The sequence below is a fragment of the Pseudoalteromonas sp. NEC-BIFX-2020_015 genome (genome assembly GCF_012952265.1).
Taxonomy (GTDB): domain Bacteria; phylum Pseudomonadota; class Gammaproteobacteria; order Enterobacterales; family Alteromonadaceae; genus Pseudoalteromonas; species Pseudoalteromonas neustonica.
In genome coordinates this window covers 57,672-139,900 of the sequence record NZ_JABCJL010000013.1, presented here as the reverse complement: position 1 = coordinate 139,900, position 82,229 = coordinate 57,672, and the positions used below count along the sequence as shown (strand labels likewise).

Annotated in this window: 74 protein-coding genes and 2 pseudogenes (1 of these 76 only partly in view); 44 read left to right on the top strand and 32 right to left on the bottom strand. The window is 39.8% G+C overall.

Features of this window, described 5'->3' with window-relative positions; all coding sequences use genetic code 11:
* A pseudogene (locus HH219_RS11745) lies at positions 1–379 on the bottom strand (IS4 family transposase); the annotation flags it as partial.
* Positions 380–654: 275 nt separating this feature from the next.
* Between HH219_RS11745 and HH219_RS22415 the strand changes: the two are divergent.
* Together HH219_RS22415 and HH219_RS11735 are read left to right on the top strand one after the other, a co-directional pair.
* Positions 655–1,317 (top strand): annotated as a pseudogene (locus tag HH219_RS22415) (reverse transcriptase domain-containing protein); the annotation flags it as partial.
* Between the two features lie 507 nt (positions 1,318–1,824).
* Positions 1,825–3,921: a TonB-dependent siderophore receptor gene (locus tag HH219_RS11735; RefSeq protein WP_169327559.1), complete on the top strand. Its 2,097-nt coding sequence runs from the start codon at positions 1,825–1,827 to the stop codon at positions 3,919–3,921.
* Positions 3,922–3,997: 76 nt separating this feature from the next.
* Here the strand turns inward: HH219_RS11735 and HH219_RS11730 are convergent, their stop codons facing one another.
* The 6 genes from HH219_RS11730 to fhuF all read right to left on the bottom strand — a co-directional run bounded on the left by HH219_RS11730 (position 3,998) and on the right by fhuF (position 10,607).
* Entirely contained in the window at positions 3,998–4,762 is a 765-nt protein-coding gene (locus HH219_RS11730) for an SDR family oxidoreductase (protein ID WP_169327558.1), read from the bottom strand.
* Positions 4,752–6,086 carry a condensation domain-containing protein gene (locus HH219_RS11725; RefSeq protein WP_169327557.1) on the bottom strand — a complete coding sequence of 445 codons (1,335 nt, stop codon included), beginning with the start codon at positions 6,084–6,086 and terminating at the stop codon, positions 4,752–4,754. The genes HH219_RS11730 and HH219_RS11725 overlap by 11 nt, the downstream gene beginning before the upstream one ends.
* The gene (locus HH219_RS11720; protein ID WP_169327556.1) at positions 6,086–6,952 is read right to left on the bottom strand and encodes an isochorismatase family protein; all 867 of its coding nucleotides are present in this window, start codon (positions 6,950–6,952) and stop codon (positions 6,086–6,088) included. The genes HH219_RS11725 and HH219_RS11720 overlap by 1 nt, the downstream gene beginning before the upstream one ends.
* An 8-nt stretch (positions 6,953–6,960) precedes the next feature.
* Positions 6,961–8,571 carry a (2,3-dihydroxybenzoyl)adenylate synthase gene (locus tag HH219_RS11715; protein ID WP_169327555.1) on the bottom strand — a complete coding sequence of 537 codons (1,611 nt, stop codon included), beginning with the start codon at positions 8,569–8,571 and terminating at the stop codon, positions 6,961–6,963.
* Positions 8,561–9,775 carry an isochorismate synthase gene (locus HH219_RS11710; protein ID WP_169327554.1) on the bottom strand — a complete coding sequence of 405 codons (1,215 nt, stop codon included), beginning with the start codon at positions 9,773–9,775 and terminating at the stop codon, positions 8,561–8,563. The genes HH219_RS11715 and HH219_RS11710 overlap by 11 nt, the downstream gene beginning before the upstream one ends.
* A 103-nt stretch (positions 9,776–9,878) precedes the next feature.
* On the bottom strand, positions 9,879–10,607 hold the full coding sequence (gene fhuF / locus HH219_RS11705) for a siderophore-iron reductase FhuF (protein WP_169327553.1): 729 nt from the start codon (positions 10,605–10,607) through the stop codon (positions 9,879–9,881).
* A gap of 121 nt (positions 10,608–10,728) precedes the next feature.
* Between fhuF and HH219_RS11700 the strand changes: the two genes are divergently transcribed.
* Positions 10,729–12,453 (top strand): cyclic peptide export ABC transporter, encoded by a 1,725-nt coding sequence (locus tag HH219_RS11700; RefSeq protein WP_349251617.1) that lies wholly within the window; start codon positions 10,729–10,731, stop codon positions 12,451–12,453.
* A gap of 167 nt (positions 12,454–12,620) precedes the next feature.
* Here HH219_RS11700 and HH219_RS11695 read toward each other — a convergent pair whose 3' ends face one another.
* Entirely contained in the window at positions 12,621–13,310 is a 690-nt protein-coding gene (locus HH219_RS11695; RefSeq protein WP_169327552.1) for a 4'-phosphopantetheinyl transferase superfamily protein, read from the bottom strand.
* 179 nt (positions 13,311–13,489) lie between these two features.
* Here HH219_RS11695 and HH219_RS11690 point away from each other — a divergent pair, with 179 nt between their 5' ends.
* Genes HH219_RS11690 through HH219_RS11675 form a run of 4 tightly spaced genes read left to right on the top strand, consistent with a single transcriptional unit; the run spans position 13,490 to position 15,618 of the window.
* Positions 13,490–13,870, top strand: coding sequence for a VOC family protein (locus HH219_RS11690; RefSeq protein ID WP_054203974.1), 381 nt, complete (start codon positions 13,490–13,492; stop codon positions 13,868–13,870).
* A 23-nt stretch (positions 13,871–13,893) separates the two neighbouring features.
* Positions 13,894–14,646 carry a polysaccharide deacetylase family protein gene (locus tag HH219_RS11685; RefSeq protein WP_235575681.1) on the top strand — a complete coding sequence of 251 codons (753 nt, stop codon included), beginning with the start codon at positions 13,894–13,896 and terminating at the stop codon, positions 14,644–14,646.
* Positions 14,647–14,649: 3 nt separating this feature from the next.
* A complete protein-coding gene (locus HH219_RS11680; RefSeq protein ID WP_054452502.1) occupies positions 14,650–15,012 on the top strand; it encodes a MerR family DNA-binding transcriptional regulator in 363 nt (120 codons plus the stop codon).
* 39 nt (positions 15,013–15,051) lie between these two features.
* On the top strand, positions 15,052–15,618 hold the full coding sequence (locus tag HH219_RS11675) for an NAD(P)H-dependent oxidoreductase (RefSeq protein ID WP_169327551.1): 567 nt from the start codon (positions 15,052–15,054) through the stop codon (positions 15,616–15,618).
* Positions 15,619–16,081: 463 nt separating this feature from the next.
* Here HH219_RS11675 and HH219_RS11670 read toward each other — a convergent pair whose 3' ends face one another.
* From HH219_RS11670 to HH219_RS11650, 5 genes are read right to left on the bottom strand one after another with little or no spacing between them, the layout of a single operon-like run.
* Complete coding sequence (locus HH219_RS11670; RefSeq protein WP_054203977.1) at positions 16,082–16,939, bottom strand: aminotransferase class IV; 858 nt, start codon at positions 16,937–16,939, stop codon at positions 16,082–16,084.
* Positions 16,936–17,805 carry a glutamate cyclase domain-containing protein gene (locus HH219_RS11665; protein WP_054452498.1) on the bottom strand — a complete coding sequence of 290 codons (870 nt, stop codon included), beginning with the start codon at positions 17,803–17,805 and terminating at the stop codon, positions 16,936–16,938. Before HH219_RS11665 ends, HH219_RS11670 begins: the two co-directional genes overlap by 4 nt.
* Positions 17,793–18,521, bottom strand: a complete 729-nt coding sequence (locus HH219_RS11660; protein ID WP_054203979.1) for a 5-oxoprolinase subunit PxpA — start codon at positions 18,519–18,521, stop codon at positions 17,793–17,795. Before HH219_RS11660 ends, HH219_RS11665 begins: the two co-directional genes overlap by 13 nt.
* Before the next feature lie 12 nt (positions 18,522–18,533).
* On the bottom strand, positions 18,534–19,331 hold the full coding sequence (locus HH219_RS11655) for a putative hydro-lyase (protein WP_169327550.1): 798 nt from the start codon (positions 19,329–19,331) through the stop codon (positions 18,534–18,536).
* A 21-nt stretch (positions 19,332–19,352) separates the two neighbouring features.
* Positions 19,353–21,167, bottom strand: a complete 1,815-nt coding sequence (locus HH219_RS11650; protein ID WP_169327564.1) for a glycoside hydrolase family 3 protein — start codon at positions 21,165–21,167, stop codon at positions 19,353–19,355.
* An 824-nt stretch (positions 21,168–21,991) separates the two neighbouring features.
* On the opposite strand from HH219_RS11650, the gene HH219_RS11645 reads away from it, so the two are divergent.
* Positions 21,992–22,441 (top strand): energy transducer TonB, encoded by a 450-nt coding sequence (locus tag HH219_RS11645; protein ID WP_169327549.1) that lies wholly within the window; start codon positions 21,992–21,994, stop codon positions 22,439–22,441.
* Positions 22,442–22,580: 139 nt separating this feature from the next.
* Complete coding sequence (locus HH219_RS11640; RefSeq protein WP_211842116.1) at positions 22,581–24,164, top strand: sensor domain-containing diguanylate cyclase; 1,584 nt, start codon at positions 22,581–22,583, stop codon at positions 24,162–24,164.
* Positions 24,165–24,207: 43 nt separating this feature from the next.
* Here HH219_RS11640 and HH219_RS11635 read toward each other — a convergent pair whose 3' ends face one another.
* Genes HH219_RS11635 through HH219_RS11625 form a run of 3 tightly spaced genes read right to left on the bottom strand, consistent with a single transcriptional unit; the run spans position 24,208 to position 27,005 of the window.
* Positions 24,208–25,008 (bottom strand): heme ABC transporter ATP-binding protein, encoded by an 801-nt coding sequence (locus HH219_RS11635; RefSeq protein WP_054452492.1) that lies wholly within the window; start codon positions 25,006–25,008, stop codon positions 24,208–24,210.
* A gap of 3 nt (positions 25,009–25,011) precedes the next feature.
* A complete protein-coding gene (locus HH219_RS11630; RefSeq protein WP_169327548.1) occupies positions 25,012–26,064 on the bottom strand; it encodes an iron ABC transporter permease in 1,053 nt (350 codons plus the stop codon).
* Between the two features lie 2 nt (positions 26,065–26,066).
* Positions 26,067–27,005, bottom strand: coding sequence for an ABC transporter substrate-binding protein (locus tag HH219_RS11625; RefSeq protein WP_169327547.1), 939 nt, complete (start codon positions 27,003–27,005; stop codon positions 26,067–26,069).
* Between the two features lie 10 nt (positions 27,006–27,015).
* Here HH219_RS11625 and HH219_RS11620 point away from each other — a divergent pair, with 10 nt between their 5' ends.
* From HH219_RS11620 to HH219_RS11585, 8 genes are all read left to right on the top strand, one after another.
* Positions 27,016–27,813, top strand: a complete 798-nt coding sequence (locus HH219_RS11620; RefSeq protein WP_169327546.1) for an energy transducer TonB — start codon at positions 27,016–27,018, stop codon at positions 27,811–27,813.
* 24 nt (positions 27,814–27,837) lie between these two features.
* Positions 27,838–28,383: a MotA/TolQ/ExbB proton channel family protein gene (locus HH219_RS11615; protein ID WP_169327545.1), complete on the top strand. Its 546-nt coding sequence runs from the start codon at positions 27,838–27,840 to the stop codon at positions 28,381–28,383.
* Positions 28,376–28,789 carry a biopolymer transporter ExbD gene (locus tag HH219_RS11610; RefSeq protein WP_169327544.1) on the top strand — a complete coding sequence of 138 codons (414 nt, stop codon included), beginning with the start codon at positions 28,376–28,378 and terminating at the stop codon, positions 28,787–28,789. Before HH219_RS11615 ends, HH219_RS11610 begins: the two co-directional genes overlap by 8 nt.
* Before the next feature lie 192 nt (positions 28,790–28,981).
* Complete coding sequence (locus HH219_RS11605; RefSeq protein WP_169327543.1) at positions 28,982–31,081, top strand: TonB-dependent receptor; 2,100 nt, start codon at positions 28,982–28,984, stop codon at positions 31,079–31,081.
* 85 nt (positions 31,082–31,166) lie between these two features.
* Entirely contained in the window at positions 31,167–32,222 is a 1,056-nt protein-coding gene (locus HH219_RS11600; RefSeq protein WP_169327542.1) for a ChuX/HutX family heme-like substrate-binding protein, read from the top strand.
* A gap of 142 nt (positions 32,223–32,364) precedes the next feature.
* Positions 32,365–33,054 carry a M15 family metallopeptidase gene (locus HH219_RS11595; RefSeq protein WP_054203990.1) on the top strand — a complete coding sequence of 230 codons (690 nt, stop codon included), beginning with the start codon at positions 32,365–32,367 and terminating at the stop codon, positions 33,052–33,054.
* A gap of 214 nt (positions 33,055–33,268) precedes the next feature.
* Complete coding sequence (locus tag HH219_RS11590; RefSeq protein WP_054203991.1) at positions 33,269–33,478, top strand: cold-shock protein; 210 nt, start codon at positions 33,269–33,271, stop codon at positions 33,476–33,478.
* Between the two features lie 155 nt (positions 33,479–33,633).
* Positions 33,634–34,353, top strand: a complete 720-nt coding sequence (locus HH219_RS11585) for a transporter substrate-binding domain-containing protein (RefSeq protein ID WP_211842115.1) — start codon at positions 33,634–33,636, stop codon at positions 34,351–34,353.
* A 316-nt stretch (positions 34,354–34,669) separates the two neighbouring features.
* On the opposite strand, the gene HH219_RS11580 is transcribed toward HH219_RS11585, so the two are convergent.
* The 3 genes from HH219_RS11580 to udk form a co-directional block, all read right to left on the bottom strand.
* Complete coding sequence (locus HH219_RS11580; RefSeq protein ID WP_249118509.1) at positions 34,670–35,350, bottom strand: transporter substrate-binding domain-containing protein; 681 nt, start codon at positions 35,348–35,350, stop codon at positions 34,670–34,672.
* A gap of 524 nt (positions 35,351–35,874) precedes the next feature.
* Positions 35,875–37,098, bottom strand: coding sequence for a NupC/NupG family nucleoside CNT transporter (locus HH219_RS11575; protein ID WP_054203994.1), 1,224 nt, complete (start codon positions 37,096–37,098; stop codon positions 35,875–35,877).
* 18 nt (positions 37,099–37,116) lie between these two features.
* Positions 37,117–37,746 (bottom strand): uridine kinase, encoded by a 630-nt coding sequence (gene udk / locus HH219_RS11570; RefSeq protein WP_054203995.1) that lies wholly within the window; start codon positions 37,744–37,746, stop codon positions 37,117–37,119.
* A gap of 190 nt (positions 37,747–37,936) precedes the next feature.
* Between udk and HH219_RS11565 the strand changes: the two genes are divergently transcribed.
* From HH219_RS11565 to HH219_RS11545, 5 genes are all read left to right on the top strand, one after another.
* Positions 37,937–39,169, top strand: coding sequence for a phosphopentomutase (locus HH219_RS11565; RefSeq protein WP_169327540.1), 1,233 nt, complete (start codon positions 37,937–37,939; stop codon positions 39,167–39,169).
* Positions 39,169–39,870 carry a purine-nucleoside phosphorylase gene (gene deoD, locus HH219_RS11560; protein WP_054203997.1) on the top strand — a complete coding sequence of 234 codons (702 nt, stop codon included), beginning with the start codon at positions 39,169–39,171 and terminating at the stop codon, positions 39,868–39,870. The genes HH219_RS11565 and deoD overlap by 1 nt, the downstream gene beginning before the upstream one ends.
* Before the next feature lie 214 nt (positions 39,871–40,084).
* Positions 40,085–40,825 carry a ferredoxin--NADP reductase gene (locus HH219_RS11555; RefSeq protein ID WP_169327539.1) on the top strand — a complete coding sequence of 247 codons (741 nt, stop codon included), beginning with the start codon at positions 40,085–40,087 and terminating at the stop codon, positions 40,823–40,825.
* A gap of 94 nt (positions 40,826–40,919) precedes the next feature.
* Positions 40,920–41,663 (top strand): nuclear transport factor 2 family protein, encoded by a 744-nt coding sequence (locus tag HH219_RS11550; RefSeq protein WP_054203999.1) that lies wholly within the window; start codon positions 40,920–40,922, stop codon positions 41,661–41,663.
* A gap of 19 nt (positions 41,664–41,682) precedes the next feature.
* Positions 41,683–42,003: a hypothetical protein gene (locus HH219_RS11545; RefSeq protein WP_054204000.1), complete on the top strand. Its 321-nt coding sequence runs from the start codon at positions 41,683–41,685 to the stop codon at positions 42,001–42,003.
* On the opposite strand, the gene HH219_RS11540 is transcribed toward HH219_RS11545, so the two are convergent.
* Positions 42,000–42,887 (bottom strand): tetratricopeptide repeat protein, encoded by an 888-nt coding sequence (locus tag HH219_RS11540; RefSeq protein ID WP_064435553.1) that lies wholly within the window; start codon positions 42,885–42,887, stop codon positions 42,000–42,002. The genes HH219_RS11545 and HH219_RS11540 overlap by 4 nt on opposite strands.
* A 1,481-nt stretch (positions 42,888–44,368) precedes the next feature.
* On the opposite strand from HH219_RS11540, the gene HH219_RS11535 reads away from it, so the two are divergent.
* Positions 44,369–44,926 (top strand): helix-turn-helix domain-containing protein, encoded by a 558-nt coding sequence (locus HH219_RS11535; RefSeq protein ID WP_054204002.1) that lies wholly within the window; start codon positions 44,369–44,371, stop codon positions 44,924–44,926.
* Between the two features lie 261 nt (positions 44,927–45,187).
* On the top strand, positions 45,188–45,679 hold the full coding sequence (locus HH219_RS11530) for a DUF417 family protein (RefSeq protein WP_054204003.1): 492 nt from the start codon (positions 45,188–45,190) through the stop codon (positions 45,677–45,679).
* Between the two features lie 168 nt (positions 45,680–45,847).
* Here HH219_RS11530 and HH219_RS11525 read toward each other — a convergent pair whose 3' ends face one another.
* A complete protein-coding gene (locus HH219_RS11525; RefSeq protein ID WP_064435551.1) occupies positions 45,848–46,801 on the bottom strand; it encodes a calcium/sodium antiporter in 954 nt (317 codons plus the stop codon).
* An 806-nt stretch (positions 46,802–47,607) separates the two neighbouring features.
* Between HH219_RS11525 and HH219_RS11520 the strand changes: the two genes are divergently transcribed.
* The 8 genes from HH219_RS11520 to HH219_RS11485 all read left to right on the top strand — a co-directional run bounded on the left by HH219_RS11520 (position 47,608) and on the right by HH219_RS11485 (position 56,582).
* Complete coding sequence (locus tag HH219_RS11520) at positions 47,608–48,201, top strand: class I SAM-dependent methyltransferase (protein WP_169327538.1); 594 nt, start codon at positions 47,608–47,610, stop codon at positions 48,199–48,201.
* Between the two features lie 5 nt (positions 48,202–48,206).
* On the top strand, positions 48,207–49,313 hold the full coding sequence (locus tag HH219_RS11515; protein ID WP_249118508.1) for an HNH endonuclease: 1,107 nt from the start codon (positions 48,207–48,209) through the stop codon (positions 49,311–49,313).
* 498 nt (positions 49,314–49,811) lie between these two features.
* On the top strand, positions 49,812–51,578 hold the full coding sequence (locus tag HH219_RS11510; RefSeq protein WP_169327537.1) for a MotA/TolQ/ExbB proton channel family protein: 1,767 nt from the start codon (positions 49,812–49,814) through the stop codon (positions 51,576–51,578).
* A complete protein-coding gene (locus HH219_RS11505) occupies positions 51,578–52,282 on the top strand; it encodes an OmpA family protein (protein ID WP_169327536.1) in 705 nt (234 codons plus the stop codon). The genes HH219_RS11510 and HH219_RS11505 overlap by 1 nt, the downstream gene beginning before the upstream one ends.
* The gene (locus HH219_RS21790; protein ID WP_211842114.1) at positions 52,282–53,421 is read left to right on the top strand and encodes an HNH endonuclease; all 1,140 of its coding nucleotides are present in this window, start codon (positions 52,282–52,284) and stop codon (positions 53,419–53,421) included. Before HH219_RS11505 ends, HH219_RS21790 begins: the two co-directional genes overlap by 1 nt.
* A 475-nt stretch (positions 53,422–53,896) precedes the next feature.
* Positions 53,897–55,741, top strand: coding sequence for a hypothetical protein (locus tag HH219_RS11495; protein ID WP_169327535.1), 1,845 nt, complete (start codon positions 53,897–53,899; stop codon positions 55,739–55,741).
* A 39-nt stretch (positions 55,742–55,780) separates the two neighbouring features.
* A complete protein-coding gene (locus HH219_RS11490) occupies positions 55,781–56,107 on the top strand; it encodes a hypothetical protein (RefSeq protein ID WP_169327534.1) in 327 nt (108 codons plus the stop codon).
* A 76-nt stretch (positions 56,108–56,183) separates the two neighbouring features.
* Positions 56,184–56,582 (top strand): hypothetical protein, encoded by a 399-nt coding sequence (locus tag HH219_RS11485; RefSeq protein ID WP_169327533.1) that lies wholly within the window; start codon positions 56,184–56,186, stop codon positions 56,580–56,582.
* Positions 56,583–56,781: 199 nt separating this feature from the next.
* Here the strand turns inward: HH219_RS11485 and HH219_RS11480 are convergent, their stop codons facing one another.
* From HH219_RS11480 to HH219_RS11465, 4 genes are all read right to left on the bottom strand, one after another.
* Positions 56,782–58,209, bottom strand: coding sequence for a hypothetical protein (locus tag HH219_RS11480; protein ID WP_169327532.1), 1,428 nt, complete (start codon positions 58,207–58,209; stop codon positions 56,782–56,784).
* 22 nt (positions 58,210–58,231) lie between these two features.
* The gene (locus HH219_RS11475) at positions 58,232–61,399 is read right to left on the bottom strand and encodes a DEAD/DEAH box helicase (RefSeq protein ID WP_169327531.1); all 3,168 of its coding nucleotides are present in this window, start codon (positions 61,397–61,399) and stop codon (positions 58,232–58,234) included.
* A gap of 161 nt (positions 61,400–61,560) precedes the next feature.
* A complete protein-coding gene (locus HH219_RS11470; RefSeq protein WP_064435543.1) occupies positions 61,561–62,037 on the bottom strand; it encodes a PD-(D/E)XK nuclease superfamily protein in 477 nt (158 codons plus the stop codon).
* A gap of 209 nt (positions 62,038–62,246) precedes the next feature.
* A complete protein-coding gene (locus HH219_RS11465) occupies positions 62,247–63,257 on the bottom strand; it encodes a nuclease-related domain-containing protein (RefSeq protein WP_169327530.1) in 1,011 nt (336 codons plus the stop codon).
* Positions 63,258–63,688: 431 nt separating this feature from the next.
* Between HH219_RS11465 and HH219_RS11460 the strand changes: the two genes are divergently transcribed.
* The gene (locus HH219_RS11460; RefSeq protein ID WP_169327529.1) at positions 63,689–64,087 is read left to right on the top strand and encodes a DUF6088 family protein; all 399 of its coding nucleotides are present in this window, start codon (positions 63,689–63,691) and stop codon (positions 64,085–64,087) included.
* Positions 64,077–65,027, top strand: a complete 951-nt coding sequence (locus HH219_RS11455; RefSeq protein ID WP_169327528.1) for a nucleotidyl transferase AbiEii/AbiGii toxin family protein — start codon at positions 64,077–64,079, stop codon at positions 65,025–65,027. Before HH219_RS11460 ends, HH219_RS11455 begins: the two co-directional genes overlap by 11 nt.
* Before the next feature lie 843 nt (positions 65,028–65,870).
* Here the strand turns inward: HH219_RS11455 and HH219_RS11450 are convergent.
* Positions 65,871–66,731 (bottom strand): LysR family transcriptional regulator, encoded by an 861-nt coding sequence (locus HH219_RS11450; protein ID WP_169327527.1) that lies wholly within the window; start codon positions 66,729–66,731, stop codon positions 65,871–65,873.
* 81 nt (positions 66,732–66,812) lie between these two features.
* Between HH219_RS11450 and HH219_RS11445 the strand changes: the two genes are divergently transcribed.
* Complete coding sequence (locus HH219_RS11445; protein WP_169327526.1) at positions 66,813–67,034, top strand: DUF2798 domain-containing protein; 222 nt, start codon at positions 66,813–66,815, stop codon at positions 67,032–67,034.
* On the top strand, positions 67,031–67,312 hold the full coding sequence (locus HH219_RS11440) for a putative quinol monooxygenase (protein ID WP_169327525.1): 282 nt from the start codon (positions 67,031–67,033) through the stop codon (positions 67,310–67,312). The genes HH219_RS11445 and HH219_RS11440 overlap by 4 nt, the downstream gene beginning before the upstream one ends.
* Positions 67,313–67,393: 81 nt before the next feature.
* On the opposite strand, the gene HH219_RS11435 is transcribed toward HH219_RS11440, so the two are convergent.
* The gene (locus HH219_RS11435; RefSeq protein ID WP_054452412.1) at positions 67,394–67,699 is read right to left on the bottom strand and encodes a hypothetical protein; all 306 of its coding nucleotides are present in this window, start codon (positions 67,697–67,699) and stop codon (positions 67,394–67,396) included.
* Positions 67,700–67,812: 113 nt separating this feature from the next.
* Between HH219_RS11435 and HH219_RS11430 the strand changes: the two genes are divergently transcribed.
* Positions 67,813–68,721 (top strand): LysR substrate-binding domain-containing protein, encoded by a 909-nt coding sequence (locus tag HH219_RS11430; RefSeq protein ID WP_054452410.1) that lies wholly within the window; start codon positions 67,813–67,815, stop codon positions 68,719–68,721.
* An 863-nt stretch (positions 68,722–69,584) separates the two neighbouring features.
* Positions 69,585–70,790 carry a hypothetical protein gene (locus HH219_RS11425; protein ID WP_169327524.1) on the top strand — a complete coding sequence of 402 codons (1,206 nt, stop codon included), beginning with the start codon at positions 69,585–69,587 and terminating at the stop codon, positions 70,788–70,790.
* A gap of 43 nt (positions 70,791–70,833) precedes the next feature.
* On the opposite strand, the gene HH219_RS11420 is transcribed toward HH219_RS11425, so the two are convergent.
* Complete coding sequence (locus HH219_RS11420) at positions 70,834–71,652, bottom strand: transporter substrate-binding domain-containing protein (protein WP_169327523.1); 819 nt, start codon at positions 71,650–71,652, stop codon at positions 70,834–70,836.
* A 190-nt stretch (positions 71,653–71,842) separates the two neighbouring features.
* Here HH219_RS11420 and HH219_RS11415 point away from each other — a divergent pair, with 190 nt between their 5' ends.
* Complete coding sequence (locus HH219_RS11415) at positions 71,843–72,976, top strand: DUF1570 domain-containing protein (RefSeq protein WP_169327522.1); 1,134 nt, start codon at positions 71,843–71,845, stop codon at positions 72,974–72,976.
* 35 nt (positions 72,977–73,011) lie between these two features.
* Here the strand turns inward: HH219_RS11415 and HH219_RS11410 are convergent, their stop codons facing one another.
* From HH219_RS11410 to HH219_RS11400, 3 genes are all read right to left on the bottom strand, one after another.
* Entirely contained in the window at positions 73,012–73,380 is a 369-nt protein-coding gene (locus HH219_RS11410) for a response regulator (protein ID WP_169327560.1), read from the bottom strand.
* Between the two features lie 150 nt (positions 73,381–73,530).
* Positions 73,531–74,067 (bottom strand): hypothetical protein, encoded by a 537-nt coding sequence (locus HH219_RS11405; RefSeq protein ID WP_064435535.1) that lies wholly within the window; start codon positions 74,065–74,067, stop codon positions 73,531–73,533.
* Positions 74,067–74,516 carry a YaiI/YqxD family protein gene (locus HH219_RS11400; protein WP_169327521.1) on the bottom strand — a complete coding sequence of 150 codons (450 nt, stop codon included), beginning with the start codon at positions 74,514–74,516 and terminating at the stop codon, positions 74,067–74,069. Before HH219_RS11400 ends, HH219_RS11405 begins: the two co-directional genes overlap by 1 nt.
* Positions 74,517–74,636: 120 nt before the next feature.
* On the opposite strand from HH219_RS11400, the gene HH219_RS11395 reads away from it, so the two are divergent.
* Positions 74,637–75,170, top strand: a complete 534-nt coding sequence (locus HH219_RS11395; protein WP_054204027.1) for a lipocalin family protein — start codon at positions 74,637–74,639, stop codon at positions 75,168–75,170.
* 55 nt (positions 75,171–75,225) lie between these two features.
* On the opposite strand, the gene HH219_RS11390 is transcribed toward HH219_RS11395, so the two are convergent.
* Positions 75,226–75,924 (bottom strand): NUDIX hydrolase, encoded by a 699-nt coding sequence (locus HH219_RS11390; protein ID WP_064435533.1) that lies wholly within the window; start codon positions 75,922–75,924, stop codon positions 75,226–75,228.
* A gap of 250 nt (positions 75,925–76,174) precedes the next feature.
* On the opposite strand from HH219_RS11390, the gene prs reads away from it, so the two are divergent.
* The 4 genes from prs to HH219_RS11370 all read left to right on the top strand — a co-directional run.
* Positions 76,175–77,029, top strand: coding sequence for a ribose-phosphate diphosphokinase (gene prs, locus HH219_RS11385; protein WP_169327520.1), 855 nt, complete (start codon positions 76,175–76,177; stop codon positions 77,027–77,029).
* 10 nt (positions 77,030–77,039) lie between these two features.
* Positions 77,040–78,635, top strand: a complete 1,596-nt coding sequence (locus HH219_RS11380) for a nicotinate phosphoribosyltransferase (RefSeq protein ID WP_169327519.1) — start codon at positions 77,040–77,042, stop codon at positions 78,633–78,635.
* 202 nt (positions 78,636–78,837) lie between these two features.
* Complete coding sequence (locus tag HH219_RS11375) at positions 78,838–80,712, top strand: alkaline phosphatase PhoX (protein ID WP_169327518.1); 1,875 nt, start codon at positions 78,838–78,840, stop codon at positions 80,710–80,712.
* A gap of 59 nt (positions 80,713–80,771) precedes the next feature.
* Positions 80,772–82,229 carry the 5' portion of a hypothetical protein gene (locus HH219_RS11370; protein ID WP_169327517.1) on the top strand. 195 nt of this gene lie beyond the right edge of the window, so only the first 1,458 of its 1,653 coding nucleotides appear in the window; the start codon lies at positions 80,772–80,774; the stop codon falls past the right edge of the window.

Below are 82,229 nucleotides of genomic sequence, written 5' to 3'. Positions count from 1 at the left end.
CATAGAGCGTTAAGCTTCTCCCATTCATTGGAATACTGGCGCGCAATACTTGAAACATCCCTTGTCCATTAATAGGTGACCAATCGACTAATATGATGGGGGACTTTTTATTTCCAATTAACTGCGCAGACATATAGTCATAAAAGAAAAGGCGTTCGCTGTGTAAGAGCGTGTTACCGATTAGGCGGTCAGCGCGTTTAATATCATTTTTCTTTGTTGTTTTTGATAGGCTTTTCAAGCCTCTACCTAAATATGTCACAGACACACGTTGATCATGCATGCCAGAGTCAATGAAGGTAAATAACGTGTTTAATCGAGTAGAGTGAATTTCAGGGTAGGCAGCAGCGATATCATTCTGTATTATATTTGTGATCTTCATGGCTCTTGTTTTAAGTTGTTTTTGGCGAAGTAATTTGATCACAATTAGTCATGAAGGTCGATCCCCTTTACTCATCTTTTTTTAATTCATTTCGTGGGGATTCGTCAGTACCCAAACCACCTCAAGATGCGAGTTTCAGTTGGAATTAAAAGCGATTTAGGCAAGGCATTGGTGCGTCAAGCTAAGCTTGATCCATCTTGCAGGGTGCAAGTCCCTGCCGGGCAAGGTCTAACTAACCACCCGATGGCGTATTCACTAAACCATCAAGTGGAAGCCCTCAAGGTGGAGTTATCAGCCCAGTGTTGGCTAATATATATCTGCATTATGCTTTAGATCTCTGGTTTGAAAAGAAAGTAAAGCCGAGGATGCGTGGAAGAGCAATGATGATTCGTTATGCAGATGATTTTGTTTGCGCGTTTCAATTTGCAAATGACGCAGAGCGCTTTTATAAAGTGTTACCCAAGCGATTAAAGAAATTTAATTTAGACGTTGCGCAAGACAAAACATCATTAATGCGATTTAGCAGATTTCATGTTGGTCGAAAACGTCACTTTGTATTTCTAGGGTTTGAGTTTTATTGGGGCACAGATTCAAATGGTAAGCCACGACTTAGGCGACGAACGGCTGCGAAGAAGCAAAAGGCGACGCTGAGTGAATATTATCAATGGATCAAAGCAAGGTATTCATTAAAATTGAAAAACTGGCTACCTCAATTGAGGCGAAAACTGATAGGATTTAGAAATTACTTTGGTTTACCAGACAACAGCCGTAGCTTATCCAAAATATATGACTATGTGCTACATAGTTTATATAAATGGCTGAACAGGCGTAGTGGTCGACGAAGTTATAACTGGAGTAATTTCAAGAAGATGATAGAGTATTTTAACATTGAGAGTATCAAAGTCAGCAAGCGAAGTATCCTTGTTGATTGGTACTAGTGTCGTGTGTTTTACACGAGCGAATATATAACTGAAGAGCCGGATGCGGTAGTTCCGCACGTCCGGATCTGTGTGGGGTCGGCTCAGTAATGGGCCGCTCTACCACGATATTGCAAGTAATAGTGGTTCTATTATTAAAATCAATCCCTTATAAAAGTAAAGCAGTATAAATCGCTTTTAAACCAACCCGTTGGGCGTTTCACAGAGACTTCCTCTCATCGTTGTTCCTTCTTAAAAGGGACGGCCATTCCTACAAAGTAACGCCTTGATATTAAGCCTCTGTGAAACGCTGAATTCTGCATCTTGAGGTGGCTTGGGTATATTAAATAAATGCTAACTGAGTTGATTGTTGTTTTATCAATATCGAACTCGTTTTGAAACAGATTTTTAACACTATGTTTTTTATGAATTTTTAATTTGTATTTTTTACTAAATTTATATTCGGTACTTTCGTCACGTCGACAATATTAGTAATAATTCTTATTTAACAAAAATGGCGAGGATCGGATGAAGCAGTTTTCTTTAGTTGCACAGGCGGTAGGTTTAGGTATTTTGGTTGGGACAACTGGGTTTGCATACGCGGATGATGTAACCAAAATCGATGCGAAGGAACTTGAAAAAATAGAAGTATTGGGCAAACACTACCGGAATATTGGTGCAACGGGATTACCGCTTGCCATTGGTGATACACCACAAGCTATTTCTTTAATTGATGCTGAGTATATCGCATTGTATGACTTAAACTCTGTGGGTGATGCGCTTGAGCACAGTGCGGCAATTCATACTGATCCTTCACCTTCTGGACGTGATCGTTTTGCGTATTCAAGAGGTTTTGCTATGAACCGTTATTTAGTTGACGGTATGGTATCGGCGGGTCGTACCTTTCAAAGTTCATTGCTTGATGCCAGCATGTTTGAGACGGTTGAAGTGATCCGAGGCTCAACGGGTATGCTACAAGAAGTCGGGCAGCCGTCAGGGACTGTTAATCTTATTCAAAAACGCGCACAAGAGAGCTTTTCAGGTTACGTAAATGCTGAGCTAGGTTCTTGGGGGAAGCGTCGAGTAGAAGGTGATGTGACTGGTGCACTGACAAGTGATGGTTCAGTAAAAGCACGTGCGGTTGCGGTCTATGAAAACGCAGATTCGTTTCAAGACCGTGTTAATAGTGCACGTAAAGTGATTTATGGGACAATCAGCGCTGAGCTAACTGATGACTTTTCGGCTTCAGTATTCTGGTCGCAACAAGAAGATGAACTGGATGAATATTCAGGCGGTTTACCATTTAGCTATAACGATGGTTCTGTGTTTCACGGTGACATTGGTCACAATGACAACCCAAGCTGGGTGTATGAAGATGCCAATCAAGATAATGTGATGGTTGAGCTACAATATAGTTTGAATGATGATTGGTCTATTCAGGGGCGCTATCACCGCTCAGATGTTGAGTCAGACGGTATTTATTTTAGTGCAGATTCATTACCCGATGTTGAGTCTGGATTATATTATTCATACTTTAATCACTCTGATCGCGATCATGAAAGTGAGCGTGCTGAACTGAATTTAACAGGTAATTTTACGTTGTTAGCTCGTGAGCACAATGTGACGTTTAGTGTCGCAGATGCTAGCTTTACAGAAGTTGAAACGCGTTCGTTTTCGCAGGGCTCTCCTGATATCAATGCGAATGATCCTAGCAGTAGCGTAAGCATTCCAAAACCTGTATTTTCTGATCCTTCAATCACTAATTCAGAGCAAGAGTCTAAGAACTACCGTATTGCTGCTAATTTAAATGTGGCTGAACCTATTAATATTCTATTAGGTGCAAATTATAAAGATATTGACTCACGTGCAGGCGCTGGCCATGTATTGAGTGATTGGGTCAACAACAGCGATACTAGCCTATACATTGGCGCAACTTATGATGTTACAGAAGCGGTTTCAGTGTATAGCAGCTACACCGACATTTTTGAACTCCAAATGGTATTCGATAAAAATGGTGACTTACTCGATCCAACAGTCGGTAAAAACAAAGAGATAGGGGCACGTTATTCATCGCTCGACGGCAATTTAAATATTGATGTCGCCTTGTTTAAGATTAATCAAGAAAATTTCGCTATTACAGACACGAGTGCAGCAGCAGCCCGTATTTATAAGTCAGTTGATGGCGTAGAGTCGAAAGGCTATGAAATTGAAATCAGTGGTTATATTAATGATCAATGGCGTGCATCAATCGCGTATAGTAATTTAAGCCTGTCAGATAACAATGAAGGCCGTATTTCTAAAATCGTGCCTGATAAGGTGGCTAAGTTTAATACGGATTATGAGTTTGATGGCCTGTTTGCAGGATTAACCCTTGGTGGATTTATTAATTGGACGGGTGAAAGGCATGGCTTTATTGCTAACCCTGATTGGAGCTTTCACTATCCAGAGTTAAGTGCTTATACTGTCATTGGCTTAGTGGCAAACTATGAAGTGACGGATAATCTAAGTGTCAAAGCGAATATTAATAATGCATTTGACAAAGAATATGAAGGTAAGGTTTCATGGTTTAGTAGCAGACCGGGCACGCCTCGTAATTACTCAGTACAGTTAAATTATCGATTCTAATACCGCCATACAGTGACACCTTAAAAAGGAGACATATGCCTCCTTTTTTTGTTAATGATTAACGCAATTATCAGGCTTAAAAAGTCGCGCCGCCGTCAATCGTGAGCACTTGCATGGTGGTGTGTGAAGAAAGCTGTGATGCAACAAAAACAATACTGCGCGCTATTTCATCCGCGGTGGCAATTTTTTGTAATGGGATCCCCAGCTTATACTCTTGGGCAAAGCCAGCAATGACATTATTAGCACCAGATTCATCCTGCCACATGCCCGTTTGCATGAGGGTCAACGTGGAACCAGGAGCTATCACGTTACAGCGTATGCCATAATTTGCAAGCTCTAGGCCCGCAGTGAGCGTTAACTGAGTAACTGCAGCTTTAGATGCGCAATAGGCTGCCATTTTTTGTCTAGGGGTATTCGCCGCATTTGAACCAACCGTGACAATGCTGCCTTGTTGGGTGGTTTTAAAGTGATCATAACAGGCTTTTATAAATAAAAAAACGGCACTGCTATTAATGGTTTGGCATTGTGTCCATTGGGCTATGGAGAGCTGTTCAATGGTCTCGAATTCTAAAACGCCCGCCACATTAATCAAATTATAAGGTGCCAAGCCTTGAGCAACCAATTCACTTAATGTTGCTGCTAATTCCGTTAAATTTGCTAAATCACAGTGCACAGGTTTATATAAACAAGCGGTGTCGCTGAAGTGTTTGTCAAAGCCGATTACTTTGGCCCCCAGTTTTGCGAAATGTTGTGCGGCACTGAGCCCAATCCCTTGACCTACACCCGTTATCCAAATAATTTTGTCTTGGTATTCGGTATTTAATTGTGTATCAAAAGACATGTTTAGGCTCCTGTATAAGGCATTTTACAAGTTCAGATAACGCAAGAGTAGGCTGGTTTGCCCAGCGTATCGCAACGTCAAAAATCTGTGCTTGGATGGCATTGACTTGGCTTGGCTGATACCGTGCTTCATTCACATCAAAGTCAATATTCGCAGGGGTATCACCCAGCAAGTGAATTTGCAACATGATGTCATCAGTGGTGCCTGCACTGAGAATATGGCTATGCGTTTCAATGCCTGCATATTTCGGATTGCTCGAAAACGGTAGTAAATTAATAGTTGGACCAAAGACAGTCAATGATTTTCCTTGCTTCTGTCGGTCGCGTTTTAAAGATTCAACACGGTAGCTTTGCAGCTGCTTTAACGCTTTTATCTGGTGGTTCACTAATGCGGTGATGTCTTGTAATGTCATCTCAGGTGCTAAGTTTAGTGGCAAAGGTAATACATTGCTTTGTACACAGGGCGCAGACAGTTCTGCCATTGACTGGCGGTTCATCATGATCAGGCCAAGTGTGACGTGATAATGCTGAGTTTTGGCAATTAATGCGGTTGCGATCGCGGCTAATAGTATTTCTGAGCTACTTGAATTAATTAGCGACGCTGCTGACTGAATGGTTTGCCACTGAGCACGCGTAAATTGCTGGCTAGTCCGTATATTTGCAGTAGTGACGTCGGCTTTACTGTCACTAAAACTGTGGATTTCGCCTATATCATCAAGCCATTGGTTTAATGTTTCGCGTGCTGAGTCAACTGTTGCTAAATAGGCGGTTTGTTGCTGTGCCTCAAGTAAAGTTTGTTGATCAGAAAAGCGTAAATTTGGCAGTGCTTTATCTTTCATGAGTGCGTTATAGCTGCGACTCAATGCCTGGCTAAAGAGACCAAACCCATAGCCGTCTAACAATAAATGATGCGCTAAGATCATTAAGTAATCTTGAGATTCGCCTCTAAGGAGTTGCAACTGCATTAAAGGTTGTGATGATAAGTCGAATGATTGGCAGAGTTTAGGAGCCATAAATTGCTGAGCATATTCAGCAATGTGTTCAATATCATGTTCAAGTTGAATGATCTCGATAACAGGGGTGTTATGTGCTGGTTGTAGCGAGGGTGTGTAATCCGCATCATGGGGAAAGCGACAACTTAAGGTATTACTGGCTTGCCAAACATGATTGAAAGCATGTTGCAGCGTAGTTGCTGCAACTTTACCTTTGAACACCATACATTCAGCAACATTAAATAACTCACCTCGGCCACTAATGGTGTGGAGTAGCCACATGGCATGCTGAGATGTCGTCAGTGGTAGAGGTTTTGCTATTGTATGGGTCATTAGTCGTCCTTGCGCTCTTCCAGTAATTCAACCCACGCAGAGAGGGTTGGAATTTGCGCTAGCTCGATGAAATTAGTCTCAATACCTTGTTGTTGCCACAGCGCAATAAGGTTCATTACTTGCACTGAATCTAACCCATAATCAATAAGGCTTTCAAATTCATCAAATTCGTCTGGTTCACAGTCAATAAGTGGCAGAATGTGTGCTTTAAGCCCGTCAAGAGAGGTTAAGTCTAATGTTTCTTCACCTAATACTTGCGCAGTATTGACGACTTTTCCGCAGCGCTGTGCAACGAAATTCAGCGCCATTTGATGTTCATCATAACTAAAGTCAGCAACGGCATCGGCTATGACAAATGGCTTAATATCACGCATAAAGGCATCAACGGCGGTGGTCATCACACCAATATGCGCATAAATGCCGACGATGAGTAATTGGTCGCGGTTTGAGTTTGTTAAGCGTTCTTCAAAGTCACACTTTTGAAAAGCACTGTAACGCCACTTGGTTAAAATAATGTCTTTGTCAGTGGGGGCAAGTGCATCAATCACAGGTTGTTGTGTTGGATCTTGTAGACCATCCCCCCACATGTCACGAAGTAATCCGCGCTCCTGAGTACCTTGCTTAATAGGCTGTGCAGTGTAATAAATAGGAATGTCGTGCTCATAGCAATAGTGTTTTAATGCTTGAATATTGGCGATAACGGCATCGATAAGCGGGTTGTTTTCACCATAAAAGTTAATGAAATAATGCTGCATATCATGGATAAGTAACGCAGCTCGCTGTGGATCAACTTGCCAATCAACGCGGTTGTCTGGCAGTTGTGCTTCTCGTGGTAATGGGTAGTGACTTAACTTTGGAATACTCATAATTAATCTTATTGTTGTTCAAATGTAGCACGCAGTGCTTTCTTATTGACTTTACCTACTGCGGTTAAAGGCAGTGCTGCAACGAATTGGAATTTATCCGGTACTTTAAAATCAGCAATACCTAATTGGCGTAAGTATTTTCGCAATACTAAGGCAGATAATTTAGTTGGTGGGTTTTCTTGCAGCACGATAAATGCGCAGCTTTTCTCGCCGAGAGTGCTGTCTGGCATCGATACTATTGCCACATGTGCAATGTCGTTATGGCCTAGGAGTAAGTTTTCTACCTCTTCGGCGGCAATTTTTTCGCCACCGCGATTTATTTGATCTTTGTCTCTACCTTCAACAATTAAATGACCTGATGGCAGCTGTTTAACCAGATCGCCTGAACTATAAAACCCTTCATCATCAAAGGCGTCAGCATTATGAAGCGGAGATTTATAGTATCCTCTAAAAGTGTATGGGCCGCGTGTAAGCAGTCTTCCTACAGTGCCTTGTGGCACGTCATTTCCTTGTTTATCAACAATTTTAATTTCGTCATCAGGGCTAATGGGTTTCCCTTGGGTGTTGATCACAGACCAGATGTCATCATCATGACGAGTGTAATTAACCAGGCCTTCAGCCATACCGAATACTTGCTGTAACTGACAACCTAAAATAGGTTCGACTTGCTCAGCAACTTTAATACTCAGCTTTGCGCCACCGACTTGGATGAGTTTTAGACTGGTTAAGTCATACCCTGCTTGCGCCGCGTGACTCAGCCATAGTTGCAACGCTGGCGGCACTAACGCGGTATGGGTAATTTGGTAGTGCTCGATTAATGAAAAGCAGCTAGTTGGGCTTGGATCTGGTGCAAGTACCACACTTCCTCCAGCATGGAATACGCCAAGTGCACCGGGAGAGCTTAGCGGAAAATTATGCGGTGCGGGTAAGGCACATAAATAGCGCGTTTCACCATCAAGTTGGCATATCTCAGCACTGGCAACCACACTGTATAGGTAGTCATTGTGAGTACGTGGTATCAACTTAGGAGTGCCGGTACTGCCTCCTGATAGTTGAAAAAAAGCAACGGCACTGGCATCTAAATGAGTAGGAGTGAATTTCATAGGTTGTTGGTAAGCCTGCTTTAACTCACTGTTACCTTTATGATGATCAAGTAATAAGGTGGTTAAACAGCTAAAACGTTCACTTAGCCGATCACTAAATTGATTATCTAAAAATAAAGCATGTGATGACGATGCGATTAATAACTTTGGTTGTAAAATTTCGCAATAGCTATTCAACTCAGTTTGCTGATGGTTAAATAAGGCACATACTGGTGCAACACCTAATTTTAATAAAGCAAAGAAACTAATATAATATTCAATACAATTAGGTAATTGGATCAGAGCAGTATCACCAGCAGATAACCCTTTTTGCTGTAAGTAGGCGGCTAAATTGTCGCTATAACTAGCCAGTTCTCCATAGCTAATAGACCGACTGCCATCAGCGACAGCAATGCCTTGTGAATTGGTCTGCAGTTGTTCATCAAGTAGGCTGGTAAGCGGCTTATCTTGCCAATACCCTTTACGACGATAACGAGCAGCTAGATCGTCAGGCCAAGGAGTGTATTCAATTGTCATAATGGTAACTTTTTTGAAGAGAATAATAAGATTGCTGAATGCCTAATGCGTTCAGCATAGTGTTTAGTTTTGCTTCGGTTTCTTGCCATTCTAAATGTGGTTCAGAGGCCGCAACGATCCCTGCCCCTGCAAAAAGTCTTGCTGTGTTCTTTTGTATTTGGGCGCAGCGGATAACAACGACCCATTCACCATTACCATATTTATCACACCACCCGATAATGCCTGAAAAATAGCCTCGGCTTTGCCCTTCAAGGGCTGCTATTTGTGGATAAGCCTGAGTTGTTGGCTTTCCACAAAGTGCGGGAGTAGGATGTAGTTGATTCGCAATTGATAATACGTGAGTATTGGCGTCATGCAGCGTGCCCGTTAGCTCTGTTGATAAATGCCACATGGTGGCAGTGCTAAGTAAAGAAGGCGTGAGGGGGGTGTGTAAGGTATTGCAAAAGGGAGTCAAAACTTGCTCCATGTCTTCAATAACAACACTGTGCTCAAAGCGATCTTTATTTGAGGCCAATAATATTTGTTGGCGTATTAGCTCCTCATTAGGACAGCTATGGCGCGCAATTGAACCAGCCAGCGGGTTGCTTAGTACTTGGTGATCGTTTTTATACAGTAGGAGTTCAGGGCTAACCCCCATTAACACACATTCGTCTGATACTGGAAACGAAAAATGATAACCGCTTTGGCTTTGTTGTAATAAATCATGAAGTAACTGCTCTTTATTAATGGCTTCTTTAAAGCATAAATCGACTTGTTTACTTAATACTATTTTTTCAAGCTGCTCAGTATTAAACAAAGTTTTTGCATGTATTACTGCATGTTCAAACTGTTGTTTGGATTGTAAATAACGCAGTGATTGCAAATGATTTTGGGGATCTTTATAAACACTCAATTCGGCGTTTAGACAAGCCGTAAAAGCCCCTTTATCCCAACGAGTAACCTGCCTAGGAATAATAAACTGTGCCTGCTCTGATTTACAAAAAGGCAATACCCCAAAAGCAAGCGTATCATCACTATAAGTGGCTAGTTTTTGACGAAGTGAGTCAACTAACTCAGCGGTATCATCGATTTTAATACTGAATTTATCAGCAATACCTTGGCTGGCTAAACAGTATTTGGAAGAGACAAATAAACAATCATACTGACTTTGAAAGTTTAAAGTCGAGCGTGAGTTAGCACTGTCAAAGGCATGTGTTGCGTACATAAAAGCTCCTTACTCGCTGTTTGCGTGATAGCTAAGAAATAAATCCATACTGAGGTTATTAACGTTTTCTCCAAGACGAAAAGTGTTGGCAAAGATTTAGTCCTCAGCGCCTGTTTAAAGCGTAATGATCAATATGGTGAGACAGTTTAGGGCAATCATTACAATAGTGTTTGGCTGGAAGCTCATGTAACAAGCAGCATTCGTTGCGTAGTTGATAGGAGTCATTATGACTGTTGATGATAATAGGTTTTTTATAAAGAGGGTTTATCCTATCGCCAAGCTTTGATTGCGTTAGCAAAGTTGATTTATCATTCTTTAAGCGCGTATTTGGCCCTATGGCTGATTCTATTGTGGTTAAGAAATGCTTGATCCGAAAGGCACAATTACTCCATAACACTTTAGGCGCTATAGAAAAATGTTTGTGCAACCAAAGGTGTAGGGGGGCGAAGTGATCAAATATTAGCTCTTCATAGCGATCAAAGGTTTCAGTTTTTGGGCGTAGGTTTCCCTGATGCAGTAATTGTAACTGTTGTAATTGGGGATCCCAGTAAACTGCCTCCAGTGCTAGCGGGAGGGGGCGTGCTAATACGCTATGAGAGGCTAATATACTGGGTAAAACTCGTAGGGTGTAATGCATATGCCAAATTGATGCTTGTGCTCTTGGCTTTGTCACGTTTTGCGCCAAGGTAAAGTTCTGTATCGAAGACATAAGCCCATTTGGGTCTTGCATAAAATTATCAAGTGTTGGATTCTTTGTAGTGGTAACTAATGTTACGCCCTGAGCATAAGGTTTAAATGGCCCAGAAAAATATGACTCTAGTACAGGTAGCATAAGTCTCACTGTGAATAGCAAAAAGTGTGTTTTTCCTTCAATGTTGTAATGACGAGGTAAAGGCTAATTTTTTTAGTTTTTTATCGTCCTGTTACTATATAAATTAAATTTAGGAACGACAGTGCTAGGGGATTTAATTAAGAAAACACGAGGGCGCTTTATTGCGACGGCGTTAAGTAGCGTATTATTTGGTTTAATGAGTGTGTCTTTGGTCGCGCTTATAAACGAGATAATTAATGGTAACGCACAGCAGCGAAGCACGCAGTTTATCTATTTTGCGGTCTTAGCGAGTGGTGGAGTGATCTTACAGTTAATTTCCAAATTAGTGTCTGAGCAGTTAAGTGAGCAAAGTCAATCGGTTATTCGCCAACAAGTTGCAGAGCAGGTCATAGGCGCTAAGTTGTCTAATTTAGAGCAGCTAGGAGCTGCAAAAATTAAATCCTGTTTAACCGAGCATAGCTTAAATGTGGCTAGCTTTTTTCAAAGCTTACCCAATATATTAACTAACGCCGTAATTGTAATTGGTGCATTGGTTTATATGGCATGGCTTGATTGGCGAGTGTTTATATTTGCATTACTAACTCTGTTTTTAGGCTCGTTAGGTTATAGCCTCGCTAATGTAAAAGCATTTAAAAAAGTAACCGAGGCTGCCTCTTTACAGGATCAGCTATTTAGTCATTTTGATGCAATAACGGCGGGTGCGAAAGAACTTAAGTTGAATAAAGCTAAGCGCACCTTGTTTAAAAACCAAATTTTAGGCCAAGCAATTACATTACTTAGAGAGCGTCGTTTGCAAGGTGCGACAATTTATCATATAGCCTCATCATGGGGTGGGTTTATGATATTTTCGTTTATTGGTGGTGCATTGTTTTATCTCAGTCAAACAACGGATATTAATAGTGCAAAAACAATGTCGGGCTTTGCGTTGTTATTCTTGTATATGTTAACGCCTTTAGAAGTTATGTTAGATGCGATCCCGCGAGCAGCATCAGCTAAAGCGTCTGCAAACTCAATATTAAAATTAACAACGAAGTTAGATCAAGTTACTGAGACGGAAAATCTTCCTTTAACTCACTTTTCTAACTTAACAATACAATCTCTCAGTCATCGTTATTACCATGAACAAAGTGATGAAGTGTTTTCTTTATCACCTGTCGATCTAACCATAAACCAAGGGGAGTTGATTTATTTAGTGGGCGGAAATGGCAGTGGAAAAACGACATTCGCCAAAGTATTGTGTGGATTATATGAAGCAGATCAAGGCAATATAATTGTTGATGGAAAGCACGTATCAATAAACGAACTAGATAACTACCGCCAATTATTTAGCACTATTTTTAGTGATTATCATTTATTTGACCAGCTTTTAGAGAACAACGCACATGCATTGGAAGCTCAAGGTAATCAATTAATTAGAAAACTCAATTTACATCATAAAGTGCAAATAAAAGATGGAGCCTTCACCACGCAAAAACTGTCACAGGGGCAGCGTAAACGTCTTGCTTTAGTTGCTGCTTATTTAGAGGATCGCCCATTTTATTTATTTGACGAATGGGCTGCCGATCAAGACCCCGTTTTTAAAGATGTTTTTTATACAGAGTTGTTACCAGAGCTAATTGCCAATGGTAAAACAGTGTTTGTGATCACCCATGATGATAAATATTTTCACCTCGCTGATAGGTTATTACGGATGGAAAATGGATGTTTAACGCAGATTAACAACATGGAAGAACATATACCCAAGCCACCTCAAGATACAGTTTCAGTTGGCGTTAAAAGCGATTCAGGCAAGGCATTGATTGCAAATAATGGTTGTTCCCTTGTTAAAATCAATAACGCAGTATAAATCGCTTTTAAACTAACCCGTTGGGCGTTTCACAGGCGCTTACTCTCATCGTTGTTACTTCTTAAAAGGGACTGCCATTATTGTAAAGTAATGCCTTGATATTAAACACCTGTGAAACGCTGAAGTCTGCATCTTGAGGTGGTCTGGGTATAACACGTTACTTGCAGTTAGCGAGGCGTTTTAAATTCGCACTCCGTGAGTACAACAGTATTATTACATTGATAAAATACGGTTACGCAAGTGCCTTGAGGCACTTGCTCTGAGAGTGTTTTCGTTATTTTAAATTGTAGCTGTTGCTCATTAAAAGCAATAAGCTTGGCGGCTTCAAAACCAAAAAACTGCTTTACGCTTGGATATAAGGCTTTAAAAATACTTTCTTTAGCTGAAAAAACAATCGTTAGTGGGTGCGATATTTGCTCAGCCAGTTGCTTAAATTGTGAGTATTCCTCTGGATGCAAAATTTGCTTTTGTAGTTCTTGTTCTTGTTTGTCACTCATCAATTGCTCTATATCAATGCCTATTCCAGCAATATCCGCACGGTGGCATGCCATCGCCATGGCGATTCCTTGCGTGTGAGTAATGCTGCCAATAATATTATCTGGCCATATTGGCGCGCGATCATTACCTGAAAGAATATCGCAAGGGTGAATATTGAGTGAACTGAGTACCTGTTTTGCACAAAAACGGCCTGCCAAATATTCAGCTTTTCGTTTTGCTACTGCTTTTTGTAATTGTGGCGGTGAAAAAATCTGATAACGAAAAAAGTCATTTTCAACAAGAAAATTATTATCAAACTCATAGCAAAAAGCGTTGTAGGGAAGTTGGGGAGGAAGCTGAGTATAAAGGGAAAATTCCATGAGTGATTTACACTTATCCTTAGAGTAAAATTAACATCTTGATAATACGTTAAAAATATAATAAATACAGTAAACGCCACGACTTAATTGTTACCTTTTAGCATATTAGCAGTAGACGAGCATCACTCATAACGTTAACTTGGAGATGCATTTTTAATCGTAAAGAAAAAGGAATATATATGATTGGTTATACAATGTTTGGCACGAATAATTTTGCCAAAGCGGTGGTGTTTTATGATGAGTTACTCGCTTTATTAGGAGCGACACGTTTTTTAGAGACCGATAATTTTGTCGCGTGGAGCAGTGGTGCAGATAAGGCTGGTTTTTCAATAACAAAACCTTATGATGGACAGTCTGCAACAGTGGGCAATGGTACGATGATCGCGTTAGCTGTAGAGAACCCAGATCAGGTTGACGCATTTTATGCCAAAGCAATTGCATTAGGTGCAACAGATGAAGGCGCACCTGGTCCGCGTGAAATGCCTGGATTTTATGCGGGCTATTTCCGTGATTTAGACGGCAATAAACTCAATGTATTTTGTTTTATTCAAACAGCTTAAATTTTTATACTCAAGGATTGAAGATGAGAAGATCAGCAGCGCTGTGGTTAGCATTAGTTTTTGCTATGCCTGCTGGCGCGCAAACACACGGTTCTAACAAGGATGATAAGATTGCGGTGAGCTTATCGTATGATGATGCCTTAGCGAGCCAACTTGATAACGCAATACCTGCGCTTAATAAGCTTGGTTTTAAGGCGTCGTTTTATATCTTGCCCGATGCGCAAACGATGCAATTACGCATGAATGAGTGGAAAGCTGTTGCCAAACAAGGCCATGAGCTAGGTAATCATAGCTTATATCATCCATGCAGTGGCTCAAAACCTTACCGTGAATGGGTCAGTGATGAACATGATTTAGATCGCTACACCCGTGCACGTGCAATACGTGAGGTGCTTAGCGCGAATGTATTTTTACATGCAATAGATGGTAAAACGCAGCGTACATTCACACCGCCTTGCTTTGATACACAAGCAGCAGGTGAAGACTTTATAGAGCCGCTTAAGGCGCATTTTATCGCAATTAAAGGGGTTGATGATAATGGCCGCTCAGTTTTATGGGCTCCATCGAATGTTACAGGGCAACAGCTCATTGATTATGTACGCAATGTCTCAAGCCAAGTGCAACTTATAAACATTATTTTTCATGGTGTTGGTGGGGATCATTTAAGTGTATCGGTTGATGCGCATGCACAGTTACTGGATTATTTAGCAGCTAATACAAATAAGTATGACGTTGACTCATACATTAATATTATGCAAAAGCAGGCGAAGGAATAAGCTGTGTTTATAGGTGAAATGGCAAAGCGCTCAGGTGTTTCGGTCAAAGCGATTAGACACTATGAAAACATTGGACTGCTAACAGATATAACACGCCAAGGCAGCTACCGTATTTATGATAACGCTGATGTCGAGTTTGTCACCCTTATTAAGCGCGCGCAGTTATTGGGTTTAAGTTTAGCGCAACTAAAAAGTTTAAAAGTCACTCGTCATGACTTAGATTGGCCAGCTGTTGTGGAATTACTCGAAGCAAAAAAGCAGCAAGTATTGGATGATATAGCTGCACTTGAGCAACAAAAAAAATTGCTAGATTATTATCATCAAGACATAAAAATATGCTTAGATAAGCTTGACTCTGCCCTTTAGGGGAGGGTGTATGCTGCTGCTTTTAAAGGAGTAGTTAGTATGAAAAAAAATATATTAGTGATTGATGCAAATCCAAAAAGTAGCAGTTTTTGTGATGCATTGGCAAAAGCATATGTAGCGGCAAGTCATAGTGAAGTACAATACCTGTCTCTCAGTACTATGCAATTTAACCCTGACTTAAGCAATGGTTATGACAGCGAACAGCCATTAGAGCCTGGTTTAGTCGAATTTCAAGCAAAGTTACAATGGGCTGAGCATATTGTATTGTTTATCCCTGTTTGGTGGGGCGGTTTACCTGCAAAATTTAAAGGGTTGATTGACCGTACTTTCCTACCTGGTTTTGCATTTAAATATCAGCCTAATAAAACCATTCCCGATAAACTATTAAAAGGCCGCACAGCTGAAGTTGTGTTAACCCTTGACACTCCCGCTTGGTATTATCGTTTCGTCCAAGGTGCTCCAGTGACTAAGCAGCTAAAACACACTATTTTAGGCTTTTCTGGCATTAAAGTTATCTCAACTGCATATTTCGGTCCAATTATCAGTTCAACGCCAGAGCTGCGGGTTGAGTGGTTAAACCAAGCCGCAAAACTGGCAAGAAAATAAAACTACTAGGGCGTGTTGACCTTTCGTGATTGATTTTGCAGCAGTCTATTTGGTATTTAGGCAAGGCAGAGCCTATGTGGTGTGGTTGCTCCCCATAAATAGGCGATAACGCAGTATAAATGCCAAACATGCGCTGCCCAAAGGGTTCTTCCTAGGGGCGATTAACTCTTTGTTGCCTACACGGATGTAGGTAAGGGGCGTGAGCAGGACGCGGAAGCTTTGCTCGATTTTTACTTAGCCCACTAGGTTACAAATCTCGCGCCGCGATTAAATAGCCCCTAGATTGAACAAATTTCAATCCACAAAGGTCAACACGCCCTAAGCAACTGGTTAATTGTAGGAATTAAAAAATCATGTTTGACTAAACAAACATGGCTTTTATAATTACCGCTTACCGCTTACCGCTTACCGCTTACCGCTTACCGCTTACCGCTTACCGCTTACCGCTTACCGCTTACCGCTGTTAATAATCAAACTTATGTAAGGTAAAAAGACTTTGCACTCGTTGCCAAGTTTTACCAGGTTTACCGGTGCCAATAAGTGTGTCATTAATTTTTATCACAGGCCCGACCTCTTTAGTTGCACTGGTGATCCATACTTCATCAGCATCAAGAAGTTCTTCTTTGCTGATCCTGCGCTCGTGTACTTTAAGCTCACTGTGTGAGTGAAGAATATTGATAATCAACCAGCGGGTGATCCCTGGCAAAATCTGATTATCTAACGGTGGCGTACTTATTACGCCATCTTTAACAATAAACACATTACTTGAGCTGGCTTCGGTAAGTTCACCAAGACCATTATATAAAATAGTTTCTTTATTGCCGGCCGCCGCGCCATGTTGGTAATGTATTACGTTACCCAATAATGCGGTTGATTTTATATGGCATCGTTGCCATCGCTTGTCTTGCTCAAGTGAAACCGTGTATGTTGTGGCTGACTCTATAATGCTTACAGGTTGTTCGGGTATCTCAAACGCATAAGCGAATACAGTGGGTGTAATACCAGTAGGGTATGCATGAGCTCGTTTTGTATCAGCACCGCGACTAACATGCAGGTAAATACCAAAGTTTTTACCTTGGTTTTTGTTACATAGCTGATCGCAAATTATACGCCATGTATCTGGCGTATAATTAAGCACAATTTCCAGTTCATTTAAACCATTGTTCATACGCTCTATGTGTGCGGTAAAGCCAAGCATGTCACCATTGTAAGCTGGGATCACTTCGTAAATACCATCACCAAATAAAAAGCCTCTATCCATAGGCGAGATTTTGGCGTGCTCAGCATCCATATAATCGCCATTTAAATACACCGTACTCATTGTAAATCCTCATTCTGATTGGCAACACCGCTAAGCTGACGTAGTCTTGCGATGAGTTGTTGGCCATGCGTGGCATGTAAGCCATCTTCGGTTAATTCATTTTGCTGGGTAACACCATCTACACTGCCACGTTCACTTAAGTACTGTAAAATACCCAGCGTATTAATATTGGCGAGTAAGTCTTGGTTGTGCCAACGACTTAAAAAAGCGATCAGGCCATAAGCAGCCCAATTAGATACATCGGCTAGCAGCAGTTCATCGCAGCAAGTAAGGCTAGGCGTAATACTTAGCTCAGACATATATTGTGATAAGTTGCCCATACCTATTTCGTTGCCACCATCGCCAATGGCTACAGTTGGGCAGGGGGCTTGGCTCACAAAAAAATCAAAACAACCACAATCTGCAGATATATCAATGCCGCGCATATTGTAATACTTATTACCATGGCATAGCCCTGGTCGCTCTATTGACAATACACAATCTGGTTTTAAATCAGCCAGTGCCGTTTTGCTAAAGGCCATAGCATCAACAAAGTTATTAAGGGGGAGTTCAAAACAATTAAAGTCATTTTTTAAGGCGGTGTAAAGGGGGTTTCCACATACTAGAATCGGCTGTTTACCAAGTGCTATTAATGCGTTATATAAAGCAATTGCCCCCACAGGGCCATCAGTTTCAAAGGTTTGCTTAACAGCAAAGCCAGTGCCAATTAGCACCGTTTGTTTTGCGTTAAATAATGACTTTGCAGCGCGTAAATAAGTGCCGGTAAGTTGGTGCGCATACAGGCTTTGCATGCCACGCAGATTCTGTTCAATCATCATGTTCTCAATGGTATGACTTAGCTGCTCATCACTTACTAAGTTTGGCATAGTGCTTTGATCTCTTGAATAAGAATTATGCCAGCTGCGTTATCGCCATGCACACATAGACTATCAGCATGTAAAGGGAGTTTTTTACCAGACTGTGTTGTTACACAACCTGTAGCGAGCAGTTGTTTGACCTGCGAAATTAATGCCGGTTTATCATGCACGCTGCCGGCAACTTTTCGTGAAACGAGAAGTCCATCGTCGGTGTATTGGCGATCAGCAAAGGCTTCTAAAATTAATGTTAAGTGGTACTTTTTTGCCAGTTGCTGATGGCTTTTTGCATTCGCAGTGGCAAGTAGCATCAGCTTTAATGGACTTGGATAGCTGGCAATGGCTTGCATGACGGTGGTTAATATTGTTTCATCGGTCATCATGTCATTATAAAGCGCACCATGTGGCTTCACATAGCTAAGTGCTAGCCCTTGCACTTTAGCCATACCTTCAATTGCGGCAATTTGGTAGTGTAGGCAATTAGTCAGCTCTTGCGGTGTTAATGCCATTGAACGCCGACCAAACCCTTGCTTATCAGGGTAACTAGGGTGGGCACCAATAGTTACAGTGTGCTGTTTAGCAAGCGCTAAAGTATACGCCAAAACATCGCTGTCACCGCCATGAAAGCCACAAGCAATGTTTGCCATATCTATATGCGGCATAACAGCTTCATCGAGGCCCATCTTCCATGCTCCATAGCTTTCACCTAAATCACAATTAAGCTTCATGTTTGTTTCCGTTTAAAATGCAGATATATGAGCGTTTTGAATATCAGTGATCAGCATATGACCAGGACTATGCGTTATGCAAAAATCAGGTGCGGCATTGGCAATTGCAACTTGAGGTGTAACACCACAGGCCCAAAATACAGGTACTTCACCGTCTTTTATTGTTACCGATTCACCAAAGTTTGGGCGGTTAATATCTTTTATACCGATAGTCGCCGGATCGCCAAAATGCACAGGAGCACCATGCACATCCGGAAAACGACTACAAATTTGAATCGCGCGTATGGCATCAGCAGGCTTCATTGGTCGCATGCTCACAACCATATTTGCCTGAAAAATACCTGCACTTTCACAGGGAATATTAGTCATATACATAGGCACATTTTTGTGTTCTGTAATATTGCGAATTTCAATACCAGCTGCTTGCAGCGACTCTTCAAAAGAGAACGAGCAGCCAATTAAAAAAGTTACTAAATCATCGCGCCAATGCTCTTTTATATTAGTGACTTCTTCAATCAATTGGCCTTGTTTAAAAATCCGATAACGTGGTAAGTCTGTGCGAATATCTAAATCATGCGCAACATTTGGGATCGTGATAGCACCAGGAGCGCTACTACTAGCAACAATCGGGCAAGCTTTTTTGTTTGCTTGGCAAAATTGTAAAAAATCAAAAGCATACTGCTTGGGCAAGATCACTAAGTTAGCTTGTACAAAGCCTGGTACAAAGCCTGATGTGTGGCCTGTGTAATCTTCATTACGGATCATATTCCTGATGGCGTAAGGCGTAGTGAGCGAAGCATTATGTTGCATAGTATCCTCTTAAGCGTAAATTTAGTGGTTATTTTCACTAATTGTCACAGGTAGCACACCTTGCGCAGGTGCTTTGCCTACAAGCACTTTTGCAAGCGCAGTGAAAGCAGGGCCTGATACTTTAATGTTATTATCTACATCTATGTTATACGCATAAGTAGCTAAAATTGCATCACTAAATTGGCCAAACTTCGCAATATCATAAGGCGCTCTAAGGCTAATAAAAATAGTCTTTTTATTAGCCTGTTGCGCTTGCTTAAGAAGGCTCTCAAGCGCCGCGCTTTGCGCTGACTTAGCAATTGCAAATGCTGGATTATCAGCAAGGTCATCCATACCGCCAATTTCTACCGCGCTTTGATTTGGAAACGCATTACCAGCAATAATAATATCAGCTTCAGTTATGGCTTTTAATGTAGTTGCTGGCTCATACCCTTGTAAGCTGGTACAGCTGAACGAAACAATATGTTGGGTCTGTGCAGCAATTGCTTGTTGAAGTGCAATGCACTTACGCGTATCGGGCATTATGATATGTACTTTGCTATTAGCTGTAAGCTTAATCGGTAAAGTATTGTTATCATTTTTAACTTCAGTAATTGCCGCAAGCGCAAGCTCGGCTTCGACCTTTCGATGACTAGCATTACCTAAAATATGGTGTGCTTTTTGTGTTGCGAGTGATTCATTCAGCTCGGTAGTAAGTTTAAATTTATTTTTTAAATTAATGATACGTTGAGCTGATATATCTATCTCTTTGGCATTTAAGTTACCTTTTTCAACCTCGCTGACTAATCGCGTTATTAACGTATCAAGTACGATTAAATCCTTTGGGCTACGGATTTCAATCGGCATTAAAGCAATATCAACACCGGCTGCAAAGGTGTTTACAACGGCTTCGATAGGCTCAAAAAAGTGGCTAATACCGGCCATGTCAAGCGCATCAGTGATCACTACACCTTGGTAACCTAACTCATCACGTAATAATTCGGTGATTATTTTACGCGACATAGTGGCTGGTTTGATCATAGTTTTGCCATCTTTACTAACAAATGTACTGCTATCAAGCGCTGGGTACTGGATATGCGCTGTCATGATCATACCGGGGTTCTGATCTTTAATAATTTGTTGAAATGGCGGTAAATCTTGCTGCCAAATCGTTTTTTTATCATGCATTACTTTTGGTAAACCAGTGTGGCTATCAACACTGGTATCGCCATGCCCCGGAAAATGTTTTAGTGAAGTAATAACGCCATTACCTTCAAAACCTGCGACTTGGGCTGCACCTAAAATACTCACTAATGCAGGGTCTTCACCGTATGAGCGTACATTGATCACCGGGTTATCAGGGTTCATATTTACATCAACTGTTGGTGCGTAATTAACATTAACTCCCACCGCTTTTAGCTCATCTGCGATCACTTGCGCAGATTGTGTTGCAAACTTAGTTCCGTGAACTGCATAGCTTGCACCAATTGACATATTACCGGTAAATGAGGTGGCAATATCTCGAGGAATGCGGGCAACACGTCCGCCTTCTTGGTCAATAGAAATAAATAATGGGGCACCTAAGCTAGACTTTGCGGCCGCTTGTTGCATGGCGTTATTTAATTTAACGATTTGTGAGGTATTCTCAATATTTTCAGCAAACAAAATAACTCCACCAATATTATGTTTGGTGATTACTTTAGCTAAGTCTGCAGGTAAGTGAGTGACAGGGGTACGGCACTTTTTCTTAATAGAATGTTCGCTGTCTTGTTCACAATAATAACGAAAATCAAGCATTAGCTTTTGGCCAAGCTGTTGCTCAAGAGTTAATGTGGTCGCTGCAAAGGTCGATTTCATTGGTAATAAACACCCTAGTCCAAAGATAATTGATGATATGGCAAACTTATTTAACACAGAAGGCTCCTAAGCTAAATTGCTTATTGTTGTTTTGAATAATTTATTCCTAATAATAACGCTAAAAAAGATTAAAAGGCAAACTGATTCTAGCACACTCATGTTTTAAATATAAATTCAAAATATATCGTTAAGCGCTATTTTTCTGTAAATAAAGCATGGAGATTAAATCTTAGAGGGGGCTGAAAGGACTCGAATTTTAAATTTTCCGTAATAATATATTCCAACCTGTAGTATGTATGGAATTTATGGGGGCGGTAGTAATATACCCAAGCCACCTCAAAATACAGTTTCAGTTGGAGTTAAAAGCGATTCAGGCAAGGCATTGATTGCAAATAATGGTTGTTCCCTTGTTAAAATCATTCCCTTATAAAAGTAACGCAGTATAAATCGCTTTTAAACCAACCCGTTGGGCGTTTCACAGGCGCTTACTCTCATCGTTGTTACTTCTTAAAAGGGACTGCCATTATTGCAAAGTAACGCCTTGATATTAAACACCTGTGAAACGCTGAAGTCTGCATCTTGAGGTGGTTTGGGTATAAATACACACACAATTTAGGGCTTGTTTATTTTTCGTGGCTGAATTTGCAGTAGTATGTTTTTTAGGCACGGCTGAGCCCATGTAGTGTTTATTAAATTTTCATTGGGAGTGAGATTGTAAAATTTATATAAGGCTTTGAATTTATATAATAAAATTAAAAAACAGGTTGCGTTGGCAGTTGCTATAAAGTACTCTTTTTAGGTAATTTATTAATTAAGGATAAATAATGACGAAGAAATGCTTTCTTTATAGTGTAGGGGTGGTGCTGTTTAGTCCAGTGCTTTTTGCTAAAACACATTTTGCTGATGTACAAATAACCCACCTCGACCCTGATGTAGCTCAAGCAATTTGGCTACGTAAAAGTAACAACACACCCAAATACCCTATAGCTCTAGCTAAGAAAGGCATAAAAGGGTGCGCGATTTATACCTTTAATATCGACAGTAGCGGTGACGTTAGTGATGTTGAATTGGTATCTGCGATTCCTACTAGAGTCTTACCAAAAGAAGCTAAAAAACTTTTAAGAAATAGTGAGTGGAAAATCGCTGATGGCCAAAATGCAGGGGTTGAAAAAAGAACAACCCGTATAGATTATTGCATGGGTGGTGAAAGTGTAGAGCAAGCGCAACAACAGTGCATTGCGCAATCTAAATTAGCGTGTAGTACGAATAACTAAAGGCGCAGATAAACTCTAAATTTATACTAAATCATATTTAGAGTTTTTGCTCCTAGAATAAAGACACACAACTTGTTAGTATTCACCGCGTAAATAATGGCCAGGGAGTTGTAAGGCTAATATAAAGAGATGTATTATTTTGCGAAGCCCAATCAACATCAATCTAGATTTAAAAAAATTAATATTATTTTTAGCTATTTCAGTTACGGTTATCACGTTTTTAAATAGTTTTTACTCCAGTTATCAAGTTCAAAAACAACAATTACAATCTCAAACGTTAATAAATCATAATGCTTATGCTGCCAAATTAGTGTCTGTTACGGACCGTTTCTTGCTATCAGCCCAGCAGCAACTAGCTTATTCTGCAAAAATAATAGAAAGTCACTTTAATGACCGCAATATTTTAGCGCAAGAAGCTGATCGTCTTCGTTTACAAACAGATAGCTTTAATTCAATTGTAATTGTGGATAATCAGGGGTTAGTTTTAGGTTTATCGCCGATGAGTTTACAGCTCGAAGGGGAAACACTGCAAAGTTATGGGGCAAAACAGGCTTTATCAAATAAAAAGGCGATGATAAGTGAGCCTTATATGTCGGCTGCAGGTAATTTAATTATTTCTATTTCTCATCCACTATTTGATCGCAACAGTAATTATATAGGCTATGTCTGCGGTACTTTATATTTAAAGAAAAGCAGTATTTTACATGACCTACTGCAAGTGCATTTTCATAAAGACGGCTCCTATCTTTTTGTTGTTGATAAAAATAGGCGGTTGCTTTATCACCCCGATGTTTCGCGCATTGGTGAGCAAGTTTATAATAATTCAGTCATAGAAGCCGTGCTTAAAGGCGAAAGTGGTACCCAGGAAATTATAAACAGCCAAGGCACTGCTATTTTAGCCGGTTATGCGTCGTTAAAATCAGCACCGTGGGGAATTGTGACACAACGCTCTATTAGCTCAACATTGGTCCCGCTTGATGGACTCATGTTGAACGTGCTCTATCGTACAATTCCAGTGGGCTTTGCAACTTTCATTTTAATTTGGGTGTTTGCACAATTAATATCTCAACCATTAAGGCGCCTTGCCGAAACCGCAAAAAAACTCGATAACCCCACTGCATCACAAGATTTAAAGCTGGTTCGTTCATGGTATTATGAAAGCTCAGAACTGCGTTTAGCAATGTTAAAGGGAGTTGGCTTATTACAAAATCAAATCGGTGTATTGCGCCATGAAGCGCAAACAGATCCGTTAACAGGTTTACACAATCGCCGTAGTTTAGAGCGAATGCTTGATCAGCTTATTTTTAGTCACACTTCGTTTACTGTACTTGCCGTCGATATTGATTTCTTTAAACGGGTTAACGATGAATTCGGCCATGATATTGGTGACATAGTATTGCAATCATTAGCAAAAGTTGTGCTGGACGTAACCCGTGAAAGTGATTTTGTAGCGCGTACAGGCGGGGAGGAGTTCATCATTATACTGCCTAGTACAACAGGGGAATCCGCATTCCTATTGGCTGAACGACTACGTATGCGTGTATCTGAAACAATCATTGAGCCTGTTGGTTGCATAAATATTTCGATAGGTATTTCAGGTTGGCCACTGAACCAACTGAACGTTGAAGAGGTACTTAAACAAGCCGATCAAGCCTTATACAAAGCTAAAAAAAGTGGTCGTAACCGCTGTATTGTAGACTCACAGCTTACTCACTCAGAGTGAATCGCATTAGCGTACTATTAATGCGATCCATATTTTGTAAAACTCAACTATAGCTCGCTGTTTTAGCGACAACTATATGGGGTAGTACATTTTCTAAATTAGCTTGCAGCCGAGCATCAATGTTATATACCTCATTTAACCGAGTATTAATAAGTACTTCTTCTGGGGTGCCGTGCGCAACAACCTCCCCCTTATTTAACATATAAATACGATCAGCAAAACTCGCTGCTAACGATAGATCATGCACCACGGCAACAACCCCAGCACCTTGCTTTGCAATTAAGCGTGCTTGAGCCATCACTTCATATTGATGGTATAAATCGAGGCTTGATGTTGGTTCGTCAATCAGTAAATAAGCATTTTGCTTATTCGCTAGGCTAGGCTGTAATTGGCACAAGACTCGGGCAAGTTGAGTGCGTTGTTTTTCCCCCCCAGATAAACGGGTAAAGCATTGTTGTGCTAAATGATCTATCCCTAAAGCCAGCATTGCATCATGAGAAAACTGCTTTAGCGCTAATGCACTGTATTGCTCTTGATGCGCAAAGTGAGCCATATCAACTACTTCATTAACCGTAAATGGGAAATCTAATTCATAGCTTTGTGTTAACACAGCGCGAAGTTTGGCCAGCTCAGCGATAGTGTACTCGTTCAATGTGCGTTGATTAATACTAACAACCCCACCGGATAAACTAATATCACCACACAATGCTTTTAATAACGATGACTTACCAGCTCCGTTAGGCCCAATTATTACCACAACTTCATGGGGTTTTACCGTAAAATCAACATTGTTAAGGAGGACTTTTTGACCTACTTTGGCCATTAATTTACTGCCTGAAAGCATAGTTTATCCTCGCTGCTGATAGGTTTTTAATAACATAATTAAAAAGAATGGTCCGCCAATAGCACTTGTAATAAGGCCTATGGGCACTTCGGCAGGTAGCATCACCGTGCGTGCAAATAAGTCAGCTAGTCCTAGCATTAAGGCTCCGCCTAAAATGCTGGCTGGCATGAGATAGCGATGATCGGGCCCTAAAACTAAACGCACAATATGTGGCACAATAAAACCGACAAAACCAATAATTCCAGTAATTGCCACAGCTGCACCGGTGCATAGTGCTGTATAAATAAAAACCTGTTTTTTAAGTTTAGTGACATTAATACCTAGATGCTTTGCTTGTGCTTCACCTAATAAGTATAAATTAAGCGGCTTTGATAAACGCAGTAAACCAATACAACTGACTATAATAATACACAGTGTGGGTGTCATCATTGCAAAGTGATTTCCGGCGAGGGAGCCCATACTCCAAAAAGTTAAATCACGCAGTTGCTGATCATTACTTATCAATGTTAAAACGCCAATGAGTGAACCCACAATCGCGTTTACAGCAATGCCTGCTAATAACAAACTAATAATCGTAAATTGGCCACTATGCGCACTCAGCCGATAAATAAATACGCATACACCAATGCACCCTAAAAATGCACCAACAGGAACGGCATAAATACCAAAGCTATCACTAAAATTTGCAAATAAGCTTGTACCTAATACGATGGTAGCGACTGCGCCAAGGGCAGCACCACTAGAGACGCCAATTAAACCTGGGTCAGCCAATGGATTTCTAAATATTGCCTGCATTGCTGCGCCACAGGCAGCCAAACCTGCACCCACAACCATTGCAAGAACTAAACGAGGCAAGCGAATTTGCCAGATAATCGCATTTTTTAGCTGATCATCAGCAGTGTGGTTAATTATGCCAATGATCTCGCTAATACTAATGGCGACACCGCCTTTACTTAGTGCAATAAAAAACACCAGCACACAGGCTATAAACAAAGCAGGAATAGCAAAACGGCGTTGCTGTTGCTGGGTAATGAGCGTACTACCAAGAGCTAACATCGTTATAAGTCACTTGTTTTGTTTGTTGCTTTATCAGTGGTGCTTTGTGCTGTTTGTAAAAATTGGTAGTTATAGCCACTAGGCAAGCGTGTTTTTGGATGAAAAGTATGTGCTAATTCAACCACAGCTTGTGGCGTACGCGGTCCCATTCCCAGTAAATAGCTGCCATCAAAACTGTGTACTTGACCATTTTTTACTGCGTTAGTGTATTTAAAATGAGCGAGTTTCTCTATTTTAGGCAGTGGATCATCGCCATGGCGGCCCATTGTAATGATGATGTCAGGATTAATAGCCAATGCAGCTTCAGTAGAAAGCGGTTTCCAGTTGGTGATCGCACTCGCTGCAGCATTAACACCGCCAGCAGCCGTGATTAACTCATTCGCAGATGTGCCAGCACCCGCAACGATAGGTTGGCCACTGCGTACGCTAAGTACAAATAGCACATTAGGTTTTGTTTTAGCTTGCTTTAAAATATGCGCTAGTGCATTACGGTCTGCTTGTAGTGATTGAACTAATACATCACCTTTGGCTGGAACATTGAGTAACTGAGCAATGTTTTTTATTTTTTTTTCAATTCCTAAAAAGTTATCGTGCTCATTGAGAATAACTAAATTAACCCCTGTCTTTTTTAACTGTTCAACGACTTTTTTAGGCCCTGTATCGGACTCGCCAAGCACTAAATCTGGATTTAACGACAAAATACCTTCAGCGCTAATTCTGCGTACATAGCCTATTTGTGGTTTTTGAGTGGCAGAAGCTGGGAATACGCTGGTGCTATCTACACCAATAATACGTTGTTGCTCTTGAAGAGCATAAATGATCTCGGTGATAGAACCACCGGAGACAACAACTCTCTGCGGACTATCTGGTTGTGTGGCCGCACTTAGAGGGAAGGCCGTAGCGAATATCATAAAAATTAAATACGTGAGGAGGGGTTTCATAAAAAGTCCAATGTTGATATTATTTAATGCAAATACTAACAGTTCGCATTTATATTTAAAAGTTATGAAGTTTATTATTTTCCTTATTTTATCTATTAGTGGTCATTTAACGTGGTGGTTTTATCAACCTGCGACGCCTTTAATACTGAAATTGAGCACAGCGCAACCTGCGCAGCGCATTGCGATAAATATTGTAAATTCAAAAATGCAGCAGCCAACAGTAGAAACGCAGATCCAAGTGCAACCTGTAGTTAAGAGCACTAAGGCGGAAAATACCCAATTTAGCGGTAAAAAAATACAGTTGGCAGCAAAACCACAAGAACAAATCATAACGACAAAGTCAGCCTTACCAGAGCCAACCATAAAGCAACTTAATCCAGTCCCAGATAAACTTGTAAGCCCTAAGAAAGTTGAGCCACCCACTAAAGTTAAACTTGCTATACAACAAAAAAAGCCAACGATGGCCGCGCCGTCTTCAAGTGCACCTGTTATTGCAAAGCAACATTCATTAAAAAACCAAGTTATTGACGTAAATACGTTGCCGTTATTTAAAGCACCCAGACCCGCTTTAAATTACCCACGAAGAGCGAAACGTCGCGGGTATCAGGGCGTAGCAATATTGCAAATTGAGCTCAACGAAAAAGGCTTAATAACAAATGTTAAGATTTTAAAAAGTAGCGGTTTTGCTGAGCTTGATAAAGCCGCAATTGGTAATGTATCAAAGTGGCAGTTTCACCCTGTAATGCGCGACAGCCACGGTATAAAAGCACGCTTTAGTGTGCCAATCGAATTTTCCCTGCGCTCATAGCGCTTTTATAAAAGAGAACTAACAATGCAAGATGTATTTTCAGCTGTAGGAATTATGGCGTGGCCTTTATTTGGAGTATCAATACTGGCTTTAGCGATTGTGTTAGACCGTGTAACGGCTTTTATATATGGATGGTCACATTTACAAAAAATGAATCAACCCGACAGTGATTTTAGCCAGCAATTACAGAAAAAATTACAACCAGATCAACGCCAGCAGTGGTGTCAATTGTATCTACAGGACAGCTTTGCTAATTGGCGAAAAAGGTTAAATATACTCGCTCTCCTCGGTTCGTTAAGTCCATTAATGGGTTTATTAGGCACGGTATGGGGATTAGTACTAATGTTTAGAAAAATAGCGCAAACCCAACAAGCAGTCACCCCCGCATTACTTGCCGATGGTTTATGGGAGGCTATGTATTCAACTATGGCAGGGCTTATTATCGCGATTCCCTGTTTATTATTAAGTGGGATATTTAACGCGTTATTAGAACGATTACAAACAGATATGACGCGCATAATTAATCATTTAAATTACCAGCTTTGTTTTGATGAAGCCGCCAATGCTTGAGTTACCAAAAAAATCGAGCCACCACACCTTAATGCCAGATCTGACAGCATTAATAGATGTGCTATTTATTTTGTTGGTATTTTTGTTATTAACGGCCGCTGTCAAATTAGACATGATGGATGTTAACTTACCCGATGCGGGTAAAAATACACACGCTCCGATAGAACAACCCGATGCTTTGGTTTTAAGTGTACGTTTTAGCGAGCAAAAAATAACGTACGGATTTGCCAAAGAACCCTACAGCTCGCTCAATACCGTAATGCAGGCATTGCGTTTACAAACTAAAAAACGGCCTTTGTATCTAGCAATAGATCAACACGTTCCTAGTGGCGAACTTGTTAAGTTGTTAGCTGCGTTATCGAGTGAAGATCGTAATGTTGCGAATATACTCATTAAAAACGAATAAAAACAATTATCATTTGCATGTGTTTTTGTTATAGTGCATCTACTTTAATTAACCTCAACTTGACTTTAGGTATTTAAAAACCGAGTACCTGTTTAGGTTGAATTAGTACACAGTTTGGTGAGTAAGGGGCTTAGCCAAGCATTACGTCATTTTATGACTTTAACTTAGTTCACTTATTTTATGGAGCGACACATGCGCCTTTCAAAACTGGCTTTATGCCTTGCCAGTGTATCACTGCCTCTTATGGCTGAAACAACTACAGCCGACCAATCGCAACTAACTACTGCATTAGATGCCGTAACAGTAACCGCAACGCGAACCGAAAAAACAGCACTCAATTCTGCGCAAGCAGTTAATGTGATCACCAGCGAAAACATCGAAAAAGTACTAGCAACAACAGTGTTTGATAGCCTAATCTCGGTGCCTAATGTAACGGCAACCGGTGGACCGCGCAGCGGTGGTCAAAAGTTTAGTGTACGTGGCTTTAATGACGCCGAAGATGTGCTGGTAAGTGTTGATGGAGCTATTCAAACATTTGAAAAATACCGCATGGGTAGTTTTTTTAGTGATGCAGATTTATATCGCACAATCAGTATTAAACGTGGTCCAAGTACCGTATTGCATGGCGGTGGGGCATTAGGAGGTGTTGTTGACATGGAGCTTAAAGACGCCAGTGACTTTTTAGCACCTGATCAAACTTACGGCGCTAAAGTAAAGCTGGGGCATAATAGCAACAATAACGAAGCTAACGGCAGTGTGTATACCTATGCACGGCCAATCGAATCGTTAGATTTACTAGCGGCATTTATAAAACGCAGCAGTGATGACTTTGAATTATCAAACGGAAAAACGCTTGATAATTCAGCTATAAAGGCAGAGTCACTACTTATTAAAGGCGAATACTATATAAATGAAGACGCGCTAATTGCTCTATCATATACCGAGAGCGAAGATGCACAACGCACCGAATTTAATACCACCGATCCCGGTGCATGGGGCACGGTTTACCGCGAGGTTGAGCAATCTGTCACGAATCTCAGTTACGAACTCAATCCTGAAAATAATACCTACCTTGATTTATCTGTACGCGTAGGCAACACCCAAAGCCACGTAACAGAAAGTGGCGGTAAAGGAATGCTTAAAGACTACATTGGCCTTGCCTCTAACTACGAATACAACATCAACACACTGGATATAATGAACACAAGTGTACTAGGTATGCATGCGCTTACTTATGGTGTGCAGTACTCAGATAAAGAACGTGTTGGTGAAAAGTTAGGCTATCCATGCACAAATCTTAATAGGCAAACTTACGAATGCTTAGAGTATGGTAAAGACGCCGTAAGGAATGAGATTTCATCACAGCCAGGCGGCACGCAAAAGCGGTTAGGTGTATATATTCAAGACGAGTTTACATGGCAAGCGCTTACAATTACGGGGGGTATTCGCTATGAAGAATACCAAAGTACGCCAACAAGTAAATTTGCAGCGGGCTTTGTAGGTCAAGATTTAAAAGTTAAGCACTCACAAGTTGTACCAGCATTGACGGTTAACTATCAGTTTACCCCCGAATTTGCTGTATTTGCCAGTTATCAAGAGGGCTTTAGAGCACCTTTACTGGATGAAATATACGATCAATACGGTGGCCGAAATATAAACTTAGCCTTGGAAGTAGAAAACAGCCGTAATAGCGAAATGGGTATCAGTTATCAAGTCAGCGATGTGTTCTCTGATATTGATTCACTGACAGCGCGAGCAATTTACTTCAATACTCAAGTAGATGACGAAATTCAGTCAAATACCAGCACCACTACAAACCCTATGCCGGCACCACGCTATAGCAACCGTGGTGAAAATGACCGCGATGGTTTTGAACTCGAAGTCAATTATGCTCACCGCGCTGGGTATGTAAACTTTTCGTATAGCGAAATATCGGGTGATGATCAAGATGATAAACCGCTTTGGTATTTACCCGCTGATACGTTAACAGTTGATGCCGGCTTAGTGTTTTTTGATTCAACAGTACGTACAGGAATTAGCATTCAAAATATTTCAGCGCGTACCGTACTTGCATACGACCGTGCGGCTCAGGCATCCAAGCAAGTTGAGCATGATGGCTACACCTTGGTTGGTTTAAATGCAAACTGGGATATTAATGATAGTTGGAGTGCACGTTTGGCTGTCGACAATTTATTTGACGAAGAATACCAGGTGATGGCAGGCACCGGTGGTGCGATAGGGGACTATGGCGTTGGCCGTAACATTAAAACACAACTGAGCTTTAAATTTTAAGTTAAACCAATTGCATTGAACTAGTGAGCTATTTAGCTCACTAGTATGGTCATGTTTTTAATGAAATTGGTATTAGGAGCGCACAATGAATATTCTAAATGATTACCGCCAACTGCAAATACAACACCCTAATATTAGAGCTATTGACGCAGCGGCGCAGTTAAAAATTACTGAAGCAGAGCTAATTGCTGCACAAGTAGGCGAAGGCGTTATAAAGCTTGAGATCACCCATATTGAAGGGATTTTAAAGGGTTTTAAAAAGTTACAACACGTTATGGCACTAACACGTAACGCACAAGTCGTCAGTGAAATTTCAGGCTGTTACGAGAAAATTTACTGCTCTGAGCGCAATAACATTAAAACAGCCATCGCTATTAACCCCGGTGGTATAGATTTACGGTTATTTGTGTCTAAGTGGCACAGTGCATTTGCAGTGAACAACAATGCAAAGCACAGCAGTGTTCAATTTTTTGATAAGCACGGTATCGCTGTACATAAAGTGTTTACAACACAGCAAACAAATATGGCTGCATTTGAGCAGTTAGTAATGGCGCATAAAGCAACAGATCAAAGCACTCAGCTAAGCATCACAGAGGCTGATATTGCTGTTAATGAGTATCGCCCATTAGCCGAAATAGATATTCAAGGGTTTAGACAAGGTTGGCAAAACCTTCAAGACGTACATCACTTTCCTGCATTGTTAACAGAGTTTGGTGTTAGTCGTACTCAAGGTTTAGAAATTGCCGGAAAGCAGTGGGCACAAGAGATCCCGGCTAATAGTTTAAGTGAAGTGCTAGAAACCGTACGTGATCAACACAGTGAGCTGATGATTTTTGTTAATAACAGCAGTGCGGTGCAAATATACTCTGGGACGTTAACTAACCTTAAACAAGTCGGTGATTGGTATAATGTACTGGATGATGGGTTTAATTTGCATGTACAGGATAAGCAATTTTCTCGTGCCTTCGTTGTTAAAAAACCAACAGATAATGGCGAAACGGCGGTTCACTCAATCGAGTTTTTTGATTGTGACGGCAATACCGTTATGACCCTATTTGGCAGACGTACAGAAGGTAAAACCCAAGCCCGCGATTGGATTGCATTATGTGACAAGCTACGTAAGCTACAAATTGCAGCCTAACTTTATACGCATGAATATATACCAAAGTCATCTCATAACGCTGAAACTCGCACCTTGAGGTGATTTAGGTATAAATGCTTGGCAATATTTTTTATGTATGCAATATTAAAAGTACAATTTTCCCACCTTTAAAGCCTGCACTATGGTGTTATATAAACAGTTTAAATTGTGCTTATTACTCAGTATTATTACTTTCAGTAGTGTCGCGAACGCCAATGTGCGCAATACAAAACAACAAGAGTTTATTGATGTAGCAACACTCTTGCCCACCGCTTTGTTTGATATTCGTTATTACAGCAGTAATAACTTTGTTGGCAAACCGATCGATGGCTATAAGTCTGCAAAATGCTTGCTACATAAAACCACTGCTTACGCATTGCAAAAAGCCCATAAACAAGCGCAGCTCGCCGGTCTAAATTTTAAAATATTTGATTGTTATCGCCCGCAACGTGCGGTGGATCATTTTGTACGCTGGGTGAACGACCCAACAGACTTAGTAACAAAGGCTACCTATTATCCAAACCTTGGTAAAGATGAGTTACTAGGTGGGTACATTGCAGCTAAATCAGGCCACAGTCGTGGCTCAACTCTTGACCTGACGCTAACTGACAGTGAAGGTACTGAGCTGAATATGGGATCACTATTTGATATGTTTGATACGCTTTCAAATACGGATGACCTACGTATAACTACTAGGCAAAAAGCCAACAGGTACAAACTTAAAAATATTATGGTTGCAGCGGGTTTTGCACCTTACAGCATGGAGTGGTGGCACTTTACTTATAAACCACAAGCATACCCTGACACTTACTTTGATTTTGAAGTTAAATAAGTGTATCTAGGGTTCAATAAAGTAGTTGACATTAGGCTAAAACACTATATAGTTTGTCGCAGCTAGAAAGAAAGCATGTAAGCTATAAATCTCCATTTCGATGTTGTATAAGTAATACTTGTAGTACCGTCCTGAAGTTTTTAAAGTACCATCTCATTTTTTGCTACACCCGCCCACTAGGGCAATTATTTTATTTTTATATCAGGATATTACTATGTCTAACATCGTATCAGGTACAGTTAAGTGGTTTAACGAGTCTAAAGGTTTTGGTTTCATCGAGCAAGAAAGCGGTCCAGACGTTTTCGCACATTTCTCAGCAATCAAAAGCGATGGTTTCAAAACTTTAGCTGAAGGCCAACGTGTAGAGTTTACTCTTTCACAAGGTCAAAAAGGTCCACAAGCGGATAACATCACTCCGTTATAATTTTTACTTCTAAAGTAAAAATAAAAAAAAGCGCTTAAGGCGCTTTTTTTGTGTCTAAAAATTGACGTAGCATAAGCCCCTTCCTATTATTTAACTACATTTTCATTCGCAGTGAGCTTACTATCTTTCGATTTATTACTCTAACCTGCTGTTTTTTGTTTTCTTGCATCGGCGTCGGTGCCGAAAAGCCCACTGTAACTATTTATACAGAGCAGTTTCCGCCTTATAATTTTTCAAATAAAGGGCAGTTACAAGGTATTAATTTAGATATAGTGCGCACGCTATGTGAACGCACAGAGTTAGAGTGTAAGTTTGAGTTATTACCCTGGATACGCGCATACAGTTTAGTACAAAAAAATCCGTTGTCTGGACTTGTCTCCACAGCCCGTAGCCCTGAGCGAGAAAGCTTATTTCAATGGGTGGGACCACTCGTATCTTCTCGTACTTATTTTTATCGTTTAGCGAAAAATAACCATATAAGACCAGTAAATTTAGCACAAACAGCTAATTACACCCTAGGGTTAGTAAGGGGAGATGTTTACGAAGAGCTAATACAAGAAATAGGCTTTGAAAAAGATAAAAATTTACTTAAATTCGCTCACCACTATGAATATATGAATTTATTTTTTAAGAATAAAATTGACTTAATCCTTGGATCAGAACAGACACTTGATTATCAATTACAGCAATTTGGCCACGGAGGCAAAGAAGTTGTAAAACTAGTGGAGCTTCCTGTTGATAAACTACAAGGGAATTACCTTGTTTTTAATAAAGCGATCCCCCCTGAAATTATTGAACGATTTAATCAAGAGTTAGCAGCCTTAAAAGCGTTTGACAATTTGAAGCTGTACCGACAACGATATACGAATGAATAGTAGTATGTTATCTAGTCGCAATGCATTGCAAAGTTGAACCAGTCTTAATTATAGTTGTTCTATATACTCAATCCACCTTAATATGCAGTATTCAGCGTTTCGCAGGGGCTTAATATCAAGGCGTTACTTTGTAAGAATGGCAGTCCCTTTTAAGAAGTAACAATACAGAAAGTAAGTCCTTGTGAAATGCCTAAAGGGTTGGTTTAAAAAGATTTATACTGCGTTATTTATTTTAATGATAGAACCACTATTACTTGCCATCGGTGATTGCATACACTTTGCGTGCTTTTTAACATTACCAGCTGAGCGCTTCCTGCTAATGGGCTTCCAACAGTGCTTTGTATTTCGCGGCGTCTTTTATTTTTAAAAATGCTTGCTGTAAAGCATGTAAAATTTCAGGATCGATATCCAAATTTGCAGCTAAGTAACCATCAACGTTGAGCTCATCAATCGCATATATGAAGCTAAACCGATCAGGGGAAACGCCTATGTGCTTACTCATTGCAGGAATATAATTTTCATCATCTATTATTAAATCGACTTTTTTGGCTAGTAATAAATGGTAAGAGTTTTGAATGTCGGGAGTTAAAAGCAGATCAAATCGATGGTTGTGTAAAACAGTATAGGCAAGATCATTCCGTTGTACGGCAATTTTATAGTGCTTCGCTTGCTGCGTGTTATTTACTCGTACGTCATCGCGCTGAGCAAGCTTTACAAAGCCTAACTTAAAATGAACAACAGGTGCTATCCAATGAAATAAAGATTCACGCTCAGGCGTTCTAGCAAGGCTATATATGAGTGTGTTTTTTTGTCGAGAGACCATCTGATAAGCTCTAGCCCAAGGGTAGATTGAAATGGAGGTATTCATGTTCGCTTCATTAACAATCATCGTTACAATGTCAGTGCTGAATCCACCCACCTTATTGCCAATTTGTGTTTGATGAGGAGGCGAGAACTCAGTAACAACGACTAGCGTTGGTTGTGCAAAACTTGACATAGTTACCAAAAGCAAAAAGCACGCTATTAATATCTGCATTAATTTACTCTATTTAGCTGTGTTAAAAACTATCCATATACGATTGTATAGATATAGTAGCAATTGCTCAGAGCAACGATTGTTACTTTGTTATGATAATACCAATCGGCTTAAATATTTAACCATTCTAGCGGACTAAATAAAGCGCTAACTGCGTTAGTAATTTTTCATGTACGACTGCATGGATGCAGAGCAATGCAGGAGCAATTGCCAAGAACAACTGCATGTCAAAATGTCTGCCTTGTTATCACTGTATTTATCTTTCGCTATAAATGATCATTAACTTAACACGATTGGTATAATTTCTCTGTGCAATATTAGATCACGGTATAAGTTAAAAGAGTAGTACATTTTTGGAATAATTTTGTGGCGAAACGATAAAAGGGCCTTGCGGCCCTTTGTGAAGTATCGTTCAAATCAGATAAGTCTTTAACCCCTTAAAGGCTCATCCTATTGTTTTGCAACCAAGGCTCATCTCAAAGTTTCTAAGCTAGCGAGAGGAAAAAACCTGCAATTGCAGCGCTCATAAGGTTAGCCATAGATCCTGCTAACACTGCTCTGAGCCCTAAGCGTGCGATATCCTTTCGCCGACTAGGCGCCATACCGCCCAATCCACCTAGTAAAATTGCTATCGATGATAAGTTAGCAAAGCCACATAACGCGAATGTGACAATCGCTTGTGTGTGCGCACTTAACGTATCGCGATAATTCATAAAGTCTAAGTAAGCAACAAACTCGTTGACCACTAATTTTTGACCAATAAAGCTACCAGCTATAATTGCTTCACTCCACGGCACACCTAATAACCAGGCAACCGGTGCAAATATATAACCTAAAATTTCTTGTAATGTCAGTGTTGGATAATCAAACCAACCGCCAATACCACCTAATAAACCGTTTAGTAAGGCAATTAAAGCAACAAATGCTAACAGCATTGCGCCTACATTTAATGCTAAATGCATTCCGTTAGCAGCACCTGATGCCGCTGCATCAATCACATTAACAGGTTTATCTTCATCAATATCCAAGTCAGCTAAGTTATCTTTGGGGGTTTCGGTCTCTGGCACAATCATTTTAGCCATTAAAAAACCACCCGGTGCGGCCATAAAGCTGGCAGCAATTAAATACTTAAGCTCAACCCCAATAATAACGTAACCGGCCATTACAGAGCCTGCCACAGTGGCTAAGCCACCCACCATAACTGCAAATAACTCTGATTTAGTCATGGTTGCAATAAATGGTTTAACAATTAACGGTGCTTCAGTTTGGCCTACAAAAATGTTTGCCGTTGCTGAAAGCGATTCTGTTCGGGAGGTTTTTAACAGTTTTTGTAAACCACCGCCGAGGATTCTAATAATCCAGTCCATAATACCTAAGTGATATAGCACAGCCACTAACGCTGAGAAAAACACAATCACAGGTAATACTTGAATGGCAAAAATAAACCCTAAAGTATCTTGATTTGCTAATGGTCCAAACAAAAAACTAATACCATCATTAGCAAAACCGATCACTGATGATACGGCTTTTGACATGGCAACGAGTGCATTTTTGCCTGCCTCTGAAAACAGTACAAACCCACCAATTACAAATTGCATAGCAAAAGCGATACCGACAGTTCTTAAATTAATTGCTTTGCGGTTTGTCGAAGCCGTAAACGCAATGCCTAGCAGCACACACATGCCGACTAAGCTCATAAATGTTGTCATTTTTTGTTATTCCCGTTGTTATTCTTGCAGTAAATATTTTATTTTACTTTTAATTATATCAATGGCGACGCGATTCATACCACCTCGTGTGACCACTAAATCAGCCTTGTGCTTTGAGGGCTCAATAAACTGATAAAACATCGGTCTCACAGTAGCCTGATATTGTTCAACAACGGACTGTAATGTTCTGCCTCGTTGCTCCATATCACGTTGCATACGGCGCATTAGGCAAATATCAAGGGGTGTATCAATAAACACCTTGATATCAAATTCTTTACGTAGCGCTTTATCGCTAAGCAATAAAATACCTTCAACTATCAATATTTGTGCTGGCATTACGGTGCGTGTTTTATCACTGCGCGTATGTTGAGCATAATCATAAGTTGGTACTTCAACAGCTTTACCATTGCGTAACTGAGTTAAATGTTTACACATTAGCTCATGCTCAAACGCTTCGGGATGGTCGTAATTAGTTTGCGTACGGTGATCAAACGGTAAATGTGATTGATCTTTATAATACGCATCTTCTTCAATTACGGCGATGGCACCTGGTTCAAGCTCATTAACCAATTCATTATAAATTGTTTGGCTAAAAAGAGATTTGCCAGAGGCAGATGCCCCAGCAATGGCTATTATTGTTCGTGTCACTAAAGTTCTCACCCACACAGAAGGATATATCGTTGGTAGATCACAATAGCAAAAAAGACACGAATAATCTCTTTTGCTTCGCTCAGGGGGTGAAATTTATAATGTTTAGGTTTTATGAAACAGGACTTATGTCCTGTACGTTAAAAAGCACAAGAATATAAAGTAGCCATATTGGAAAGACGAGGTAAGCATGGCAAGAGCAATTATTTTAATGGCAGATAGCCTAGGCATAGGTGCAGCACCAGACGCAGATAAATTTGGTGATATTGGTGCAAACACATTTGCACATTTGCTTAAAGCATACTTTGAAGAGACCGGCGAAAAGCTGTCACTGCCTAATTTATCGTTATTAGGATTAGTAGACGCATGTGAAGCGGCAGGTAACGAGCCATGCTTAATAAGTGACCGCCAAACACCAATTGGTGCATGGGGTTATGCAAAAGAGCTTTCAAGCGGCAAAGACACACCATCTGGACATTGGGAAATGGCCGGTGTGCCGGTGTTATTTGATTGGGGGTATTTCCCTAAAACGCAGCCGAGCTTTCCACAAGAATTAATTGACGAGCTAATTGCTCGTACCGGTATTCCTGGCATTTTAGGCAATTGCCATGCATCGGGAACAACCATTTTAGAACAGCTAGGTGAAGAGCACGTAAAAACAGGTAAACCAATCTGTTACACCTCAGCTGACAGCGTGTTTCAAATAGCCGCGCATGAAGAATCATTCGGACTAGAGAAGCTTTATCAGGTTTGCGAAATCACACGGGCGCTGCTTGATGAAATGAATATAGGACGAGTTATTGCGCGGCCATTTTTGGGTTCCAATAGTCAAGACTTTGCCAGAACAGGTAACCGTCGTGACTACTCAGTATTACCGCCAGCACCGACTTTGCTAGATAAACTGGCGCAAGACGGTGGTGAAGTGATTAGCATAGGTAAAATTTCAGATATTTATGCGCATCAAGGTATTACCCAAAAACATAAAGCCCCAGGCTTACAAAACTTGTTAGAAAAAACAACTGAAGTAATGGCAACAGCGCCTGAGCACAGTTTGATTTTTACTAATCTTGTTGATTTTGATGAAAAGTTTGGTCATCGCCGCAACCCTGTTGGGTATGCAAAGGCATTAAAAGAATTTGACGATTATTTACCAACGATACTTAATCAGCTAAAAGCGGATGACGTATTAGTTATTACAGCAGATCATGGATGCGATCCTACATTTCCGGGCTCTGAGCACACCCGTGAATATGTGCCTGTACTTGCTTATCAAGTAGGACTTGAAAATACCCCTCTTGGTGAACGTGCTAGTTTTGCAGACATAGGTCAAACACTTGCCCAGTGGTTTAACTTACCTGCACTTGAATATGGTGATGGCTTTATTGACAAGCTAACTGCACCAAAAGTAAAAGGAAAAGAATAATGAGTACTCCACATATCGACGCTAATAACGGTGATTTTGCACAAACAGTGCTAATGCCAGGCGATCCATTACGTGCGCAATATATTGCTGAAAATTTTCTTGATGATGCCGTTAAAGTAACGGGTGTTCGTAATATGTACGGTTTTACCGGCACATACAAAGGTAAGCCTGTCAGCATTATGGGTTCAGGGATGGGTATTCCATCGATGTCGATTTATGCTCGCGAGTTAATCGTAAGTTATGGCGTTAAAAACCTTATTCGTATTGGCACTTGTGGTGGTATTGGTAGTGATATTAAAATCCGCGACGTTATTTTTGCACAAGGTGCCAGCACAGATTCAAATGTAAACCGTGCCCGTGTTCGTGGTTATGATTTTTCAGCAATTGCTGACTTTGACTTACTATTAAGCGGCGTTAACGCAGCAAAAGAATTAGGCATTAAAGCAAAAGTAGGAAACGTATTCACAACCGATACTTTCTATCAAGCTGACAACACCTTTTATCAAGAGCTTGATAAATTAGGTATGTTAGCCGTAGATATGGAAACCGCGGGTTTGTATGGCGTTGCAGCAGAGTATGGCGCAAAAGCCATGGCATTATTTACCGTAAGTGACCACGTGATCACAGGTGAAGCAACCCCAAGTGAAGAGCGTCAAAGCACTTTTAACGAAATGGTTAAAATAGCCCTAGAGTCAATCTAAGCTATATAACAGTTCCTTGGTAACGTATTCACTCGTTTGGAGACACGCCCAAATACAGTGAGACTAACCTCCCAAAGCCGCCTAGCAACCCTAGGCGGCTTTTTTTATTGTTGAGCTTAAAACTTATCGCTTAAAGCTGCTCGATCATTGACACCCCTTTGTTCCTTTGCCACTGTTAAGTGGGGTATGAAATATTTTTTAAGGAGTATACATTGTGTCTAATTGGATTGAGGCGAGTGTAAAAGAGGTTGTTTGGTGGACTGACACATTATTTAGCTTAATTGTTAATGCAAATGTTGAGCCATTTAAAGCGGGGCAATTTACAAAGCTATCAATGATGATAGACGACAAACGTATTGCTAGAGCTTACTCTTATGTTAATGCGCCAAATTCAAACGACTTAGAGTTTTACCTTATTAATGTGATGGATGGTTTGTTATCACAACAATTAGCTAAACTTACTCCAGGTGATACAGTGTTGATCGAAAGCCGCGCCAGTGGCTTTTTTACTATTGATGAAATCCCTGCTAGTGAACAACTGTTTATGCTCAGCACTGGCACCGCAATCGGGCCATTTTTATCTATTTTAGATCAAGCTGATGTATGGCAGAAGTTTAAGCAAATAACGTTAGTGCATGGCGTGCGGTTGAATGCAGATTTAAGTTACCAGAAAAAGATCAATCAGCTACAGCAACAGTATACGCGGCTGCATTATGTACCTGTGGTAAGTCGAGAGCAGGCAATTATCGGCTTAAATGGGCGCATTACAGATAAAATCATTGATGGGAGTTTATTTAAACACAGCCAAAACACCACTTGCTCGCAAAACAGCCAATTTATGATTTGTGGAAATCCGCAAATGGTGAAAGACACCAGCGCATTATTAATCGAGCAAGGCTACTCTCGTAATCGCCGACGAGAACCTGGGCAAATCACAGTGGAGCAGTACTGGTAGAGTGTGTTACTACTCACGGCTTTAAGTGTTAAAGAACTATCATGAAAGGATAAACTTTGTTATTTTAAACCTTCTTAAATTAGTCAGGAACTGTATGAAATCGTTATTCTTTGTATTAATTTTTTTACTTTCATGGTCATCATTTGCAAACCAAGAAGTAAACGCAGCTCAAGCCCAACAGCAAAAAAAGCACGTTGATACTAAAAAAGCAGTGACAGAAGCAATGAATGGCGCTTCTCAAGATGGCCCAGCGGTGATTACTCTGACGCCAAATAACCCTTCACAGATCACAAAGGTTGAGCAAACAACGGCAACAACCACTGAACAAGATGCAGATACAACCAAAGTACTGGGTAGTGAAGTGTCAAAGCCAGCAGAAATACCAAAAAATAAACAAGAAAAAGCCGCTGCAGTCGCGTATGCAGAGCAAGTCGTAGCGCAAGCAAAAGATGCATTAACCCAAAAGCAGCAAGCAAAAGCTAAACAGTCTCGCGAGTCACTCGCTGTTGTTGAGCAATTACTTAAAGCGTACAACGCACGTAATATTGATGCATTTGTAAATTTGTATGATGAAAATGTCGAGTTTTATGTTTTCCCAAATGAGCTACTCTTTAAAGGAAAAGAAAAACTGATTGCTCGTTACGGTATTATGTTTAAAAAACTTAAATGTATTCAGTCATCGCCAATTAAGCGTATTGTTCATGGCAATATAGTTATTGATCATGAGCTATCAGAAACCTGCTCAAGCGACCCTAAAGTTGTTGATAAGCGCGCTGAATTTGTTTCTAGTTATCAAGTTGAAAACGGTAAAATAACTAAAGTGTTATTTTTCAAGTAACGGTTTAAGAGAGAAAGGTATGCAAATTAGTGATGATAAAAAAATTCAGTTACTTTATCGTGTTGAGCCTGGTTGTTTAGGTCCGCAAGGAATAGATCACATTGAAGGTTTTTGCAATTATGCGAATCAGAATATTAGCTCGCCTTATTATGCTTTGTATCAGTTCACTGCACGATTAGATAAAAGTAAAGCAGAAAGACAATACAGTATTAATGGGCGTTTATTATCGCAACAGCATGCACAAGTTTATCTTGCACGCTTTGATACTTGTATCGATGAGTTTGAAGAGCAACTCGACGAGCTGCTCACTCAAGCCATAGATCGCTTTTTTGAGCGTTAAACATCACCTGCCAAAATAGCATTAAAGCTGGCGTTATCATGTAAACTTGCGAATGCACTTTCATGAAGTAATTCATTACGTAAGTTAGGTGAGTACTCTAACGACATTTTAATATCTGCTAATGCATCGGCATGTTTGTGGGTTAACGCATACGCACACGCACGTTGCCAATAGGCATAGCCGTAGTCACTGTCTATATCCAGTGCTTGGTTGCATAACTCAATTGCTTGTGCTGTTTCATTAAGCTCTAATAATGCGTCGGCCTTGTAGGCTATTGCTTCAACATCTTCAGGTTTACGATTTAAAATTTCGTCGAATATCTCTATTTTATTGGCTACATCGCTTTCTAGATTTGCGCGCATCCATAATGAGTGGACTTCATTTGTGACTGATATTTTTTCCTGGTTACTTAAAATTTCTTCTGAGCGTTCACGTAGTTTTTCTTCAAACGTGTTTAGACGTGCTTCGTATTCATTAGTGATCACACTTACACGCGTATTTACAATATCTTCAACTTTGTTTTTTACATCACGTAATGAGTTCCAACCCACTAATACCAAAATAGATGCAGTGGCAGTAATAATAAAAAATACATTATTTATGGTGTCAGTTGTGTACGTTATTGCTCTATCGGCGGTATCTAACTGTGCGTGAGTTACTTGTTTAGTGACATCTTCACGCAGTTTTTGTTGATCTTGGCGTACAGCTTTAAGCTCATCAAGAATATAGCGTTCCATAAGTGGTTTATACATAGGTTCTTGTACTTGCGCTAAGGCTTGTTCTTGCTGTTGCTCGCTTGGCGCTGGACGAGATTGTTCAGCATGTATCTGAAACGACAATAAGGTAACAAAAAAAAGTGGAACAAGTAAAAAATAATGACGCATAGTAATGCCTAGTAGATAAATTTAAGTGCTTAAAAGCGAACTGTACCATGACTACTTAGTTGTAACTAGGCAAAACACAGGCAAAAAAAACCAGCTCTAAAAAGAACTGGTAAAATTGCTTAAACAACAAATTGTCGTCAGGGGTATTAACAGGAGTGAGTGGGCATAATAACCAAATTTATCTGAACAACTACTTAATAGTCTCATAGGGTTCTGTGAGCCTTTGATAAATACAGCATTACCAATGACGATCTGCTGTGCCAGAAACAGAAAAAGCGCATTGGGCTTAACAATGCGCTTTGATCTGTGCTAATGAATATCTGAATCAATACCCAAACTACCTTAGTGGCACTTTACTAATACCCTAAGGTAGTTTGGGTATAGTAGTTATGGTGAAGGTGTACTCCATTGTGCGCTATATAAATAGCCACTTTTAAACCCTTCACATACCATTACGGGGTAACAAACCAATAAGATCATATTTAAATTATATACCCAAGTGTTGTGATTCAATGAAACCGTAGGTCGTGCTTTAGCGCGAAAATAAATACCAAAAGTAACAACTGTTGACAACAATCGCGGCTAAAGCTCGCTCCTACCATTAATCTACTCCTTATCGTAGGAACAGGCTTCAGCCGTAATGGTTTGCCCGTAGGCGGGAGTTCACCTCGCGTTTGGTGGTAATTGTTGTGATTCAATGAAACCGTAGGTCGTGCTTTAGCGCGATAATAAATACCAAAAGTAACAACTGTTGACAACAATCGCGGCTAAAGCTCGCTCCTACCTGCAATTTACCCCATATCGTAGGAACAGGTTTCAGCCGTGATGGTTTACCGTAGGCGTGAGTTCACCTCGCGTTTGGTGGTAATTGTTGTGATTCAATGAAACCGTAGGTCGTGCTTTAGCGCGACAATAAATACCAAAAAGCTCGCTCCTACCATAAATTTACCTCACATCGTAGGAACAGGCTTCAGCCGTGATGGTTTGCCCGTAGGCGTGAGTTCACCTCGCGTTTGGTGGTAATTGTTGTGATTCAATGAAACCGTAGGTCGTGCTTTAGCGCGACAATAAATACCAAAAGTAACAACTGTTGACAACAATCGCGGCTAAAGCTCGCTCCTACCTGCAATTTACCCATATCGTAGGAACAGGCTTCAGCCGTAATGGTTTGCCCGTAGGCGTGAGTTCACCTCGCGCTTTTAAACCGTAGGTCGTGCTTTAGCGCGAAAATAAATGCCACAAAAGTCATAAGTCTAATGTGCAGCTCAATTAACAATCAAAATATTTACATTAAATGAGCACATTGCAGTAATAAAAATCTGATGACAGGGTAACTAAAGACGCCAAACTTACGTGTTATTAATAATATTATTTAAATTTAAGTATAAACAACAAGATCTTAAAAGATCATAATGATCTTATTTTATAAAATGGTTAAAAAACAGCTTGCAAACCTACCTACTGGTAGGTAGTATTGCTGCATGAACACAACATATACAACTATTTTGCATCATGCGGACGAGTTAATTCAACTCAATGGCTTTAATGGCTTCAGCTATGCAGATTTATCAAAAACATTGGGTATTACTAAAGCCAGTATTCATCATCACTTTCCGGCTAAAGCTGATTTGGGTATCGCGTATTGTTTACAAAAATGTGACGCATTAGCACAGTTAGACTCGCAACTGAAAGCTAAAAAGCACGCAGCAGAGCAATTGCAAGGCTACTTTAATATATTTGAAAGTTGCGTACAGCAACAACAAATGTGCGGCATTTATGCCATGCAAACTGATTTGCAGCTAATGAGTGAGCCACTGCAAAAACAGGTGAATAAGCTCGCTGATCTAGAGTTACAAATACTCGCGCGCATTTTAGAACTTGGTGCGCAATCAGGTGAATTTAAATTTAAGGCAACGCCTTATCAGCAGGCGGTTATTATTTGTTGTGCTATAAAAGGCGCACTAATGTTAAACCGACGTCAGCATCAAGATTTGTTTAAGCAAACCTGTGATGCCTGTATAAATATGTTAATTGTCTGATTTACAATGGGAAATTAACACCAAAGTAACCGTGTTAAAAATTATTTATATACAACTACATGGATTTAGAGAGTAGAGCAATGCAGGAGCAATTGCCAAGAACAGTTATATTTCAGAATTTTTACCTTGTTATTGCGCTTGCTATCAGGCGCTAAAATTGCACTAGTAACATAATGCAATTGAAGTAATGCAAAAAATTTTAACCAACAAACCTACCTACTAGTAGGTTTGTTTAACTCACAAAATACAGTGGAGCTAGTTATGACCTTTACATCAACTCAATTAAATACATTAACAACTTTAGGCAACAAGCTCGAAAAAGCAGGCCTACCATTAATTTATATTACCCTAGGCGTTATTTATATTTGGTTTGGCGGGATCAAGTTTAGCGCTGGGCAAGCCGAAGGCATGTACGGCATGATTGCCAATAACCCATTGGTATCATGGATGTACGCCATTTTTTCAAAACAAGGCTTAGTGAACTTTTTAGGCAGCCTCGAAATTATAATCGGCTTATTATTTATTGGCCGTTTTGTAAATCCAGCGCTTTCAGTTGTCGGTGGTTTATTGTCTATGGCGCTATTTATAGTCACCATTAGCATGATGGTATTTCTACCAGGTATAACTACCGATGCCGGTTTCCCGGTACTAAGTTTTGTAGGTGAGTTTTTACTTAAAGACATAGGCTTATTTGCTGCTTCGTTATTTGTTGTAGGGAACAGTTTAAAAGCATTAGTCGCTAAATCAGCGTAATTTCCTAAAGGGTAGTGATGTACCCAAAGGCCCAAAAGGGCCTTTTTTCATTATATAAACAATACGAGATCAACTTTAAGCCGGAGTTGATCTCGTGCTTGTTGTAACTGTCGGTCACGCTTTAGCGCGAAAATAAATACCAGTAGTAACAATTGTGGTCACAGTGGTTTATAAGTTAACGGTCACAGCCAAATAGGCGCAATAACCTAACAGTAATATAGCGCCTTCACCGCGACCAACACGACGGCCAGTATATAAAAAGGCCACTAAAAGTAGCGAAGTAGCTAACAAAACCCACTGATCAAAATGCATAATACGCGAGCTTAATGGTAAAGGTTGCAACAGCGCCGACACACCTAAAATACCTAGCATATTAAAAATGTTACTGCCTAAAATGTTACCCACAGCCACATCGGCATGTTTACGCAACGCCGCAATAACCGACACAGTTAACTCAGGTAACGACGTACCAACAGCCACAACGGTTAAGCCAATTACACCCTCAGATATACCAAATGCTTGCGCTACACCAATTGCACCAATCAACAATACTTTAGAGCCAACAATCAATAGCGCCAAACCGGCAATCAGCATCGCACTGCTAACGAGCAAAGATTGTGGTAATACTGTTACTTCGTTTGCTTCATCTACATGCAACAACGCCTGCGCAGATTGCTGCTGCTTTTCAGTTTTGTAAGTGTAAATAAGGTAAATAAACAGCATGGCGAGAAGTAGCAAACCATCAAAAAAACTAATAAAGTGATTAAACGCCAACACACTAAAAATAACAGACGACGCCAACATAACCGATGCATCACGCTTTAGCGCCAACGCCGAAATAGTTAGCGGCGTTATAACCGCACATAAACCTAAAATAAGCAGAATATTACCAATATTACTGCCCACCACATTACCCACTGCAATATCTGCTTGGTGACTCATAGCCGCATCAATCGATACCACAAGCTCTGGTGCCGACGTACCAAAGCCAACAATAATTAAACCGCTTAACAAAGGCGACAGCCCAAAACGCTTCGCCGCCGCCAAAGAGCTACGAATTAGCGCCTCACCACCGAGTGTAAGTAAAGCAATACCGAATAACAAAAAGAGTAAATTAGTCATAAATGTTAATAATAAAAGATGATGGCGGAGTATGACCTGCTTTTAAAATATACGCCATTAATTATAGTTGTGATTCAATGAAACCGTAGGTCGTGCTTTAGCGCGAAGATAAATACCAAAAGTAACAATCGCAGCTAAAGCTCGCTCCTACCATTAATCTACCTCTTATCGTAGGAACAGGCTTCAGCCGTGATGGTTTACCGTAGGCGTGAGTTTACCTCGCGCTTTTAAACCGTAGGTCGTGCTTTAGCGCGACAATAAATACCAAAAGTAACAATCGCGGCTAAAGCTCGCTCCTACCATTAATCTACCCCATATCGTAGGAACAGGCTTCAGCCGTGATGGTTTACCCGTAAGCGGGAGTTTACCCCGCGCTTTTAAATTGGTCGTGCTTTAGCGCGAAAATAAATACCAAAAGTAACAATCGCGGTTAAAGCTCGCTCCTACCATTAATCTACCGCATACCGTAGGAACAGGCTTTAGCCGTGATGGTTTGCGCTCGCAAAAATAACGTTAACTCACAAACCCAATTCGTAGGCGGGAGTTTACCTCGCGCTTTTAAATTGTAGGTCGTGCTTTAGCGCGACAATAAATACCAAAAGTAACAATCGCGGCTAAAGCTCGCTCCTACCATTAATCTACCCCATATCGTAGGAACAGGCTTCACTCGCTAGGTTAAAGTAATTAATCTATTAGTCGTAAAAGCCTATATTTTTAGTGGTTATTCAGGTACATTAATTTTTATACTAAAAAACACTCAGTAACTCATTCTTTTGTATTGATTTTTGCCATGGAGCGGTAGAGCAATGTCAGTTAACAGCATCGACTATTACAATCAGCACAGCAAAGATTTTATAGCCTCGTCGGTAAATGTAGATATGTCTGCGTTGTATGCTGAATTTACACCTTTACTCCCCAAACATGCGCTTATTTTAGATGCCGGCTGTGGCACTGGCCGCGATACAAAACACTTTATAGAGCAGGGTCTTACCGTTACCGCAATAGACGCAAGCAAAGAGCTTGTTGAATTTGCCACTAACTATATTGCTCAACCTGTTATTCATAAAACCTTTATGCAAATTGATGACACCAATATTTATGATGGTATTTGGTGTTGTGCAAGCCTGTTACATGTGCCAAAGAACGAACTTTCAACGGTATTTACCAAGCTCGCAACGGCCTTAAAAGCCAATGGTATTTTGTATGTGTCGTTTAAATATGGTGATACAGAGCGAATACACAATGGCCGCGAGTTTACAGATTTAACTGAGCATGGCCTACAACACATTATTAGCGCACAGCCATCGCTTTGCATAAGTAAACAATGGATCACTGGCGATCAACGTACAGAGCGCGGTCACGAACAATGGCTTAACGCCATAATACGAAAAGAGCCTTAAAGTTTATGAAAGCCATGCAGCAGCAACTCGACTTTATTGCTTATATTCAACGCATGCTGATTGAAGGTGATTTTAGTGCAACCTATAAATTTGCATTACTGCACGCGTTGGCCGATGTATGTGTAGAGCAGCCGCTTGAATCCGAGCAAGCAGCACTAAAAATAGAGTTAGCCACCTTGGCCGACAAACTTATTGAGCTTTATTGGCACCATGCCGTACCGTTTGCGTCAGATCAAACAGGCGAAAGCGCCTTACTAAAGCAAAACAGTGGCGCGCAATCTAAAGTGATATCGGTGCTGTATGAGTGTCAACAAAACAACATTCGTAATTTACGCGCATTAAAACAAAGCCCTTTGTATAAGCCAACATTTAACGCGGCAATGGCCACACTTAAAAGTGGCCCGCTGTGGCGTTTGCAAATATTAGCAAAACAAGCCGAATGCTTTTTATACCCGCATACCAACAGCACACAATACATTACCTTAAATGCGGGCATCGCCAGTTGTTTTAGGCGCTTTTATGATTTGGTGGTGTACTTGGCTAAAAACGCGTGGCTGCAAAAAATTCAAAGTATTAAACATAACCAAGCATTAATAGGCCCACAAAGCCAACTGCACGACTTTTTATTTGGCTTTGATCGTAACGCACTGAGTAAAGCTAAACCTGTGTTAATCGAGCTACAACACGGCAATTGCTTTTATTGCCAAAAGCCGTTGAATAGTAAAACGGAGGTTGATCATTTTATACCGTTTGCCCGCTATGCGAACGACTTAGGCCACAACTTTGTGGCCGCGCACAGTACGTGTAATAACAGCAAACGCGACTTTTTAGCCGCGCAGTTGCACCGCGAACGCTGGCAAGAACAAAACTTAGTAATAAATAGCCAGCATTTAACCCGAGAACTCAGTAATTACTTTAATTGTGATGCGGACAAGTCACGCTCGGTAAGTGATTGGGCGTATCAGGTAGCACAAGCGAACAGCGCGAAGTTGTGGTTAGCGAAAGACAGTTTTGAACACGCCGCTGGTATGGGGTTATATCTGCATAGCAAAGAGCAATCAAATGCCGAGCTTGATTTAGTGGCAGAAGAAAAGCCAAGGTATGACGCGTAAGCATGAAGCTTGCTCGCGCGAAAAGCGCTGTTTTTAAATTGTAGGTCGTGCCGTAGGCTCGATTTTATATCGCGCTTTTTAATTTGTAGGTCGTGCTTTAGCGCGTCAATGTTTTTAATTACATGGTTCTGTTATGGAAAAGGGATTAAAAACCTCTATTCGAGGTTTTTGCCAGATTGCTGGCGGCAACCAAGGGGCGAATACCGCCGTCCGCCCCTTGGAACCCCACGGCGCCCCGAGGATCACACTGTGTCCTCAAATTAAAAATTGATGTGAACGTAAGCGCCGTGTATTCGCCGTCCATGGCGAAGTCACGGCTTAACTTGCATCCATGCAAGTGATTACTCATCAATTTATAACTTTCGGGTGTGATCAAGGGGAATTGGAGTGTGTTGGTAGATTGAATTTGTAAATAAGCCTATTTTTCAATCATATAAAAATTTTTAAATGTGTTCTATTAATAAAATTATTTAACTTGCCTAAAAAGGATTAAAGATAGTGTTTTCAAATGTATTGCAGTTTTTTATTTCATCTTCTACCGGAGTATTAACTTTAATTTTTACAGCTGTGTTATTTCTTATTTTTTGCATTGGATATAATCAAGCAAAAAAAAATAATAATACTCCTTTTGTAAATTATGTGCCGACACTTTTAACAACGGCAGGTATATTCGGTACATTTTTAGGCATTGTAATTGGCTTGTTCTACTTTGATCATACAAAGATAGATGAAAGTATAACTGAATTATTACTTGGTTTGAAAACTGCATTTATAACTAGTCTCATTGGCTTGATGCTATCAATTGTATTTAAGGTATTACAAACAACTACTTTTATAAATGAAGAACTAATAAGTAATGAAGAGGCCACGCCTGAAAACATTTTAGCTGCAATAAAAGCTCAGGAAAATGCCACTAGTGACCTAAAAGCAGCCATTACTGGTAGTGAAGAAGGTACACTCCTAAGCCAGTTAAAGTTATTGCGCTTGAATGTAAATGATAATTCAGAAAAAGCACATAACCTTAGCGTCGAACAGTTCAACAAGAAGCTTGAAAAACAAGATGAATTTGCTGACAAGCTTTGGATTAAATTACAAGATTTTGCCGATACGTTATCTAAATCCGCAACAGAAGAAATTATTGCAGCCTTAAATAATGTAATAGCTGATTTTAATCAAAAGCTTACCGAACAATTTGGCAAAAACTTTCAAGACCTAAATGAGGCAGTTTTTAAATTAGTTGAGTGGCAAGAAAACTATCGCATTCAACTTGAAGAAATGAAAGCTCAATATAGTCATGGTGTAGAAGCTATTGTTAAAACGGAAGGATCAGTGGCAAGCATTAATGAACATGCTAAGTCTATTCCTCAGTCAATGGATACCTTGACTGAAGTTATGGAAGTAAACCAGCATCAATTAGCTGAGCTTGAAAGGCATTTACAGGCATTTGAGAAAATGCGCGATAAAGCTGTTGAAGCAGTACCTCAAATACAACAACATGTTGAGAATACAGTAAAAGATATCGGTGCTGCAGTAGAAGCTGCAAGTACACATTACACGTCTTTATTAACCCACTCTGATGAGTACATTAACAAGCATATTGCAAGCTCAGAAGCTTTGTTGGATAAATTTGTGAATACTACTGAGCAAGGTATCGATGCAGTAGGTAATAAGCTAATAAATAGCTCTGAAAACATGGGTAAAGCATTAGATTTAGCTAGTACTGAGTTTACTAACAATGCTTCAAGAACAAATGAAAGTTTGCAATCTAGCTCTGATTATTTAGCAGATGGTAGCGATAAGATGAAACAGCATATTTCAGATACTGTTTCAGATTTAAATAATAACATGAGAGATCTTATTGAGAAGATTGTCGTTGAAGCGCGCACAATGAGCACTACTTTCAAAGATGCAAACAGTGAATTATCTCAAGATACTAAACAAGCTAGAGATATTTTCTTATCAACAAATTCAGAAGTAAGAGAGCAAATAAAGCGCGTAATTGAGCAAGCGGCTCAAGAACAAATGCAGCAAACTCAACGTACTTTTATAGCCATTGAAGAGTCGGCTAAACAACAATTAACGAAAACACATGAAACTGTAGAGCACCAATTAAAAATGATTGACCAATCAATGCAAGAGGAGCTAACTCGTGCATTACAGCTTATGGCTAATTCCTTAGGTCAAATTTCTGGTAAATTTGCTGAGGATTATCAAGTGCTAACACAACAAATGAGAAAAGTCGTTGAACAAGGAGCAACGGTTTAATGGAGCATATTTTTGGTAAACGTAAACAGTCAGAGGAAGGTGGGGAGCATTGGTTATCCATTTCAGATTTAATGGCTGGGCTGATGATGGTGTTTTTGTTTATTGCCATTGTTTTTATGCGCCACACAATGAAAGAAAATGAAAAAATTAAAAGTATAGCTGTTGCCTACCAAGAGAAACAAGTCGCTATATATGAGTCTTTGATAAAAGAGTTTGATGAAGATTTAGAAAAATGGGGTGCTGAAATAGATAGGGAAACTTTGGCTTTTAATTTTAAATCACCAGATGTTTTATTTGATAATGGTGATATTGATATTAAACCTGCTTTTGCAGGTATTCTAGATGATTTTTTCCCGCGTTATTTAAAGGTACTTAAACCATTTAGAAGTTCTATTGACGAAGTTCGAATTGAAGGGCATACCAGCAGTGAGTGGAATAAGGACAGTAGCGATGAAGAGGCTTACTTCAAAAATATGAGACTTTCACAAGGCAGAACTCGTTCTGTACTTTCTTATTTATATTCACTTGTGCCAGAAGAAACACCATGGATAAAACGTAATATCGCAGCGGTTGGATTTTCATCATCACGCTTAATTATGACTGAGCAAGGCATTGAAGATACAGAGAGATCAAGACGTGTAAGTTTCAGAGCTATTACAAACGCCCACATACAGATTAAGCGTATTTTAGAGGCACAAGAGTAATGAAGCTTGAAATAGATTTCAATACTCTGCAATCTGCAGCCATAAAAATGGGGGCGTCGAATAAGCAAACTAAGCTCGACTCTACCCTTAGTCAATTAAGCGCAATAGACAGCGGGTTAGGCGAAGGCTTGGTATTAGGTGAAGATTTACAGCTTTCTGAAATTGAGAATATTAATAGTCTTTTGTCTTATAAAGGACGACAAATAATGCTCTATATCCCAGAGCAAAGGAGTAACATAGAAGAAGTCATAAAAAATGGCAAGATAAAAGAAGCTCGTCGTTTACACGTTGCAGAGTGCGGTACAATTGAAGATATGAGAAATAAGGGTTTCTTTGATCGTTACCAAGTTACTAACGATATTAGCGGTAGCTATCCGGTAGCCGGTCGACAGCATTATCGAGGAGAGTGGATTGAAAGTAAAGCAGAGCTCGGTGTATGCAAAAACTGCTTAAGGGTTTTAAATTACAAAGGTTACGCTGATCTCAAAGGTGATGCCAAGCAAAAGGTGTTTTTAGAGCTTAAACTTTCAGAGCTGTTTAGTACTTATAGCTCTTATTTTAAACACTATCCCATGCGATCAAAAACGATTGGTAGTTATACTCAAGATTGGGACAAAATATCTGAAAGGTATCGGCAGCAGCAAAACTATACTTGTGAGCAATGTGGTGTAGTGCTAACTAGGTATAAAAAACTGTTACACACCCATCATATTAATTGCGTAAAAACAGATAATTCATTAAATAACTTAAAAGCTTTATGCGCAGATTGCCATTCTAAGCAGCCTAATCACGACCATATGCATGTCCTTCATGATGATCGCCTGCTCATTAATCAACTTAGAAAAGAGCAAGGCAAATTCGATTGTAGTGATTATCAAGAGGTATTGCTTTACGCAGACTCAGCACTCGAAGGTTTGTTACTCAAATGCAAAAAGTACAATTTACCTTCTCCCGAGTTAGGTATCAGTGTAAGGAATGGAGACAACTTTGTTTCTATTGACTTAGCATGGCCGAGAAAAAAGTTCGCAGTAGTTATTGAAAAAGATCAAATACAACTTCTGAGGACACAGGGCTGGACGGTTTATTTAGCGAGTGATTGCCTTAATAATTTTGCCAGTATGCAACAAATGATACGCTAAATAACATATAGGTTTGTTTAGCGTGAAGCTTTTAAATTTGTTTTGAAGGAACTGACTTTAGCCGTGATTTTTACATGGTTTTGGGAGCGGGATTTAATAACCTCTATTCGAGGTTTTATCGCGTTGGCGATGGCAACCAAAGGGCGGCTGCCGCCGACCTCTCTCTGGACTCTCTCGGCGCACCCGAGGATCACACTGTGTCCTCAAGTTAAAAATTGATGTGAACGTAAACGCCGTGTATTCGCCATCCATGGCGAAGTCACGGCTTAACTTGCATCCATGCAAGTGATTACTCATCAATTAATAACTTTCGGGTGTGATCACGGGGAGTTGGAGTGTGTTGGTAGATTGGTGTAATCAATTACTGGTTTACTGTTTTATTTCATTCAAACCTGAATACAAAATGAACATTTGTTGCCGCAATAATAATTAACTGTTACGTTAGTAACCACATAATAAGAAAGGACTCTACTAAATGAAACTCAACCAAGTTTTATCAATTGTTAACCAAGTCGAAAAATCTAAATTCATTTCATGCCTCGATCGTCTTTGTTCTGATGCTGCTAAAAATAATAAAACTTTAGCCAAAACAATCGATAATATTGACGGCCAAATCAAAAATGCTTCAGGCAGCGAAATAACTCAGTTATTTAATACAGTTCGCGAATTTTTTAAAGTATCTGTAAAAGAACAGATTTTAATGAGTACTGCTCAGCTTAACTTATTGGTTAATATTTTAAGTCGTGACGGCAACGGAGTTGCCAGAATAAGCTGGATTGAGTCGCTCTATGAAAAAGAGTGGGCTGAGCTATCTACGCTTTCAAAAGAATTAAAAGAGTGTATTCATCAAGGCTCTAGTGAGAGTTTTTTAGAAAGAAATCGAGCACTAAAAATCTATCACGCTTGTATGAAAGAAGCATATTTTAATGACGAAAAAAATAACCGTGATGCCAAAGTTACCGATGATGAACGCAGTATTCTTAATGTGCTTGCAGATGAGTTAAATCTCACTACAGATGAATGTGCTGCTGTTGAGCATTTAGTTGATGTTATTCCTAAGAATGGTGTGCTAGATGCTTTAAATAGCCTAAGGGATATAGGATTAGTATTTATCAGTAAAAAGCGCCAAGAGGTATTTATTCCTGATGAAATAGTTACCTTACTGAATGAAATTCAAGGAAAAGACCTTGCCGATAAATATGTTCTAAGGATATTAAGAACCTGTACTGATGCAGAGCTTTCCAATGCACTTAAAGCTCATGGCCGTAAGATTCGAGGCGTAAGCCGAACTGATAAAATTCAAACAATTATTCATTCAGGTATTAGCGCTGCAAAACTATTGTCTGATGATGTTCATAACGTTGAAGATAATCAAAACCAGCGTAAAGAACGATTAAAACAACTGATCCAAGATTTAGAAATTGATACCGAAAAACTAGGCACAACTTTAGATGAGCGTATTGGTTTAATATTGTCATCGCTATCAGGTGCAACAGAAAAAGAGTTTGATTCTCTAAGTGCAAGCGGTTTTAAACAGCTTCTAAAAACATTAGAAGAACACTTCCCAACAATGCAAGCTGTGCTAAAAGAAGCGTTTGAACTCGAAGCGAACGAAGTGATTGACACTGAAAAGCTTCGAGCTTTGAGTATTACACCACATGATATTTTATATTTACTCTCAAATGACGAAGTAAAAGAAGTTCGTGACAGCATGGGCTTATCTAAACGTGGTAACCCGCGCTTTGCTATCTTAGAGAGCTTTGCTAATGCGACAGATAAGTTGATTGAAAATTACGACGCACTAGCACGCCGCGATATTAATGCACTAAGAGAGGCTGGAGCAGATGTAACCGAGGCTGACATTGGCGTTAAGTTTGAAGAAGTCACAAAAGCTATTTTTGAAATATTAGAACTTAATATTGATGAAGATCTCCGAAAAGACTTAAACACCACTAAAGATAAAGCCGATATCGTAATTTCACTCAGTGATAACGACATAATTATTGGCGAAGCAAAAACCTGTAAAAATGGTGACTTTGCCAAATATTCAACAACGTCTCGCCAAGTAAAAGCCTATGTAACCCGCGCAGAAAATCAGGGTAAACGCGTAGCACAAGTATTGATAATTGCCCCCAGCTTCTCAGATGATTTTATAGAGTCTGCTGAAATGGATACAGAAGTAAACATTTCACTACTCGAAGCACATGGTCTTAAGTTAATACTTGATGCTTATAAGTCAAAGCGTAACCCTAGTTTCGCGCCTAAGTTACTGACCAAGGGGGGGTTGCTAAAAGCTGAATTGATAGCGAAGAATATATAATATTGAATAATAGATATTTATTACTTTTTATGAGGTTTTATGAAGTTATATGTAAAAGATTTGGACACCGGAGAAAAAGTGTATTTGCAACAAACTGCAAAAGATAGAGAACAGCTGGTAAAGGTTTTAGGGTCGGAAAAATTTAAAGTACAAAATAAAATATACTTCGTTGAGAATGTACAAGCAGAAATTGATAGTAAAACTGCTCCAGCCATGGCCCTTGGTGGCGTAATTGGGGTTTTGGGAGGAGTGCCAGGCGTATTAATAGGAGGATTAATAGGAGGGTTACTTGGTAATAACTCTGATGAAGAAGATAAATTAAAAGTTGCGAATTTTAACCGGAGTAGACATGTACAAAAGAATTAACTTTGGGCTTCTATTTGTAATGATATTACTATTCTGTTTCTCGTTCTTTTATATTTCAAATAAAAAGCTGATAAACGTGAGTATTAGGCAAGTGTTAGAGTGGAAAGAGTTGAATTTATCAATATGGATATTAGTATCGATTTCCTTTTTTATTCATTATTTGGCAGAAAAAAATAATAAGATAAATTATTCAGGTTTGATCTATAAGCACTTCGGTATTTTTGCAGATTCAGCTTTTGCGGCAATAACTTATGGCTTAGCCGCAACTACTTCAGCCGCTATTTTGAAAGGAGTATATATTCAGCAGTTTTTTGGCGATGTAGTTTATTTTAACAACTTTAGTTCGTTAGATATTAATTCAATGCTAGTTGTATGTATTTTTCTGCTGGGTTACTCATTCTGGGCAACGGTTAAAGCGGTTATTAATGCGATACTACAAGGCCATTCTGAAGATGCTGTTCCGGTTTATGATTGAATATCTCACCCAACCGCCAATTTTCCAGCCTCATGCCACATTTCACTTGGCATGGGGTTGGTTCATTCCCACGTAATACTCATCGGCTGAGTGTCGTTGTGGCTTCGGTATTTAACCTCACCGTAGCATACAAATCTATAGTTTAGTTAGTAGATACAAAAGCTGACTTTTTTATTTAAGAGCCTAAACTTTAAAAGGTCTATGGCTTAATTTCTTTACTCAGCTCATTAACTAAATCATGTGTGAATGGCCAAGGAATTCCTCCTTTTCTAGTTAGCTCTTTTAAGTCAGGCGTAATTCTTTCAATATTTTTTGCTGCATTTAGATAAAGCCGATTTTGTTTTATGATGCTTTTTTCTAGTAATTCTAATCGCTCTCTTTCACTCTCGATTTCGTATTTTTGTACTGTGATTGATTCTAGTAGCAACTCTTTTTCATTTACTAGCAATTGAACTGCATCTCTGTCTTCATATAACTGCACTATTTCGGATTCTAATTTTAACTTCCTAAAAGAAAGTTCACTGACTTCACTCTCTAGGCTTTTATTAAATTGTTCAACTAATAACTTTTTTTCTTTTTGAAAAGCCTTAATAGCACTTTCTTTATTTTCTTTAATGGTAAAATTTTTAACACTGTTTAATTGATTAATATCTTCTAGTAGTTTTTTATTCTTATTTATTAAATCTTGGTTTTTAAAATTCAGTTCGCTTCTTAGTCTAGCTTCATACTCATCTATTTCATTTTTAAGATTTGATCTGGACGCTATGTTTTCATTTATCTGAGCTAGTTTTTGTGACGCATATTTAATATTTTCTACAAGCCCTTTATATTCTTTTCTATAAGCACTACGAATTTTATCTTCGTCGTTTTTTACAATCACCTCAAGATTATTTTTGGTATATGATAAATCTCGTAATTGCTCTTTGAGAAACGTTACGGCTGCATTTAAACTTGTCTTTTCTTGTTCGTATCTATTTAAAAACTCCCTTCTTTCAAACATTAAATCTTTAATTGATTGACGTTCATGTGCATGACATAGCTCACCTATAAATCCAGCAGGAGCAATACTCAGCCATTTTGCATTTGAGTTTTCAAATAAGTCACTCACTTCTTCTAATGTTATTACTTCAGAGGTAGGAACGAAATTACTAAAGTCGAACTCGATAGCGTTTTTATTTAGCCTTCTATATTCACTAGTTTTCTCAGTCCCGCAGAAATGTGATACTGCTATTTCAATTAAAATTTGCTCACCCTTTGAATAACCAATCACGTCAGGAATTCGTTTTGAATTATCAATGGGAGTTTCAATATCAACATTATCAAAAATAAGTGTAAAGTTATAAGGATCAAAGTTACCAATTGGTATTGTTAGCTTTTTATTGTTGTTGAGTACTTCTTTGGCTAACAAGTGAAGCTCTGTTTCGTAGCTCCATTTACAGTGTTTTGCTTTTTGATCATCTGGAGCATGGGCGAAATGGTTTGCTTGTACAGCTCCTTTTTTGGCAATTAACTGTGATCCGCAATCAATGCAAGTACAATTACATTTTAGGCCTCTTTGAACATCATCAATACTCGTGATCCAGTTTTGCTCATTGTATGCCCTCGTCATTTTATAGTTATGGCTCATCAAACATCCTTATTTTAAATTATCACCCAACTGCCAATTTCCCAGCCTCATGCCACATTTCACTTGGCATGGGGTTGGTTAACTCCCACGTTATATTCATCGGCTGACTGCCGTTGTGGCTTTGGTATTTAACTTCGCCGTAGTTTACAAATCCCATAGTTCGGCCGTTTTCGTCTTTGCCTTGTTCGCGCACAAATAGCAGGATGGTTTTGCCTGTTTTTTGATGCTCAATATAACTAAGGCCACGGCCGTGTTCAGGGCGGGCGCTGTTTTGCGTTTGCCAGTGGAACAGAGTAGGGCTAATTGCGTAGTCGTGATACAGCGTGGTGGGCGAGTAGGTTTTCTCACATTTATTGAGAGTGACGAATAGTAGCTCAAGGTTTTGGTCGTTAAATACAAGAACACCCTCACGAGCAGATGACTTTTGCTCAAATGTGTGAGCGCCAAATGCTGCGAGTATTTGCTGGCGCGTGTAGCGGCTGTGTAATTTTATTGCATGATTGGGTAAACATGCTAAATCGCTTTCTTGCTGGTGAATGCGGTTTATTAAAAGCGCTATCACTTGAGTAAGTTCGTACTGTAACTCTTGGTGTTTTAGTGCTTGTAAGCTTTGCTCAAGCGTTTTAAAACTTAAACTTGTGCCTGTGCTATCCCAAAAGTTGTAATGCGCCATAAGCGCGTACTGTTGATTTTGTGGCGTTGGGGTAAAGTTAAAATCGTTGTTACATAAATCACGTAAAAAGCATAAGTAACTGAGCGAGTCGCAGCCGAGTAACTGGGTGTTGATAGCGCGGTAATACGCGGCAGAAATATCGGCTTGGTCTGCGGGTATTTCATCACCTTTTAGCCAGTGCCAGCCACCTATCTTGCCGTCTTTTGGTTTGTAAATATCTTCCAGCGTGACTTGCGGATTTATGCGTAAAAAGTTACTGAGCGTAAGGGCGTCATTGGTGTGTTGCGAGTAGCTATTTATAAGCTGCTGTAAACGGCGTTTAGAGTTTATAGCTTGCTGAATATTTTTTAAAATTGTTTTTTGCGTGCGCTTTTGTAGCTCTATACGGCAACCCAGTGGTAAGTGCGGGAAGTTGTTTTCAATCTCGGTTTTTATTGGCTGGTTGCTTTTACCAATCAATGCGCGGAATTTACTGGCAAAGTCGTATTCAGGACGGGCATTACCGACAAAGTCGAGTACAGTACAGCACTGCTTTGATCTACTTAAAGAAAAGCTATTATCAGGTAAGCGAAGGCCACGGCCGAGTTGCTGTAAAAACAGTGTTAGGCTTTCAGTTGGGCGTAAAAATAGCAGGGTATCGACTTCTGGAATATCGACACCTTCGTTAAAAATATCAACCACGCAAAGTATTTGTATTTCGCCTTGGCGCAGTGCTTGCTGTTTGGCCGCGCGCTCATTAGTATTTTTGCTAGTTAGCACATCGGCGTTTATGCCCGCTAAGTTAAATTTAGACGCCATAAACTCTGCGTGTTTTTGGCTAACGCAAAATGCTAGCGCTTTAATGCTGTGAACATTAGTTACTATATCAGCAAGGCTGTATATAATTTTGTTAGCGCGGCTGTTTTCCCCTGTATAAAGGTTACTTAGCTCGCTGATATCGTAACGGCCACCTCGCCATGTTATTTGACTTAGGTCGATATCGTCATCTAGTCCAAAGTATTGAAATGGGCATAAATGGCGTTGATTTATTGCTTCTGGCAAGCGAATTTCAGCGGCTATTACGCCGCAAAAATCATCGAGTATATTTGCGCCATCTTGTCGCTCTGGTGTTGCGGTTAAGCCAAGTAATATTGTGGGTGTAAAGTAACTTAAAATAGCGCGATAACTTGCAGCGCTTACGTGATGTACTTCGTCTATTACTATGAAGTCGTAGTAATCATGCGTTAAATTAAGCGATTCAATTTGGCTATTCAGTGTTTGGATTGACGCAAATAATTGGTTGTAACGCTGCGGTTTGTAGTTACCCACCCAGAGCTCACCAAAGTCATTATTTTTAAGCACACCACGGTAAGCACTTTGCGCTTGTTTGAGTATTTCTTCGCGGTGGGCAACAAACAAAAAGTGTGCGTTTGGGTTTTTATCGTAAACGGTTTTAAAGTCGAACGCCGATATAATGGTTTTACCCGTGCCCGTTGCAGCAACCACTAAATTTTTAAAGCGGTTATGCACGCTACGTTCAACGCTTAGTTTTTCTAAAATAGCGAGCTGGTGCGTTTTTGGTGTTATATCAAAATAAAACTGGCTGCTTGCTTGGCCAACACCGCGTTGCTCATTAAGTGAATTTATGAGTTTTTCTTTACATTTAGCTTTGCCAGTAAACAGCTCGAAATCTGGCGACTGCCAATAGGTTTCAAAGGTACTTTTGGTTTTAGCTATGATGTGCGGAATTTCTTGCGCGGTAATTTTTAAGTTCCACTCAAGGCCGCTGGTAAGCGCCGAATGCGATAAATTAGACGAGCCAATATAACCGGTATGAAAACCCGTATTACGCATAAACAAGTAAGATTTTGCGTGTAAGCGCTCTTGCTGATTGTTGTAACTCAGCTTTACCTCGGTATTTGGCAAGTTTGCTAAAAACTCAACCGCTTTAGCATCTGTTGCACCCATGTACGAGGTGGTAATTACTTTGAGTTTATTGCCACTCTTGGTAAACGCTTCCAGTTCATTTTTAAATATGCGCAGCCCCGTCCATTTTATAAATGAGACAAGCCAGTAAATCGTATCGGCAGATTTTATTTCACGCTTTAGCTCGGTTTCGAGTGAGATCCCCGCATTCGCGCCGCTAAATAATTCGCTTTGGGTAAGCCCTGTTAGCGGGAATATATCTTTGGAGTAATCTTTAAGATTTGCAGCAATGGGATTTTGAGTATTAAACAATGCGGTAAGGATGCGGCCTTGGCTGTCGATAAGATTTTCGTTGATCAGCTCATCATCGCGGATATGCTCTTTAAGCCACAGCACTAGGCTGTTTGCTAGGTTTATTTGCTCCTGCAAACGCTCGTCTGAATTTGGGATAGCATCAATTGCATGTTCAACAAGCTTGCCTAAAAAGCGCGAAAGCCACGTTGCAGCCTCAGCCGATTCTAGTTGGCGCTCACCCACGTAAAATTGATCGCGATTTAAATTTTGCTCAATTACTTGTGTAATTAACTGCTCGTAAATACCAATCTGTTGCATTAAATCGCTCCCTGTTTGCGAGCATTCAGTTTACTAAAAAATGCAATGTAAACAAGCAATAAGTGAGAGTGAATTGAGGAGTGCTGTAAAAGCACTCTAGTCGCCATGTGATATTTAGGGTACTTGAAATTAAAAACAATATGCGGGGTTAGAGTTGTATACTAACCCGTCAAATAGTTAAGGAACTCGTCTTTGGAAGCGAACACCTTAAACATTTTATTTGTTTGTATTTCAGTTTGATTTAACAACCAATCAAAAGCCTCTTTTTTATAGCCCTTTCCATCGAAAACAATAACCACCGTTTCTTCTGGTGCATTATTTAATGACTCATAAAAGAATGGAAATTTTTGATCAACTGAGCCACTTTGTACTTGTCGATGGGCTTCAACTCTTAACAGCCCTTTGATTTTATGATGTATTAAAAAGGTACTATGGCGTGTACTGCCGTACATATCTTGGTAGGCTGCACGCTTTATATACTTTTGTGGTTGTGGTTGAGTGTCGTGACACTCAAGAAAGCCTATTAAGGTTAGATCTTCTTCAAGCTCGGTACAAAACTTACGGTTTGATTCTTGCGGTGATCCCGTTTGCTCGTTTTTATCGGGTATTTCATCAAATAATGGTAATTGACCATCCATGTAATTATTCTCCTTTTAATTGAACAATTAACATACTAAATAAAAGGCAGTTTTTCAATATGACATATATCTGGTTAGTTCATGGGTTTGTTGGTAGGAGCGAGCTTTAGCTGCGATGTTTGCTTTAGATATTTATTGTTGCGCTAAAGCACGAGCTACAAAATCGCGGGGTAAACCCGCGCGAGGTAAACTCCCGCCTACATTGACCATCAAACTTTAATAGGCGCTGTACTTTCACATTCCCCACAGACTAATGAGTAAGACTCTTTGCGTTTGCTCACTTTGGTATTGGTGCTGCTACATTGAGGGCAGGGCGTTTTCATTGGTGTGTTTGTTTTGCAATTGCCGCAGGTGGCAAAGTACCCGTATCGGCCTGAGCGGGGTTGAAGGTCTGTTTTATTGCCACATTTTTTACAGGCCAAATCTATTTGGTTAATTGTACACGATTGCTCCGCGGGGATTGGCGGAGTAAACGTTGGTTCAATCTGTATGGGTTTTTCTTGATAAATTGGGGTTGGTTCGTTGATCTCTTCAGCCAATATTTTAGGCTCTACGTGTGCGGGGGATAATAAGTTTTGGTCTAAAATAAATTGGCAAATTCTGGCTAAGCTTTCTTCACTAAACCATGGACGTGTATTTTTTGAAAAAAGATGCAAAGCATTAGGTATTGATGCTGGCAGTTTCATTATCTCAAGCAATTTATCGGCAATAAACTCTGATTTTACAAGCCGAGTAGCAATATCTTGTGGGGCTTTGTTGCGTTGGATAATTGCATTACTAGATATGGCACAAATGCTATGCCATTCGCGACCACCAAAGTTTTGCTGTATTTTGCCAAATATTTTTGGGAGCAGTTGTGGGGCATTGTCTCTCATCAGGCTTTTTAATAATGCTTGCTGTAACTCAACTTGTTTGATTGGCGATGGCATGCCTTGCCATTGACCACGGTAACTACGACTCCATTCTTGATGTTCATTAATAGAGACTTCCCCGGTGATGCTTTTAGATTCAATAAGAATAAAACCATAGGTGTAAGCGATTAAGTGGTCTACTTGTGCGGTTTCACCATTATGTTTGAATTTTACATCGTTGAATACAAAAACTTGTGGATGATCTTTAAACGCGCGACGCAGATAAAACGCTACATCGAGCTCTTGTTTTTGGCCAGCTTGTATTTTGGGTGAAGTAGAGGTTATGAGGGTTTTATCTTTTAAAATCATGAGGAGTCCTTTTCAATCATGTATTTGCATATAATAACATTGAAGTACCTAATAAAAATACTGGTCTGATTGATTTGCTTCAAAATATGTCAGCATATTTAAAGGGAAGCGTAAACATTTTCGCGCTAAAGCACTACCTACAAAATCGCGGGGTAAACCCGCTGCTACGGGTGTTTAAATTTTATAAGCTGGGCTTTATGCCGCGCAAATTAAAGCACCATAAAACGCAAACTTGCGCGAGGTAAACTCGCGCCTACGGGTTTGGTTTATTGTTCATCAACTAGCTCTACAAACAATCACAGCTAAAGCTGGTTCCTGCGGTGTTATATACCATCAAAATGATATGAGAACATCAATTAAGTGTCGTATGTTTGCATTGTTAAAGTGTCGTATGTTTGCTATATTTTATTTAAGCAACGAGAGTAATTAATATGACAATAGCGAGTAAAGTAACCACAAGAATAAATCGCTCTAAGCGTTATGTTTTTGAGCGCACTGATTTTGCTGATATTGCTGGTTATGATCAAGTTGGCCGTGTATTAAAAAAGCTGGTTGATAGTGGTCAATTGTTACGTATTGGGTATGGGCTTTATACCAAAGCGCGAGAAAATCGCATTACTGGTAAGTTAATGCCTGCATCACCTGCGGGTGCAGATGGAGTCATTTTAGAGGCTATTGAAAAGCTGGGTGTTGAGTATCAATTTGATGAATTTTCACAACGCAGTCTTAATGGTGAAAGCTTACAGGTTCCCGCTTCATTTAAAATAATGACCAGCAGTCGATTTAAGCGCAAGATTGTTGTAAATAATAGCGCTATCAATGCGAATTGATAGCGATTTATTTTTAGATGTAGCTGATGCTCTTGGTATGGGTAACCCTGCCATTGTTGAAAAAGATTATTACGTAGTTATATTACTTAAGCTACTTTCAGAGTTATCTTTTGATACGCATTCTTTAGTTTTTTCAGGTGGTACGGCATTAACAAAGTCAGGTATTAAAACTCATCGAATGTCTGAAGATGTTGATATAAAAATCATTCCTAAAGATTTATCTGCCAATACTTCTAAAGCCAAAAGAAGAAAGGCTAGAAAGGCGCTCCATTTACAGCTAATTGCTGCAATTAATTCAGATGATTATTTTTCTGTAGAAAATACTCCAACCGTGTTCGATGAATATCGATATCAACAAATTGATATTCGCTATCCTCAAGCCCATTCAAAAGCTCCATGCTTACGACCGTTTATTAAATTAGAGCTTATAGAAACGTTACTTTTTGATAATGTGCAAAGCCGCAATATATCTTCTTTAGTGAACGAGGTAACTCAACAGTCACCAGAAGTGTCACTGATGGATTTTTCTAGTATTAAGAGTACACAAGCTGAAAAATTAGTGTCTATGCTCAGGCGGACAGCGAGCTTTGTACGTGATAATAAAAGAGACGATGATCCTGCACTAATTCGCCATATTTATGATACGTATTATATTCAACAAGCTGGATTGGCGAATGTTCAAGATGTGGTGCCTTTAGTACAAAAAGTCATCGCGGAAGATATTACTCGTTATGCAAATCAGCATGCTGAATTTATGGAAAATCCAATTACTGAACTTAGGTTCGCTTTAGGTGTATTACAAGCGAATCCACTTTATGAAGTACGTTTTAATAAATATGTCGTGCCAATGGTTTATGGTAATCATAGCCTTAATTGGGAGCATGCATTTGATGTATTTAAGTTATATTGCTATCAAGTATTAAAAAATCTAAAGCTTTAATTGCTGTTGCCAACGCGACATTAACCATCAAATTTGAAATTAAAAGCCAAAGCGCGAGGTAAACTCCCGCCTACGGGTTTGGTTTATTGTTCATCAACTAGCTCTACAAAAATCACAGCTAAAGCTGGTTCCTACGATATCGGTTGTTGGTAGGAGTGAGCTTTAGCCGCGATGATTGCTTTAGCATTTATTGTCGCGCTAAAGCACGACCTACAAAATCGCGGGGATTTGTCGGCGGCGGGGCCTTACGCCGCGCAAATTTAAATGTCATAAAACGCAAACCTGCGCGAGTTAAGCTTCCGCCTACGGGTTTGGTTTATTTTTCAGTAGCTCTACAAACAATCACAGCTAAAGCTGTTTCCTACGATATTTGGGTAGTTCATGGGGTGTTGGTAGGAGTGAGCTTTAGCTGCGATGATTGCTTTAGTATTTATTGTTGCGCTAAAGCACGAGCTACAAAATCGCGGGGTAAACCCGCTGCTACGGGTGTTTAAATTTTGTTTGCGGGGCTTTATGTTGTGTAAATTTAAATGTTATAAAACGCAAACCTGCGCGAGGTAAACTCCCGCCTACGGGTTTGGTTTATTGGTCATCACCTAGCTCTACAAAAATCACAGCTAAAGCGGGTTCCTACTATATAGGTTGATGGTAGGAGTGAGCTTTAGCTGCGATGATTGCTTTAGCATTTATTGTCGCGCTAAAGCACGACCTACAAAAGCGTGGGGCTTTTTTGTAGGTGGGGCTTTATGCCGCGCAAATAAAGCACCATAAAACGCAAACTTGCGCGAGGTAAACTCCCGCCTACGGGTTTTGATCGTTTACTTTATTCTTTTTAAATACCTGTTAATTTAGCGCTACAACTTTTCCTTGTAGGCTGGGTGTTTGTGTAATTATGTCGTGTATTAAAGTTATTAATTGCTCAGCTGTGGCTGATGGCTTGTTGAAATGCGGCCATAGTGCATAAATAGGCCTTGCAGGGATCGCGATTGGTGACGTTATATAACTAAATTGGTTTTTATGTGTAATGCTGTCAATTTCGCTCATGGGTAGCAGCCCTACACCATAGCCTGATTCAACCATATTTTTAGCGATGGTAATATCAAAACAAAAGCTGATGTGTGCATACTCTTCTTTAAGTAGTTTAAGTAAACCCGTTGGAAGTTGTGATTCTGCATAAGGGAGCACTAGTCGCGACAGTGGCGCCTGGTGTTTTACGACAAACTTAATCGCTATATTGCCTAGGCGTTTTTGAAAGTAGCTTGAGTCTTGCTGCTCGCCTACGCGAATAGCTAAATCAAAGCGTTTTTGGCTTAATTGGCTATTCGTGTTGCTTGGATAAATGTGTAGATTAAGCGCTAAATTATTAGCTGAAAATGCATTGAGTGCAGGCATTAATGGCCCAGCAATAATATTTTGTGGGCACAGCAAGTAAAAATCACTGGCCTCAAGTGTGGGCGAGTTTAGTTGATTTAAATGCGTGTTGAGCGTTAATACCTGCTCGGCCAGTTCATTATAAAGCTGCTCACCTTTTGCTGTGAGCACAATCCCTCTGGCGGTACGTTGTAGTAAGGGATTGCCTAACTTTTCTTCTAAAGATTGAATACGTCGTGAAAGGGTTGATAAATTTAAGCTTAGATCTTTAGCTGTTTGGCTCATGCTTTTACGTCGTGCTATTTCTATAAATAAATGTAGATCGTCTAGCATATCAATTTCTCAATCTTAGTTTGCATTATCGTGACTGTTTGCACGCCATCTCTTTGCATATAGTAACGCCAAGGAGGTGTTATGAAAATTCATTTTGTGTTTACTGCGGTGTTCTCTTTTTTGATGTCGTTTTTGTTATCTGCTTGGGTAACCTACGTTAATTTAGGTTTAAGTGAAACATTTTTACACAGTTGGCTAATTGCATTTATTAATGCGTGGCCTGCGGCTTTTGTGGTGGCATTTACTGTTGCTCCACCTATTCGCTGTGTTGTTATTAAATTTTTCAATAGGGGTTTAAAATGATTAATATAGTGGCAAAAATCACGCCTAATGCGGCATTATTTACTGAGTGTAAAGGGCGTTTACAGCAAATGTTACAACCAACATTAGCAGAGCCAGGGTGTATTCGTTTTGAGTTATATGAAGATTTAGATCAACAGTGTTTATTTTTAATAGAAAAGTTTGCATCACAAGATGCACTTGATGAACATTACCAGCAACCGTATGTGAAAGAGGTGTTCGCATTTTATGAATCAGCCCTTGCGTTACCTGTAGAGATTAATAAATTACACATGATTTAAACTTTAAGCGGGCAGATTATCTGCCCTGTGCTCAAGCGTTCTGCAATGTATTTTTTACTGGTTTTTTTCCTGATTTAATATCTACAATAGCGCTAAAATCTCTTTCGCTTTATCTCTGGTCAAGCAAGTGCTCATTGGGCTTTTTTTAAAGCGTTTTGCTGATGCTGTTTGCAGCTCCCCTGCGTATTTAATTTCTTTAGATTGAACAACGACTCTGCATGAAACGTTATGACCGTTTTCTGTGTAGCGCAGCTCTACTCTTTCTGATTTGTTAATTAAGTTTTTATAAGGGTAACCTTCATCAGTATTTATTTTTGATGTGGTTGTAGGTGCTGTATGAGCGAGACCACTGAATAAAAAGAAAGCTAATACTATTAGGTTTTTCATAAGTTATATTCCTGTTTTCGGATGGCTGACTGGGTGAGTATTGCGTGTATAAAAAATACTGACAAACGATTAAAAGTTACCTATGCTTAATTTTTTCTTAACTTGGGTGAGCTGTGAATTTACCGCCATTAAAAAGTCTTTGGTATTTTAAGCATGCTGCAGAGTTGGGAAGCTTTAAGCTTGCGGCTGAAAAATTATTTGTGAGTCAAGCAGCTGTAAGTCAGCAAATTCGATTGTTAGAGGCGAATTTACAGTGTGAGTTATTTACTCGTCATACTCGATTTGTTGCGCTAACCCGTCAAGGTGAGCAATTATTACCACATGTTTTAAAAGGCTTTAGTTGCTTACAAAATGGTGTAAATTCATTACGCCAAGATGAACAACCCCATTGTTTAAACTTATCAGTATTACCTTCATTTGCCAGTGGCTGGTTGTTGCAACATGTCAGTGGTTTTCAACGTGCTTATCCGGGTATTCATTTACGCATTGACCCCAGTGACCATCATGCTAATTTTTCTCAGGGGCATGTTGATTTAGGGATACGGTTTGGTTTAGGTAATTACAGTGATGTACATAGTGAACTGCTGGCTGATGACAGCTTATTTTTAGCTTATAAGCCTGGTCTACTTGATGTTAATTTGCCGCTTAAAGAGCAGTTGCTTAAACAAAACATTATTATGGATATTTGCCCCGATGCTGAGCAAGGATGGCAAACCTTAATCACTAGCTTGGGAGTTTGTCCAGCATCAGTTCCTGTATTTTTAGAAATAGATAATGCCGCATTAGTGATTCAAGCTACTTTAGCTGGCCAGGGGATTGCTTTAGTTAGGCGGCGTTTAATTGAGTCGCATATTAAATTAGGGCAGCTGGCTTTATTTCCTGGTTTTGAGTATGCGTGTAGTTATAAATATTATTTAGTGGGTCCGAAAGATCACTTTAAATGGGAAAAGGTCATTGCGTTTAAAGAATGGCTGTTGTCACAATTTAAACAAGATGATGAGGCGTTTAAACCGTATTTGTAATCAGGTAGTGTTTAATATTTGGGGCTTGGGGATACATAAACGCAGTGTACTTTAATAGCGATGATTGCTTTGTGTATTTATTGTCGCGCTAAAGCACGACTTACAAAAGTGCTAGGATTTGTCGTAGGCGGGGCTTTATGCCGCGCAAATTAAAGCACCATAAATGCAAACAGCGCGAGGTAAACTCCTGCCTACGGTTTTGGTTTATTTTTCAGTAACTCTACAAACAATCACAGCTAAAGCTGGTTCCTACGATATTTGGTTAGTTCATGGGTTTGTTGGTAGGAGCGAGCTTTAGCTGCGATGATTGCTTTAGGTATTTATTGTCGCGCTAAAGCGCGACCTACAAAAGTGCTAGGATTTGTCGTAGGCGGGGCTTTATGCCGCGCAAATAAAGCACCATTAAGCGCAACCTGCGCGAGGTAAATTCCCGCCTACGGGTTTGGTTTATTGTTCATCAACTAGCTCTATAAACAATCACAGCTAAAGCTGGTTCCTACGATATGGGTTGATGGTAGGAGTGAGCTTTAGCCACGATGATTGCTTTAGCATTTATTGTCGCGCTAAAGCACGACCTAAAAAATCGCGGGGTAAACCCGCTGCTACGGGTGCTTAAATTTTGTTTGCGGGGCTTTACGCCGCGCAAATAAAGCACCATTAAATGTAAACAGCGCGAGGTAAACTCCCGCCTACGGGTTTGGTTTTCACTCGCTAACAACCCCTATTCGATGCCTAGTAACTGATTAGACCTCTTTTGAGTACTTTATTGTATTTAAACTCGCTAAACTGTTTTTATATTCAAAGATTTGGTGATGCAAAAAAAGCCTTCGTCGCTTTCTACAAATATTGTTTAAGAGGTGTAAATGTATAAAAGGCAGGCGGGTAGGTCGAAGGTCATTTTTTTAGTACTTTTGGCGGTGTTAATTTTGGTTGTGGGAGTTAATTTATTTATTAACTCGTTCGATTCACAAGACACGCGAGTATATGCAGAGCCAATTGAAGCACTTGTGGAAAATGTGTATGTAAACTATGAGGATTTTAAGCCAGCAACGGCCCCGATCGTGAATAAAATAAAACCTGAGCACGTTGAAAAGCGTTTACGGCGTAATATTAACACTATAAAGCATGAAGCTCCCCCGCATATAGAGCATACTCCTCACCAATGGCTGGCGGTTAACCCTACATCAGAACAAAAACGGTTATGTAGTTTATTGGAGCGCCCACCACTTAAATTTACTAAAATATACGACCCAGATACTAAGCGTTATATGAGTAGGTATTACGATTTTTTTGAAATTAATATTTCGGTGTTATCTCGCGGTGAATATAGGCCACTTGAGCACTATTTTCCAGAGCAATTTGTTGATGATATAAAATGGGAGCTGCGCAGAAACTTATTGTTTGTTTATCAGGAGTATATAGATTGGTTTGGAGCAGAGAACTTATCCAAAAGTGTTATAGACTTAAAAGTAACGCTTAATGATACGCAATACTTTAATGAGTTAGTTAAGCATGGCGCCGAAAGTTCAGTAAATAACCCTGGAGTGTATATCCCTTGGATTCATCAGGCTTATATTAATTTACCTCGCTATGAGAATGGTTACCTAAATCGCACATTGTTTATAGATATACTGACACACGAAGCTGTACATGCCATTAACTTTGTACAATTTGGGTATATGCAGCGCTGGGCACAAGAGGGACTGGCTCAGTATTTTGCTTATCGTTCTGAAAGTGGCGAACATCTTGCCTCTTTGCGAATTGATGAGTGGGATAAGCGCACAGGTTCTATGAGTCAGCCCTTTATAATGGAGGATTTGATTATACCCAATAAATCTTGGCAAGAAGATGAAGCCATATTGTATGCATCGAGCCTTGTGTATACGCAGTATTTTAGTAGTTTACCAAAAGATAAAAACCCTTTTATTTCGTTTTTATATAATGAAATGTTGCCGCGTTGCTCAACGGTGAACGAAGAAAATACTATCGATCTACTCGATCCGGAAAATATGTTAAACAGTGATTTTTTCAATTGGTTTGAAAAAAATGTTTATCAGTATAACAAGTAGCAGGCTTATCGTAGGTGAGATTTTATGCAGTGCTAATTGGGGATCACTTATTTTGATAGTCGCCTTTGTCTAGGCCTTCAAAATAAGCTTGATAACGCCCCGTTTGTTTAAACTGTAATAAATGATGATTAAATATGACTAATAGCTCTTTGCTATAAACGGAGTTCTTTGGGAATAATAAAAAGCTTTTATTTATTAGTAACGGTTTAGGGTGATGACTAATAACATTAGCAAGCTCAGGTAGTTGGTTGTTGAGTGCATAGTAGCCAACACTTTGTTCCTCAGCAAAGGCATCGATTCGGCCCATGGCTAAACGGCGAAAGTTTTGCTCTGTACTGCCAACGCGTGACATTTCAAAAAGCTCTTTTTCTAGTGCGTTATCAAACTCAGTGCCGTAGCTATAGCCAAGCCCGCCACCAAGTAAAAGGCCTTTTAAATCAGCTATATTTTTCCAGTCAAAATGGTGTTGTTTTTGGTAAAAAAACACAAATTTTTCACTGAGTACAGGCTCGCTATATAAATAAATTTTCGCTCTTTCTTCACTTAACATCCATACCGCGGTTGCCGCATACTTACCATTTACAGTATCGTGATACGCCCGTGACCAAGGTAAAAATGTAAAACTAACTTTAATGCCTGCTTGGGCAAAAATATCACTGATCAAATGAGCAACAACACCTTGATGAGGAAGTGATTCGCTCATAAAGGGCGGCCACTCACCAGCGCTTAGCTCTAATGTGGTTAGATCTGAATTCAAATTAGGGTTTAATACGGCCGGATCAGCGTTAGCGTTGTAGCTTATAAACAGCAGTAGCAACAGGGAAGTTGAGTATATATTGCGTATAAATTTAGTTGTAAACATACTGCCTTCCTTGTTGATTATTTACCCGCTTAAGATACTACCGCAGTGATTAAACAAAAGCGAATAGTAATCAAATGGGAGTGTGATAAGTTTGAAAGCGTCTGTTGTTATTTGAGTGTCAATCTCCTATATTTACTTTTAATTTAAAATATCAGTTAGTTACGCAGAGTAATTAGCTCAAGGATTGAGTGTGTTTAAAACCAAGCTATGGAATATTTTGCTGTTTATTGTCATGTTAATTGCATCGGCTTTACTGGCCCAGTATTTATCAGGTCGGCAATTGAGTTATAAAGGGTTGGTAGGCAGTGCAAATGAATTATACGTTGATTTAGTGACGTACATTTATCATGACGATACAGTTAAAAACGCTCAGACGAACGAAGTTGTTGTTAAGCCCATCTCTCTTCAAATACTTAAACAACATCATAGGCCGCAAATTGATACAACCCGCTGTGTTGATGTATCACTCGGTGAGGTTAAATATACCCAACAAGGCGATATTTATAGCTGGACAGATAGTGAGGGTATTGCACATTTTAGTGATAAAAAACCAAGTCTTAACGCAACGCCTTACAATACAGGTTTTGTAGATACCCTCGATTACTTTGAGCTGACTTTAAGTACACCTAATTTACCAGCGTCATTTAAGCAAGCATTACGGGTTAAGCTCAATGCTGTGTTTAAAGTATATGGCCAAATTATCGGTGTTGATTCGCTGAGGAAAGTAAAATTAGATCTTAGGGTTTTAGCCACACAAACTGACTATGAAAATGCGGTAAGGCGACGTGGTGGAGATCCAACCAATACGCAGGGTATTTATTTTAATTCCAGTAACACGGCTTTTATAAATTATAACAACGAGCAAAGTGCAATGCGCACGGCAGTGCATGAAGCGGTGCATGCAATTAATAAAGCCGTATTAGGAAGTACGCCCCGCTGGTTAGACGAAGGGTTGGCTGAGTATTTTGAGCATACAAACAATACCATGCAAACTGTCAGCGTAGAGCCAAGCACGACATGGCTAAAAAACCACACATTATCGACAAGTATATTGACGTTAAATGAGTTATTAAACCAACAGGATAATTGGCAGCGAGGTGAGAGTACAAAACTTTATGCCAGTAGCTGGGCTGGCGTTTACTTTTTAATGGATTCTAAACAAGGTAAAAATTTTTTAAAGAGTATTATGCTAGAACAGCAAAAGTCACCCTGTGTGCAATTAACGCCGTTGCAGTTGCAAAGTGCATTGGCTGCGCATTTTCCTGATCTTAATAATGATTATATGCAATGGTTAAAAACCCCTTTTAAGGCGCATCATTTTTAGGGCTGTCAGTGATATAAGCTATAAAAATTAAAGAGCTAAACAAGCTCAGCAATTTTTTTTAATTGTTTGGCTAAAATATTTAAACTAAAGGGCTTAATAATAAAGCCAGATACTTTAGCGGCGATAATTTCTTTTATTTCGGTGGCATTGTCTTCGCAGGTGACCATTAGCACAGGGGTGTTTTGTAGCTGCTGATCATCACGAATGCGATTTAGTAAGCTTTTGCCATCCATTTTTGGCATGTGCAAATCGGTTATTACTAAATCAAAATCGTGTTGATGCAATAATTGTAAAGCCTGTACGCCATCCGTTGCTTCAATTAAATCTTTAAACTCCAGTTTTCGCAGCATGTTGATTAAAACATGGCGCATTAGTGGCATATCATCTACTACAAGTATTTTCATAACCGTTAAAGCCTCCGTGGCAAGTGCCATACCCAAGCTGCCTCAAAACTAATTTAACAATAGAGCCGCTATTATTTGCAGTCAATGCTTTGTTTTTAATTTCAACTGAAATAGGCGGCTTGAGGTGACTTGACTATAAAAGCCTTAAGGTTAGTTAATAAATTGAATACTCGCTACTAATTCACTTAGTCGGGCTATTTTTATATTGCTTAATTGGCGGTAATCAAAGTAGGGGCAAACAATAACCTTGTTTGTTTTGTCTATGGCAAATTCGTCATCAAGCCAATCGAGTTGCGCAGTTAATTGCCCTTGATTGATCAGTGTTTTAGCATACGTGCGCCCGGCAATAATATGCAAAGTATTATTGCTCGTTAATATAGGTGGGCTAAATAGTAGCGCTGTATGGCTATTTTTTTGCAGCAGCTGTGTATCACGGTAGTGTTGCCAAGTGGGGGCTAATTTAGCAAAGTGATAATATTCACTAGGCAATGCAAACAGTACTTTAGCGTAAACATTAAATACCTTGCGCCAACCGTTGCCACAGGCTTGATTTATTGTATCTATTTGCCCATCTATCATTGCTTGTAACGAGTTAATTTCACTGTACTGCGGCATGTTAGGAATATTGGCAATATACACTGCGACGTTAAAGGATTGAGCGCCAAAACCAATAGGTTGCTGATGCATTATTTATTTTGCGCGAGTATGCGGTCAAGGTTATTGGCAAAGTTTTGTCTATCACTTTGGCTCAATGGAGGCGGGCCACCATTCATTTCAACACCACTTGAGCGCATGGTATCCATAAAGTCACGTACATTTAACAACGAGCGAATATTTTCAGTGGTATACAACTCACCGCGAGGGTTAAGAGCTTGGCCGCCGTTATCAATTACTTCTGAGGCCAGCGGAATATCACCGGTGATCACTAAATCGTTTGCTTCAATACGTTTTACAATTTCGTCATCGGCTACGTCAAAACCAGACGATACTTGCACACGGCTAATATATTTTGAAGGCGGAATGCGCATTGCATGATTGGCGACTAGAATTGTCTGTGTGCGTGTACGTTCAGCGGCGCGAAATAAAATCTCTTTGATCACCACAGGGCAAGCATCTGCATCAACCCATATCTTCATTATTAGCTCGAATAGTTAGTAAAAAAATGATCCTAACCTAAGCTTTTTATAACAACCAGTGTTTAGTGAACTTTTTTGATGTTTGTTGCGTATTAAGAAAAAATTATAGAAGGATTTGATATGAAAAATGCAATTTTTGTTGTGCTTATACTCATTTTTACCAGTGCGTTGATTGGTTGCACAGGTATGCCAGATAAAGTTAACCCCGTAAGCCCATTTTCAGTTGAGCGATATCAAGGAAAGTGGTACGAAATTGCCCGATTAGATCATTCGTTCGAGCGTGGCTTGCAAAATGTCACCGCTGATTACTCTTTGAACAATGACGGGAGCATAAAAGTTTTAAACCGTGGGTTTGATCAAGGAGAACAAGCATGGAGTGATGCTGAGGGCAAAGCTAAATTTGTAGACGATAAAAATACAGGGCATTTAAAAGTGTCGTTTTTTGGCCCTTTTTATAGCTCTTATGTGGTGTTTGGGCTTGATCAAAAAAATTATAATTACGCTTATGTGTCTGGTTACAATAATGAATATTTATGGTTACTGTCGCGTACACCAACAATTACGAATGAACGCAAAGTAGATTTTATTAATGCTGCAAAAACACGTGGTTTTGATACTGATTCGTTAATTTGGGTAACACAAACACCTTTGTAGCTGCTGTAAAGGAGCTAATATGTCAGGCCATCGCTAGATGGCCTGACATATTAAGCTATGCGCTCAGGTTTCGTTCAAAATTAACAATATCAACCCCTGACTTTAGCGTGTACAAATGTGCTAAACGACCACCAGAACTTACTTTTTCATCACTCTTTTCTACAATGTTTGTTGATTCAAGTCGTCTTATTAAACTTTTACGCTGAATTGTTTTTCCTAGGATTATTTCGATAACAGACTTTAACTGCCCTACGGTAAAATATTCTGGCAAACAATATATTGGCACCATTGAATACAGCGTTTTTTGTTGCAGCCGCTGTTTGGCATGTTCAATAAGGTGTTTATGATCAAAGGCAATAGATAAATCTTGAATAGTGTTGATGTCTACCCACTGTACATCATCAATAGATTTTATGTGAGTACTGACATTTTGTGCAGCAATAAGTGCAAAATATACCAATGTAACACTGAAACCTCTTGGATCACGGTGCGCGCCAGAGAAGGTTTGCAATTGTTCTAAGTAAGGTGGCTCTACATTGGTTTTCTCTTTTAATTTGCGCAGCGCGGTGATGTCTGTCGTGCTATCTGAGTCAATATCCACGAACCCGCCAGGCAGTCCCCAACTTCCTTCAAAAGGTGAATTTGCGCGTTTGACTAAAAGTACTTTTAAAGCACCATCGGTGATCGTAAAAAGCACACTGTCTACGGTAAAAAGTGGATGTTTGTATTCATTAATATTGTAAAAGTCAGTCATTTAATTAGTGTCAGATAAACTTAATGTCTTAACGACACGTTAAAGCAGTTTTACATTTATATCAATATTTAAGCAAATCAAGGTTACTTATATTCGTTGGGTAACGTTATTATAAACGGCTAAGAATGGTTCGTTTTGCTCAGGTATATAAAATAGTGTCCTTTTGACACAAAGTACTTGAGTTATTGATTAGCCTTTGCTAAATTTAATTGTGTCCTAGGGACATTAATCGTAAATAAGGAAGAATGAAATGGAAATATTTAGTCATACCAGTACGGGCCATAAAACGTTACTCAATTTTGATTACTTTACATTTTCTGGTGGTGAAGAACATATTCGATTTAATGCCAGTGATTTTGCAGAGACTACAAAAATCGAAGTATTTGAGCGCCTGACTGATTCATCAAAATTAATACGATTAATGCTCGCTGTTGATGCATTAAAGCGATTAACGTACGGTGCTATACCTATTGAATTAACGATTCCATATTTTCCATACGCACGACAAGATCGTGTATGCGTTGAGGGAGAAGCACTTGGCGCTGCGGTAATAGCTCAGTTTATTAACAATATGGGTTTATCAAAAGTGACCATATGGGATGCGCACAGTGATGTTTCACCCGCGCTAATTAACAATGTCGTCAATGTACCGCAAATGGCATTACTTGCCCGTTGTGAGGAGTTGAGTACGCGTTTAGCGAAAGGTGAGTTAACGTTGATTTCACCCGATGCTGGCGCGAGCAAAAAAACCTTAAAAATAGCTGAAACATTTAACAGTGAGCTGGACGTTATTCAAGCGCAAAAGGTCAGAGATTTAAAAACAGGCAACATCATCGAAACGCAAATCTTGGGTGATGTGAAAGGTAAAAGTGTGCTGATAGCGGATGATATTTGCGATGGGGGCCGTACGTTTATTGAACTTGCAAAAGTATTAAAAAGCCAAGGGGCCGCAGAAATATCATTATTTATAACGCATGGTATTTTTTCTAAGGGGTTGGCGGTGTTTGAAGGGCTGATAGATGCTATTTACACTACGGATTCATTTAGGCCTGTTAACGAGTTTAAGCCAAGTGCCACTATAAAATTACAAATAATTGAAATGTAAGGAAACGATAATGACTATTACCGCAGCAAGTATGCAAAAAGACGTTTATAAAGAGTTTCATAGCCGCGCTTATCACCCTGATGTATCTCAGGTGTACGCTAATTTTACATCACGAAGTGGCAAGTTAAGCAATGTCGAAAATAACAATAAAGTAGCGTTTGTAGGTCTACAATATTTTATAAAAAGTTATTTAGAACAAGAATGGGGCGCATTTTTTAGTGCAGATAAAGCCTCGGCTGTTGGCGAGCATAAGCGTATTTTAAGCGCGATGCTTGGGTACGTAGTCGATGTTAAATATCTCGAAGATTTGCATGATTTAGGCTACTTACCGCTAAGAATAAAGGCATTGCCAGAGGGAACACTCGTGCCTTATTTAGTCCCTTCGATCACCATTGTGAATACAAAAGAAGGCTTTCAGTGGTTAACCAATATGATTGAAACAGTATTGAGCTGCGAAAATTGGCCTATCCAAACGAGCGCCACAACATCCGTTGCATATTTGAAGGTATTTAAAGAATTTGCACTTAAAACAGGGTTGCCTTTAGAGTTTGTGCCTTTTCAAGGTCATGATTTTAGTTTTAGAGGGATGTTTGGTAAACATGCGGCTGCAATGAGTGGTTTTGGTCATTTGGCATCTGGCTTGGTTGGTACAGATACAATTACGGCAGTCCTTTTTGCTGAAAAATATTATGGCGCTAATGTAGATAAGGAATTGGTTGGTTGCTCTGTGGATGCAACTGAGCACTCAGTAACATGTTCTTGGATTATGGAAGGTGAGATTGAGTTTTTTAAGTATTTAATGAAAGAACAATCGCCAACGGGTGTGTTAAGTGTTGTATCTGATACATGGGACTTTTGGACTTTAGTAACTGATTATTTACCCCAGTTAAAAAATGAGATAATGGCGCGAGATGGCACGTTAGTTATTCGTCCGGACTCTGGGGATCCTGTTAAAATTTTAACGGGTTATAAGGTGTCTCCTGTTGCTGATCATGCTGCACTTTTTGAAACTCAGCAAGAAGCAGAGCAACAGGTAATTCAACAAGGCTACGAAGCGTATTGCTTTAATGGTCAGTACTTTGGTTTTGAAGGTGAGCGCACAATCACGCTGATGGCTTGCGAAATCAAAGGGTTAATTGAATGCTTGTGGGATATTTTTGGCGGCACAATGACAGATAAAGGCTTTAAGTTGCTTGATGAACATATTGGCGCGATTTATGGCGATGCAATTACCTTAGTTCGCCAACGCGAAATTTTACAACGTTTGCTTGATAAAGGGTTTGCCTCAAAGGTGGTATTGGGGATTGGCTCTTACAGTTATCAATATGTGACACGTGATACACACGGATCAGCTGTCAAAGCAACGAGTGTGGTTAAAAATGGCGAGCGAGTAGCGATTTTTAAAGATCCTAAAACGGATAGTAAGAAAAAATCAGCAAAAGGGTTGTTAAAGGTTGAGCGTGTTGACGGAGAATTAGTGCTTTTTGATGATGTAACACAAGCAGAGGAAGCAACGGGCTTATTGGAAGTGGTTTTTGAGGACGGTAAACTTATTAAAGAAGTAAGCTTGGCGACAATCAGAGCCACGATAGATAATCAAATTTAATCCCCTTCATGTTAAAGCTCAGAAGCATATTATAATGCTTCTGGGTGACACCGCCTCTTATTTTATATGATCTTATCGCTTTAATACCCTCCTAAATCATTGACTCTAAATAATAATATATCTGTAAGGCAATTGTCATAGTTACACCTCAGACTATGCTGCGCGTTAACCTAACAATAAAATATTTTTACTGGAGTTTATAATGAAGCGTGTAGCATTTTCTTTAATCGCTGGAGCCGTCACTTTAGCATTAACAGCCTGTAATGGTGATGATGGTAAGCAAGGCGTAGCCGGAGCACAGGGTTCAGTTGGTCAAAATGGCGTTGATGGAACGAATGGTCAAAATGGCGTTGATGGTAGTAACGGCCAAAATGGCGCTGATGGTGCATCAGGTCAAAATGGTGGCAGTGGCTTAACACGCTTGGCAACTGTGCCTGCCGGTGCTGAGGTAACGGGTATATTTTTAAGTGATGGTGGTGATTTGTTCTTCAACGTTCAGCATCCATCAGATACCAATACAGCGCAAGATTCAATTAATGGTAAAGTAATTAATCGCGGTACTGTTGGTGTGTTGCGCGGTGTTAATTTTAATAACTTACCTCGTAATGTTGTGAACTCGCCGGTTCCTGAAAGTGAGTTTGAACGCCAAACGGTTGTTGCAGCTTTGGGCGAATACCAAATACTGGGTCAAACAGGCGATACATTTGCTGATTTAGGCGAGAAAGGTTTGGCGGGTGGTTTAGGTGTTCATTATAGTATTAGCACAAATGAACATATTCTAGATAATGATAACCCTGACTTTAATGGCTTTATTGCTTCAGGTGATAACGAAGGTTATTTATTTACTAACTGGGAGTCATACCCAGGTGGTGTAAGTCGTTTAAAAATGACTAAAAATACCGAAGGCGCATGGTCAGTGACTGATGCGATGATGATTAATTTTGATGGTGTAAAAGGCACGGCGGCTAACTGCTTTGGCTCGGTATCACCTTGGGGCACACCGTTAACATCTGAAGAGTGGATAGTGCGTTCAACGGTTGATTCAACAACAGATGCATCATGGAATGATCCGGCAAATACCAGCACAGACAACCTTGAAGCGCTAGTAGCCCCCGATTTCCCTAATCCTTACCGCTATGGCTACATTGCTGAAATTCAAAACCCAATGACAGATACACCAGATGTTGTTAAACATTACACTATTGGTCGTTATGAGCATGAAAACTCAGTCGTTATGCCAGACAAGCGCACTGTATATTCATCACAAGATGATACCGGTGGTGTGTTGTTTAAGTTTATTGCTGATCAACCAGAAGATTTATCGTCGGGTACTTTATACGGTGCCAAACTAACTCAAGATGCAGGCTTAAGCGAACCAACGGTTACTGGGTTTGATGTTGATTGGGTTGAAATTGCAAGTGGTACAAATGCAAACATCGAAACGTGGATCAGTGAGTACGATGGTATTGATACCAGCGATTATGTTGCAGGTAAAACCAGTTACATGACACTGGCTGACGTACAAGCATGGGCAGATGGTAAAGCAACATACCCTACAGAAGCCGAAGGCGGTAGCCCAGTTACGGCGGGTAAAGCGATGGATAATCGCGCTGCATTTTTAGAGTCACGTCAAGCGGCTAAAATGAAAGGTGCAACAGCTGAATGGCGCAAACTTGAAGGTATTAGCATCAATCACGACCGTGTTCTTGAAGCAATTACTGGCCAAGATGTGATTGCAGATGAAGTGGTTACTAAAGCGTATATGTACATAGGTATTGCAGATTTAGATAACACGATGATTGATGACGAAGGTGATATTCAGTTATCACGTAGAGTTAAAGATTGTGGCGGTGTTTACCGTGCTCATATCGATACAAGCTACAGCTTAACGCGTATTGAACCTGTTGTGATGGGCGGTACTTACCGTTCAAGCTTAAACGGTGCAGAGCGCTGTGATGTTGAGCAATTATCGCAGCCAGATAACGTTATTGTTATGCGCGATGGCCGTATCATTATCGGTGAAGATGGTTTCCAAGAGAACAATACTTTATGGATGTATGATCCTAAAACTAAGTAATATTTAGGGCAAGCAATACGCTTGCCCATTTTTTTGCAAAAAAAATCAGAGTCATAAAAATGAAGTATTTTATTCCCTTATTCCTGTTAGTTAACTTTGCACTAATAGGTGGCTGCTTTGATTCGGCCACAAAAAGTCTAGTAAGCGAAGATATTGAGCTGTTAGTAGAGTCTCCCCCTTACAAGGTTGGGGATGATATTCCTGCACTTGCTTATATGCAACATGATGAAGAATACAATCCTGAATCAGTTATTCCGCCGCAATGTTATACAAAAACAGAGGGCACAAATAACCCATGTTATGCGTGTCATCAAACCGATAAGAAAAACAAAAATAGACCTAATGCCATGAACGATGGCCACTTACAGGGAGTGTATGAATTCTCTGATTTAGGGCTTAAAAATCATTGGAAAAATTTATTTATCGACCGCACTGCGCTGATTGAAAAAATTTCAGATGATCAAATTAGCAGCTGGGTAAACCAAGATAATTACAGCCACTTTATTAAAAAGCTCAAAGCGAATCCTGATTGGCAAGGCGAAGTTGCTGAAGTGAAAAATCTAGCTTACCCGGCACAGGCATTTGATGCACAGGGTTTTGCAAAAGATGGCAGCCATTGGGTCGCGTTCAATTATAAGCCTTTTCCAAGTACGTTTTGGCCAACAAATGGTTCTACGGGGGATGTGATGATCCGCTTAGGTGATAATTTCCGTCAGCTTGAAGGGCAGTACAATCAAGATGTTTACATTGCTAACTTAAGCTTGGTTGAAATGGCCGTAAAAGATTTAGATAAAATTACAACGCCCGATATATCGGAACAAAAAATCGGCCAAGATTTAGATGGTGATGGCAAACTCAGTGCTGTTATTAGCCAAATAACTAAGCAAGCAAATTATGTGGGCGATGCGAAAAACACCCAGTTAAGCTATCAGTTATACCCGCAAGATACTGAGTTTTTGCACACTGTGCGCTACATTGGCGTAGATGAGAATGGAGAAATCTATAATGCACCTCGTATGAAAGAAGTGCGTTATATGAAAAAGCATGCGTTTAAATCTAAGCAGCTTTTAGCATCATCTTATTACAGTGAGGCAAAAGAAAAACACTTTGAAAACTTACCGCAAACACGATACCTCGGTGATGAAGGGATCAACAACATGTTTGGTTGGACTATCAATGGCTACATCGAAGATAGTGAGGGTGATCTTAGGCCGCAACATAAACAAGAATTGGCTTTTTGTAATGGGTGTCATAAAACGGTGGGCTCAACATATGACCAAAGTTTTTCATTCCCACGTAAGGTAGAAGGCCGGGAAGGCTGGGGTTACATTGACTTACGAGCAATGCAAGATGTGCCAAATAAAGGCGAACAACAAGGTGAGTTTTTAACGTATTTTGAACGTGTTGGCGGGGGAGATGAGTTTCGTCAAAATCAAGAAATGCTAATGCGTTGGTTTAATCAAGATGGTACGGTTAATAAACAAAAAGTGCGCAGTGCTAAGAACTTGTATGAATTA

Coding starts and splice junctions, on each gene's coding strand:
- HH219_RS11420 (WP_169327523.1), bottom strand. CDS start 71,652: ATGTTTACAACTAAATTTATACGCAATATATACTCAACTTCCCTGTTG.
- HH219_RS11685 (WP_235575681.1), top strand. CDS start 13,894: ATGAGAAGATCAGCAGCGCTGTGGTTAGCATTAGTTTTTGCTATGCCT.
- HH219_RS11515 (WP_249118508.1), top strand. CDS start 48,207: ATGAAAGCCATGCAGCAGCAACTCGACTTTATTGCTTATATTCAACGC.
- HH219_RS11425 (WP_169327524.1), top strand. CDS start 69,585: ATGTATAAAAGGCAGGCGGGTAGGTCGAAGGTCATTTTTTTAGTACTT.
- HH219_RS11690 (WP_054203974.1), top strand. CDS start 13,490: ATGATTGGTTATACAATGTTTGGCACGAATAATTTTGCCAAAGCGGTG.
- HH219_RS21790 (WP_211842114.1), top strand. CDS start 52,282: ATGAAGCTTGAAATAGATTTCAATACTCTGCAATCTGCAGCCATAAAA.
- HH219_RS11400 (WP_169327521.1), bottom strand. CDS start 74,516: ATGAAGATATGGGTTGATGCAGATGCTTGCCCTGTGGTGATCAAAGAG.
- HH219_RS11635 (WP_054452492.1), bottom strand. CDS start 25,008: ATGCTTTCAGGCAGTAAATTAATGGCCAAAGTAGGTCAAAAAGTCCTC.
- HH219_RS11575 (WP_054203994.1), bottom strand. CDS start 37,098: ATGACAACATTTATGAGCTTAGTCGGCATGTGTGTGCTGCTAGGCATT.
- HH219_RS11375 (WP_169327518.1), top strand. CDS start 78,838: ATGAAGCGTGTAGCATTTTCTTTAATCGCTGGAGCCGTCACTTTAGCA.
- deoD (WP_054203997.1), top strand. CDS start 39,169: ATGAGTACTCCACATATCGACGCTAATAACGGTGATTTTGCACAAACA.
- HH219_RS11475 (WP_169327531.1), bottom strand. CDS start 61,399: ATGCAACAGATTGGTATTTACGAGCAGTTAATTACACAAGTAATTGAG.
- HH219_RS11735 (WP_169327559.1), top strand. CDS start 1,825: ATGAAGCAGTTTTCTTTAGTTGCACAGGCGGTAGGTTTAGGTATTTTG.
- HH219_RS11730 (WP_169327558.1), bottom strand. CDS start 4,762: ATGTCTTTTGATACACAATTAAATACCGAATACCAAGACAAAATTATT.
- HH219_RS11720 (WP_169327556.1), bottom strand. CDS start 6,952: ATGAGTATTCCAAAGTTAAGTCACTACCCATTACCACGAGAAGCACAA.
- HH219_RS11405 (WP_064435535.1), bottom strand. CDS start 74,067: ATGCATCAGCAACCTATTGGTTTTGGCGCTCAATCCTTTAACGTCGCA.
- HH219_RS11675 (WP_169327551.1), top strand. CDS start 15,052: ATGAAAAAAAATATATTAGTGATTGATGCAAATCCAAAAAGTAGCAGT.
- HH219_RS11550 (WP_054203999.1), top strand. CDS start 40,920: ATGAAATCGTTATTCTTTGTATTAATTTTTTTACTTTCATGGTCATCA.
- fhuF (WP_169327553.1), bottom strand. CDS start 10,607: ATGCTACCTGTACTAGAGTCATATTTTTCTGGGCCATTTAAACCTTAT.
- HH219_RS11715 (WP_169327555.1), bottom strand. CDS start 8,571: ATGACAATTGAATACACTCCTTGGCCTGACGATCTAGCTGCTCGTTAT.
- HH219_RS11610 (WP_169327544.1), top strand. CDS start 28,376: ATGCTTGAGTTACCAAAAAAATCGAGCCACCACACCTTAATGCCAGAT.
- HH219_RS11540 (WP_064435553.1), bottom strand. CDS start 42,887: ATGCGTCATTATTTTTTACTTGTTCCACTTTTTTTTGTTACCTTATTG.
- HH219_RS11390 (WP_064435533.1), bottom strand. CDS start 75,924: ATGACTGACTTTTACAATATTAATGAATACAAACATCCACTTTTTACC.
- HH219_RS11395 (WP_054204027.1), top strand. CDS start 74,637: ATGAAAAATGCAATTTTTGTTGTGCTTATACTCATTTTTACCAGTGCG.
- HH219_RS11615 (WP_169327545.1), top strand. CDS start 27,838: ATGCAAGATGTATTTTCAGCTGTAGGAATTATGGCGTGGCCTTTATTT.
- HH219_RS11605 (WP_169327543.1), top strand. CDS start 28,982: ATGCGCCTTTCAAAACTGGCTTTATGCCTTGCCAGTGTATCACTGCCT.
- HH219_RS11495 (WP_169327535.1), top strand. CDS start 53,897: ATGAAACTCAACCAAGTTTTATCAATTGTTAACCAAGTCGAAAAATCT.
- HH219_RS11435 (WP_054452412.1), bottom strand. CDS start 67,699: ATGAAAAACCTAATAGTATTAGCTTTCTTTTTATTCAGTGGTCTCGCT.
- HH219_RS11530 (WP_054204003.1), top strand. CDS start 45,188: ATGACCTTTACATCAACTCAATTAAATACATTAACAACTTTAGGCAAC.
- HH219_RS11620 (WP_169327546.1), top strand. CDS start 27,016: ATGTTGATATTATTTAATGCAAATACTAACAGTTCGCATTTATATTTA.
- HH219_RS11650 (WP_169327564.1), bottom strand. CDS start 21,167: ATGAAATCGACCTTTGCAGCGACCACATTAACTCTTGAGCAACAGCTT.
- HH219_RS11580 (WP_249118509.1), bottom strand. CDS start 35,350: ATGTCAAGTTTTGCACAACCAACGCTAGTCGTTGTTACTGAGTTCTCG.
- HH219_RS11505 (WP_169327536.1), top strand. CDS start 51,578: ATGGAGCATATTTTTGGTAAACGTAAACAGTCAGAGGAAGGTGGGGAG.
- HH219_RS11490 (WP_169327534.1), top strand. CDS start 55,781: ATGAAGTTATATGTAAAAGATTTGGACACCGGAGAAAAAGTGTATTTG.
- HH219_RS11695 (WP_169327552.1), bottom strand. CDS start 13,310: ATGGAATTTTCCCTTTATACTCAGCTTCCTCCCCAACTTCCCTACAAC.
- HH219_RS11725 (WP_169327557.1), bottom strand. CDS start 6,086: ATGACCCATACAATAGCAAAACCTCTACCACTGACGACATCTCAGCAT.
- HH219_RS11450 (WP_169327527.1), bottom strand. CDS start 66,731: ATGCTAGACGATCTACATTTATTTATAGAAATAGCACGACGTAAAAGC.
- HH219_RS11520 (WP_169327538.1), top strand. CDS start 47,608: ATGTCAGTTAACAGCATCGACTATTACAATCAGCACAGCAAAGATTTT.
- HH219_RS11590 (WP_054203991.1), top strand. CDS start 33,269: ATGTCTAACATCGTATCAGGTACAGTTAAGTGGTTTAACGAGTCTAAA.
- HH219_RS11655 (WP_169327550.1), bottom strand. CDS start 19,331: ATGCAACATAATGCTTCGCTCACTACGCCTTACGCCATCAGGAATATG.
- HH219_RS11445 (WP_169327526.1), top strand. CDS start 66,813: ATGAAAATTCATTTTGTGTTTACTGCGGTGTTCTCTTTTTTGATGTCG.
- HH219_RS11460 (WP_169327529.1), top strand. CDS start 63,689: ATGACAATAGCGAGTAAAGTAACCACAAGAATAAATCGCTCTAAGCGT.
- HH219_RS11380 (WP_169327519.1), top strand. CDS start 77,040: ATGACTATTACCGCAGCAAGTATGCAAAAAGACGTTTATAAAGAGTTT.
- HH219_RS11470 (WP_064435543.1), bottom strand. CDS start 62,037: ATGGATGGTCAATTACCATTATTTGATGAAATACCCGATAAAAACGAG.
- prs (WP_169327520.1), top strand. CDS start 76,175: ATGGAAATATTTAGTCATACCAGTACGGGCCATAAAACGTTACTCAAT.
- HH219_RS11535 (WP_054204002.1), top strand. CDS start 44,369: ATGAACACAACATATACAACTATTTTGCATCATGCGGACGAGTTAATT.
- HH219_RS11525 (WP_064435551.1), bottom strand. CDS start 46,801: ATGACTAATTTACTCTTTTTGTTATTCGGTATTGCTTTACTTACACTC.
- HH219_RS11455 (WP_169327528.1), top strand. CDS start 64,077: ATGCGAATTGATAGCGATTTATTTTTAGATGTAGCTGATGCTCTTGGT.
- HH219_RS11595 (WP_054203990.1), top strand. CDS start 32,365: ATGGTGTTATATAAACAGTTTAAATTGTGCTTATTACTCAGTATTATT.
- HH219_RS11600 (WP_169327542.1), top strand. CDS start 31,167: ATGAATATTCTAAATGATTACCGCCAACTGCAAATACAACACCCTAAT.
- HH219_RS11565 (WP_169327540.1), top strand. CDS start 37,937: ATGGCAAGAGCAATTATTTTAATGGCAGATAGCCTAGGCATAGGTGCA.
- HH219_RS11645 (WP_169327549.1), top strand. CDS start 21,992: ATGACGAAGAAATGCTTTCTTTATAGTGTAGGGGTGGTGCTGTTTAGT.
- HH219_RS11545 (WP_054204000.1), top strand. CDS start 41,683: ATGCAAATTAGTGATGATAAAAAAATTCAGTTACTTTATCGTGTTGAG.
- HH219_RS11480 (WP_169327532.1), bottom strand. CDS start 58,209: ATGAGCCATAACTATAAAATGACGAGGGCATACAATGAGCAAAACTGG.
- HH219_RS11665 (WP_054452498.1), bottom strand. CDS start 17,805: ATGCCAAACTTAGTAAGTGATGAGCAGCTAAGTCATACCATTGAGAAC.
- HH219_RS11630 (WP_169327548.1), bottom strand. CDS start 26,064: ATGTTAGCTCTTGGTAGTACGCTCATTACCCAGCAACAGCAACGCCGT.
- HH219_RS11465 (WP_169327530.1), bottom strand. CDS start 63,257: ATGATTTTAAAAGATAAAACCCTCATAACCTCTACTTCACCCAAAATA.
- HH219_RS11410 (WP_169327560.1), bottom strand. CDS start 73,380: ATGAAAATACTTGTAGTAGATGATATGCCACTAATGCGCCATGTTTTA.
- HH219_RS11660 (WP_054203979.1), bottom strand. CDS start 18,521: ATGAAGCTTAATTGTGATTTAGGTGAAAGCTATGGAGCATGGAAGATG.
- HH219_RS11440 (WP_169327525.1), top strand. CDS start 67,031: ATGATTAATATAGTGGCAAAAATCACGCCTAATGCGGCATTATTTACT.
- HH219_RS11670 (WP_054203977.1), bottom strand. CDS start 16,939: ATGAGTACGGTGTATTTAAATGGCGATTATATGGATGCTGAGCACGCC.
- HH219_RS11625 (WP_169327547.1), bottom strand. CDS start 27,005: ATGAAACCCCTCCTCACGTATTTAATTTTTATGATATTCGCTACGGCC.
- HH219_RS11710 (WP_169327554.1), bottom strand. CDS start 9,775: ATGTACGCAACACATGCCTTTGACAGTGCTAACTCACGCTCGACTTTA.